Source organism: Arthrobacter sp. Leaf337 (assembly GCF_001423745.1).
Taxonomy (GTDB): Bacteria; Actinomycetota; Actinomycetes; order Actinomycetales; family Micrococcaceae; genus Arthrobacter.
The window spans coordinates 171,952-285,371 of the sequence record NZ_LMPC01000012.1 but is presented as its reverse complement, the minus strand read 5'-3'; the positions used below and the strand labels follow the sequence as shown (position 1 = coordinate 285,371).

General features: G+C 65.9%; 105 protein-coding genes, 1 tRNA gene, 1 other RNA gene and 1 pseudogene (2 of these 108 only partly in view). 53 read left to right on the top strand and 55 right to left on the bottom strand.

What is annotated here, in order from left to right; genetic code table 11:
- The 3 genes from ASF98_RS10440 to ASF98_RS10430 all read right to left on the bottom strand — a co-directional run.
- Positions 1–322 carry the start of an acetyl-CoA acetyltransferase gene (locus ASF98_RS10440; RefSeq protein WP_055801175.1) on the bottom strand. 863 nt of this gene lie to the left of the window's left edge, so only the first 322 of its 1,185 coding nucleotides appear in the window; its start codon is at positions 320–322; its stop codon lies off the left edge, out of view.
- Positions 319–1,023, bottom strand: coding sequence for a CoA transferase subunit B (locus ASF98_RS10435; RefSeq protein WP_055801173.1), 705 nt, complete (start codon positions 1,021–1,023; stop codon positions 319–321). The genes ASF98_RS10440 and ASF98_RS10435 overlap by 4 nt, the downstream gene beginning before the upstream one ends.
- Before the next feature lie 66 nt (positions 1,024–1,089).
- Positions 1,090–1,809 carry a CoA transferase subunit A gene (locus tag ASF98_RS10430; protein WP_055801170.1) on the bottom strand — a complete coding sequence of 240 codons (720 nt, stop codon included), beginning with the start codon at positions 1,807–1,809 and terminating at the stop codon, positions 1,090–1,092.
- Between the two features lie 201 nt (positions 1,810–2,010).
- Here ASF98_RS10430 and ASF98_RS10425 point away from each other — a divergent pair, with 201 nt between their 5' ends.
- The 3 genes from ASF98_RS10425 (at position 2,011) to ASF98_RS10415 (ending at position 4,968) form a co-directional block, all read left to right on the top strand.
- Positions 2,011–2,796, top strand: coding sequence for an IclR family transcriptional regulator (locus ASF98_RS10425; RefSeq protein ID WP_055801167.1), 786 nt, complete (start codon positions 2,011–2,013; stop codon positions 2,794–2,796).
- A 299-nt stretch (positions 2,797–3,095) separates the two neighbouring features.
- On the top strand, positions 3,096–4,061 hold the full coding sequence (locus tag ASF98_RS10420; protein WP_055801163.1) for a plastocyanin/azurin family copper-binding protein: 966 nt from the start codon (positions 3,096–3,098) through the stop codon (positions 4,059–4,061).
- A gap of 16 nt (positions 4,062–4,077) precedes the next feature.
- A complete protein-coding gene (locus tag ASF98_RS10415) occupies positions 4,078–4,968 on the top strand; it encodes an NADP-dependent oxidoreductase (RefSeq protein WP_235505801.1) in 891 nt (296 codons plus the stop codon).
- 13 nt (positions 4,969–4,981) lie between these two features.
- Here the strand turns inward: ASF98_RS10415 and nadE are convergent, their stop codons facing one another.
- Both nadE and ASF98_RS10405 read right to left on the bottom strand, forming a co-directional pair.
- The gene (gene nadE, locus ASF98_RS10410) at positions 4,982–5,803 is read right to left on the bottom strand and encodes an ammonia-dependent NAD(+) synthetase (protein ID WP_055801159.1); all 822 of its coding nucleotides are present in this window, start codon (positions 5,801–5,803) and stop codon (positions 4,982–4,984) included.
- A gap of 64 nt (positions 5,804–5,867) precedes the next feature.
- Entirely contained in the window at positions 5,868–6,914 is a 1,047-nt protein-coding gene (locus ASF98_RS10405; protein ID WP_235505798.1) for a LacI family DNA-binding transcriptional regulator, read from the bottom strand.
- A 241-nt stretch (positions 6,915–7,155) separates the two neighbouring features.
- Between ASF98_RS10405 and ASF98_RS10400 the strand changes: the two genes are divergently transcribed.
- From ASF98_RS10400 to ASF98_RS10325, 16 genes are all read left to right on the top strand, one after another.
- Positions 7,156–8,004, top strand: coding sequence for a sugar phosphate isomerase/epimerase family protein (locus ASF98_RS10400; protein ID WP_055802405.1), 849 nt, complete (start codon positions 7,156–7,158; stop codon positions 8,002–8,004).
- The gene (locus ASF98_RS10395; protein ID WP_055801155.1) at positions 8,001–9,011 is read left to right on the top strand and encodes a Gfo/Idh/MocA family protein; all 1,011 of its coding nucleotides are present in this window, start codon (positions 8,001–8,003) and stop codon (positions 9,009–9,011) included. The genes ASF98_RS10400 and ASF98_RS10395 overlap by 4 nt, the downstream gene beginning before the upstream one ends.
- Positions 9,012–9,241: 230 nt before the next feature.
- Positions 9,242–10,768 carry an ABC transporter substrate-binding protein gene (locus tag ASF98_RS10390; RefSeq protein ID WP_055801152.1) on the top strand — a complete coding sequence of 509 codons (1,527 nt, stop codon included), beginning with the start codon at positions 9,242–9,244 and terminating at the stop codon, positions 10,766–10,768.
- A 6-nt stretch (positions 10,769–10,774) separates the two neighbouring features.
- On the top strand, positions 10,775–11,716 hold the full coding sequence (locus ASF98_RS10385; protein WP_055801150.1) for an ABC transporter permease: 942 nt from the start codon (positions 10,775–10,777) through the stop codon (positions 11,714–11,716).
- A complete protein-coding gene (locus ASF98_RS10380) occupies positions 11,713–13,578 on the top strand; it encodes a dipeptide/oligopeptide/nickel ABC transporter permease/ATP-binding protein (protein ID WP_055801146.1) in 1,866 nt (621 codons plus the stop codon). Before ASF98_RS10385 ends, ASF98_RS10380 begins: the two co-directional genes overlap by 4 nt.
- Entirely contained in the window at positions 13,575–14,459 is an 885-nt protein-coding gene (locus tag ASF98_RS10375; RefSeq protein WP_055801143.1) for an ATP-binding cassette domain-containing protein, read from the top strand. The genes ASF98_RS10380 and ASF98_RS10375 overlap by 4 nt, the downstream gene beginning before the upstream one ends.
- 48 nt (positions 14,460–14,507) lie before the next feature.
- Positions 14,508–15,368, top strand: a complete 861-nt coding sequence (locus ASF98_RS10370) for a sugar phosphate isomerase/epimerase family protein (RefSeq protein WP_235505791.1) — start codon at positions 14,508–14,510, stop codon at positions 15,366–15,368.
- A gap of 43 nt (positions 15,369–15,411) precedes the next feature.
- Positions 15,412–16,578, top strand: coding sequence for a Gfo/Idh/MocA family protein (locus ASF98_RS10365; RefSeq protein ID WP_055801142.1), 1,167 nt, complete (start codon positions 15,412–15,414; stop codon positions 16,576–16,578).
- Between the two features lie 130 nt (positions 16,579–16,708).
- Positions 16,709–17,770 (top strand): LacI family DNA-binding transcriptional regulator, encoded by a 1,062-nt coding sequence (locus ASF98_RS10360; protein WP_055801139.1) that lies wholly within the window; start codon positions 16,709–16,711, stop codon positions 17,768–17,770.
- A gap of 115 nt (positions 17,771–17,885) precedes the next feature.
- Positions 17,886–19,292: a glucuronate isomerase gene (gene uxaC / locus ASF98_RS10355; RefSeq protein ID WP_055801138.1), complete on the top strand. Its 1,407-nt coding sequence runs from the start codon at positions 17,886–17,888 to the stop codon at positions 19,290–19,292.
- Positions 19,289–20,731: a mannitol dehydrogenase family protein gene (locus tag ASF98_RS10350; RefSeq protein WP_055801135.1), complete on the top strand. Its 1,443-nt coding sequence runs from the start codon at positions 19,289–19,291 to the stop codon at positions 20,729–20,731. Before uxaC ends, ASF98_RS10350 begins: the two co-directional genes overlap by 4 nt.
- A 208-nt stretch (positions 20,732–20,939) precedes the next feature.
- Positions 20,940–22,778, top strand: coding sequence for a beta-glucuronidase (gene uidA / locus ASF98_RS10345; protein ID WP_055801132.1), 1,839 nt, complete (start codon positions 20,940–20,942; stop codon positions 22,776–22,778).
- Between the two features lie 59 nt (positions 22,779–22,837).
- The gene (gene uidB, locus ASF98_RS10340; RefSeq protein ID WP_055801130.1) at positions 22,838–24,211 is read left to right on the top strand and encodes a glucuronide transporter; all 1,374 of its coding nucleotides are present in this window, start codon (positions 22,838–22,840) and stop codon (positions 24,209–24,211) included.
- A 44-nt stretch (positions 24,212–24,255) separates the two neighbouring features.
- Positions 24,256–25,485 (top strand): D-mannonate dehydratase ManD, encoded by a 1,230-nt coding sequence (gene manD / locus ASF98_RS10335; RefSeq protein ID WP_055801126.1) that lies wholly within the window; start codon positions 24,256–24,258, stop codon positions 25,483–25,485.
- Between the two features lie 79 nt (positions 25,486–25,564).
- Positions 25,565–27,859, top strand: a complete 2,295-nt coding sequence (locus tag ASF98_RS10330) for a gluconokinase, GntK/IdnK-type (protein ID WP_235505864.1) — start codon at positions 25,565–25,567, stop codon at positions 27,857–27,859.
- 80 nt (positions 27,860–27,939) lie between these two features.
- Complete coding sequence (locus ASF98_RS10325; protein ID WP_055801123.1) at positions 27,940–29,202, top strand: FAD-dependent oxidoreductase; 1,263 nt, start codon at positions 27,940–27,942, stop codon at positions 29,200–29,202.
- On the opposite strand, the gene ASF98_RS10320 is transcribed toward ASF98_RS10325, so the two are convergent.
- The 5 genes from ASF98_RS10320 to acsA are packed head-to-tail and all read right to left on the bottom strand — an operon-like array spanning position 29,191 to position 34,606.
- Complete coding sequence (locus ASF98_RS10320) at positions 29,191–29,433, bottom strand: acyl carrier protein (RefSeq protein ID WP_055801120.1); 243 nt, start codon at positions 29,431–29,433, stop codon at positions 29,191–29,193. The genes ASF98_RS10325 and ASF98_RS10320 overlap by 12 nt on opposite strands.
- Positions 29,430–30,815 carry a 2-oxo acid dehydrogenase subunit E2 gene (locus ASF98_RS10315; RefSeq protein ID WP_055801117.1) on the bottom strand — a complete coding sequence of 462 codons (1,386 nt, stop codon included), beginning with the start codon at positions 30,813–30,815 and terminating at the stop codon, positions 29,430–29,432. Before ASF98_RS10315 ends, ASF98_RS10320 begins: the two co-directional genes overlap by 4 nt.
- Complete coding sequence (locus ASF98_RS10310; protein ID WP_055801115.1) at positions 30,808–31,788, bottom strand: alpha-ketoacid dehydrogenase subunit beta; 981 nt, start codon at positions 31,786–31,788, stop codon at positions 30,808–30,810. Before ASF98_RS10310 ends, ASF98_RS10315 begins: the two co-directional genes overlap by 8 nt.
- Entirely contained in the window at positions 31,785–32,786 is a 1,002-nt protein-coding gene (gene pdhA, locus ASF98_RS10305) for a pyruvate dehydrogenase (acetyl-transferring) E1 component subunit alpha (RefSeq protein ID WP_055801112.1), read from the bottom strand. The genes ASF98_RS10310 and pdhA overlap by 4 nt, the downstream gene beginning before the upstream one ends.
- On the bottom strand, positions 32,783–34,606 hold the full coding sequence (acsA, locus tag ASF98_RS10300; RefSeq protein WP_055801109.1) for an acetate--CoA ligase: 1,824 nt from the start codon (positions 34,604–34,606) through the stop codon (positions 32,783–32,785). Before acsA ends, pdhA begins: the two co-directional genes overlap by 4 nt.
- 149 nt (positions 34,607–34,755) lie before the next feature.
- Here acsA and pyrE point away from each other — a divergent pair, with 149 nt between their 5' ends.
- The 4 genes from pyrE (at position 34,756) to ASF98_RS10280 (ending at position 38,051) form a co-directional block, all read left to right on the top strand.
- Positions 34,756–35,340: an orotate phosphoribosyltransferase gene (pyrE, locus tag ASF98_RS10295; RefSeq protein ID WP_028272262.1), complete on the top strand. Its 585-nt coding sequence runs from the start codon at positions 34,756–34,758 to the stop codon at positions 35,338–35,340.
- 136 nt (positions 35,341–35,476) lie between these two features.
- The gene (locus ASF98_RS10290) at positions 35,477–36,241 is read left to right on the top strand and encodes a GAF and ANTAR domain-containing protein (protein ID WP_055801107.1); all 765 of its coding nucleotides are present in this window, start codon (positions 35,477–35,479) and stop codon (positions 36,239–36,241) included.
- A 122-nt stretch (positions 36,242–36,363) separates the two neighbouring features.
- Positions 36,364–36,957, top strand: a complete 594-nt coding sequence (locus tag ASF98_RS10285; protein ID WP_055801105.1) for a hypothetical protein — start codon at positions 36,364–36,366, stop codon at positions 36,955–36,957.
- Between the two features lie 50 nt (positions 36,958–37,007).
- Positions 37,008–38,051: a thioesterase domain-containing protein gene (locus tag ASF98_RS10280; protein WP_055801102.1), complete on the top strand. Its 1,044-nt coding sequence runs from the start codon at positions 37,008–37,010 to the stop codon at positions 38,049–38,051.
- A gap of 72 nt (positions 38,052–38,123) precedes the next feature.
- Here the strand turns inward: ASF98_RS10280 and ASF98_RS10275 are convergent, their stop codons facing one another.
- A complete protein-coding gene (locus tag ASF98_RS10275) occupies positions 38,124–38,954 on the bottom strand; it encodes an HAD-IIA family hydrolase (protein WP_028272259.1) in 831 nt (276 codons plus the stop codon).
- 271 nt (positions 38,955–39,225) lie between these two features.
- On the opposite strand from ASF98_RS10275, the gene ASF98_RS10270 reads away from it, so the two are divergent.
- The 4 genes from ASF98_RS10270 (at position 39,226) to ASF98_RS10255 (ending at position 42,555) form a co-directional block, all read left to right on the top strand.
- Positions 39,226–40,185: a hypothetical protein gene (locus ASF98_RS10270; protein ID WP_235505790.1), complete on the top strand. Its 960-nt coding sequence runs from the start codon at positions 39,226–39,228 to the stop codon at positions 40,183–40,185.
- A gap of 20 nt (positions 40,186–40,205) precedes the next feature.
- The gene (locus ASF98_RS10265) at positions 40,206–40,889 is read left to right on the top strand and encodes a TrmH family RNA methyltransferase (protein WP_055801096.1); all 684 of its coding nucleotides are present in this window, start codon (positions 40,206–40,208) and stop codon (positions 40,887–40,889) included.
- 221 nt (positions 40,890–41,110) lie between these two features.
- Positions 41,111–42,130 carry a class II fructose-bisphosphate aldolase gene (gene fbaA / locus ASF98_RS10260; protein WP_028272257.1) on the top strand — a complete coding sequence of 340 codons (1,020 nt, stop codon included), beginning with the start codon at positions 41,111–41,113 and terminating at the stop codon, positions 42,128–42,130.
- 2 nt (positions 42,131–42,132) lie between these two features.
- Positions 42,133–42,555 (top strand): DUF3151 domain-containing protein, encoded by a 423-nt coding sequence (locus tag ASF98_RS10255; RefSeq protein WP_055801094.1) that lies wholly within the window; start codon positions 42,133–42,135, stop codon positions 42,553–42,555.
- Between the two features lie 68 nt (positions 42,556–42,623).
- Here ASF98_RS10255 and ASF98_RS10250 read toward each other — a convergent pair whose 3' ends face one another.
- Positions 42,624–43,256: a uracil-DNA glycosylase gene (locus ASF98_RS10250; protein WP_028272255.1), complete on the bottom strand. Its 633-nt coding sequence runs from the start codon at positions 43,254–43,256 to the stop codon at positions 42,624–42,626.
- Between the two features lie 436 nt (positions 43,257–43,692).
- Here ASF98_RS10250 and ASF98_RS10245 point away from each other — a divergent pair, with 436 nt between their 5' ends.
- Positions 43,693–44,982: an adenylosuccinate synthase gene (locus tag ASF98_RS10245; RefSeq protein WP_028272254.1), complete on the top strand. Its 1,290-nt coding sequence runs from the start codon at positions 43,693–43,695 to the stop codon at positions 44,980–44,982.
- A gap of 111 nt (positions 44,983–45,093) precedes the next feature.
- On the opposite strand, the gene ASF98_RS10240 is transcribed toward ASF98_RS10245, so the two are convergent.
- Positions 45,094–45,285, bottom strand: coding sequence for a hypothetical protein (locus ASF98_RS10240; RefSeq protein ID WP_055801091.1), 192 nt, complete (start codon positions 45,283–45,285; stop codon positions 45,094–45,096).
- Between the two features lie 284 nt (positions 45,286–45,569).
- On the opposite strand from ASF98_RS10240, the gene ASF98_RS10235 reads away from it, so the two are divergent.
- From ASF98_RS10235 to ASF98_RS10225, 3 genes are all read left to right on the top strand, one after another.
- Positions 45,570–46,031 (top strand): Hpt domain-containing protein, encoded by a 462-nt coding sequence (locus tag ASF98_RS10235; protein WP_235505788.1) that lies wholly within the window; start codon positions 45,570–45,572, stop codon positions 46,029–46,031.
- Positions 46,032–46,476: 445 nt separating this feature from the next.
- Entirely contained in the window at positions 46,477–47,031 is a 555-nt protein-coding gene (locus tag ASF98_RS10230; RefSeq protein WP_055801086.1) for an RNA polymerase sigma factor, read from the top strand.
- On the top strand, positions 47,028–47,867 hold the full coding sequence (locus tag ASF98_RS10225; protein WP_055801083.1) for a hypothetical protein: 840 nt from the start codon (positions 47,028–47,030) through the stop codon (positions 47,865–47,867). The genes ASF98_RS10230 and ASF98_RS10225 overlap by 4 nt, the downstream gene beginning before the upstream one ends.
- A 23-nt stretch (positions 47,868–47,890) precedes the next feature.
- Here ASF98_RS10225 and ASF98_RS10220 read toward each other — a convergent pair whose 3' ends face one another.
- The 4 genes from ASF98_RS10220 to acs are packed head-to-tail and all read right to left on the bottom strand — an operon-like array spanning position 47,891 to position 53,076.
- Entirely contained in the window at positions 47,891–48,388 is a 498-nt protein-coding gene (locus ASF98_RS10220) for a CoA-binding protein (RefSeq protein ID WP_055801080.1), read from the bottom strand.
- On the bottom strand, positions 48,385–49,725 hold the full coding sequence (locus tag ASF98_RS10215) for an O-acetylhomoserine aminocarboxypropyltransferase/cysteine synthase family protein (protein ID WP_055801077.1): 1,341 nt from the start codon (positions 49,723–49,725) through the stop codon (positions 48,385–48,387). Before ASF98_RS10215 ends, ASF98_RS10220 begins: the two co-directional genes overlap by 4 nt.
- Positions 49,725–50,933 carry a dimethylsulfone monooxygenase SfnG gene (sfnG, locus tag ASF98_RS10210; RefSeq protein ID WP_055801075.1) on the bottom strand — a complete coding sequence of 403 codons (1,209 nt, stop codon included), beginning with the start codon at positions 50,931–50,933 and terminating at the stop codon, positions 49,725–49,727. The genes ASF98_RS10215 and sfnG overlap by 1 nt, the downstream gene beginning before the upstream one ends.
- 10 nt (positions 50,934–50,943) lie before the next feature.
- Positions 50,944–53,076: an acetate--CoA ligase gene (gene acs, locus ASF98_RS10205; RefSeq protein ID WP_235505782.1), complete on the bottom strand. Its 2,133-nt coding sequence runs from the start codon at positions 53,074–53,076 to the stop codon at positions 50,944–50,946.
- Positions 53,077–53,380: 304 nt separating this feature from the next.
- Here acs and ASF98_RS10200 point away from each other — a divergent pair, with 304 nt between their 5' ends.
- The 7 genes from ASF98_RS10200 to ASF98_RS10170 all read left to right on the top strand — a co-directional run bounded on the left by ASF98_RS10200 (position 53,381) and on the right by ASF98_RS10170 (position 57,268).
- Entirely contained in the window at positions 53,381–53,806 is a 426-nt protein-coding gene (locus tag ASF98_RS10200) for a CoA-binding protein (RefSeq protein ID WP_055801072.1), read from the top strand.
- Between the two features lie 42 nt (positions 53,807–53,848).
- A complete protein-coding gene (locus ASF98_RS10195; protein WP_055801069.1) occupies positions 53,849–54,259 on the top strand; it encodes an MmcQ/YjbR family DNA-binding protein in 411 nt (136 codons plus the stop codon).
- On the top strand, positions 54,256–54,852 hold the full coding sequence (locus ASF98_RS10190) for a DUF1990 family protein (RefSeq protein WP_082506790.1): 597 nt from the start codon (positions 54,256–54,258) through the stop codon (positions 54,850–54,852). Before ASF98_RS10195 ends, ASF98_RS10190 begins: the two co-directional genes overlap by 4 nt.
- A gap of 14 nt (positions 54,853–54,866) precedes the next feature.
- Positions 54,867–55,517 carry a hypothetical protein gene (locus ASF98_RS10185; protein WP_055801066.1) on the top strand — a complete coding sequence of 217 codons (651 nt, stop codon included), beginning with the start codon at positions 54,867–54,869 and terminating at the stop codon, positions 55,515–55,517.
- A gap of 5 nt (positions 55,518–55,522) precedes the next feature.
- Positions 55,523–55,840: a putative quinol monooxygenase gene (locus tag ASF98_RS10180; RefSeq protein ID WP_055801063.1), complete on the top strand. Its 318-nt coding sequence runs from the start codon at positions 55,523–55,525 to the stop codon at positions 55,838–55,840.
- A gap of 75 nt (positions 55,841–55,915) precedes the next feature.
- A complete protein-coding gene (locus ASF98_RS10175) occupies positions 55,916–56,209 on the top strand; it encodes a DUF503 domain-containing protein (protein ID WP_028272239.1) in 294 nt (97 codons plus the stop codon).
- A 117-nt stretch (positions 56,210–56,326) separates the two neighbouring features.
- On the top strand, positions 56,327–57,268 hold the full coding sequence (locus tag ASF98_RS10170) for a hypothetical protein (RefSeq protein ID WP_235505776.1): 942 nt from the start codon (positions 56,327–56,329) through the stop codon (positions 57,266–57,268).
- A gap of 70 nt (positions 57,269–57,338) precedes the next feature.
- Here ASF98_RS10170 and purL read toward each other — a convergent pair whose 3' ends face one another.
- Genes purL through purS form a run of 3 tightly spaced genes read right to left on the bottom strand, consistent with a single transcriptional unit; the run spans position 57,339 to position 60,680 of the window.
- The gene (purL, locus tag ASF98_RS10165; protein WP_055801061.1) at positions 57,339–59,657 is read right to left on the bottom strand and encodes a phosphoribosylformylglycinamidine synthase subunit PurL; all 2,319 of its coding nucleotides are present in this window, start codon (positions 59,655–59,657) and stop codon (positions 57,339–57,341) included.
- Entirely contained in the window at positions 59,654–60,427 is a 774-nt protein-coding gene (purQ, locus tag ASF98_RS10160; protein WP_055801058.1) for a phosphoribosylformylglycinamidine synthase subunit PurQ, read from the bottom strand. The genes purL and purQ overlap by 4 nt, the downstream gene beginning before the upstream one ends.
- A gap of 1 nt (position 60,428) precedes the next feature.
- Entirely contained in the window at positions 60,429–60,680 is a 252-nt protein-coding gene (purS, locus tag ASF98_RS10155) for a phosphoribosylformylglycinamidine synthase subunit PurS (protein ID WP_011690410.1), read from the bottom strand.
- Positions 60,681–60,944: 264 nt separating this feature from the next.
- Here purS and ASF98_RS10150 point away from each other — a divergent pair, with 264 nt between their 5' ends.
- On the top strand, positions 60,945–61,130 hold the full coding sequence (locus tag ASF98_RS10150; protein ID WP_055801054.1) for a hypothetical protein: 186 nt from the start codon (positions 60,945–60,947) through the stop codon (positions 61,128–61,130).
- Between the two features lie 299 nt (positions 61,131–61,429).
- Complete coding sequence (locus ASF98_RS10145; RefSeq protein ID WP_055801051.1) at positions 61,430–64,567, top strand: S8 family serine peptidase; 3,138 nt, start codon at positions 61,430–61,432, stop codon at positions 64,565–64,567.
- A gap of 115 nt (positions 64,568–64,682) precedes the next feature.
- Here the strand turns inward: ASF98_RS10145 and ASF98_RS10140 are convergent, their stop codons facing one another.
- Genes ASF98_RS10140 through ASF98_RS10130 form a run of 3 tightly spaced genes read right to left on the bottom strand, consistent with a single transcriptional unit; the run spans position 64,683 to position 66,563 of the window.
- Positions 64,683–65,066, bottom strand: coding sequence for a hypothetical protein (locus ASF98_RS10140; RefSeq protein WP_055801047.1), 384 nt, complete (start codon positions 65,064–65,066; stop codon positions 64,683–64,685).
- Positions 65,063–66,007: a hypothetical protein gene (locus tag ASF98_RS10135; RefSeq protein ID WP_055801044.1), complete on the bottom strand. Its 945-nt coding sequence runs from the start codon at positions 66,005–66,007 to the stop codon at positions 65,063–65,065. Before ASF98_RS10135 ends, ASF98_RS10140 begins: the two co-directional genes overlap by 4 nt.
- A 4-nt stretch (positions 66,008–66,011) precedes the next feature.
- Positions 66,012–66,563, bottom strand: coding sequence for an SSI family serine proteinase inhibitor (locus tag ASF98_RS10130; protein ID WP_055801041.1), 552 nt, complete (start codon positions 66,561–66,563; stop codon positions 66,012–66,014).
- A gap of 280 nt (positions 66,564–66,843) precedes the next feature.
- Here ASF98_RS10130 and ASF98_RS10125 point away from each other — a divergent pair, with 280 nt between their 5' ends.
- On the top strand, positions 66,844–69,864 hold the full coding sequence (locus tag ASF98_RS10125) for a S8 family serine peptidase (protein ID WP_055801039.1): 3,021 nt from the start codon (positions 66,844–66,846) through the stop codon (positions 69,862–69,864).
- 40 nt (positions 69,865–69,904) lie between these two features.
- Here ASF98_RS10125 and ASF98_RS10120 read toward each other — a convergent pair whose 3' ends face one another.
- A complete protein-coding gene (locus ASF98_RS10120) occupies positions 69,905–70,423 on the bottom strand; it encodes a MarR family winged helix-turn-helix transcriptional regulator (protein WP_055801036.1) in 519 nt (172 codons plus the stop codon).
- A gap of 78 nt (positions 70,424–70,501) precedes the next feature.
- Here ASF98_RS10120 and ASF98_RS10115 point away from each other — a divergent pair, with 78 nt between their 5' ends.
- Entirely contained in the window at positions 70,502–70,729 is a 228-nt protein-coding gene (locus ASF98_RS10115) for a hypothetical protein (protein ID WP_028272231.1), read from the top strand.
- A gap of 159 nt (positions 70,730–70,888) precedes the next feature.
- On the top strand, positions 70,889–71,071 hold the full coding sequence (locus ASF98_RS10110) for a hypothetical protein (RefSeq protein WP_156372364.1): 183 nt from the start codon (positions 70,889–70,891) through the stop codon (positions 71,069–71,071).
- A gap of 144 nt (positions 71,072–71,215) precedes the next feature.
- On the opposite strand, the gene ASF98_RS10105 is transcribed toward ASF98_RS10110, so the two are convergent.
- From ASF98_RS10105 to ASF98_RS10085, 6 genes are all read right to left on the bottom strand, one after another.
- The gene (locus ASF98_RS10105) at positions 71,216–72,574 is read right to left on the bottom strand and encodes an aspartate kinase (RefSeq protein ID WP_055801034.1); all 1,359 of its coding nucleotides are present in this window, start codon (positions 72,572–72,574) and stop codon (positions 71,216–71,218) included.
- A gap of 134 nt (positions 72,575–72,708) precedes the next feature.
- Positions 72,709–73,296 (bottom strand): GNAT family N-acetyltransferase, encoded by a 588-nt coding sequence (locus tag ASF98_RS10100; RefSeq protein WP_055801031.1) that lies wholly within the window; start codon positions 73,294–73,296, stop codon positions 72,709–72,711.
- Between the two features lie 21 nt (positions 73,297–73,317).
- A complete protein-coding gene (gene recR, locus ASF98_RS10095; RefSeq protein WP_055801029.1) occupies positions 73,318–73,917 on the bottom strand; it encodes a recombination mediator RecR in 600 nt (199 codons plus the stop codon).
- 60 nt (positions 73,918–73,977) lie between these two features.
- Positions 73,978–77,217, bottom strand: coding sequence for a DNA polymerase III subunit gamma and tau (locus tag ASF98_RS10090; RefSeq protein ID WP_082506788.1), 3,240 nt, complete (start codon positions 77,215–77,217; stop codon positions 73,978–73,980).
- 51 nt (positions 77,218–77,268) lie between these two features.
- Positions 77,269–77,365, bottom strand: an RNA gene (ffs, locus tag ASF98_RS23700) — signal recognition particle sRNA small type.
- A gap of 68 nt (positions 77,366–77,433) precedes the next feature.
- Positions 77,434–77,787 carry a hypothetical protein gene (locus tag ASF98_RS10085; RefSeq protein ID WP_055801023.1) on the bottom strand — a complete coding sequence of 118 codons (354 nt, stop codon included), beginning with the start codon at positions 77,785–77,787 and terminating at the stop codon, positions 77,434–77,436.
- Between the two features lie 404 nt (positions 77,788–78,191).
- Between ASF98_RS10085 and ASF98_RS10080 the strand changes: the two genes are divergently transcribed.
- Positions 78,192–78,276 (top strand) — tRNA-Ser (locus tag ASF98_RS10080).
- A 70-nt stretch (positions 78,277–78,346) separates the two neighbouring features.
- Here the strand turns inward: ASF98_RS10080 and ASF98_RS10075 are convergent.
- Entirely contained in the window at positions 78,347–79,276 is a 930-nt protein-coding gene (locus tag ASF98_RS10075; protein ID WP_055801019.1) for an oxygenase MpaB family protein, read from the bottom strand.
- Between the two features lie 412 nt (positions 79,277–79,688).
- On the opposite strand from ASF98_RS10075, the pseudogene ASF98_RS25070 reads away from it, so the two are divergent.
- A pseudogene (locus ASF98_RS25070) lies at positions 79,689–80,240 on the top strand (M23 family metallopeptidase); the annotation flags it as partial.
- Positions 80,241–80,314: 74 nt separating this feature from the next.
- Here ASF98_RS25070 and ASF98_RS24765 read toward each other — a convergent pair.
- The gene (locus ASF98_RS24765) at positions 80,315–80,794 is read right to left on the bottom strand and encodes a hypothetical protein (RefSeq protein WP_235505883.1); all 480 of its coding nucleotides are present in this window, start codon (positions 80,792–80,794) and stop codon (positions 80,315–80,317) included.
- Positions 80,795–80,984: 190 nt separating this feature from the next.
- On the opposite strand from ASF98_RS24765, the gene ASF98_RS10065 reads away from it, so the two are divergent.
- From ASF98_RS10065 to ASF98_RS10055, 3 genes are all read left to right on the top strand, one after another.
- Entirely contained in the window at positions 80,985–81,470 is a 486-nt protein-coding gene (locus tag ASF98_RS10065; protein ID WP_055801014.1) for a glutathione peroxidase, read from the top strand.
- Positions 81,471–81,704: 234 nt separating this feature from the next.
- Entirely contained in the window at positions 81,705–82,916 is a 1,212-nt protein-coding gene (fdhA, locus tag ASF98_RS10060) for a formaldehyde dehydrogenase, glutathione-independent (RefSeq protein WP_055801011.1), read from the top strand.
- A gap of 196 nt (positions 82,917–83,112) precedes the next feature.
- Positions 83,113–84,051 (top strand): phosphodiesterase, encoded by a 939-nt coding sequence (locus ASF98_RS10055; protein ID WP_055801009.1) that lies wholly within the window; start codon positions 83,113–83,115, stop codon positions 84,049–84,051.
- Between the two features lie 18 nt (positions 84,052–84,069).
- On the opposite strand, the gene ASF98_RS10050 is transcribed toward ASF98_RS10055, so the two are convergent.
- On the bottom strand, positions 84,070–85,545 hold the full coding sequence (locus ASF98_RS10050) for a stealth family protein (protein WP_235505764.1): 1,476 nt from the start codon (positions 85,543–85,545) through the stop codon (positions 84,070–84,072).
- A 197-nt stretch (positions 85,546–85,742) separates the two neighbouring features.
- The gene (locus tag ASF98_RS10045; RefSeq protein ID WP_055801005.1) at positions 85,743–86,657 is read right to left on the bottom strand and encodes a hypothetical protein; all 915 of its coding nucleotides are present in this window, start codon (positions 86,655–86,657) and stop codon (positions 85,743–85,745) included.
- 146 nt (positions 86,658–86,803) lie between these two features.
- Here ASF98_RS10045 and ASF98_RS10040 point away from each other — a divergent pair, with 146 nt between their 5' ends.
- Together ASF98_RS10040 and ASF98_RS10035 are read left to right on the top strand one after the other, a co-directional pair.
- Positions 86,804–87,103 carry a type II toxin-antitoxin system VapB family antitoxin gene (locus ASF98_RS10040; protein WP_028272925.1) on the top strand — a complete coding sequence of 100 codons (300 nt, stop codon included), beginning with the start codon at positions 86,804–86,806 and terminating at the stop codon, positions 87,101–87,103.
- Complete coding sequence (locus ASF98_RS10035) at positions 87,096–87,761, top strand: LytR C-terminal domain-containing protein (RefSeq protein WP_082506786.1); 666 nt, start codon at positions 87,096–87,098, stop codon at positions 87,759–87,761. Before ASF98_RS10040 ends, ASF98_RS10035 begins: the two co-directional genes overlap by 8 nt.
- Before the next feature lie 61 nt (positions 87,762–87,822).
- Here the strand turns inward: ASF98_RS10035 and ASF98_RS10030 are convergent, their stop codons facing one another.
- From ASF98_RS10030 to ASF98_RS09955, 16 genes are all read right to left on the bottom strand, one after another.
- The gene (locus ASF98_RS10030; RefSeq protein WP_055801003.1) at positions 87,823–88,446 is read right to left on the bottom strand and encodes a TetR/AcrR family transcriptional regulator; all 624 of its coding nucleotides are present in this window, start codon (positions 88,444–88,446) and stop codon (positions 87,823–87,825) included.
- Between the two features lie 52 nt (positions 88,447–88,498).
- Positions 88,499–89,224, bottom strand: a complete 726-nt coding sequence (locus tag ASF98_RS10025; RefSeq protein ID WP_055801000.1) for a DsbA family oxidoreductase — start codon at positions 89,222–89,224, stop codon at positions 88,499–88,501.
- Between the two features lie 19 nt (positions 89,225–89,243).
- A complete protein-coding gene (locus ASF98_RS10020) occupies positions 89,244–89,825 on the bottom strand; it encodes a GNAT family N-acetyltransferase (RefSeq protein WP_055800997.1) in 582 nt (193 codons plus the stop codon).
- Positions 89,826–89,835: 10 nt separating this feature from the next.
- Positions 89,836–90,318 (bottom strand): heme-degrading domain-containing protein, encoded by a 483-nt coding sequence (locus ASF98_RS10015; protein ID WP_082506785.1) that lies wholly within the window; start codon positions 90,316–90,318, stop codon positions 89,836–89,838.
- The gene (locus ASF98_RS10010) at positions 90,311–91,345 is read right to left on the bottom strand and encodes a Gfo/Idh/MocA family protein (protein ID WP_055800992.1); all 1,035 of its coding nucleotides are present in this window, start codon (positions 91,343–91,345) and stop codon (positions 90,311–90,313) included. The genes ASF98_RS10015 and ASF98_RS10010 overlap by 8 nt, the downstream gene beginning before the upstream one ends.
- Positions 91,338–92,240 (bottom strand): TolB family protein, encoded by a 903-nt coding sequence (locus ASF98_RS10005; RefSeq protein ID WP_055800991.1) that lies wholly within the window; start codon positions 92,238–92,240, stop codon positions 91,338–91,340. Before ASF98_RS10005 ends, ASF98_RS10010 begins: the two co-directional genes overlap by 8 nt.
- A gap of 2 nt (positions 92,241–92,242) precedes the next feature.
- Positions 92,243–93,106, bottom strand: a complete 864-nt coding sequence (locus tag ASF98_RS10000) for a 3-keto-disaccharide hydrolase (RefSeq protein ID WP_055800987.1) — start codon at positions 93,104–93,106, stop codon at positions 92,243–92,245.
- A gap of 3 nt (positions 93,107–93,109) precedes the next feature.
- Positions 93,110–94,111 carry a sugar phosphate isomerase/epimerase family protein gene (locus ASF98_RS09995; protein WP_055800985.1) on the bottom strand — a complete coding sequence of 334 codons (1,002 nt, stop codon included), beginning with the start codon at positions 94,109–94,111 and terminating at the stop codon, positions 93,110–93,112.
- 1 nt (position 94,112) lies between these two features.
- Positions 94,113–95,309, bottom strand: a complete 1,197-nt coding sequence (locus tag ASF98_RS09990; RefSeq protein ID WP_055800982.1) for a Gfo/Idh/MocA family protein — start codon at positions 95,307–95,309, stop codon at positions 94,113–94,115.
- Between the two features lie 10 nt (positions 95,310–95,319).
- Positions 95,320–96,438, bottom strand: coding sequence for a Gfo/Idh/MocA family protein (locus ASF98_RS09985; RefSeq protein WP_055800979.1), 1,119 nt, complete (start codon positions 96,436–96,438; stop codon positions 95,320–95,322).
- Positions 96,435–97,196 carry a sugar phosphate isomerase/epimerase family protein gene (locus ASF98_RS09980; RefSeq protein WP_055800978.1) on the bottom strand — a complete coding sequence of 254 codons (762 nt, stop codon included), beginning with the start codon at positions 97,194–97,196 and terminating at the stop codon, positions 96,435–96,437. Before ASF98_RS09980 ends, ASF98_RS09985 begins: the two co-directional genes overlap by 4 nt.
- Before the next feature lie 45 nt (positions 97,197–97,241).
- On the bottom strand, positions 97,242–98,135 hold the full coding sequence (locus ASF98_RS09975; RefSeq protein WP_055800975.1) for a carbohydrate ABC transporter permease: 894 nt from the start codon (positions 98,133–98,135) through the stop codon (positions 97,242–97,244).
- Positions 98,135–99,112 carry a carbohydrate ABC transporter permease gene (locus ASF98_RS09970; protein ID WP_055800972.1) on the bottom strand — a complete coding sequence of 326 codons (978 nt, stop codon included), beginning with the start codon at positions 99,110–99,112 and terminating at the stop codon, positions 98,135–98,137. The genes ASF98_RS09975 and ASF98_RS09970 overlap by 1 nt, the downstream gene beginning before the upstream one ends.
- Before the next feature lie 12 nt (positions 99,113–99,124).
- Positions 99,125–100,447 carry an ABC transporter substrate-binding protein gene (locus ASF98_RS09965; protein WP_055800970.1) on the bottom strand — a complete coding sequence of 441 codons (1,323 nt, stop codon included), beginning with the start codon at positions 100,445–100,447 and terminating at the stop codon, positions 99,125–99,127.
- Between the two features lie 104 nt (positions 100,448–100,551).
- The gene (locus tag ASF98_RS09960; protein ID WP_055800967.1) at positions 100,552–101,388 is read right to left on the bottom strand and encodes a hypothetical protein; all 837 of its coding nucleotides are present in this window, start codon (positions 101,386–101,388) and stop codon (positions 100,552–100,554) included.
- Positions 101,385–102,497, bottom strand: a complete 1,113-nt coding sequence (locus ASF98_RS09955) for a Gfo/Idh/MocA family protein (protein WP_055800964.1) — start codon at positions 102,495–102,497, stop codon at positions 101,385–101,387. Before ASF98_RS09955 ends, ASF98_RS09960 begins: the two co-directional genes overlap by 4 nt.
- Positions 102,498–102,683: 186 nt before the next feature.
- Here ASF98_RS09955 and ASF98_RS09950 point away from each other — a divergent pair, with 186 nt between their 5' ends.
- A complete protein-coding gene (locus ASF98_RS09950) occupies positions 102,684–103,916 on the top strand; it encodes an ROK family transcriptional regulator (protein WP_055800961.1) in 1,233 nt (410 codons plus the stop codon).
- A gap of 83 nt (positions 103,917–103,999) precedes the next feature.
- Positions 104,000–105,193, top strand: a complete 1,194-nt coding sequence (locus ASF98_RS09945) for an MFS transporter (protein WP_055800958.1) — start codon at positions 104,000–104,002, stop codon at positions 105,191–105,193.
- A gap of 230 nt (positions 105,194–105,423) precedes the next feature.
- Here the strand turns inward: ASF98_RS09945 and aceB are convergent, their stop codons facing one another.
- Both aceB and aceA read right to left on the bottom strand, forming a co-directional pair.
- Positions 105,424–107,088, bottom strand: coding sequence for a malate synthase A (gene aceB, locus ASF98_RS09940; RefSeq protein WP_055800956.1), 1,665 nt, complete (start codon positions 107,086–107,088; stop codon positions 105,424–105,426).
- Between the two features lie 226 nt (positions 107,089–107,314).
- Positions 107,315–108,631: an isocitrate lyase gene (gene aceA / locus ASF98_RS09935; protein WP_055800952.1), complete on the bottom strand. Its 1,317-nt coding sequence runs from the start codon at positions 108,629–108,631 to the stop codon at positions 107,315–107,317.
- Between the two features lie 181 nt (positions 108,632–108,812).
- On the opposite strand from aceA, the gene ASF98_RS09930 reads away from it, so the two are divergent.
- A complete protein-coding gene (locus tag ASF98_RS09930) occupies positions 108,813–110,300 on the top strand; it encodes a helix-turn-helix transcriptional regulator (RefSeq protein WP_055800950.1) in 1,488 nt (495 codons plus the stop codon).
- Positions 110,301–110,442: 142 nt separating this feature from the next.
- Here ASF98_RS09930 and ASF98_RS09925 read toward each other — a convergent pair whose 3' ends face one another.
- The 3 genes in view from ASF98_RS09925 to ASF98_RS09915 are tightly spaced (each overlapping or abutting the next) and all read right to left on the bottom strand, a layout consistent with a single transcriptional unit that may run on beyond the window.
- Positions 110,443–111,480, bottom strand: a complete 1,038-nt coding sequence (locus tag ASF98_RS09925) for a TAXI family TRAP transporter solute-binding subunit (RefSeq protein WP_055800947.1) — start codon at positions 111,478–111,480, stop codon at positions 110,443–110,445.
- Entirely contained in the window at positions 111,477–112,910 is a 1,434-nt protein-coding gene (locus ASF98_RS09920; RefSeq protein ID WP_055800944.1) for a HAMP domain-containing sensor histidine kinase, read from the bottom strand. Before ASF98_RS09920 ends, ASF98_RS09925 begins: the two co-directional genes overlap by 4 nt.
- Positions 112,907–113,420 carry the 3' portion of a response regulator transcription factor gene (locus tag ASF98_RS09915; RefSeq protein WP_055800939.1) on the bottom strand. Its footprint extends 155 nt past the window's final position, so only the last 514 of its 669 coding nucleotides appear in the window; the start codon falls outside the window, past its right edge; its stop codon occupies positions 112,907–112,909. The genes ASF98_RS09920 and ASF98_RS09915 overlap by 4 nt, the downstream gene beginning before the upstream one ends.

Here is a 113,420-nt window from a genome sequence, read left to right as displayed (position 1 = left end):
CGAGCAGTGACTTGGTGCCCTGCTGGAACGCGGCCGACCCGGAGGCGCAGGCGTTCTCGACCCGGGTGGACGGGACGTTAGCCAGCTGCTCCGAAACCTGCAGTGCCAGCGAGGACGGGAACGCCAGCGGCATCATGCCGGAGTTGAACTGGCCGAGGTAGATCTCGTCAATCTGGCCCGGCTCGATCCCGGCGTTGTCGATCGCCTCCGTGGCGACCTGGACAATCAGGGATTCCAGGGTCTCGTCCGTGAGTTTTCCGAAGCGGCTGTGGCCCCAGCCGGTCAGCAGGACGTCTTTGCCGAACTGTTCGCGCAGGCTCATGCGATGGCTCCTTCAAGGGTGCTGGCTTCTATGATCGGGGTTGCGTCGAGGGATGGGGCGACGTCGAAGTGGGCCTCGGTCTTACCGCGTAGTTCCTCCACGGAGACGCCCGGGGCAAGGCGGGTCAGCGTGAGCTGCCGGACGCCGTCGTCCGTCTTGTCAAGGTCAAACACTGCGAGGTCGCTGATGATCCGGTCCACGCAGCTCAGTCCGGTGAGGGGCAGGGTGCATTCCTTGACGATCTTTGCGGTGCCGTCCTTGGCGTTGTGTTCGGTCAGCACCACAACGCGCGGGGTGCCGGCCACCAGGTCCATGGCGCCGCCCATGCCCTTGACCATCTTGCCGGGGATGGTCCAGTTGGCGAGATCGCCGGCTCCGGACACCTGCATGGCGCCCAGGATGGCGACCTTAACGTGGCCGCCGCGGATCATGCCGAAGGAGGCAGCGGAGTCGAAGATGCTGCCGCCGGGGAGGACCGTAACGGTCTGCTTGCCGGCGTTGATGAGGTCGGCGTCCTCTTCGCCCTCGTAGGGGAATGGTCCCATGCCGAGCAGGCCGTTCTCGCTCTGCAGGACCACGCGGACGCCGTCGCGCAGGTTGTTGGCGACCAGCGTGGGGATGCCGATGCCAAGGTTCACGTAGTCGCCGTCGTTCAGTTCTTCGGCCGCGATGGCAGCCATTTCGTCCCTGGTCCAGGCCATGGGGTTCTCCTTGGGTCTTGAAGTCTTGGGGCTTAAGTGTTCGTTCGCGCTGTGTGGCGGGGCGGTTCAGGCGGGAACGGGCTCGGAAGCGCGGGACCGGACCGTCCGCTGTTCGATGTCCTTGACCCGGCCGCTGGCCTGGACAAGGCGCTGGACGAAGACGCCGGGGGTGATGATGTTGTTCGGGTCCAGCTGGCCGGGTTCGACGATGACCTCGGCCTCCGCGACGGTCACGGCGCCGGCCGTGGCCACCACCGGGTTGAAGTTGCGGGCGGTGTAGCGGTAGATCAGGTTGCCGTCGGTGTCGGCGGTGTGCGCGTGCACCAGGGCGACGTCGGCACGGATGGCGCGCTCCTGGACGTACGTTTCGCCGTCGAACTCGGCGAGCGGTTTGCCTTCGGCGACGAGGGTCCCGACGCCGGTCTTGGTGTAGAAAGCCGGAATGCCGGCACCGCCGGCGCGGAGGCGCTCGGCCAGGGTGCCCTGCGGGGTGAACTCCACCTCCAGCTTGCCGGCAAGGTACTGCTCGGCGAACAACTTATTCTCGCCCACATAGGAGGCAATCACCTTGCGGACCTGTCCGGCCTCAATCAGGATGCCGAGGCCTTTGCCGTCCACGCCCATGTTGTTGGACACCACGGTGAGGTCCTTGACGCCCGAATCGCGCACCGCCTCGATCAGGTCCGCCGGGATGCCGCTGAGGCCAAAGCCTCCGACGGCGAGCGTCATGCCGTCCCGCAGTACGTCCTGCAGCGCGGCAGCCGCTCCGGATTTCAGCTTTGACATCGCATCTCCTCATTGAGCTCTTGACGCAATCCACTTTGTGGACTGTTCCTCTGCTGTTGGAGCCTACGGTGCCGAAAAGGGGGCTGTCAATGGACGATTTCAGCGCCAAAGATGCCGTTTTTACAGTGTGGACGGTAGGCTGGTGAGTGTCCATAATATGGATAGTCTGGGCAGATTAAACGCAAACTGCGAGGAAAAAAGATGTCTTCATTACCGGTCCAAGGCGCACAAGTCGTCAGCCGTGTCGCGTCCCTGCTGCGCATTGTTGGACGGAAACCGGAAGGTTCCCCGCTCGTGGAACTCGTCAGGGAATCCGGGCTCACCCGCCCCACCGTGCACCGGCTGCTTTCCTCGCTGGCCTCCGAAGGCCTGCTGGACCAGGACCCGCAAAGCGGAAACTGGGTGCTGGGACCGGAGATCCTGCTGATGGGTTCCGTTGCCTCAGCCCGCTTCCCGCTCGAGGACATCGCCCGGCCCAGCCTCCGCCGGCTCGCCGAGGAGACCGGAGAAAGCGCGTTCTTCTCCATCCGCCGCGGAGCGGAAACGGTGTGCCTGCTCCGCGAGGAGGGCAGCTTCCCGGTGCGTTCCTTTGTGCTCCACGAGGGCGTCCGCTTCCCGCTGGGGGTGGCGTCTGCCGGAACCGCGATCATGGCCTTCCTGCCTGAGGCGGAGCAGGAGGAGCTTCTGGCGGACTGGCCCACGCACGCGGGCAATTTTGCTGCGGCGCACACCGAAGCCCTGGTCCGGGATAACCTGGCCAAGACCCGGCAGGCCGGCTACTCAGTCAACCCCGGACTGGTGCTGGAGGGCAGCTGGGGGATGGGCGCAGCGGTATTCGACCAGCGCGGGCGCCCGGCCTGGGCGTTGTCGCTGACCGGGATTGAGCCGCGGTTCCGAGGCGACAGGCAGGAGATGCTGGGCCGCCTCCTGATGGAAGAGGCGCACCGGATCTCCACGCTGCTGACCCGTTCGCAGGGCCGTTCCTAGCGCCCGGACGATTGCGCCGGACTATCGACAAATGGTGCGCCCCGGAGCACGATTTAAACTGCAACGGCGATGTCCAACCGTCCGGACCGGCCGCCATGACGCTGGCCTCATCCGGTCTTCTCCGTGGCCAACGAATCTACAGTCGCATCCCTCAGGGGAGTGCGGGCGGGCCGCCGGAGCATAGTGACTGCAGACCCGCCCGAGCCTGGGTAGGCGCGGGCGCAGGAGAGTGCCGGAACCGGCCGACCGGTTTCCCGGCGTAGACGAAAAACAGGGAACACAACGAAGGAATGAGTCTTATGGCTCTCCACCAAGAAAGCCGCCACATTCCGCGCCTGGTGCGCGCCCTCGTGGCGGCGTTAATCTCGCTGCTAATGCCCGTGGCAGTTGGCGGCATCGCCGTCGCCGACGGCGGAAAGTCAGCCCGGACCTGGACTGTGCAGGTCGGTTCCGAATCATCGGACCAGGCGATTCAGGGGATGTCGTTCCTCCCCGAAAATATTTACATCAATGCCGGGGATAAAATCACCTGGAAGGCGAACTCAGCGGAAATCCACACCGTCACCTTCCTCGCTGAAGGCCAGTCGCTGGAGTCCACGCAGCCGTTCAACCCGGCCAATCCGCAATACGTGAATCAGCAGGGCGGAAAGTCCTACGATGGAAAGTCCTACTTCAACTCCGGTGTGATGACCAACGTTTCCGACAGCGGTTTCAACGAGGTGGGACGCTACACCCTGAAATTCCCGGATTCCGGCGAGTTCACGTACTACTGCCTGGTCCACGGGATGGCCATGAAGGGCACCGTGCATGTGCGGGTGGCCGGGACAGACTACCCGTACACTCAGTCGCAGTATGACCGTCAGTCACAGAAGCAGGAGCGGAAGATCCTGCGGGACGGCAAGGACCAGTGGGAGGCGGCGCGGGCCAAAGCCGACAACCACACCGTCATCGCGGGAACTGACAATGAGACGGCCATGCTCATGCGGTTCGTCCGCGACCACATCGTGGTGCACGTTGGCGACACGGTGACGTTCGTCAATGACGGCATGGGAGCCCCGCACACTGTCACCTTCGGTGAGGAACCGGCAGATGAGTTTGCCGCCGTGGGCGATCCCGCTGACTTCACCGGCGGGGACCTCAGCTCCGGCCTGATGCTGCCGAAGAGCACCTTTACCGTGAAGTTCAACAAGGCCGGAGAGTTTGATTACATCTGCGCCCTGCACGACTTCATGGGAATGAAGGGCACTGTGGAAGTCAGGGACTGAACCTATGGGCGTCAGAATGCAGTTTGCGGAATTTGGCAGCCCCGACGTGGTCACCCCGGCTGAGGAGGAGCTGCCTCCGCCGGGCAACGACGAAGTGCAGGTGGCCGTCCGAGTCGTCGCCGTCAACCCGGTGGACTGGAAGGTTGTTGCCGGCTACCTGGAGCGGTTCTTCCCGCTGCAGCTGCCGGCGGTTCCGGGCTGTGAAGCGGCGGGAAAGGTCACGGCTGTCGGCAACGGCGTCACAGACTTCGGGGTGGGCGAAGATGTCATCTGGAACGGGATCGTCGGCGGCTACCGCACCGTTGCCAACTTTCCGGCCGGCCAGCTCACGCCCAAACCGGTGGGCCTGGATTTCGAGCAGGCAGCATGCATGGCGATAGCCGGAGGTGCCGCGTATTCCGCCCTTGTCCAGCTGGGGGCCGGTCCGGGGGATACGGTGCTGGTCCACGGTGCGGCGGGAGGCGTGGGCTCGGCGGCCGTGCAGATCGCCCGGAACCTCGGTGCCCGCGTCATCGGCACCGCTTCAGAGCCGAACCATGAGTACCTTCGCGGTCTCGGAGCCGAACCCGTGACTTATGGCGAGGGACTCGTGGACAGGGTCCGCTCCCTGGGCGGCGTCACCGCAGTGATGGACACCGTTGGCGGACAGGAGACGACGGCGGCGATCGTCGAGTTGCTGGGCGGCCACGGCACCGCCGTGACCACTGTGCCCGGGAAAGCGTCCAACGCCGCCGGAATTGCCCGGCTCCGGCTGCTGGACGGAAGGGTTGCGGAAGCGGCCAGGCTGGCTGCCGACGGAAAGCTGCGCTTCAACATCCAGGAACGGCTCCCTCTCACCGACGCGGCGCGGGCGCTGGACATCAGCCGCGCCGGCCACGTCCGGGGCAAGCTCGTGCTTATTCCGTAGGAGTCGGGCCGCGCTACTTCCACCACGTATCGAAGATGGTGACCGGGACAGTGCGCTTGTGGCGGGTGCGGAGGTACTTCTGCTCGATCGATTCGGCAACGGCGTCCGGGACGCCGCGGCCTTCCAAGTAGTCGTCGATCTGGTCGTAGCTCAGTCCAAGCTCGTCCTCGTCCGTGCGGCCGGGCTTGCCGTCGAGCAGGTCTGCCGTGGGCACCTTCTCCCAGATCCGGGCAGGCGCGCCGAGCTCGGCGAGGAGTGCCCTGTTCTGGCGCTTGTTCAGCCCGAACAGAGGCAGGATATCCGCGCCGCCGTCGCCAAACTTGGTGAAGAAGCCGGTGACGGACTCGGCGCCGTGGTCCGTACCGATGACCAGGTAGTTGTGCTCGCCGGCGAGGGCGTACTGCGCGATCATGCGGGTGCGGGCCTTGGTGTTGCCCTTGTGGAAGTCGGAGATACCATTGCCCACGGTCTTCTCGAATTCGTCCTCAAAGCCGTCCACCGCAGCGGAGATGTTGAACGTCCACTCGGTCTTGGCCTTGATGAAGTCCAGGGCGGCCTGGGCGTCGTCCTCGTCGTGCTGCACACCGTAGGGGAGACGGACCGCCACGAAATTGGCGTCCGTTCCTTCCGCCGCGAGCTCTTCAACGGCCAGCTGGGCAAGCCGTCCCGCGAGCGAGGAATCAAGGCCTCCGGAGATGCCCAGGACGAAGCCTTTGGTATTTGTCGCCTTGAGGTAATCCTTCAGGAACGTGACGCGTTTGCGCACCTCCCCGGCGGGGTCGATCCGGGGCTGGACGCCCATTTCTTCAATGATCCTGGCCTGGAGTTCGCGCATGTGATCCAGACTAGTCAGCAGTGTCAACCATGCTCAACTGTGTCTGCCTGAATCAGCCCCGGAATTACTGTGTCCCAAGCCCCGGCGCAGCCGGCGTCGGCGCAGGCCCGGTGGAGCCGCGGACGGTCAGATGCGTGGGCATCACGGAACGGCTGCGGGTGCCGCCGCCCGCCAGCGGGTTCAGCTGGGCCAGCAGCATGGAGACTGCCACGCGGCCGGCCTGTTCGATCGGGGAGGCCATGGTGGTCAGCGGCGGATTGCAGAAATCAGCGCCGAAGATGTCGTCGCAGCCCACAATGCTCATGTCCTGCGGAACACGGATGCCTCGTTCGCGGAGGCGCTGGAGCATTCCGATGGCAATGAGGTCGTTGAACGCGATGCAGGCAGTCACCCCGCTGTGCACGGCGGCGTCCGCGGCTGCTGCGCCGGACTGTGTCTTGGGAGCGAAGGGCCCCAGCCTGCGCACCTCCACGCCGCGTTCCTTGGCTGCCTCGGACAGGGCCGTCCAGCGCCGCGTGCTCGACTGGGACGTTGCGGGTCCGGCGATGTAGGCGATGCGCTTGTGGCCCAGCGAAACGAGGTGGTCCAGGGCCTGGCTGGTGGCTGACGGGGTATCAATGAGGACGGCGGGAACGCCGGGGACGTCGCGGTTGACCGTGACCATCGGCATCTTCGCCGCAGCCGCGAGCAGGGCGTCGTCGCTCAGCCGGGAGGCGGCCACCACAATCCCGTCGGCACTCTTGCGCAGCTGCTCCATGGTGCTGGCCTCCACCTCATCGGATTCCTCCGTGTCCACCAGCAGCTGGGTGTATCCGGCCGCCTTGAGCTGGAGCTGGGTGCCCCGGATGAGGTCGAAATAGAACGGGTTGGTGATGTCCGGAACCAGCACTCCCACTGCGCCGGTGCGGCCGGAGCTCAGCGCCTTGGCCTGGCTGTTGGGGATGTAGTTCAACTGCGCCGCGGCCGCCTCGATCCGCTGCCGCGTCCTGATGTTGACGCGGTCAGGCGTGGAGAGCGCCCGGGACACGGTAGAGGCCGCCACACCGCAGAGCGCGGCAATGTCGTGGATGGTGGGCGGGCGGTCCACAGCTGCTGGTTGCGTCGTAGCCACGGCGCTCCTCTCTGAACGTGGTGGCCGGACCGTGACGGCCGGGTCGGGTAGGCGGGCCTGTGACTGCCGCCACAGAACCGTTCTGCAAAGGATGCCACAGATTGTCAAAGTTTGGCAACCGGTTGTCATACCAGATTCGGCTGGCTAAACTGGGCTGGACACCGTTTGTGAACTGCGTCACCGCACTGGAGCCTGAATGACAGCTGCCCGGCGCGGCGGCCGCGAGCCCCAGGAGATCCGCGTGAGCGAAACAACCACCGCAGTCTGGCCCCTCTCAGGTTTCGGGGACGAGATAGATCCGGATCCTGCGGTGCAGGCCGCGGTCCTGCTGGCGCTGGGGGCAAGCCACATCGAGGTGCGCAGTGCCTGGGGTACCAACGTCTCCGAGCTTGAACCGCCGCAGGTAGCGGCCCTCAAGGAAATCCTTGATGAAAAGGGCCTCAAGGTCTCGGCCGTCGCCAGCCCCATCGGCAAGGTGGACGTGAGCCTCCCGGTGGAACACGAACTGGACCGGCTGCGCCAGATCATTTCCGTGGCCAAGGGCCTGGACACCAAATACATCCGGATCTTCTCCTTCTACCGCGCCGGGGACCAGAGCGCCGAAGACATCCGCGACGACGTCATGGTCCGCATGGGTGCGCTGGCAGCGCTGGCTGCGGAGTCCGGCGTCGTGCTCCTGCATGAAAACGAAAAAGGCATCTTCGGTGACACTCCCGAGCGGGTCCTGGACCTCATGAAGACCGTGGATTCCCCGGCACTGCGCATTGCCTGGGACAACGCCAACTTCGTCCAGGTGGGCGTCAAGCCGTACACCGACGGCTATGCCATGCTGCGGCCGTACCTTGAGTACTTCCAGGTCAAGGACGCTCTGGCCGGCACCGGCGAAGTGGTTCCCTCCGGCGAGGGCGACGGCGAACTGGATGCCACCATCGCCGCGCTGAAGGCGGACGGTTTCACCGGCTTCGCCTCGCTGGAACCTCACCTGGCCAGCGCCCATGAGCTGGGCGGTTTCTCGGGCCCGATTGCGTTCGGCATCGCGGCCCGGGCCTTCGCGGCGCTTGCTGCCAAGAACGGGGTTGAACTCTCTTGAGCACGACGGCGGCCGTCATCGGCTGCGGCGATGTTTCCGCCGTGCACTTCGAAGCGGTGGCAAAGCTCGACGGCGCCACGCTGGTTGCGGTCTGCGACTCGGATCCGCACCGGCTGGCGGCCGCGACGGCCGCCCATGGCGTCCCCGGCTTCGCCGACCACCTCAGCCTCATCGAGGCGGTCCGGCCGGACGTGGTGCACATCTGCACCCCGCACGACCAGCATGCCTCGCTGGCCGCGGACTGCCTGGAACGCGGCGTCAATGTGATCGTCGAAAAGCCGCTGGCCCACACGCTGGCGGAGGGCCGGCGGCTGGTCGAGGCCGCCTCAGCAGGTACCGCGAAAATCGCGGTGTGCTTCCAGAACCGGTACAACGCGACGTCGCAGGCCATGCACGCCCTCCTGCAGTCCGGCGAGCCGGGCGCGGTGGTGGGGGCCTCCGCAACGGTCATGTGGCAGCGCTCCGCCGAGTACTACGAAAGCCGGCCGTGGCGCGGGACCTGGGCAGGCGGCGGTGGCGGTCTCATGATGAACCAGGCCATCCACACCGTGGACCTGCTTCAGTGGCTGGTGGGGGATGTCGTGTCCGTCACCGGCAACGCTTCCACCCGCTTCCTGGCCGGTGCCATCGAAGTGGAGGACACCGCGGAGTTCGTCGCAGAACATGAGGGCGGGGTCCGGAGCGCGTTCTATGCCACCCTGGCCAATGCCTACAACGCCCCCGTAACGCTTGATGTGGTCACGGAGAAGGCGGTTCTGAGCCTGCGCGGCGACCTTACGGTGACGCATGCGGACGGCCGCGTGGATGTCATTCCGGAGCGCACGAGCGAGTCCGGCGGCCGGTCCTACTGGGGGGTCTCGCACGAATTGCTGATCAACGACTTTTACGGCCGGCTTGATGACCCGGAGCCGTTCTGGATCAGCCCCGCAGAGGCCGAAAAATCACTGCGCATCATCAAGGATGTCTACCGGCAGAGCTACCCGGAGTCGGCTGACAGGGTGTCCTGAGGCGTGGCTGCAATGGCGCCCGAGGCCTTGTCGAAGCAATCGGTTGCCTTCCGCGTGCTCCTGTACTAATGACCCATTTCGGGACAAAAAAGAAATACTGCAACATTTTTGACAATCGGTTGCCAAGCAAGGCAACTGTGCGTACTGTGAATCCCACAAGGCAGATGTGGTCCAGGCCACACTCGCCGCATTTTGCAAGTCTCACGTTCCACGGATCCTAGGAGCCAACAATGAAGTTAGGTCCCAAGGCGGCAGCAGCCGCCCTCGTACTCAGCGCCTCGCTGGCGCTCACCGCATGCGGCGGGGGCGCCGGAGCGGGCTCGAACGCCGGCGCTGCTCCAACATCACTCACCCTGGGCACCCTCCGCGACATCACTTCCTGGGATCCTGCCCAGGCCCACGTCGGCCATGCCCTGCAGCCGTACCAGGCAGCGTATGACACCCTGATCCTGCGCGAACCGGACGGCAAGCTCAGCCCGATGCTGGCGACGGCGTGGAAGTACAACGACACCAACACCAAGCTCACCGTGGACCTCCGGACCGACGTCACCTTCAGCGATGGCGCCAAGTTCGACGCCGCAGCAGCAAAGGCCAACCTGGACCACTTCAAGAAGGCCAATGGTCCCCAGATGGCCCAGTTGGGTTCCGTGTCGGACATCGCCGTGGTGGACGACGACACCATCGACATCAACCTCAGTGCAGAAGAGCCCGCACTGGAGTACTTCCTGAGCCAGGCAGCCGGCCTGATGGGAAGCCCCCAGTCCCTTGGTACTGACGCCATCAAGACCCTACCGGTGGGCTCCGGACCGTACGTGATGGACAAGGCAGCTTCGGTGAAGGACTCGCAGACGGTCTTCACAGCACGTGATGGCTACTGGAACAAGGACCTCCAGAAGTACAAGAAGTTGACCCTCAAGATCCTCACCGATCCCACAGCCCGGACAAACGCCCTGGTTTCCGGCCAGGTAGACGCGACCCTCCTGGATCCCAAGAACGGTAAGCAGGCCGAGGGCGCCAAGATGAAGCTTGAAGCGAACCAGGTGGACTGGTCCGGCTTGCTGCTCCTGGACCGGGAGGGCACCAAGAACCCGGCCCTGGCCAACGTCAAGGTCCGCCAGGCCATCAACCACGCATTCGACCGCAAGACCATTTTGGAACAGGTCATGCTCGGCCAGGGAACTCCCACCTCGCAGCCGTTTGGCAAGGACAGCGGCGCCTGGACTGAAGAGCTCGAAAACTACTACAGCTACGATCCCGCCAAGGCCAAGCAACTTTTGAAGGAATCCGGCTTCGAAGGCAACGTGACTATCGACGTCCCCACCCTTCCGGGAGCTGAAACGCTCATCTCGGTTCTCCAGCAGCAGCTCGCTGACGTCGGAATCACCCTGAAGCCGGGCGCCGCGATCACCAACACGTTCACCGCGGACGTTGCAGCGCAGAAGTACCACGCGTTGTTCTTCAACCTCTTCCAAGGTGAGCCCACGGTAGCGATCGACCAGATCGTCTCCACCAAGGCCCTCTACAACCCGTTCAAGAACACCACCCCGGAGCTTGAGGCCAAGATCCAGGCTGTGCGCACCGGTGGCAAGGACGCAGGCAAACTGGCCCAGGACGTCAACAAGTATGTGGTGGAGCAGGCTTGGTTCGCGCCGCTGTTCCGCGTGAACCAGATGTACTACCACAACGACAAAGTGAACGTCACCCCGCAGGCACAGCAGGCCGTTCCGTCCATCTACAACTACTCGCCCGCCAAGTAGGACCCCATGATCAAGTTCATTGCGAAAAGGCTGGGCAGCGGGCTGGTGGTTTTGTTCGTAGTCTCGGCACTCACCTTCACTTTGCTGTACACCTCCAGCGGCAGTATTGCCCGGAACATCCTGGGTGACCAGGCCACCCCGGAGCAGGTTGCCCTGAAGGAACAGGAGCTGGGACTCGACCAGCCACTGGTGACCCGTTACTTCGCCTGGTTGGCCGACGCCCTCTCAGGAAACCTTGGAGCTTCGTGGTTCACCTCGGAACCGGTGGCCAGCTCCCTGGCTACGCGTATCCCGGTGACCATGACGATGGTTTTCACCGCAATGATCCTGATCGCCATCTGCGCAGCACTGATCGGTGTTGCCGCAGCGGTCAAGCGCGGCTGGGTGGACAGGGTGGTCCAGGTGGGCGCGATCGTTGGCGACTCCATCCCGGGGTACGTCATCGGCGTGTTCCTTGTGACCCTCCTGGCCATCCAGCTGGGCTTCTTCCCGGCCACCAGCACCATCTCTCCCGAGGTGGGTCCGGAGGCGTGGGTCTACTCGATGACCCTTCCGGTTATCGCCCTGCTGATCAACGGCGTGACCGGCGGCGCACAGCAGATCCGCAGCGCCGTGATCAAGCAGCTTGAGCGCGACTACGTCCGGACACTGCGCAGCCGGGGCATCGGAGAGCGGGAAATCCTCTTCAAGCATGTGCTGCGCAGCGCGGCACCGGCAGGCCTGACCGTCCTGAGCCTGCAGCTGATCGGCATGCTGGGCGGCGTGGTGATCATCGAGCAGATCTTTGCCCTTCCCGGAATGGGGCCGCTCGCGGTCACCGCCACCGGCCAGTCCGATCTTCCCGTGGTCATGGGCGTCGTGATGTACACCGTGGTGGTGGTCATCGTGGTGAACCTCCTGGTGGACATCCTCAATGGTTGGCTCAACCCGAAAGTGCGTGTGTCATGAGCGATTCCGTAGAAACAGCGGCGGTAACAGCCGTCCCCGCCCCCGCTACGACGGGGCAGAGCGGCACAGTGGTCCGTTCCACCGTGATGCGCCGCCTCCTCAGGAACCCGATGGGCATCGCCTCGCTGGTGATCCTGGGATCCATCGCCTTGCTGGCCGTCTTCGCCCCGGTCCTTGCCCCGTTCGAGGAGAACTTCGCGAACATCACCAAGACCCTGGCACCTGCAGACCCGGTGAACATCCTGGGCACGGACAGCGCCGGACGCGACACCTGGAGCCGCCTGCTCTTCGGTGCGCAGCTCACGCTGTTGTCCGCACTGCTGTGCGCGGGTGTTGCCATCGCCATCGGCCTCCCCGCCGGCCTGATCGCCGGCTACTACGCCGGGAAGTTCGAGGCCGTCTCCAACTGGGTGGTCAGCATCCTCATGAGCCTGCCGGGCCTGATCGTGCTGCTCACCATCCGCGCAGCGTTCGGACCCTCGGTATGGATTTCGATGATCGCCTTCGGCGTCCTCATCAGCCCGTCCTACTTCCGCTTGACCCGCACCGCTGTCCAGTCGGTGCGCAACGAGCTCTATGTCGATGCAGCCCGGGTGTCCGGGCTCTCCGACTGGAGCATCATTGCCCGCCACATCTTCTCCGTGGTCCGCGCACCCATCATCATCCAGACCGCAGCCATCGCCGGCGTGGCCATCGCGATCCAGTCCGGACTTGAGTTCCTGGGACTCGGCGATCCCACCAAGGCAACCTGGGGCGTGATGCTCTCCGAAGGCTTCAAGAACGTTTACCTGACCCCCACGCTGCTCTTCTGGCCCGCCCTCGCCATGGCGCTCACCATCGGCGGCCTGGTGCTGCTCGGCAACGCCATCCGCGACGCGCTGGAAGACGGCGAAAAGATCAAGCACCGCAAGAAAAGGGCCGCGCCGGAAGGCGCGGGAGCGAGCACGACGGCGGCATCCGCCACGGCGCGCCAGCCGCGTAAGTCCGCGGCCGCCGTCGACGCCGGAACCGAGCACCACCTTGTAAAGGTGACCAATCTCGGCGTCGGCTATCCGCAGGCGGACGGCTCCGTCAAGAAGGTGGTGGACGACGTGTCCTTCCACGTGGACCGCGGCGAGATCCTGGGCATCGTGGGTGAATCCGGATCGGGGAAGTCCCAGACGGCGTTCTCCATCCTCGGCCTGCTGCCGGACAACGCCCGCATTGTGGGCGGCGCCATCCAGTTCGATGGAAACTACACCGTGGCTCCGGGCGACGAACGCGTCAACCAGGCGCGGCTGTCCAAGCTTCGGGGCAAGCGGATCTCCTATATTCCGCAGGAGCCCATGAGCAACCTGGACCCCGCCTTCACCATCGGCTACCAGCTGGTCACGCCCATGGTGCGGGTATTGGGGATCTCCAAGGAGGAGGCCCGCAGGCGGGCGCTGAAGCTGCTGACCGACGTCGGGATCGCCAACCCGGAACGAACGTTCAGCGCCTATCCGCACGAAGTCTCCGGGGGCATGGCCCAACGTGTGCTGATCGCCGGTGCCATCAGCTGTGAACCGGACCTGGTGATCGCCGACGAGCCCACCACCGCCTTGGACGTCACGGTGCAGGCCGACGTGCTGGACCTCTTGCGCGAGCTCCAGCAGCGCCTGAACATCGGCGTCGTCCTGGTGACGCACAACTTCGGCGTAGTGGCCGATCTTTGCGACCGTGTGGTCGTGATGCAGAACGGCCGCCTCGTTGAGGAAGGATCCGTCCGCGATATCCTCCGCAACCCGAAAGAGCAGTACACCCGGACTCTTCTGGCATCGATGCTCGAAGGCAAAACCCCCATGTCCATGCTTGTATCCAGCCAGAAGGAGCCGGTCGCATGAGCACTCTGGAAGCTACGCAGAACGCCCCGCTGCTGACGGTGGACAACCTGGTTGTCGAATACCCCAGCAAGAAGTTCCGGGCCAAGCCGTTCCGGGCCTTGACGGACATCAACATCACCATCGGCCAGGGCGAGACCCTCGGCCTGGTGGGGGAGTCCGGCTCCGGCAAGACCACCCTGGGCCGGGCGGTCCTTGGCCTCGCCCCGGTGACCGGCGGCAGGATCACCTTTGAAGGCGAAGACATCAGCCACGCCTCACGCAGGCAGCGGCGGACCCTGAGCCGCGACCTCCAGGTGGTCTTCCAGGATCCCTACACCTCGCTCAACCCCGCCCTGGAAATCGGCGACATCCTGGCCGAGCCCCTCGGTGTACAGGGCATGGCGCAGACTGCCGCCAAGAAGCGCGTCAAGGAACTTCTTGACCAGGTGGGCCTGCCCTCCGATGCCATCCACCGCCTGCCGCGGGAGTTCAGCGGCGGCCAGCGCCAGCGCGTCGCGATCGCCCGGGCACTGGCCCTCTCGCCCAAGCTGATCGTCTGCGACGAGCCCGTCAGCGCATTGGACCTGTCCACCCAGGCCCGGGTGCTGGACCTGTTCCTGCAGATCCAGAAGGACACCGGAGTTTCGTACCTGTTCGTCTCGCACGACCTTGACGTGGTTCGCCACATCAGCCACCGCGTGGCCGTGATGTACCACGGCGAAATCGTCGAGCAGGGACCTGCCGAAGTAGTGACCCGCGACCCCGAACACCCTTACACCCAGCGTCTCCTGCTGGCGTCCCCGGTACCCGATCCGGACCGGCAGGAACAGCGCCGGGCGGATCGCCACCGGTTGCTGGACATCCAGCGGCAACAGACCGAACAGGCCGGCGCCCTCGCCTGACGGCAGGCGCAGGATTTAACACAACAGGTACAACAACGGAGGAATCACGTGGCCAAAATAGGCGTGCAGGCGATGATGTTGAAGGACAGCTTTGCGGAGATCGGCGCTTTTGAAACGCTCCGCAAGGTCAGCGCGATCGGGTACAACGCCGTCGAAATTTCCCAGATCCCGATGACCGCGGAGAACGTGGCCGAACTGGACCGCTCCCGTTCGGAGCTGGGCATGGACATCGCGGCGTTGTCCGTCGCGATGGAAACCCCCAAGGGCCGCCCCGGCGATTCGCTCCAGGACCACTTCGACAAGATCGTGGACGACGCGAAGCGCCTGGACTCAAAGCTTCTTCGGATCGGAATGCTGCCCTTCCCGGCAATGAAGTCGATCGGTGCAGTCGTTGACTTCGCGAAGCAGGCCAACGACTACGCCGAACGCCTGCAGGAACAGGGCCTCGGCCTGTACTACCACAACCACCACATCGAGTTCGCGAAGTTCGACGGCAAATTCATGCTGGACATCATCGCCGAGAACTCCCCGGCCATGGGCATGGAAATCGACGTGCACTGGGTACAACGAGGAGGCCTCGACCCCGTCCGGACCCTGGAAAAGTACGCCGGGCGCACCGCCATGGTGCACCTGAAGGACTACCGGATCGGCCAGCTGCCGCAATCAGCTTTCGGGCTGCTGGATTCAGGCGACGTCATGGGATTCATGGCGGAGTTCAAGAACGTGGTCCAGTTCGCCGAAGTGGGCGAAGGCAACCTGGACTTCCCCTCGATCATCCCGGCCGCGCAGGCAGCCGGCGCCGAATACATGCTGGTTGAACAGGATGAACTGTACGGCCGCACCGTCTGGGATGCGCTGCAGACCTCCCACGACAACCTAGAGGCCATGGGCCACGCCGACCTCTTCTAGCCGGGTTTCGACTAGCTCAACCAAACGAAAAAGGAAAATAACTGTGAGTAAGAAAGTACGCCTCGGCATCATCGGCCTGGGCCAGCAGGGCGGTGCCTACGCCAAGTTCATCACGGACGGCCTGGTCCCCAACATGGAGATCGGCGCCATCTGCGATATCGATCCCGCGAAGAAGGACCTGGCCTCGGCCGCGTACCCGGACGTTCCCTTCTACGATGACTACATCGCCATGCTGGAAAGCGGCGACGTGGACGCCGTCGTCACCTGCGTGCCGCACTTCCTGCACCCCGAGATGGGCATCGAGACCCTCAAGCGCAACGTCCACGCCCTCGTGGAGAAGCCGGCCGGCGTTTACACCAAGCAGGTCAAGGAGCTCAACGAGTTTGCCGCTGGCAAGCCTGAGCTGTCCTTCGCCATCATGTTCAATCAGCGCAACAACCCGCTGTACCGGAAGCTGAAGGAGATCGTCGACAACGGCGAGATCGGCAGCATCCGCCGCAGCAACTGGATCATCACCAACTGGTGGCGCCCGCAGGGGTACTACAACTCCAGCGAATGGCGCGCCACGTGGGGCGGCGAAGGCGGCGGGGTCCTGGTCAACCAGGCACCGCACCAGCTGGACCTGTGGCAGTGGATCTGCGGCGTCCCCAAGTCCGTCTACTCCAAGGTTGCCTACGGCTTCCGCCGCGACATCGCAGTGGAGGATGAAGTCACCGCCGTCGTGGACTACGGCAACGGCGCCACCGGCGTCTTCGTCACGGCCACGCACGACCTCGTGGGAACCGACCGCTTCGAGATCCTGGGCGACCAGGGCAAGATCGTCGTCGAAAATTCCAAGACCGCAACGGTGACCCGCCTGAAGAAGCCCGAACGCGAACTCAGCGACGCCATGGACATGAATGATGTCCGCAAGCTCTTTATGGGCGAGCTGAACCCCGCGGAGTACTACACCACCGAAGTCATCGAGTTCGAGTCCGTTTGGGGCGGCCAGCACGCAGGTGTCCTGGAGAACTTTGCCGCCAACATCCTGGACGGCACGCCGCTGCTTGCCCCGGGATCGGACGGCATCAACGGTGTCCGCCTCGCCAACGCCATCCACCTCTCCAGCTGGACCGGCACCGAAGTGGGGCTGGACTTCGACGAGGACGTGTTCCTGGCCGAGCTGAACAAGCGCATCGCGGACGAAGGCAAGTTCCCCGAGCGTTCGTAGCCCGGGCCGGGGCCGGCGCGGCAACCGCTGGCCATCCCAAGCCCAACTAGCTCGCAGTTAATGTCGTTTTGAGCCCTGAAAACGACATTAACTGCGACCCAGTTGGGGTGTTCCTCGTTAGGATGGGGCGGTGACTGAACCCAAGACGCCGGACGCTGCGGCCCCAACAGCTCCGGCGAAGAAGCACGCCCGGGACGGCAAATCCAACGCCACCATCTACGACATTGCCAAGGTTGCCGGCGTCAATCCGTCCACGGTTTCCCGGGCGCTCAGCAAGCCGGGCCGGGTCAGCGCCAAGACGCAGAAACTCATCGAGGACGCCGCCGCCGAGCTGAACTACCAGGTCAACCCTTTCGCCCGGGCGCTGCCCACCGGCCGGACCAACACTTTCGGCCTGATCGTCGCGGACATCACCAATCCCACGTTCTTCGACATCATCCGCGGCGCGGAAACCACCGCCACGGTGCGGGACTACACCCTGGTGCTGGCCGAGTCCGCCGAGTCCGCCGTTACCGAGCTGACGGCAGCGCGCCGCATGATGGCCACCGTGGACGGCCTCATTCTGGCCAGCCCGCGCATGGATGACGACGACATCCGCGCCCTCGCCCGCGACAAGCCGGTGGTGGTCATCAACCGCGAGGTCGACGGCGTGCCCTGCGTGGTGCCCGACGTGAACAAGGGCATCAGCGAGGCAGTCCGCAGCCTGGCCGCGAACGGCCACCGGAAGGTTGCCTTTGTTGCCGGGCCGCCGCAGTCGTGGATGTCCGCCCGCCGTTGGGAAGGCGTGCAGGCCGCCTGCGAGTGGTCCCGGCTGGAAGCCGTACGGCTGGAATCGAGCAAACCCACGGTCGACGGCGGCAGGCAGGTAGCGCGCGACGTCCGCGCCAGCGGCGCCACGGCCGTGCTGACGTACAACGACCTCCTGGCCATCGGCCTTATGCAGGAACTCCAGGCTGCGGGCATGGTGGTGCCGGACCAGATCAGCATCGTGGGCTTCGACGACATCTTCGGGGCGGATTTCACCACACCCCCGCTCACCACCGTCCGCTCGCCGCTGGGGGAGTGCGGCTCCGGCGCCACAACGCTGCTCCTTGACCTGCTGCACGGCACGGGTGACCCGGCGGGGACGCTGCGCGTCGAGACGGAGCTGGTGCTGCGGGGCTCCAGCGGACGGCTCCTCCCCGCGGGCTGAGTCCGGGCCGCCCGTCTCGGCCACCCCACCCGGGCCGCGCGGCCACCCTCGCAACTTAATGGCAATTTATGGCAACCGGTTGACAAAAGGCTGGAACAGACCGGACCATTGAGCTATGTCACAGTCGATTGCAGCCAACCCAGACCGGCTCCTGCCCGCGGATCCCGGAACGCGCAGCATTGCGCGCGACCTCCTGCAGCGCGTCCAGGACCTGCCCATCCTTTCCCCGCACGGGCACGTTGACGCCGCAGTCATCGAGCACAACACCCCCTTCCCGGACCCGGCAGCGCTGCTGGTCAGCCCGGACCATTACGTCACCCGGCTGATCCACGCCAGCGGGGTTCCGCTGGACCGGCTGCGCGGCTCGAACACCGCGGAGCCGGACTCCCGCACCGTCTGGCGCGAGTTCTGCCAGGCCTGGCCGCTGTTCGAGGGCACCGCCTCCGGCTACTGGCTCCGCACCCAGTTCGACAGCGTCTTCGGCCTCCAGCAGGAGATCAGCGCCGAGACTGCCGATGCCAGCTACGATGCCATTTCCGCCAAGCTGCTGGAGCCCGGCTTTCGGCCCCGCCAGCTCTTCAAGGACTTCAACATCGAGGTGCTGGCCACCACGGACGATCCTCTGGACAGCCTGGCCAGCCACAAGGCAATCGCCCAGGACCCCACATTCCACGGCCGCGTCCTGCCCACGTTCCGCCCTGACCAATACCTGAACATCGCGCACCCCGCATGGTCCGCCAACGTTGACCGGCTCATCGCGGCAGCGGGCGACGGCGCCACCGGTTACGCCGGGTACATCACCGCGCTGGAAAACCGGCGTCGTTATTTCGTGGAGCACGGTGCCGTTTCCGCGGACCACGGCGTCCGCACGCCCGCAACGCTGAAGCTCGACGCCGGTGACGCGGCAAAGCTGTTTGACCGCGCCCGTTCCGGCCAGGCCACGGCGCGGGACCGCGAAGACTTTGAAGCGCACATGATGTACCAGATGGCGCGGATGTCCGTGGAAGACGGCCTGGTGATGACCATCCACCCGGGGTCTTACCGCAACCACCACGAACCCACGTTCAATGCTTATGGCGCCGACACCGGCCACGACATCCCGTTCGCCGTCAACTACACCGAGGCGATCCGCCCGCTGCTGCAGGACTTCGGCACGGCCAAGGACTTCCACCTGGTGCTCTTCACCTTGGACGAGACCGTGTTTTCCCGTGAACTCGCGCCGCTGGCGGGCTTCTACCCGTCCGTGTACCTCGGCGCCCCGTGGTGGTTCCTGGATGCACCGGACGCCATGCTGCGCTTCCGCTCGGCCGTCACCGAGACTGCCGGGTTCTCCCGCTCGTCCGGCTTCATCGACGACACCCGCGCCTTCTGCTCCATCCCGGCACGGCACGATGCGTCCCGCCGGATCGAGGCCTCCTTCCTGGCCCGGCTCGTGGCCGAGCACCGCGTCAGCGAGGACCGCGCCCATGAACTGATCGTCGACCTCGTCGACGGCTCGCCCCGAAGGGTCTTCAAACTGTGAGCACCGAACTGCAACCTAATGCTGCCGAGGAAGCAGGGCCCGCTACGGACCTTCCCCGGCTGAACCGCCGGCTGCGCCCGTCCGCCAAGGCGCCAGTGCGCATCGTCCACCTGGGGCTGGGCGCCTTCCACCGCTCGCACCAGGCCTGGTACACCCACCAGGCGGGGGACGCCGCAGACTGGGGCATCGCTGCCTTCACCGGCCGCCGGCCTGACGCAGCGCTGGCGCTGGCCGAACAGGACGGGCTGTACACCGTGGTGGAACGCGCCGACGGCGGCGACACCTTCGCCGTGGTCAGCAGCATCGTGGAGGCCGTGGACGGCGCCAACGTGCAGCGCCTGGCGGAGCTGATCGCGGCTCCCGCCACCGCCCTCGTCACCCTGACCATCACCGAAGCGGCCTACCGCCTCGGCGCCGACGGGCACCTCGACGCCAAGGCGCCCGACGTCGTCGCCGACCTTTCGCTGCTGGCCGGCAATGGATTCCCGACGACGCCGCTGGGCCGGCTGGTGCTGGCCCTCGCCGCCCGCCGGGCTGCCGGAGCGGGACCGCTCGCCGTGGTCTGCTGCGACAACCTCTCCAACAACGGCACCGTGGCGCACAACGCCGTGGTGGGCATGGCCGGCGCGTGGGACGCGGGCCTCGCTGACTGGATCGATGCCAACATCAGCTTCGTCAGCACCTCGGTGGACCGCATTACGCCGCGCATCACTGACGCGGACGTCGCCGCTGTCCAAGCCGCGTGTGGCTATCGGGACACTTCGCCCGTCGTTGCCGAGCCCTTCGCCAACTGGGTGCTCAGCGGGGAATTCCCCGCCGGCCGCCCTCGCTGGGAAGACGCCGGCGCGGTGTTCGTGGCCGACATCGAGCCGTACGAGAACCGCAAACTGTGGCTCCTGAACGGCGCCCACTCGCTGCTGGCGTACGCGGGCCAACTCCGCGGCCACACCACCGTGGCGCAGGCCCTGGCGGATCCGCTGTGCCTTCAGGCCGTGGAAAAGTTCTGGGACGAAGCCGAAGCGAACCTGTCCGGGCCGGGTGGAAACGCCGCCGGGCTGCAGATCCCGGAGTACCGTGCCGCCCTGCTGGCACGCTTCAGCAACGCCAGGATCGCGCACCACCTCGCGCAGATCGCCATGGACGGCAGCACCAAGCTGCGGATGCGTGCCGTTCCGGTGCTGCAGGCCGAGCGTGCCGCGGGCAGGAGCGGGGCGGCGGCCGCACTCATGATTGCCGCCTGGATGGACTACAGCGCTGTCGCCGCCGCGTTCCAGGATCCGCTGGCCGAGGCCGTGGCTGCAGCCAACCTGCTCGGCGGCACAGAACGGATCCGCGCCCTGCTCAATATCGTGGACCCGGTCCTGGCGGGGGACGGCGCCGTCGTGGACCTGATCGAAGACCTGTGCGGAACGTTCGGGGAGCTGGCTGTCTCCCGCTAGCGTCCTCCGCACGCGCTGCTGCCCGGTTCCCGGATCACCGGGAGCCGGGCAGCGGTGTTTAATGAACTTTCAACAAAATTTTATGGCAACCGCTTGCCATTTGATTGCCAAGTGATTAGCATTACAACAAGAGCAAAACCGGCGCACCGCCGTACTCGCCAGAATCCTCCCCCCGGCACAGACCGCAAAGACGCGATAGGACCCCCAGATGCTGAAGCCCCAAGCCAGCGAAACGCGCGAACTGGTCAACCTCGACGGCCTCTACGCGTTCAAGGTGGACTTTGACCGCGCCGGCCACCGCGAGGAATGGTTCAAGGCGCCCCTGGACACCGGGCTGGAGATGGGCGTCCCTGCCAGCTACAACGACGTCTTCCCGGACAAAGCAATCCGCGACCATGTGGGCTACGTCTGGTACCAGCGCGAAGTCCGCGTCCCGCGCGGCTGGGCAGGTGAGCGCATCCACCTCCGCCTCGACTCGGCGACCCACGAGGGCATGGTGTGGGCCGATGAGGTCCTCGTGGCCCAGCACACCGGCGGCTACATGCCCTTCAGCGCGGACATCACGGACCACGTCACTCCGGGCAAGACGTTCCGGCTCACCGTCGCCGTCAACAACGAGCTCACCCAGGCCACCATTCCGCCGGGCAGCATCACCGTCACGGAAGACGGCCGGCGCCAGCAGAGCTACCTCCACGACTTCTACAACTACGCCGGCCTGCACCGCAGCCTCTGGCTGTACAGCACCCCGGCGGTCACCGTGGACGACATCACGGTGGTCACCGGCTTCGACGGCCCCACCGGCACGGTGGACTACACGATCGCGACGGCGGACGCCACCGCCGGTGGGACGGACAGTGCAACGGTGACCGTTTCGCTCAAGGACGCCGACGGCGTCGAAGTTGCCCGCGCGGACGGCGCCAGCGGCGCACTGGTGATCAACGACGTCGTGCTCTGGCAGCCCGGCGCCGCGTACCTCTATAGCCTGACCGCCGAAATCCGCGAGGGCGGCCGGCTGCTGGACAGCTACACGCTGCCCGTCGGCGTCCGCACCGTCGAAGTCCGCGGCAAGGAATTCCTCATCAACGGGGAGCCGTTCTACTTCACCGGCTTCGGCATGCACGAGGACCACGTCACCGTCGGCAAGGGACACAGCAACGCCCAGATGGTCAACGACTTCCAGCTCCTGGACTGGGTGGGCGCCAACTCGTTCCGTACCTCGCACTACCCCTACGCCGAGGAAGTCATGGACTTCGCCGACCGCCACGGGATCGTGGTGATCGACGAGACCGCGGCCGTGGGCCTCCACCTGGGCTTTGGCGCAGTGTTTGGCGGCATCGCCAAGAAGACCTACGAGGACGGCGGTGTGGACGCCAATACGGCGGCCAACCACCGGCAGGCGATCACCGAGCTCGTGGCCCGGGACAAGAACCACCCGTCCGTGGTCATCTGGTCCATCGCCAATGAACCCAACGGGTCCGAGGAAGGGGCACGCGAGTACTTCCAGCCCCTGGCGGAACTTACCCGGGAACTGGACCCCACCCGCCCCGTGGGCTACGTCAACGTCATGTTCGACACCCCGGACAAGGAACTGCTCGGGGACCTCTTCGACGTCATCCTGCTCAACCGCTACTACGGCTGGTACCTGAACAACGGGGACCTGGAATCAGCGGAGCAGGTCCTGGAGAAGGAACTGCGGGAATGGGAAGCCAAATACGGCAAGCCCATGATCATGACCGAGTACGGGCCGGACACCATGCCCGGCTTCCACTCCATTTATGAGCAGCCCTGGAGCGAGGAATACCAGGCCGCCTTCCTGGCCATGTACCACCGGGTGTTCGACCGGGTGGACGCCATGGTGGGCGAGCAGGTCTGGAACTTCGCGGACTTCCAGACGTCAAACGGCATCATGCGCGTGGACGGCAACAAGAAGGGCGTCTTCACCCGCGACCGCCGGCCCAAGCCCGCCGCGTACGCCCTCCGCCAGCGCTGGACCGCGCTGGCAGCCACCAGGAACGCCACCCCGAACAGCAGCGTCACCACCCCCTAGCGTTTTGACCATTTTTTCGCCGGCTCCGCGGAGCCGGCACCGGGTAAAGGAGCCCAATTATGAAAAAACTCGGCAAGCTCAGCATCCTCGGCTACGGCGCCGGCGATGCCGCCAACAACCTCGCCTTCACCACGGCCACCATGTTCCTCCTGGTCTACTACACGGACGTTGCAGGCATCTCGGCCGCCGCGGCAGGCACCCTGCTGCTGGTGGTCAGGATCTTTGATGCGTTCGCCGATGTTTTCGCCGGACGCATGGTGGACCGCACCTTCAGCAGGCGCTTCGGGAAGTTCCGTCCGTTCATCATGTTCGGCTCCATCCCGCTGCTGCTCCTGAGCGTGGCAACGTTCTCCGTCCCGCAGCTGGGCGAATCCGGCACCCTGCTCTACGCCTACGTTACCTACGCGGCACTCGGCCTGGCCTACAGCTTGGTCAACATCCCCTACGGCTCCCTGGCCGGCGCCATGACCCAGGACCCGGGGGAGCGCGCCAAGCTCGGCTCCGCCCGCATGGTGGGCGGCCTGCTGGTCGGTTCGGCCCTCGGCATCTTCGTGGCACCGCTGATCAAACCGGGCGCTGACCTGCAGTCAACCTTCACCACCATCACCCTGGTGTTCGTTGTCATCGGCGCGGCCTTGTACTTCTTCACCGTCATGACCGCCAAGGAACGCGTCCACCGCGCCGTCCCGAACGTCTCGGTCAAGCAGAGCATGGAAACCCTGAAGGGCAACAAGCCCCTCCTGATGCTGTGCATCAGCTCGTTCTTCTTCCTCTCCGGCTACCTGGCACTGACCTCGGTGCAGCTGTACTACCTGCGCGACGTCCTCGGCAACCTGGGCCTTTACCCGGTGCTGTCCATCATTCAGCTGGCCGCCACCTTCGTGCTGGCCGGGTTCATGCCCAGGCTGGTCCGCACCATCGGCAAGAAGCGCGTCTACATCTACTCGTCCGTGCTCACCGTCATCGGCGGCACCATCATCTTCCTCACCCCTGCCAGCCAGGTCTGGATCGGCTTCTCCGGCCTCGTGATCAGCCTCGTGGGAGTCCTCGCGGTCAACATCGTGGTGTGGGCACTGGAAGCCGACACGGTGGAATACGGCGAATGGAAGACCGGCGTCCGCACCGAAGGCATCACCTACGCACTGTTCTCGTTCACCCGCAAGACCGGCCAGGCCGTGGGCGGCGCCCTCGCCGCCTATGCACTGGCACTGGGCGGCTACAAGTCCGGCGGTGCACAGACTGCCGACGCCCTCTTCGGAATCCAGCTCGCAGCCGGCGCCATCCCGGCAGTGCTGACCATCCTCGCCGTCCTGGTCATGTCCAAGTACAAACTGACCGACGCCATGCACGCCGAGATCCTCACCGAAATCCAGGCACGCCGCACCAGCGAAGAACGCGCAGACGCTGCCAAGCCTCTCACCACTTCCAACTAAGCCCCGACCTACCCTCGACCCAGCCCCGCTCGAAAGGAACAGCTGTGAAAATCATTGCCGCGGAAGTCTTCGTGACAAGCCCCTCCCGTAACTTCGTGACCCTCCGGATCACTACGGAGGACGGAGTGACCGGCATCGGTGACGCCACCCTGAACGGCCGCGAGCTCGCCGTCGCCGCCTACCTCAAGGAACACGTCGCGCAGCTGCTGATCGGCAAGGACCCGCACCGGATCGAGGACACCTGGCAGTTCCTGTACCGCAGCTCCTACTGGCGCCGCGGCCCGGTGACCATGGCTGCTATCGCCGCCGTGGACATGGCGCTCTGGGACATCAAGGGCAAGGTGGCCGGCATGCCGGTGTACCAGCTCCTCGGCGGTGCCTCCCGCAACGGCCTGCGCGCCTACGGCCACGCCTCCGGCGCGGACATCCCCTCCCTGTTCGACTCCGTCCGCGAGCACCTGGAACTCGGTTACAAGTCCGTCCGCATCCAGACCGCCGTCCCCGGCATCAAGGCCGTCTACGGCGTCGCTGCCCAGGCCCAGGCCTCAGGCGAGCGCTACGACTACGAGCCCGCCGGCCGCGGCGCGTTCCCGGTGGAGGAAGACTGGGACACCCGGGCGTACCTGCGCCACCTGCCCACCGTTTTCGAAGCCGTCCGGAACGAGTTCGGCCCGGAACTGCCGCTGCTGCACGACGGCCACCACCGCATGACCCCGATCCAGGCCGCCAAGCTGGGCAAGGCTCTGGAACCGTATGACCTGTTCTGGCTCGAGGACTGCACCCCGGCTGAGAACCAGGAAGCCCTGCGCCTGGTCCGCCAGCACACCACCACCCCGCTGGCCATCGGTGAAATCTTCAACACCGTGTACGACTACCAGACCATCATCAAGGAACAGCTGATCGACTACGTCCGGGCAGCCTCCACGCACTTCGGCGGGATCTCCCCGCTGAAGAAGGTCATGGACTTTGCCGCGCAGTACCAGATCAAGTCCGGCTTCCACGGCCCCACCGACATCTCCCCGGTCGGTTTCGCCGCGCAGCTGCACGTGGGCCTGGCCATCCACAACTACGGCATCCAGGAATACATGCAGCACTCGGACAAGACCAACGAGGTCTTCGAACAGTCCATGACCTTCAAGGACGGCTACCTGCACCCGGGCGACAAGCCCGGCATCGGCGTCGAATTCAACGAGGAAGCAGCAGCCGCGTTCCCGTACCAGCAGGCCTACCTGCCCTACAACCGCCTCGTTGACGGCACCGTCCATGACTGGTGAGGCCCGCGTCGTGACAGAACAGCACTTGACGGAGCAGCACCTGGTTGAACACGGCATCACCAAGCACCGCATCATCGTCATGGGAGTCTCAGGCTGCGGCAAGACGACCATCGGCGACCTGGTGGCCCGCGAACTGGGCGTACCGTTCCTCGACGGCGATTCGCTCCACCCCGTGGAGAACGTCGCCAAGATGGCCGCCGGCACGCCGCTGACGGACGAGGACCGCTGGCCCTGGCTGGCCACCGTGGGTTCCGAACTCGCAGCTGCCGGGAACGGAGGCCTGGTGCTGGCATGCTCGGCGCTCAAGCGCAGCTACCGTGACGCCATCCGGGAACAGGCACCGGACACCGTGTTCCTGCACCTGCACGGCAGCAAAGAGGTGCTGAGGGCACGGACTGAAGGCCGCTCCGGGCACTTCATGCCGCCCGCCCTGCTTGATTCCCAGCTCGCAACGCTGGAACCGCTCGGCGCCGACGAAGCCGGCATCGTGGTGGACATCGCCGCCCCCGTAGACCAGGTGGTGGCCGAAGCACTGGCCGGGATCGCCGCCGCCGTGCGTTCCACGGCTGCCGCCGTCGTAGGAATTCCCGACGGCGGGACTTCCGCCGGTGCCGCAGGCACCCAGCCGCGCCAGTTCGACGTCGACCTCCAAGCCGCGCCGTTCAACCTCGACGACGCAGCGGTCCAGTGGGTGAACGGCACCCTGGAGTCGATGAGCCTCGAGGAAAAGATCGGGCAGCTGTTCATCAACCACAACAACGGCTACTCCCCGGAGTACCTCGACGGCGTGCTGGAGAACTACCACGTGGGCGGCATGCGCTACCGGCCCGGCCCCTCCGCCGCGGTGCAGGAGCACATCCGCTACGCGCAGTCCAAGACCCGCATCCCGCTGCTGGTGGCCTCCAACCCGGAAATGGGCGGAGCCGGAAGCTGCGACGACGGAACGTTCGTGTCGACGCACCTACAGGCCGGCTCGCACCCGGACAAGGCCATCGCCCGGCAGATGGGCCAGGTGGCCGGCGTCGAAACCGCCGCGCTGGGCTGCAACTGGGCCTTCGCGCCGATCGTCGACATCCACTACAACTGGCGGAACACGGTCATCTCCACCCGGGCCTTCGGCAACACGCCGGAGATCGTGGTGGAGCGCGCCAAGGAGTACTTCGACGGCATCAGCGAGTCACCCACCGCCTGCGCCATGAAGCACTTCCCGGGCGACGGCATGGACGAACGCGACCAGCACGTGGTCACGTCCTACAACACCCTTGGCTATGAGGAGTGGAACCGGAGCTACGGGCACGTCTACCGGGAAATGATCGGGCACGGCGTGCAGTCCATCATGATCGGGCACATCGGGGCGCCGGAACTTTCCCGGCATTTCCGTCCCGGCCTGGCGGACAAGGACATCCGGCCGGCCACGCTGGCGCCGGAACTGCTCCAGGACCTGCTCCGCGGCGAACTCGGCTTCAACGGGCTTATCCTCACGGACGCCTCGCAGATGATCGGCCTGACCCAGGCCATGAAGCGCAGGGACCTGGTGCCGGCCACCATCGCGGCGGGCTGCGACATGTTCCTGTTCTTCCGCAATCCCGCGGAAGATTTCCAGTACATGCTGGACGGCTACAAGTCCGGCGTCATCACCGAGCAGCGCCTGCATGACGCGCTGCGCCGGATCCTGGCCCTCAAGGCCTCGCTGGGGCTGCACCAGAAGGCGCGCAACGAGCTGGTGCCGCCGGTGGAAGCACTCGCCGTGATCGGCAGTGACGCCCACCGGGCCATCGCCGCCGAAATCGCGGACAAGACCGTCACCCTGGTCAAGGACACCGCCAACAACCTGCCCATCACGCCGGCGACGCACAAACGCATCCGCCTGTACGGCATCTCCGGCGGTTCGGACTTCACCCGCGCCGACCCGCTGGCCTACCTGGACACCGTCAAGGCGGAGCTGGAAAACGCCGGGTTCGAGGTGCACCTGTTCAAGACGGCGGACCAGCGTGAGGCGGCAGGGGAGACCGGTGTGAACTTCATGTCGGTCATCTCCGAGGAAGCCACCGGCGACTACGCGGACAAGTACGACGCCGCTTTCGTGTTCGCCAATGTGAAGGGCTTCGCCCAGGAGGCAGCCATCCGGATCAAGTGGTCCACCCCGATGGCCGCGGAGATCCCGTGGTACGTCACCGAGGTCCCCACCGTGTTCGTCTCGCTCAACCAGCCCAACCACCTGATTGACGTGCCGATGGTGAAGACCGCCGTCCACGCCCACGCAGGGTCGCCCGAGGCCATTCGGGCGACCATCCAAAAGATCATGGGCAGTTCGGAATTCCAGGGAACGTTCAACGAGAACGTGTTCTGCGATTCCTTCGACACCCGGCTCTGATCCGGTTCAGGCAGGACACCCGGGCCGCACGCGCAGCAATTGCGCGTGCGGCCTTTGTGTGTCCGGCGTAGCGTGGGTGCATGGAGCAAACGGGGTGCGTTGTTGCCGGCGGAGGGCCGGCGGGGATGATGCTGGGCCTGTTGCTGGCCCGGGCCGGAGTGGAGGTCACTGTGCTCGAAAAGCACGGCGATTTCCTGCGCGATTTCCGTGGCGACACCGTGCACGCCTCCACCATCAGGCTGATCGACGAACTGGGACTCGGCGACGAGTTCCGGAAGCTTCCGCAGAGCAGGTTGAACGCCGCCGCCTTCCCCCTCCCCAACGGCGGGATGCTCACGCTCGGCGATTTCGCCTCCTTGAAGCCGCCCTACAACTACATCGCCATGATGCCGCAGTGGGACTTCCTGAATTTCCTGGCCACCGAGGCCGCGCGCGAACCCACATTCCGGCTCCTGATGAGGCATGAAGCCACATCGCTAATGTTCGACGACGGCCGCGTCACCGGCGTCCGCTACCGGACACGTGCGGGCAGCAAAGAGGCAAGTACCGAAGGGGCGATCCACGCGGACCTCGTGGTGGCCACGGACGGGCGCCATTCCGTGCTGCGCCGGTCCGCCGGCCTGCAGTCGAAGGAGTACCCCGTTCCCTTCGACACCTGGTGGTTCAAGCTCCCGCGCCACGCGTCGGAAAAAGGCGCCGTGGCGGGCATCGTCCCGGCGTTCCGGGGCCGCGAAGCCATGATTGCGCTGTTCCGCGACGACTACTACCAGATGGGATACCTCGGCCCCAAAGGAACGGATGCCCGGATCCGTGCCGAGGGAGTTGAACGGTTCAGGGAACGCGTCGCCGCCCTGCGGCCGGACCTGGCCGACCGTGTGGACGCCATCCGTTCGCTGGAGGACCTTCACTTCCTGGATGTGCGGCTGGACCGGCTGCGGCGCTGGTACGTTGACGGGCTGTTATGCATCGGCGACGCCGCCCATGCCATGTCCCCGGCAGGCGGGGTGGGCATCAACCTGGCCATCCAGGATGCGGTGGCCGCAGCCGCGAGGCTGGCACCGGGCCTGCTCCAAGGCCAGGTGACGCTGCATGATCTGGCTGCGGTGGAACGGCGGCGCCGGATGCCCACCGTTCTTCTCCAGACCGTTCAGCGCATCATGCACCGGGCGGTTTTCGTGCCCCTGTTCGCCGGGAGGAGGTCCGGGGTTCCGTCAGTGGTGTTGTTTCTTGCCAGGCACGTTCCGGCGCTAACAAGGCTCATGCCGCGGCTCATCGCCTTCGGACCCAGGCCGGAGCATGCACCCGACTTTGCCCGCCGAGCCCAGCCGCGCTCAGCCGCGTGAGGCGACGTAGTCGATCAGGCCCCTCACCGTGGCCACGGAGGCGTAGTCGCGTTCAGGGATGTCGACGCCCGTGGCCTCATCGATGGTCTCCACCAGCCTCAGGAAATCCAGCGAATCCAGCTCGAGGTCCTGCCGCAGCCGGGACCCTTCGTCGAGACCGTCAAGGTCCACGTCCGGGGCTACCTGGTTGATGGCCGCGTGCACGGCCTGCCGTGCGTCCTGCTCATTCATAGCTCCTCCGGTTTTTGCAGCAGTTCGTCGATCCGGGCCAGGAAGCGGGCCCCCCGGAGTCCGTCGCTCACCCGGTGGTCGGCTGACAATGTGGCAGTGACGGCGGGCCGCACACCGAGCATGCCGTCCTGCGCCCAGGGCTGCTCAACCACCTTGCCCAGGCCCACCATGGCCACCTGCGGCGGGTAGATGACGCCGTACACAGCCTCCACCCCCAAGTCGCCCAGATTAGTGACCGTGATGGTGGGGTCGGCCATTTCCGCGCGCTGCAGGCGCCCCGCCCGCGCCCGGCCCACCAGGTCCCGCAGCTTCTGCATCAGCACGTCCACGGCCAGGGTGTCGGCATCGTGGATGGCAGGCGCCACCAGGCCGCCGTGCCGCAGGGCCACGGCAACGCCCAGGTGCACGGTGCTGCTCGGCCGGAACACCCCGTCGGTGAAGAAGCCGTTGACTTCCGGAATTTCCCGGGCGGCCACTGCTGTGGCCTTCAACAGCAGGGCCGAGGGAACCAGCCGCGAGGCCACCGGCCGCTGTTCGTTGACCTGCTGCATCCATCCGATGGCGGCACGAAGATCCAGCGTGGTGCTGACGTAGTAGTGCGGGATGGTCTGCTTGGACCGGGTCATGAGCGAGCCGATGGACCGGCGGAGGCTGGACAAGCGGTCCTGCGCGTCCGGCGACGGCGTTTCTTCCGCTGCCGGTTCTTCTTCCGGTTCTTTTTCCCGTGCCGGGGCCTCCGCGGGAGCGGACGCCCCGGCTCCCTGCACGGCACGCTGGATGTCAGCCTCGGTGACGGCGCCGTCCGGGCCTGTCCCCGGCACCGTGCCGATGTCGACGCCGAGCTGGTCCGCCAGGCGCCGTGCCCGGGGCGAGGACCGCACCCGGGTCCCGTGGGGTGCCGGCGCAGCTTCGGGAACCGGCGCAGCCTCAGGAACCGGCCGATCGGACCGCGCGGCCGCCGCGCGTTCCACGTCGGCGCGGGTGACCGCCCCGTGCTTGCCTGTCCCGCGGATCCCGGACGGATCCACGCCGAGCTGGTGGGCCAGGTGCCGGACCGGGGGAGGAACCTGCGCCGCGGCTGCTTCCGGACCAGCCTTTGCCGGCGGGACCGCCGGCTGCCCTCCTGCCTGCCCGGCGCCGTCGTCCGGGGTCCGGGTGATCCGGGCCAAGGGGGTGCCGATGGGAACAGTGGTGCCCACATCCACCAGGAGCTCGGCCACGACGCCCTCTTCGAAGGTTTCGACGTCCATGACGGTCTTGTCCGTGTCCACCACGGCCACCACATCTCCGCGGTGCACGTAGTCGCCGGGTTTAATCAGCCACTCCACCATCTTGCCGTGCTCCATGTCCGCACCAAGGGACGGCATCCTGAAATCACCCACGGGCGCCTACCGCTTCCCGGGCTGCGGCGACGATGCGCTCCGCCGTGGGCAGTGCCGCCAGTTCCAGGTGTTTGGCGTAGGGCAACGGCACTTCGGCGCTGCAGACGCGGCCCACCGGTGCGTCCAGGTCGAAGAAGGCGTTCTCCGTGATCCGGGCGGACAGCTCTGCGGAGATGCTGCCGCTCCGCCAGCCTTCGTCCACCACCACTGCGCGGTGGGTCCGGGCCACGCTCCCCAGGACGGCGGCGTCGTCGAGCGGGCGCAGCACGCGCAAGTCCAGCACCTCCGCGTCGATTCCCTCGGCTGCCAACTGCGTGGCGGCGTCGAGCACTGCCGGTAGCGTTCCGCCGTAGGTGATGAGCGAAATGTCCTTGCCGGGGCGGCGGACGGCGGCCGTACTGATATCCACCGGGCCGGCGTCGTCAGCGAGGTCCCCGGCCACGTTGTACAGGGTTCCGTGCTCGAAGATCAGCACCGGATCCGGGTCTTCCAGCGCCGTCCACAGCATCCCCCGGGCATCCTCCAGGGTTGCGGGGGTGAGGATCCGCAGCCCCGGGATGTGGGCGTACCACCCCTCCAGGCTGTGTGAGTGCTGGGCTCCCAGCTGGCGCCCGGCTCCCGTGGTCATCCGGATGACCAGCGGCACGTTGAACTGCCCGCCGGACATGTGCAGCAGGGTGGCCGCGTTGTTCACCAGCTGGTCCAGCGCCAGCAGGCTGAAATTGACGGTCATGATCTCCACAATGGGCCGCATCCCGCCCAGGGCCGCCCCGATGCCTGCGCCCACAAAGCCGGATTCGGACAGCGGAGTGTCCCGGATCCGCTCCGGGCCGAACTCCTCGAACAGGCCAAGGCTCACCGCGAAGCATCCGCCGTACGCGCCAACATCCTCGCCCATGAGGAACACCCGTTCGTCGCGCTGGAGGGCGTCCCGGATGGCAGCCCGCATGGCTTCGCGGTAGGTGGTCTTCATTGCGGGCTCCGCTCGCTGTACACGAACCGGGTCAGTTCCTCCACCGGTTCCAGCGTGCCGGCTTCGGCAAACTCCACGGCGGCCTTCACTTCCGCGTCCACGTCCTGCTGGATCTTCTTCCAGTCCTTCTCCGTCAGCTGGCCGGCGGTTTCCAGGGCGTTCCGGAGCGTGTTGATCGGATCGCGCTCCATCCAGCGGGAGACCTCCGTTTTTTCCCGGTACCGTTCGGGATCGAACATGGAGTGGGCCCTGAACCGGTAGGTCCGGAGCTCGAGGAAGTGCGGTCCGCCGCCGGCCCGGACGGCGTCCACGGCGCGGCGCGCAGCCTCTTCGACGGCGAGCACATCCATCCCGTCCGCGGACCACGAGGAGATCTCGTAGGCGGCGGCCTTGAGGGCAATATCGGTCTGCGATTCGGAGCGGGCCAGGGCGGTGCCCATGGCGTACAGATTGTTCTCGCAGCAGAACAGGACCGGCAGCTGCCAGAGCGCGGCGAGGTTCAGGCTTTCGTGGAATGCGCCTTCGGCTACGGCGCCTTCGCCGAAAAAGCAGGCGGTCACCCGGGAGCGTCCGGACATTTTATCGGCGAGCGCCAGGCCCACGGCCAGCGGCAGCCCGCCTGCCACGATCGCGTTGCCTCCGTAGAAGCGGGTGGCGGCGTCGAACAGGTGCATGGAGCCGCCGCGGCCGCGGCAGCAGCCTTCCACATAGCCGTACATCTCGGCCAGGATGGCTCCCGCGGACACACCGCGCAGCAGCGCATGGCCGTGTTCCCGGTATGTTGCCACCACGGCGTCTTCCGGAGCCAGGGTGCTCATCACACCCGCGGCGACCGCTTCCTCTCCGATGTAGACGTGCAGGAACCCCCGGATTTTCGCCGCGCTGTAGAGCTCCACGCACTGCTCCTCGAGCCGCCGCACGCGCAGCATCTGATGGAGCAGGTGGCGTGTATGGTCGGAGTCCGCGCTTCCGGATCCCCGCGCTGATGTGCCGCTCACGCCGGCGCTCCGGGGTAGCTGCCGGGCGGGGTCTCGATGGTTGACGTGTCACCTTCGGGGAGGCCGAGTTCGCGGGCTTTCAGGAGCCGCCGGAGGATCTTGCCGCTCCGGGTCTTGGGCAGCGCGTCGGTGAAGTCCAGCAGCCGGGGGGCAACCGCCGGGCCCAGCCGTTTGCGGGCAAAGCCGATGATGTCCAGCTTGAGCGCCTCCGAGGGCTGCCACCCGGTGCGGAGTTCCACGAAGGCCTTGACCACTTCGCCGGCCACGGGATCGGGGACGCCGATCACCCCGGCCTCGGCCACCGCTTCGTGCTCCATCAGCGAACTCTCCACCTCGAACGGTCCGATCAGGTGCCCGGAGGACTTGATGACGTCGTCGCCCCGGCCGACGAACCAGAAGTACCCGTCCGCGTCCTGCTTGGCCAGGTCTCCGGTGAGGTACCAGCCGCCGGCGAAGCAGCGCCGGTACCGTTCGTCTTCATGGAGGTAGCCGCGGAACATGGACGGCCAGCCCGGCCGGAGCGCCAGTTCGCCCACCGCATCCGGTGCGGTGACCAGCACGGCCTCGCCGTCCCGGAGCACCGGCTTGCCGTCCGGATCCCGCGCCACAATCGCGGCCTCAACGCCGGGCAGGGGACGACCCATGGAGCCGGGCCGGATCTCCATGGCGGGGTAGTTCGAGATCATGATGCCGCCGGTTTCGGTCTGCCACCAGTTGTCGTGGACGGGCTGGCCGAACGCTTCCTGTCCCCACACCACCACTTCGGGGTTGAGCGGTTCGCCGACGCTGGCCACAAACCGCAGGGCGGACAGGTCATGCCCGGCGGCGTGGCCGGCACCGGCCTTCATCAGCATGCGCAGGGCGGTGGGGGCGGTGTACCAGACGGTGACGTGCTGCTCGGCGAGGATCCGGTACCACCGGTCCGCGTCCATCTCCTCTTCGTCCACAATGGTGGTCACGCCGTGGGTGAGGGGAGCGATCACACCGTACGAGGTGCCGGTGACCCAGCCGGGGTCCGCCGTGCACCAGTAGACGTCGTCCGGGTGCAGGTCCAGCGCAAAGAATCCGGTGGCGCGGTGGGCGGTGACGGCGTCATGCACGTGGATCGCCCCTTTGGGGGTGCCGGTGGTCCCGCTGGTGAAGTGCAGCAGGGCCATTTCTTCGGCGCGGGTGGGTGCCGCCTCCAGCGGCTGCGCGTCCCGCATGAGTTCGGCCAGGTCCAGCGTTCCGGGGTCCGGCAGGCCCTCGGCATCGATCAGCAGCACGTGCTCCAGTTCAGGCAGCAGGTCTCGGATCGGGGCAACCTTCCGCCGGTACAGCGCCCGGGTGGTGACCAGGGCGCGGCCGGCACCCAGATGAAGGCGCTGGCGGACGGGCTCCGGGCCGAAAGCGGAGAACAGGGGGCAGAAAACGCTGGCATTCTTGAGCGTCCCCAATACCGCGACGTACAACTCCGGGCTGCGGCCCATGAGCGAAAAGACCCGTTCCCCGCGGCCGATTCCCAGCCCGTGCAGGACGCCGGCAAACCGTCCGGTCTGTTCGGCCAGTTCTGCGTAACTGAGGGAGCGCGCCGTACCGTCGGCGCGGATGAAACGCAGGGCCTCATGGCTGGCCCGATCGCCCGCGGCATGCCGGTCCACAGCCTCGTAGGCTATGTTGACGCCACCGTCCGGCAGCCCTGCCAGCTCATGACGCGCCTCATCCCAAGAGAAAGCGGCGCGGCTGGCGTCGTAGTCCACCATGTTCGGGCGGACAGCCAGGCCATGGACGTCCTTCGGGATTGCGGGCCAGCGGGTGGATGGAGCGGTTCCGGCCGTCATGGTTCAATCGGACTCCTCGCCGGGAGAACTGGCTAGAGTAGAAAGTCCCGTGGGACGCCCCGGCCCGCTCTCCTGCCCATGTTCCGGCCCGTTCTCCCGCCAGCACAGGACGCGCCGTCACAAACCGCGGAGCCACTAAACTGGACCCCATGACTGCCACCAGCCCCCGTGCAGCTGACGCTGCTGCCGCCCGTGCCCGCCTGCTTGAACTCATCAAGGAACTCGCCGTTGTCCGCGGCAAGGTGATCCTGTCCAGCGGGGCCGAAGCCGACTACTACATCGACCTCCGACGCATCACGTTGCACCACGAGGCATCCAAGCTGGTGGGCCAGGTCATGCTCTCGCTGATCGACGACGCCGGCATCGACTTTGAGTGCGCCGGCGGCCTCACCATGGGCGCCGATCCGGTGGGCACCGCCGTGATGCATGCCGCCGTGGACGCCGGCCGCACCGTGGACGCGTTTGTTGTCCGCAAGGCCCAGAAGTCCTACGGCATGGGCCGCCAGGTGGAAGGACCCTCCGTGGAGGGCCGCAAGGTCCTGGTGCTCGAGGACACGTCCACCACCGGCGGGTCCGCACTGACCGCCGTCGAGGGTGTCCGCAAGGCCGGCGGCAACGTTGTGGCCGTCGCCGTAATTGTGGACCGCGACACCGGCGCCAAGGAAAAAATCGAAGCGGAGACCGGAGTTCCCTACCTGTTCGCGTTCGGCAAGGATGAGCTCGGCCTGAGCTAGCGTGCGTGCCGCCGGCGGCGGACAATTCAGCGGCGGACAATTCAGCCGGGAGCTAACCCCGCTTGAATGGCCAAGAGGCGGCACCCTACAATTTGCGTAGCTCAAATTCAAGTCACGCACCTGGAGAGACCGCGCCATGCTCCCGTCCAACCCAGCACCCAACACCGTCGAACAGATCCAGAACCTCATCCTGGAGAGTGCCGACTTCGAGGACTTCCTCAACGAACTGGCGCGCTTTTCCGCGCACCAGATGGCGGGCGACGGCGACGACGCCCTTTGCGGCATCACGCTGCTCCGGGACCGCAAGGCGGCCACCATCGGCTGGAGCAGCGATTCCGCGCGCGAGGTGGATGAGATCCAGTATTCGCTCTCGCAGGGGCCCTGCCTGACGGCCGCCGAGGAAGAACGGGAAGTCCACGTTCCGGACCTTTTCGAAGAGGACCGCTGGGGCCCTGACTACGCCGATGCTGTTGCCTCGCACGGACTGCGTTCGGTGTTGTCTCTCCCGTTCCACCTCCAGGGCGATGCGAAGGCTGCCCTGAACCTCTACTCGGATGTCCCGCACAAGTTCGATGAGAAAGCGGCGGCGCGCGCCCGGGGGTACACGCGCGAAGTGTCGCAGGCCCTGCGCCTGGCCGTCAGGTTCTCGCTGCACACAGACAGTGCCACCAACCTCCGGGCAACGCTGGAGTCCCGGACCACGATCGACATCGCCGTGGGCATCGTCATGGCGCAGAACCGCTGCAGCCAGGAGGCGGCCGTGCAGATCCTGACGGACGCGTCCAGCAACAGCAACGTCAAGCTGCGGGACATCGCCAGATCCTTGGTGGATTCCGTCGGCGGAGCGGGCACCCGGACCCACTTCGAGGAGCCCAGGCAGGGCAAGTCCCGGGTCGGCTGACCGCACGGCAGGTCCGGGTCGGCTGAACCGGGCCACGCCGCAGGCTTGTGTTGGACGGGCCGCGGAAGCTACGCTGTCCGAGGTTGAGCCGTCGGCCATAGACACCCTTTTTTGGAGTACCTATGGACCGCAAACTTCACGCCCTCGTTAAGCTGGACGTCGCTGCAAATGTTGTTCGGATCGACGTCCGGGGCAGCCTCAACCAGGAATCCCGACCCGCCCTGGTGCACGTCATCCGCCGTATCCGCCGCATGGGTGTCACTGCCCACATCCGGGTGGATCTCTCGCAGGCCGCGTTCGTGGAATCGCCCGCTTTGGTGGGGCTCCGCAACGACCTCAACGCGGTCGACGGCGACATCTCCGGCGGCGGCTCCGCGGCGGGTTCAGGCGTTTCGCTCGAATTCATGCCCAGACCGGACGGCCTGGGCCCTGATGCCGGACCCGGTGTGAAGACCGTTGAAATCACCGGTGAATTCGCAGCCTCCATCGACCCCTCGGGATGCGGGCCGCTGGCCCAGTACTCCGACGACGAACTCCTGGCTGCCAGCGACTCCGTCTTTGGACTGCTGGACGATCCCGCCGCGATTGCGGGCACCGAGCTGCTGGCGCAGTATGACGCGATCGGGGTGGAAATTTCGCGGCGGGAGAATGCCGAAGCCAGCCGGAACGCTGCAACGGATCCCCTGCAGGCGCTTCCGGCCGAGCCCGCGAACTAGCTGGTTTCGCGCGTTTCATATCCGGCTTCCGCTGTGGCTACGGTAGAGGTGTGCCGCAAGTCCAGGAGCCACCACAGCCTGAGGGCGGCCCCGGAACAGCCGAGGGCCGCCTCCTCAAGCATGCCGCCGAACTCAGGAGATTTTCCCGGCGAAACTTCCTGGCGGGATCGGGGGCGGCAGCGCTGCTGGCCACCGACATGTTCTTCACCCGTTATGTCCAGGCAGAGCGCCGCACCAACAGGATCCTGACGTTGGGCGACGATTTCGCGGAGAGCTACTACCCGAACGCCAGCTGGATCCTGTTTCCCGGCTACAAGACCAGCTGGGAGGAAGCGCAGTGGATCCTCAATTCCCTGCGCGGTGCACTTCGCCAGCGCGGCCAGCTGGCCGCCGTCGGCTATTCCAACCAGGGGCTGGACATAGACCAGATCGTGATCGCGGTGATTGAGCACGTCCGGGCGAAGCAGCTGACCAGCCTGTACTTCTACGGCCACAGTTTCGGCGGCATGGTGGCAACACAGGTGGCTGCCCGGCTTCGCGAGCTGCACGGCGTGGAGGTGAAATTCATCCTGCTGGACTCCAGCCCGTACAGCAAGTACGACGTCCTGGACCAGAGCTGGTTCGAAGGCGTGGTGGTGCTCTACGAGGGCGGGTTCCGGGTTCCCACGGTGCTGCGCGGCGGGTACGAGCTGGGCGAACGCATCGTGCACAAGGATGAACGGTCCTGGCGCCAGGTGGTGGACCAGAGCCTGGAGCAGCTGTCACCGATTGCGCCGTCCAGCGTGCTGATCCAATCCGAATCCGCGTACATCTACCACTTCGACGCCACCCGGTTCGCCGACAAGCTGGGCGGGACCCGGATGGCGTTCATCGGCAATCCCCGGGACGGCACCGTGAACTATCAGACGGCCCGCGAATCGTGGGCGCGGACCTTTGCGGCCAACATGGTGTCCAACGACCGCCGTACCGATGACGCCCTGCCCGCGCACGCCAGTCCCCAGTGGAACCCGTTCGTTTACCGGCCCATCCTGGAGGAGTTGCAGGATGAGATCTTCCCGCTGCCAACCGGCGGGCCCAAGATGACTGCATTCTGACCCTGCCGCCCGGGCCCTTCGGCCCGACCCCGGAAACCCGGGCCGGCGCCCGGGCCCGCGCCTTGAACCCGGCTAGATCTGGCTCTTGAGGTCAGCCACCGAGTTCAGGATTTGGTTGGGCCGGAACGGGTAGGCGGCAATGTCGTCCTTGTGCGTGATTCCGCTGAGGACCAGCACGGTGTGCAGCCCGGCCTCCATTCCGGCGATGATGTCGGTGTCCATCCGGTCGCCGATCATGGCGGTGGTCTCGGAGTGGGCGTCGATCTGGTTCATGGCCGAGCGGAACATCATGGGGTTCGGCTTGCCCACAATGTAGGGTTCGCGGCCGGTGGCTTTGGTGATCAGTGCTGCGATGGCGCCGGTGGCGGGCATGGGGCCGTCCTTGGACGGTCCGGTGGCGTCCGGGTTGGTGGCGATGAAGCGGGCGCCGGCAAGGATCAGCCGGATGGCCATGGTGATCGCCTCGAAGGAGTAGGTGCGTGTTTCGCCGAGCACCACAAAGTCTGGGTTCTGGTCGGTGAGGATGAAACCGGCCTCATGCAGCGCCGTCGTGAGTCCTGCTTCGCCGATGGTGTAGGCGCGGTTCCCGGAATCCGAGCCGCGCACCTGGTCCTTCAGGAACTGCGCCGTGGCCAGCGCCGAGGTCCAGATGTTCTCCTCGGGAATTTCCAGGCCGGAGGACTTCAGGCGGGCGGCCAGGTCGCGGGGAGTGAAGATGGAGTTGTTGGTGAGCACCAGGAAGCGCTTGGAGGTGTCCACCCAGCGCTGGATCAGTTCCGCGGCTCCCGGGATGGGCTGGTTTTCGTGGACCAGCACTCCGTCCATATCCGTCAGCCAGCATTCGATCTCCTGGCCGCTTCGGTAAAGCGCTGCCGATGAACGTACTTCGTCTGACTTTGCCATGGTGATCCTCCAACGATGATGTGCCGGTTCCGGCTCCCAGTCTGTCATTTTTGGGGCGCCGGAACATCCGGCACCGAAGAATGACAGACCCGGTGCGGCGTTGTGGCGCCATTGGTTGGACTAGGCTCGTGGCTGGCACCAGTGTGCCAGCGGCCGCGGATCGGGGGAGTTCGCGGTGGTTGTTGTGCCGGCCCGCGCCGGGAGATCCCCAAGGACATTCCGGGCATCCAAGGAACCGCAGGATGCCCGCCAGCACCTGAAAGGGACAGCCATGAGCAACAACTACGGCCCGCCGCCACCGCCCCAGCAGCACTACCCATCGAACAACTTCCCGCCGCAGACTCACCCCCTGCAACCCCATCAGCCTCGGAACAAGAAGAACCTGATCATTGTCCTGGCCGCCGTCGCCGCTGCCGTGACCGTTGCGCTGGTGGCCGTGTTTGTCTGGGTCATTCCCGCGTTCAGCAAACCGCAGGCGGAGGACAGCCCGGCGCCCGCGGCCACTTCCGCCGAATCCGCGTCCCCGGAAGCGGCAGAGGACAGTGCTGCCCCCGAGGAATCCGTGGCACCATCCGAAGACGCCGGAGCGGCTGACATGCCGGCCGGGGCCTTCCCGCTTCCGGCCGGGTGGGATGACCTGCAGGGTCCCGCCAACATTCCAGCCAGCGACGACCCGCTTTACAACCGGTTTGTCACCGGGGAATCCTCGTTCTCCTACCTGTCCGCCTGGAGCAGCGACGACACGTTCGGGATCACCAAGGACCCCGCCACCGGCGCCCCCATGCAGCAAGTCGCCAAGGGCACTGAAGAGCGCGACGGCGACGGCATCTCCACGGCGTTCTCGTTCTTCGCCGAAGCAGAGGAAGGCAAATACGGCAAGGAGCCTGAAAAGGTCCAGGCAGCCATCAAGGAGATCGAAGCAAAGCTCAAGGCCATCCCCGCCGCCGAACTGCCGCAGCACCTGGTCGGCCACAAATGCACCGGCAATTTTGAGGCGTCGACGCCGGAAATCAGGGAGTTCCGCCGGGCGGCCGCCGTGGTGGTCGGCTTCACCTGCACCAACGCCGGGGGAGACGCCATCCGCGCCGTCAACCTGTTCACCGTGACTCCGTGGGGCACACCGCAGATGATGGGCGTCAGCGGGCACGAGAGCTACTGGACCGCCAACCCGGAGGCACTGGAGAAGATCGGCAACTCGTACCGGGCGAACCGCTGGAAGCTGGACGGCTAAGCCGCGGCTAAAGTTGAAGCGTGACTGACCCCCAGACCCCTACAGCGCCCGCCTCCCCGCCTGATTCCCCCTCCGGCGGGGAACCGGAGCCCAAGGCGGAGGTCGGCGTCGGGCCCTGGGAAGGCGAGCTTCCCGTAGGGGAACACTGGGACCCGGACCTCCTCGCCGACGGCGACCGCCGCAATGTGGTGGACAAGTACCGCTACTGGAAGCACGAGGCGATCGTGGCGGACCTGGATTCGAAACGCCACGACTTCCACATCGCGATCGAAAACTGGCAGCACGACCTCAACATCGGCACCGTGGTGCGCACCGCCAACGCGTTCCTCGCCAAGGAAGTGCACATCATCGGACGACGCCGGTGGAACCGCCGCGGGGCAATGGTCACCGACCGCTACCAGCACGTCCGCCACCATCCCACCGTGGAGGACTTCGTGGCGTGGGCGCAGGGGGAGGGCCTGGCGATTATCGGCATCGACATCTTCCCCGATTCCGTGCCGCTGGAAACCTACGACCTCCCGAAGAACTGCGTCCTGGTATTCGGCCAGGAAGGTCCGGGCCTGACTCCGGAGGTCCACGAAGCGGCCCTGGACACTCTGTCGATCGAGCAGTTCGGCTCCACCCGGTCCATCAACGCGGCGTCCGCGGCCGCCATCGCCATGCACGCCTGGATCCGCCGGCACGTGTTCAGCCAGTCCGTCTAGTCCCCGCCGAGGTGGCGCCAGAGATGACAGATCGCGGCAGTTGGAAGGCCTGAAACTGCCGCGGAGTGCCACCTCGACGCAGCGGGCCCGGCGCAAAGTGTTACCCGGCCAGTGACCCGAAACACTGCCCCTTCGCAGAAATGGCTAGGATGGGTGCTAGCCGACGAGGTCCACTCCAGGGTCAACACAACCCGTAGACGAAATTCACTTTAGGAGTCAGCATGCCCATTGCAACCCCAGAGATCTACTCCGAGATGATCGACCGCGCTAAGGCGGGCGGCTTCGCGTTCCCGGCCGTGAACGTCACGTCCTCGCAGACGCTGAACGCGGCCCTGCGCGGCTTCGCCGAGGCAGAGTCCGACGGCATCGTCCAGGTTTCCACCGGCGGTGCGGCCTACTGGTCCGGCGCCTCCACCAAGGACATGGTTGCCGGCTCCCTGGGCTTCGCCGCGTTCGCCCGCGAAGTCGCCAAGAACTACGGTGTCAACATTGCGCTGCACACCGACCACTGCCCCAAGGACAAGCTGGACGGCTTTGTCCTGCCGCTGCTGGCCGCCTCCGAAGCCGAGGTCAAGGCCGGACGCAACCCGATCTTCAACTCGCACATGTGGGACGGCTCCGCCGAGACCCTGCAGGAAAACCTGCGCATCGCCCGTGAACTGCTGGAGCGCACCGCTGCCGCCAAGATGATCCTCGAGGTGGAGATCGGCACGGTCGGCGGCGAGGAAGACGGCGTCGAAAACGAGATCAACGAGAAGCTGTACACCACGGTGGAAGACGCCCTGGCCACCATCGAAGCCCTCGGCGCCGGCGAGAACGGCCGCTACATCACCGCCCTGACCTTCGGCAACGTGCACGGGGTGTACAAGCCCGGTGGCGTGAAGCTCCGCCCGGAGATCCTCAAGGACATCCAGGCCCAGGTCGGCGCGAAGATCGGCAAGGACAGCCCGTTCGACCTGGTCTTCCACGGCGGCTCCGGCTCCTCGGACCAGGAAATCGCGGACGCCGTTTCCTACGGCACCATCAAGATGAACATCGACACCGACACCCAGTACGCCTACACGCGTCCGGTGGCGGACCACATGTTCAAGAACTACGACGGCGTGCTGAAGGTTGACGGCGAGGTCGGCAACAAGAAGACCTATGACCCGCGCGTCTGGGGCGCCTCCGCCGAAGCAGGGCTCGCCGCCCGCGTGGTTGAGGCCACCAAGCAGCTCGGCTCGGCCGGAAAGACGTTCTAACCATGTCCGACGAATTCCGCAGGAACCTGATGGGCCCGGAGCCCACGCTCCTGCCCGCGGAGTCCGAGATCTACCAGCACTTGGCCCTCGGCCAGGAGGCACTGGATCTTGTGGCGAAGCACCCCACGTCCTCGCTCCTCTGGGCCATCCTGGCCGAGGAAGCCTGGAACGAGGGGCGGACCGTCGACTCCTACGCCTACGCCCGCGTGGGCTACCACCGGGGCTTGGATTCGCTGCGGCGCAACGGCTGGCGCGGAGTGGGACCCATCCCCTGGGAGCACGAGCCCAACCGCGGCTTCCTGCGCGCCCTGTACGCCCTGGGCCGCGCATCGTCGGCCATCGGCGAGGCCGAGGAACCGGAACGCATTGAGAAGTTCCTCAATGACTCCGATCCCGCCGCCAAGGCTGCCATCGAAGGCAAATAACTGAACATACGACGGCGGCTCCCCACCTTTCCGGGTGGGGAGCCGCCGTCGTTGTTGGTTCAGCGCAGTTAGTTCGCCTTGGTCAGGCCGGTGCGGGCCATGGCGTCAGCGTACGCAACGTGCATTTCGTCGAGGTACTGCTGCTGGCGGGCCTCGGTGCCGGCGAATGCGCGGCCGCTGAGTGAACGGACCTTGTAGGTCTTGAGGCCGCGGCGCCAGAGCAGCGGCACTTCGGTCTTCAGGAGCAGCTGGGCCAGGCGGTTGGCCTCGGTGCCGTGGGCCACGATGACGGAGGCGCGGGGCACCAGCGCAAGGAACTTCAGCAGCGGCTTGAGGCCGGCCGAAATCTGGTCAGGCGTGAACTTGCCGTTGGGCTCGCCGGGGATGTGCCACGGGTGCACGTTCCAGGGCATGACGAATTCGGGGCGGAGGCCCAGCTTCCACTGCACGCCGAGCATGCGGGTGGCAGCTTCGCTGTCGCCGGCGGTGATGAAACCGGATTCATCGGCCGTGCCGATGTTGGAGTACAGGCTGATGATGCGGCACTCGTCGACGTCGTGCATCGGGTCCACGTACGGGACCACGGTGTCCGGCTTGAGGCTCTGGAAGGTGTCGCACAGCTCGTTGACAACTGCGACGTTGGGTTCGTAACGGCGGCTCAGAAGCTGCTCGCGGAATGATTCAGTAGCCAGGGCTGTCATGTATTGCTGTGTCTCCTGCGGGATCGGTGACGCTGCCAGACCGGATTAAGGCATGCCAAGTACCGGGCACGCCATATACGGTGTGGTTTGAAAATGTGGTGAGTGGACCGATTCCTGATCGATCATTACCAGTCTATCAAGCCCAGCGAAATGCCGGGCGGCGGTAGCATCTCGCCACATTGTCGTCCCCGGAGCAGGCGCAGATGGCAGCCCCGGTGTGAAGCCGCTCCGCCAACGGGCGAAAGCGGTGCTTGTCACTCATATCGGCTAAACTTGGGTGGTAAGAGCCCCGGAACTCTTGCGTTGCGCGTGACGGCCAGTAGGCCGGACAGGCGCGGCAGTGGAATTCGGGGCATTCTCATGAACGGCGCTGTCCCCTGGCGGTCACTTCGGTGAACCGGCTGCGGTCCAGCCCGAACGAATGGGGGAGGATCCCATGCCAGCAATCGTGATCGTCGGAGCCCAGTGGGGCGACGAAGGCAAAGGTAAAGCCACTGACCTGCTTGGCGGCCGCGTGGACTACGTGGTCAAGCCGAACGGCGGCAACAACGCCGGGCACACCGTCGTCGTAGGCGGTGAGAAGTATGAGCTCAAGCTCCTTCCTGCCGGCATCCTGAGCCCGAACGCGGTTCCGATTATCGGCAACGGCTGTGTGGTGAACCTCGAAGCCCTGTTCCAGGAAATCGACGGCCTGGAGGCCCGCGGCGCGGACACCTCCAAGCTCCGCGTCTCCGCCAATGCCCACCTCGTGGCGCCGTACCACCAGGTGCTGGACAAGGTCACCGAGCGGTTCCTGGGCAGCCGGGCCATCGGCACCACCGGCCGCGGCATCGGCCCGGCGTACATGGACAAGGTGGCCCGCCTGGGCATCCGCGTCCAGGACGTTTTTGACGAGTCCATCCTGCGCCAGAAGGTGGAAGGGTCACTGCGCCAGAAGAACGAACTCCTCGTCAAGGTTTACAACCGCCGCGACATCGAGGTCGAAGAGATCGTCAGCTATTTCCTCTCCTTCGCCGAACGTCTGCGCCCGCTGGTCATCGACAGCACCTTCGTCCTGAACAAGGCACTGGACGAGGGCAAGGTTGTCCTCATGGAGGGCGGCCAGGCCACCTTCCTGGACGTGGACCACGGCACCTACCCGTTCGTGACCTCCTCGAACCCGACCGCCGGCGGCGCGTCGGTGGGCTCCGGCATCGGCCCCACCCGGATCTCGCGCTCCATCGGCATCATCAAGGCGTACACCACGCGTGTGGGCGCCGGCCCGTTCCCCACGGAACTGTTCGATGAGATGGGCATGTACCTGCAGAAGACCGGCGGCGAGTTCGGCGTCAACACCGGCCGCCCCCGCCGCTGCGGCTGGTACGACGCCGTCCTGGCACGCCACGCCTCGCGCGTCAACGGCTTCACCGACTACTTCGTCACCAAGCTGGATGTGCTCACCGGCATCGAACAGATCCCTGTCTGCGTGGCCTACGACGTGGACGGCGTGCGGCACGACGAAATGCCCATGACCCAGACCGAGTTCCACCACGCCAAGCCGATCTTCGAGTACTTCGAGGGCTGGACCGAGGACATCACCGGTGCGCGCACCCTGGAGGACCTTCCGGAGAACGCCAAGAACTACGTGCTGGCCCTCGAGAAGCTGTCCGGCACGCGATTCTCGGCCATCGGCGTCGGCCCGGACCGCGACCAGACCATCGTGGTCAACGATTTGATCAACGACTAACGATTCAGAACAGATGTTCGACGGCGGCGGGTCACCTGGAAAGGTGGCCCGCCGCCGTCGTCGTTAACCGGGGTGCCGGCGCACGCGGTTGCCGGCGCACGCCGGTGCCGGCTAGGCGCCGGACTGCTTGTTGCGGATCTGAAGCAGGTGCTGCTGCAGTTTTGCTTCGGCATCCCGCCGGCGTCGGGCCTGCTCGCGCATGGCCCGCGTCGCGGCGGAACCCAGTGGATTCATCAAACCGGTCACATGTTTGGGGGTCGCTGCCGGACCGGCGGCAGGGACGGCCATCACTTCCTCGCTCATGCCGGTATCCTGACACCCGCGCCCGCCGCCCGTAACCCCCGGCACGGGAGCGTTACAGGATCGGAACCTGCCCCTGTCCGGACGAGCCGCCGTACTCGTGCCGCCGGCCACGAGGCTGATACGTAGTGGTGCGCATGATGCAGGTGGTAGCGGGTGTGTTTCGGGTAGGGGCCACTCGTGACCGCCACTGTCCTCCCTCCCTATCTTGGACTCACCGGCGCTGTGCTGGGAGTGGGGCTTCCACAGGCAAATCGTCGGACTGCTAACGGGAGGGGATGGACGTCATGGGTCTCAGCGTGAAGTCAGGAAAGAACAAGACCGCTCCGGAGCCCGGGCAATCGGACCGGACCGCAACGGTCGAACTGGGGCCGCGGCGGTACCGCGCCCGCATCAACAGGGCACCGGTCCTGGACCGCACGCGCGTGCAGGAGCTTGCCGGGGATATCCATTCCCAAAGCCGGCTCCTTGAATTCCTTAACCTCTTCCTGGTCCTGTTGCCCTCCAGAGTGAACAATGTGGCGGGTGCCTTGGCCAGCGGAGACCTTGAGGCCGCGAGTGCGGCCGCCCAGAGCCTTGCCTCGTCTGCCGCGATGGCCGGAGCAGCCCGGCTGGAGCTGGTTGCCCTGCTCGTCGACAGCGATCTCCGCATCGGCCGGATGGACCGGGCCCGCGAGACCGGCCGGCGCCTCGGACCGGATGCTGCCGAGCTGGCATCAGCCCTGTCCCGGCTGCTGACGGGCCGCTGACAGCGAACCCGGAAATTCCCGGAAATTGTTGCCCGTTCCCCCTCTGATCCATGCCCGGATCCGGTCCCTGAGCCAGCGCCGGATCCGGTCCCGGAACGGTGCTCAAAACTTTTTTGAAGTTTTTTGGATTCCGCGTAACCCTGGACCGTGCCGTGACGATTACCACTATGAAAGCGCCGGGTTCGAAGTTGTCCCCCATCAGGTTCGAACCTGGCGCTTGACTGCAAAAAGAGAGCCGGGCCGGAACTGTCCCCCATCATGTTTCCGGCCCGGCACTTTTTTGTCCGGGGCCGGTTCAGCGGGACGCCTGCCCAGGAGTGCGCGGCCTCTGTGGGCTTTCCCCTTCTTTACCCGGGGTAAAGTTGTTGAGCGGGTTCAACCCACAGCCGCCACATGATGGCCATACAATGATGTAGCCATCTCCCTTGAACGAAAGCCCACGTCCGTGACCGAAGCGCTGACCGACGATGCCTTGCGGGCCCTCAAGGGCCGAGATGGCGAGTTGTTCAATCTGGTCTACCGGAGCTATGCGTCCCAGGTACTGGGATACCTGACCGCCCGTGGCGTCGAGGACCCGGAGGCCACCATGCAGGATGTGTTCCTGGCCGTCCTGCCCCGGATAGATACCATCAGCGGCGGAGCCAGCGGCCTTCGGACTTTCCTGTTCTCGGTGGCCCATGCCCGGATGGTTGACGATCACCGAAGGCAAAGCCGGACACCGCCGAAACAACCGTTCGAACCTGAGTTTGACCGGCGGGAATCCTCCTCGGCTGAAGCCGCGGCGATGCTGCTGGTTGCGCCGGGGGAAGTGCTTGAACTGCTTGAGGTCCTGGGTGAGGACCAAAAAGAGGTGCTGACCCTGCGGATCATCGCTGATCTTACTGTGGAGCAGGTGGCCGAAATCATGGGGAAAAGTGCCGGAGCCGTCAAACAGCTTCAGCGACGTGCTTTGGACAGACTCCGTGAACACTCGGCCGTAAAGGACTACGTAGCGCCATGACAACCAGGGATGACTTTTCTGGTGGGACCGTTGACCGGATTCTCCTCGACGCCGGCCACACGGACGTGCCCGAACTCAGGGCCGCCCTCCTGTCCATCGCTTCGCTGGCGCAGATGCCGGTTCCCGCTCCCGGGGCCGAGCTTGCGGCCATGCTGGCCGGTCCACGGGATGAACTGACCCGGAAGCGTTGGCTGCGCCAATACCGCCCAACGGTGGTGGGCCTTGCAGTCCTTGCCGGCATGGGTCTCGGCGTTACGGGTGTTGCCGCCACCGGCCAGGTGTCCGAAGACGGCTCCGGCCTCTGGTCCGTGCAGCAGCTGACCACGGACTGGGCCCCGGACTGGACGCTTCCCCTCGCCCCGGCCGCAACGGACCAGGACGGGCCGGCGGGGTGGGTTTCACCGCTCTTCCTGCGGCTTGACCAGGACAGTCCTTCAACCGCGCACGGGGCAGCCGAACCGCTGACACCCCCGGCGGCCCAGAAGCATGCCAATGGCCAGCCGGCGGCAACACCGCCGGATACCCGCGTGCTTCCGCCGGCCAAACGTCCGGAATGGGCTCCGGGCGTGGCTTCCGGCCATGGCAAAGCAGGGCAGCCGGGCCCCGAAACTGCCGGCGCAGGCACGGGCGACGCTTCAGCGGAGGGGCAGTCCGGTCAGGGCTCCGCGCAAGAGGCCGGCGTGCTTTCCGAACAAGCCGCTCCGGCTCCGGAGGAAGGCAGTGAGGTCCGCGGCGAGTCCGGCCGGAAGAACGAAAAGTCCGGCACGGGCCTGCTCGACTCCGCACTGGACTCTTCCCTGGATCCAATCAGCCGCTGGCTCGGCAAGCTGCGGTAAAACCGCCAGGGGCTCTACAGGCTTTAGGCCAGTACCTGCCGCTTAGAGGAAATAACACCCGTGTCGAAACCGGCCAGGTGGAGTCCGCCGTGGAAGCGTGCGTGCTCGATCTTGACGCACCGGTCCATCACGACGTCGAGCCCGGCGGCTTCGGCTTCCTTGGCCACGTCCTCGTGCCACGAGCCCAGCTGCAGCCAGAGTGTTTTGGCGCCCGCGGCGACGGCCTCGTCCAGGACGCCCGGGAGGTCGTCGTGCTTGCGGAACACATCCACGATGTCCGGGCTCTCGGGAAGGTCGGCCAGGGAGGCGTAGGTAGGCTGGCCAAGGATCTCCTTAACAACGGGGTTCACGAAGTACACCTTGTACCGTGTGGAGGACTGCAGGTACGTGGCCACGAAGTAGCTGGCCCGCGACGGCTTGTCCGAGGCGCCCACAATGGCAATGGACTTTGCCTGCCGGAGCAGGTTCAGCCGTTCCGGGGCAGTAGGGCCTTCCCAGGTCCTGGTTTCTGCTGCGCTCATGCGATTGCTCCGATCGTGCAGGTATCGGCGGCGACGGTTTCGGCGGCACCAAGGGCCGACGCCGCATCCAGCGCCTGGTCCAGGTCCCAGAGGATGTCCTCGATGTCTTCGAGGCCCACGGAGATGCGGACGAGGTCTTCGGGGACGCCGGCGGACTCGAGCTGGGCGGGGCTCAGCTGCTGGTGGGTGGTGGAGCCGGGATGGATCACGAGAGTCCGCGAGTCGCCCACGTTGGCCAGGTGCGATGCCAGTTGCAGGGACTCGATGAACTTCTGGCCCGCTGCCCGTCCGCCCTTCACGCCGAAGGAGAACACCGAGCCGGGACCCAGGGGCAGGTACTTCTGTGCCCGCTCAAAGTGCGGGTGCGAGGGCAGCCCGGAGAAGTTCACGTATGCCACCCGCTCGTCCGCTTCGAGCCATTCGGCCACGGCCTGGGCATTCTTCAGGTGCTCGTCCAGACGCTGGGGAAGCGTCTCCACGCCCTGCAGCAGCTGGAAGGCGGACTGCGGTGACAGCGCGGGACCGATGTCGCGCAGCTGCTCGCAGCGGAGCTTGGTCAGGAAGCCGTACTCGCCGAAGTTGCCCCACCAGGAGACGTTGCCGTAGGACGCCACGGGCTCGGTCATGGTGGGGAACTTGCCGTTGCCCCAGTTGAAGCGGCCGCTTTCGACGATTACGCCGCCCAGCGTGGTGCCGTGTCCGCCCAGGAATTTGGTGGCGGAGTGGATCACGATGTCCGCCCCGTGTTCGATCGGCCGCACGAGGTACGGCGTGCTCAAGGTGGCGTCCACCACGAGGGGGATGCCGGCGTCGTGCGCTACCTTTGCCAGCCCGTCAAGGTCTTGGACTTCCGACGACGGGTTGGCCACCACCTCCACGAAGATCGCCTTGGTGTTGTCCCGGACCGCGGCGGCGTAGTCCGCCGGATCGGTGCCGGGGACGAATGTGGTGTCCACCCCGAAGCGGCGCAGCGTGACATCGAGCTGGGTGACCGTTCCGCCGTACAGCTGGGAGGCCGCCACGATGTGGTCGCCGGCCTGGGTCAGTGCGGCGAAAGTGATGAATTCCGCAGCCATGCCCGACGACGTCGCAACAGCGCCGATGCCGCCCTCCAACGAGGCTATGCGCTCTTCGAACGCCGCCACCGTGGGGTTGCCGATGCGCGAGTAGATGTTGCCGTACTTCTGCAGCGCGAAGAGGTTGGCAGCGTCCTGGGTGTCCTTGAACACGAAGGACGTGGTCTGGTAGATCGGGACCGCCCGGGCGCCGTGCTCGGCGTCGGGCGTGCCGCCGGCGTGCAGGGCGCGGGTGCGGAAGCCGAACTTGCGGTCGGCCATTACGCGTCCACCAGCTTGCTGGTAGTGCCGGCGTTTGCCACCGGGGTCTGGGAAAGGTCCAGTTCCGTGCCGTTCCTGCGGGCGAGGTCCGCCTCGAGTTCGCGGACGATCGGCAGGATGTCCTGGCCGAATGCGGCCACTTCCTCCTGGAAGTGCAGGTAGCCGGTGAGGAACAGGTTCACGCCGATCTTCTTGTACTCCACGATCCGTTCCGCGATCTGCTCGGGGGTGCCGATCAGCTGGGTCTTGAAGCCGTCGTTGTACTGGACCAGGTCCTCGAAGCTCGAGTCGGCCCACATGCCCTTGCCGTCCTTGGTGGACGCGCCGGCTTCCTGGACCGCGTCGCGGAAGCCTTGGACTGCAGGCTTGTGCGCCTTTTCCACGATTTCGCGGAGGGTGTCGCGGGCTTCCTTTTCGGAATCGCGGGCGATGACGAAGCCGTTGAGGCCAAAGCGGGGTGCGGCCAGCTGGCCGGACGTGCCGCGCCGGGTCTCCCCGGACGCTGCAACAACACCGGCGATGTTCTCCTTGAAGCCCTCCAGGTCCTTGCCGTTGGAGAAGTACCAGTCCGCCACACGGCCGGCGGTTGCCTGGGCCGCGGTGGAGTTGCCGCCGAAGAAGATCTCCGGGTGCGCACGGCCCGGAACGTCCACCGGCGCCGGGTTCAGGGTGAAGTCGGTGATGTTGTAGTACTTGCCGGACTGGCTGTATTCCTGCTCGGTCCAGAGGCCGCGGAGCACCTTGATGAATTCCTCGGTGCGGACATAGCGTTCGTCGTGCTCGAGCCATTCGAGGCCGAAGTTGGTGAACTCGTTCTTAAGCCAGCCGGAGACGATGTTGACGGCGGCGCGGCCGTTGGAGATGTGGTCCGCGGTGATGATGTACTTGGCAAGCACACCGGGGTGCCACATGCCGGGGTGGACGGCCGAGATGACCTTGAGCCGCTCCGTGGCCGCCAGCAGCGCCAGGCTGAAGGACGTGGCCTCGTGCTGCTTGTCCGCGCCGTAGGAGGCGGCGTAGCGGGTCTGCGTCAGTGCGTATTCGAAGCCGGAGTTCTCGGCGATCCGTGCAAGCTTCTTGTTGTAGCCGAAGTCCCAGCTGGTGCGCTGCTCGATCGTGGAGACAACCAGGCCGCCGGATACGTTCGGCACCCAGTAGGCGAACTTGAGCGGTTCGGAAAGACGGGCAACGTTGCTGATGTCGTTCATGATGGTTCCTTTACTTCTGTCCGTTGAGGGGAGATGCCGGGACGGTGGCGGCGTAGCCGGCCAGGGCATCCTGGATGCCGGCGATTGCCGGCTCGTTCTGGAGGGACGTGGTGTCGCCGAGGGTGGTTCCCTCGAAAAGCTGGGTGAGCAGCCGGCGCATGATCTTGCCGCTGCGGGTCTTGGGCACATCGGGAACCACGACGACGTCGCGCGGCTTGGCGATCGGCCCGATCGCCTGGGCGACGTGGTTGCGGAGCTCGGCAGCTACTTCCCCGGAAACCCCGCCCTTCAAGACAACAAAGGCCACCACCGCGTGCCCCGTCTTTGGATCCGCCACCGGACAGACGCCCGCTTCCACCACGGCCGGGTGGGAGACGAGGGCGGACTCGATTTCGATCGTGGACAGCAGGTGGCCGGAGACGTTGAGGGTGTCGTCCACCCGCCCCAGGATCCAGATGTCGCCGTCGTCGTCGTATTTGGCGCCGTCCCCGGCGAGGAACCAGCCCTGCCCGGCGTACTTGCGCCAGTACGAATCGAAGTAGCGCTGCGGGTTGCCCCAAACGGTGCGGGCAATGGCCGGGCCGGGGGAGTCCACCACAATGAAGCCCTGGACGCCCGGCGGCACGGTATTGCCGGCGTCGTCCACGATCCGGGTGCTGACGCCCGGCAGCGGGCGGGCAGCGCAGCCGGGCTTGAACTCGGTGTCCGTCGGGGCTGGGGAGAGGATGGTGGCGCCGGTCTCGGACTGCCACCAGGTGTCCACCATGGGGGCGGTGCCGGCGCCGACGTTCCGGCGCAGCCAGCGCCAGGCCTCGGGGTTCACGGCTTCGCCCACGGTGCCGAGCATCCGGATGGAGGAGAGATCGTAGCTGTCCGGGACGCCGTCCGGGAACCAGCCCATGAGCGAGCGGACCAGGGTGGGTGCCGTGTAGTACTGGGTCACGCCGTAGCGCTCGATGATCTCGAAGTGCCGGCCGGGGTGCGGAGTGTTGGGGGTGCCTTCGAAGATCACCTGGGTGACCCCGTTGGAGAGCGGGCCGTAGATCTCGTAGGTGTGGGCCGTGACCCAGGCGAGGTCGGCGGTGCACCAGTGCACATCCTGGTCCCGGAGCGCCGGGTCCGGGTTGCTGAACAGGTGCTCGAAGCTCCAGGACGCCTGCGTCAGGTAGCCGCCGGAGGTGTGCACCAGGCCCTTGGGCTTACCGGTGGTCCCGGAGGTGTACATGATGAAGAGGGGGGTCTCGGCGTCGAACGCTTCGGGTTCGTGCACGTCGGATGCCCGCCCGACGGCGTCGTGCCACCACACGTCGCGGCCCGCGGTCATAGGGACGGTTGCCAGCTGGTCAGCAGGGGTGGTCCGGTTGACCACCAGGACGTGCTCGACGGCGTTGTCCCCGGCAACCGCGGCGTCCGCGTTGTCCTTGACCGGTACGGCCACACCGCGGCGGAACTGGCCGTCCGTGGTGACCAGGAGCTTGGCCCGGGTGTCCTCGACGCGGAATTTCAGCGCCTCGGCGGAGAAACCCCCGAACACCAGGGAATGGATGGCGCCGATGCGCGCCACGGCGAGGGTGATGATGACGGTTTCGGGGATGACCGGAAGGTAGATGACCACGCGGTCGCCCTTGGTGATGCCCAGGGCCAGGAGCGCGTTGGCGGCCTTGGACACTTCGCGCTGCAGTTCGGCGTAGGTGATGGCCCTGCGGTCGCCGGGCTCGCCCTCGAAGTGCAGGGCCACTTTGTCGCCGCGGCCGGCGGCGACGTGGCGGTCCACGCAGTTGTAGGCGACGTTGAGCTTGCCGCCTTCAAACCAGGTGATGTCCGGGCCGGTGCCGGCGTCCAGGTCTGCCGGAACTCGCCGGTGGGCGGTGTGCCAGGGCTCCGCCCAGTCGAGGCGGAGGGCCTGTTCTTCCCAGAATGCAACGTTGGTGGTACTGCCGTGACGCGCCGGTCCGTCAATGGGGACGCCGTGCACTGCGCCGTCCGTGGGCTCGGTCAGGGACCATCCCGAAGAGCCGCGAGAGGAGCCGGGCGCGTCACGCAGCCCTGCTTCGTTCGCCGTCGCGTCCGAAGTGGTTTGTGGGGTTGCCTCGGACGGAATCCGGGCAAGGGTGGGCAGGGCGGAAGAAATCTCTGGGGTCATTGCAGCACTCCATCGGTCCTGGCAGTAGCACCCTTAGTTCCCTGGGCTCCTTCGAAATTCATCGAGAGAGAAGGAACAGTTCCGTGGGAATGGTCGTCTCACGTCACCGGGGGTTGCTGCGGCTTCATCGATCCAGGTCTCTCGGCCGCTCGGGATGGTCACTACCAACTAGAACCGAGATGCACGATTTCACAAAATCTGCGGCTTTCGCGCTGTAATATTCGTTCATCGCTTAGCTGCGCTCGGTTGATTCATTCATATATTCGGGGATATGCCGGAATTGCCGCAGGAGTAAGGTTGATGCATGGCCCATGTTAACGATCCGGCAGTCATTGACCGACTCATGCGAACCAAAGGCACGTGGGCGGTGGTGGGCCTGACCACCAACGAATGGCGCTCGGCGTATGACGTTTCCCTGTACATCCGTGACCGGATGGGCATGGAAATCATCCCGGTCAACCTTCCCGGCGACGACGTCCACGGCGAGAAGGGGTACCGCTCCCTTGCGGACATCCCCGCGGAGAAGCACCCGATCGACGTCGTGGACTGCTTCGTGAACTCCCACAGAGTGGGGGCTGTCATCGACCAGGCAATAGCCGTGGGTGCCAAGTCGGTGTGGCTGCAGCTCGGCGTGTTCGACGACGCCGCCGTAGAGCGTGCCAAGGCAGCCGGACTGGACGTGGTGGTCAACGAGTGCCCTGCCCGCGAAGGGTGGCGTGTGGGCATCTAGCGCCCCTGCCTAATGCCCCGGGAGTCCGGATAGGCTCGTGCCATGGACGTTGCCACCCTCCGCGATATCTGCCTGAGCTTTCCCGGCACTTTCGAGGACTTCCCGTTTGGGCCTGAAACCTCCGTTTTTAAAGTGCGCGCGGCGGTGCCGGGCGGAGCGCGGCACGAAGCCAAGATGTTCGCTGCGTCCGCCATGGACCTGGCGGACTGGTCCGTGAGCCTCAAATGCGAACCGGCGCTGGCCGAACAGCTGCGCGCGATCCACCCTGAGATCACCGGTGCCTGGCACATGAACAAGACCCACTGGAACGGGGTCAGGCTGGACGGATCACTGCCGGACGACATGATCCGGGACATGGTGGAGGACTCCTACGACCTGGTGGTGGCCACGCTGAGCCGGAAACAGCGCGAACAGCTGGGATGGGCAGGGCTCGCCCGGGGTGAAGCCGAATGAGGCGTGACCGCGGGGCGGGCCGGACCGGCAGCCTCCGCCTGAGCCGCGGCTCCCGCAGGCTTGCCCGCGGCAGCCTGAATTACCCCGGCATCGGGTCCACCGAAGACGGCAGACCGCCGGACGGCATGCCCTGCGTGGTCACGCAGGCCTACCTCGGCGAGGGGCCGGCCCTCTACCGGAGGGTGGCCCAGGGAATCCTGGCCTGGCAGCTGCAGAAACGGTCCGGGCTGCGCGTCCGCACGGACTCCGACACCGTGAGGCCCGGCGCGCGCGTGGTGAGCGGATTCGGCGTCGGGCCTTTCCGGATCAACGCTCCCTGCGAGGTGGTGTGGGTGCGGCGCCCGGTCCCCGGAGGGGGCCCGCAAAGCGCCGGTTTCGGCTACGGAACCCTGCCCGGCCATCCGGTCCAAGGCGAGGAAGCCTTTGTGGTGGAGTTAGACGGCCAGGGCCGGGTGTTCCTGAAGATCACTGCTTTCAGCCGGCCGTCGAACTGGTTTTACGCCGCTGGCAGCGCCGTCACGGCCCGCGCACAAAGGCATGTCACTTCCCGATACATTGGGAGTGCACACGAACTGGCCGCAGGTGAAAGCTGAGCAGGAGCAGGTGGATGCTGGAACAGAAAACCCTTGACCAACTGTGGAATTTTGACGACCCCGCCGGATCGGAAGTCCGCTTCCGGAAGGCCGCTGCAGATGAACACTACGACGCCGACGAACAGGCGGAACTCGCCACCCAGGAGGGACGGGCCATCGGCCTGCAGGGCCGCTACGAGGAAGCCGATGCGCTCCTGGACGCGATCGACGCCGACGAGCCCACCGTGGCCGTGCGGGTGCTGCTGGAACGCGGCCGGGTGCTGAACTCCAGCGGCCATGCCGCCATGGCCGTGCCTCTGTTTGAACAGGCCGCAGAACTCGCGGACCACCTCAGCGAGGAATTCCTGGCCGTTGACGCGCTGCACATGCTGGCCATTGCGGACCCTGCGCATGCCGAGTCCTGGACCCGCAGTGCCCTCGAGTACGCCTCCACGGTTCACGATCCGCGGACCAAACGCTGGATGGTCTCGCTGCACAACAACCTCGGCTGGACGCTGCACCAGGCCGGGCGCTTTACCGAAGCCTTGGTGGAGTTCCAGCTGGCCGAGCAATGGGCTGAACGCGTCGGCACTCCCCAGCAGCAGAAATGGGCCCGTGAGGCGATCGAGGAATGCGAGCATTCCCTTGCCGACGGGCTGACAGCAGAAACACAACGAAAGGCATAACCCCCGTGATCTTTATTGTCGTCAAGTTCAAGGTCAAGCCCGACTGGTCGGAGAAGTGGCTGGGCCTGGTGGAGGACTTCACCCAGGCGACGCGGCAGGAGCCAGGCAACCTGTGGTTCGACTGGTCCCGCAGCGTGGAGGATCCCAACGAGTTCGTCCTCGTGGAGGCCTTCAAGGACGACGCCGCGGGCGACCACGTCAACAGCGCACACTTCCAGAAGGCCATGGCGGACATGCCGCAGGCCCTCGCCGAAACGCCCCGGATCATCAGCCGCCAGCTCGACGGCGACGGATGGGACCAGATGGGCGAACTCACCGTCTGATTTCATCGATTGCTCCGTGGCGGCCCTTTTGAGGCCTCAAAACGGCCGCTACGGAGCAATGGATAGGCTTATGGCATGTGGATCGGATGGATCGAGTTCGACATACTCCTGGGCGACGTTCACAGCCTCAAGGAGAAGCGTTCCGTGGTGCGTCCCCTGCTGGCGGAGCTGAAGCGGCGCTTCGAGGTCTCCGTTGCCGAGGTGGGTGACCACGAACAGTACCGGCGGACGCAGCTGGGCGCAGGCCTGGTGGCTGCCGACCGCGCGCACCTCGTGGAGGTGCTTACCGCCGTCGAACGCTTCGTGGCCTTCCGCCCCGAACTCGAGCTCCTCAGCGCCCGCCAGCGGGAGCTCCGCAGCGACGACTGACTCATCGATTGCTCCGCACGGGCCCTTTTGACACCCCAAAACGGCCGGTACGGAGCAGCCGATGGGTCTTGTGGATAACTTCTGCGGACTCGGGTGGCGTTCTGCTCTGATGAACCCATGAAGACTCCGCGCCCACTTCCCGTTGATTTCCAGGATCGACCTTTCACCGTGGTGGACGCGGCGCGCGCCGGAGTATCACCCAAACGGCTACGGCACAGCTCCCTGAAGCGCCTTGGGAAGGGAATACGCGCGGAAAGCGCGACGGCGGAGCTCCCCTTGAGTATCAGGGTGCGGCCCTTCATTGAGGTCAACGAGCGATGCGCCGCATCGCACCTCACTGCGGCGGAACTGCTCGTGCTGCCGCGACGTCTGCAGAAGGGATCGCAGGATATGTTTCATGTCATCAGGCCTGAGGGCGAGGCCCATCTGAACCGGCCCCATGTCATTGTGCACCGGATGAAGCTGTACAGCGACGAGGTCACCACCGTCAAGGGCGTGCCCGTGACCACTCCGGAGCGGACCTGGCTGGACATGGCGGAGACGCTGTCAGTGGACGAGCTTATAGCCATGGGCGACAGCTGTGTTCGAGTGCCGCGGGCGGGCCTTGAGGACAGGGCCTTGCCGCTCTGCTGTCTGGCTGACCTTCAGCGGATGATTGACAGGCACAAGGGAAAGCGCGGATTGCGCAAGGCGAAGGAAGCCATCAAGCTCATCAGGGTGGGCTCCGACTCACCGCAGGAGACGCTCCTTCGGTTGGCAGTGGTCAGAGCCGGGTTGCCGGAACCGGAGTTGAACGTGCCCATCATCGGCCATGATGGTCTCCGCCATCACGAGCCTGACTTGTCATACCGCGAGTACCGGGTCGGGATCGAGTACGAAGGCGAGCATCACGGTGACGAGGTGCAAATCGTCCGGGACATTGCCCGTTCTGAATGCTACGAGATGCTGGGATGGACTGAGGTTCGAATTTCCAAACGGCACATGCTGAACGACGCCAAGCCGGCGGTGGCCAAGGTTCGTACCGCGCTGGTCCAAGCAGGTTGGCGGCCCGGGCGTTAAGCAACGATTGCTCCGTAACTGCCGTTCTGAGGGTTCAAAAGGGCGGTTACGGAGCAATCGATGAGGGTGCCTAGTCGAAGTACTTCGGCAGCGTGGCCTCGTGCGCTTCGCGGAGGGCGGCGAGGGACAGGGTGTCCACGCCGTTGATCTCCAACTGACCGCTGGCCGCGTCCACCACACCGATGCGGGTGTGGGCGAAGCCGCGGGCGGTGCACATGTCCGTGAAGCGGACTTCCTCGGAACGCGGCACACCAACAACCGCGCGGCCCTGCGTCTCGGAGAACAATGCCGTGAACAGGTCCACGCCGTCGCGGTCCATGACGTCCTGCAGGGCAATCCGCGCACCGACGCCGTAGCGCAGCGAGGACTCCACCAGGGCTGCCGCGAGGCCGCCCTCGGAGAGGTCGTGGGCGGAGTCCACCATGCCGTCGCGGGAGGCGTTGATCAGGATTTCACCCAGCGCGCGTTCGGCGGCGAGGTCAACCTTGGGCGGCAGGCCGCCGAGGTGGCCGCGCATGTTCGCCCATTCGGATCCGTCCAGTTCTGCCGCGGTGGTGCCCAGCAGGTAGATGGCCTGGCCGTCTTCGCGCCAGCCCGACGGCGTGCGGCGGGCAACGTCGTCGAGCTTGCCCAGCACTGCCACCACGGGGGAGGGGTGGATGGGGGTGGTGCCGGTCTGGTTGTACAGCGAGACGTTGCCGCCGGTGACCGGGATGCCCAGCACCATGCAGGCGTCGGACAGGCCGCGGATGGCCTCGGCGAGCTGCCACATGACATCCGGGTCCTCGGGGGAACCGAAGTTCAGGCAGTCGCTGACGGCCATCGGCACGGCGCCGGAAGTGGCGACGTTGCGGTAGGCCTCAGCCAGGGCGAGCTGTGCGCCGTGGTACGGGTCGAGGTAGGTGTAACGGCCGTTGGCGTCGGTGGCCAGGGCCACGCCCAGGCCGGTTTCCTCGTCCACCCGGACCACACCGGCGTCGTCCGGGAACGCCAGCGCTGTGTTGCCGCCGACGTAGCGGTCGTACTGGTTGGTGATCCAGTCCTTGCTGCACATGTTCGGCGAGGCAATGAGCTCGGTCACGGCAGCGGCGAGTTCCGCAGGGGCGGCGGGCCGGCCGGCGTCCTGGACTGATCCGGTGAAGGAGTCGGCCTGGACGGAGTCCTGCCATTCAGGGCGGGCGTACGGACGGTCGTAGACCGGACCGTCGTGGGCAACGGTGCGCGGGTCGACGTCGACGATGACTTCGCCTTCCCAGGTGATGATCAGGCGGCCGGTGTCGGTCACCTCGCCCAGCCAGGAGTACTCCACGGCCCACTTGTCCATGACCGCTTCGAAGGCGGCGATGTTCTCGGGGGTCACCACAGCCATCATGCGTTCCTGCGACTCGGACATGAGGATCTCGCCCGGGGTCAGGGTGGGGTCGCGCAGCAGGACCGAGGTCAGCTCGACCTGCATGCCGCCGTCGCCGTTGGAGGCGAGCTCGGACGTGGCGCAGGAGATGCCTGCGGCGCCCAGATCCTGGATGCCCTCAACGAGTGAACCCTTGAACAGCTCCAGGCAGCACTCGATCAGGACCTTCTCGGCGAAGGGGTCGCCCACCTGGACCGCGGGGCGCTTGGACGGCTTGGTGTCGTCGAAGGACTCCGAGGCCAGTACCGAGGCGCCGCCGATGCCGTCGCCGCCGGTGCGGGCACCGAACAGCACCACTTTGTTGCCCTTGCCGGAGGCGTTGGCGAGGCGGATGTCCTCGTGGCGCATGACGCCGACAGCCAGCGCGTTCACCAGCGGGTTGCCCTGGTAGACGGAGTCGAAGACCATTTCGCCGCCGATGTTCGGCAGGCCCAGGGAGTTTCCGTAGCCGCCGATGCCGGCAACGGCACCGTGCATGACGCGGGCGGTGTCCGGGTGGTCGATGGCGCCGAAGCGCAGCGGATCCATCACGGCCACCGGGCGGGCACCCATGGAGATGATGTCGCGGACGATGCCGCCGATGCCGGTGGCGGCGCCCTGGTAGGGCTCCACGAACGACGGCGAGTTGTGGGACTCGATCTTGAACGTCACGGCCCAGCCGTCGCCCAGGTTGGTGACGCCGGCGTTTTCGCCGATGCCCACCAGCATGTCCTTCTTCATCTCATCGGTCACCTTTTCGCCGAACTGGCGCAGGTGGTTCTTCGAGGACTTGTAGGAGCAGTGCTCGCTCCACATCACGGAGTACATGGCGAGCTCGGCGCCGGTGGGGCGGCGGCCCAGGACCTTGACGACCTCGTCGAACTCGTTCTGCTTCAGGCCCAGCTCGGCCCAGGGGAGTTCGGTGTCAGGGGTCTTGGCAGCGTTTTCGACCGTGTCGATGTTGAACTTCCTGCCGACGGTTTCAGCTGAAGTACTCACTTTGCGCCTCCCACAATCTTGTTCAATACGGAGGTGAAGAAACCGAGGCCGTCGGTATCCGAGCCGCCGATGCCGTCGAGGGATGCCGGGCCGAAGCCGGCCTCCACTGCGTGCTCGGGGTGCGGCATAAGGCCCACCACGTTGCCTGCGGCGTTGGAGATGCCGGCGATGTCGCGGCGCGAGCCGTTCGGGTTGAAGCCCACGTAGCGGAACACCACGCGGCCTTCGGCCTCCAGAGCATCCAGGACCTTCTCGTCCGCGATGTACTGGCCGTCCTGGTTCTTCAAGGGAACGGTGATTTCCTGGCCGGCCTCGTAGTCGAGCGTCCACGCAGTGTTGCTGTTTTCAACGCGCAGGACCTGGTCACGGCACATGAACTTCAGGTGGTCGTTCTTGATCATGGAACCGGGCAGCAGGTGAGATTCGGTCAGGATCTGGAAGCCGTTGCAGATGCCCAGCACGGGCAGCTTGGCGTCGGAGTTGGCCGCGTCGATGATCTTGGACATCAGCGGCGCAAAGCGGGCAATGGCGCCGGCGCGGAGGTAGTCACCGTAGGAGAATCCACCGGGAATCACGACGGCGTCGACGTCACCCAGCGCGCTGTCCGCGTGCCAGAGCGGCACTGCGGTGCCGCCGGCCAGCCGGACTGCACGGGCGGCGTCGCGGTCGTCCAGGGTGCCGGGGAAGGTGACGACGCCGATCTTCGCACCCGCGAGCTGGGGGTGCGCGGCGACGGCGATTGCCTCGCCGATCAGGGGGAGTTCAGTCATCTCAGGCCTCGACGACCTCGACGTTGACGACATCCTCGATGACGGGGTTCGACAGCAGGGTTTCTGCGGCGTTCCGGGCCTGGGCCAGGATTTCCTCGGTCACCTCGCCGTCGACAGTGAGTTCAAAGCGCTTGCCCTGGCGGACAGAGCTAAAGGCAGTGAAGCCCAGCCGCGGGAGTGCACCCACGATGGCCTTCCCCTGCGGGTCCAGAATCTCGGGCTTGGGCATGACGTCGACGACGATCCGGGGCATCCGGTAACTCCTGTGCGTGAGCGTTGGGTAAGGGCGCAGCGGAGTGATGCCGTCTCACGCTGGTCTGCTGCTGTATTCACAGCCACTGCGGACTCCAAACATAAGACAGCGGGAACGAGCGCTCCGCGAGCTTGCCTGCCCATTCTACCGGGCGCAATGCGTCAAGCCGCATTCGTGCGTGGACTGTGAAATGGGGCACTCGCCGGAGTGCGCAGAACGACGCCGGCTCTGGTGGTGCGCTGGTGCGCTCAGTAGGATTGCGGCATGGCTCAGAAACCCAGATCCGTCCTTCTTCCGGTCATGGCCGCGGCAGTGTTCGCAGGCCTGGGCCGAATGGTCATCCAGAAGATCAAAGCCGATCGCGCGGCCCGGGAAACAAACGTAGCCGGCCCCATCGACGCGAAGACACGCGAGTGGATCAGCGAGGTTGTCCGGACTCCGCGCCAGTAAGGCCGGTTTCCCGATCCCGGGACCTGAACCCCTGACCTGAACATCTGACTTGAATATCTGACTTGAACTGAGGGCGGTTTCCACTGCGGAAGCCGCCCTCCGTCGTGCCCGGCCCAAGCCCGAGATGACAAAAGCAAAACGATACTTGTGTCCTATGTCATATCCGGCTCTCACTCTGTACTGTTTGACTCGGCTGGTCTCGCCGGTTGACAGGAACTGTCGATCCGGCTGCCATTTCCCAGCTGACCGAGACCGGCCGCACCGCCGGACCCGTACCTCATGAAAGGTTTCAGTCGCTCGTGAAATCAAAAGGAATAAGCCTTGTCCGGGGTGGGGGACTCCGGAAGGCTGCAGCGTTGGCTGTGGGCCTACCGCTGTTGCTCTCCTCCGTCGCAGTGGGTCCCGCTACCGCGGCGCCCACCGAACCCAACGGGGTTGAACAGGCAAAAAACGTCAACCCGACAGATTACAAGGACGGCCGCTACATCGTTGTCCTGGCTGAGAAAGCCGCGGCAGCCTACGAAGGCGGAACGGACGGCATAGCGGCAACCAAACCGCAGCAGGGCCGCAAGCTGGATGCCGGGAGCCAGAACTACAAGGCGTACGACGCACACCTCCGCAAGGCCCAGCGTGACGTCGCGTCCAAGCAGGGCGTCACCCCGTCCAAGCAGTTCACGGGCGCGCTCAACGGCTTCGTAGCTGAGCTCACCGCGCTACAGGCAACCGAACTTGCCAAGGACGCCGCCGTGCTCCTGGTGGCACCGGATGTGGAGAACACCCCGGACTACACCACCACTGACTTCCTGAAACTCACGGGCAGCGAGGGCGCCTGGGCGAAGCAGTTCGGCGGCGAAGCCGGTGCCGGGAAGGGGGTGGTGGTCGGCGTGATCGACTCCGGTTACGCCCCGGACAATCCCTTCCTGCAGGGGGACGCGGTGCAGCCGCTCAAGGGCAAGGCTGAGGTGGGCGTCCCCTATCTCACCGCGGGCGGTAGGATCGCCATGCTCAAGTCGGACGGCACCACCTTTGAAGGCGAATGCCAGAGGGGCATCGAATCAGGGGCTTCGTTTGACGGGACGCTCTGCAACTCCAAGGTGGTCGGCGCCCGCTACTTCGCCGACTCCTTCCGTCAGTACGTGACGCCCGAACACCGCGCCCCGGAGGAATTGATCTCCCCGGTGGACGTGGGCAGCCACGGTACGCACACGGCCACCACCGCCGCCGGCAACGCCAACGTGGAGCAGGTCATCGACGGCGCCAGCTTCGGCAAGAGCTCCGGCGTTGCCCCGGCCGCGAAAGTCTCCGTCTACAAGGTCTGCTGGGAAGACGACAATCCCGCAACGGGCGGCTGCTACTCCTCCGCCTCGGTCGAAGCTGTTGACGCGGCCATCAAGGACGGGGTGGACGTCCTCAACTACTCCATTTCCGGCAACACCAACAGCACCTCGGATCCCGTTGCGCTGGCCTTCCTGAACGCGGCCGCGGCCGGCGTGTTCGTTTCGGCCTCGGCCGGCAACTCCGGACCCACCGTTTCCACCGTGAACCACGCCTCGCCGTGGCTGACCACCGTTGCAGCCTCAACGTTCCCCAGCGACCTGCTGGGCACGGTCAAGGTATCCGATGGCAGCATGTACCGCGGTGCGTCCATCATGAAGACTGAAGTCAAGGACGCCGGCGTGATTGTTGCAGCCGACGCTGCGGCCCCGGATGCGCCAACGGCCGCGAACCTGTGCGGCCCGGGAACGCTGGACGCCGCCAAGGTCAGCGGCAAGGTCGTAGTCTGTGACCGCGGCGTCGTGGACCGCACGGCCAAGAGCCTCGAGATCCAGGCAAAGGGCGGCGTGGGCATGATCCTGGTCAACCTGTCCTCCAGCTCCGAAGATGCAGACAACCACGTGCTGCCCACCGTCCACGTCAATGCCCCCAAGAGCCTGGAACTCAAATCCAAGCTTGCTGCCAATCCGGCGCTCACGGTGAGCCTCCTCAAGGGTGACCTCACCGGCCAGCCACTCTCCCCGGCACCCCAGGTGGCAGGGTTCTCCTCCCGCGGCCCCAGCCTGGCCTCCGGCGGCGACCTCCTGAAGCCGGACATTTCGGCTCCCGGCGTGAACGTCCTCGCGGGCGTTTCCACCATCGGCAACAACGGCGCACAGTTCGGCTTTATGTCCGGCACCTCCATGGCTGCCCCGCACATCGCCGGCTTTGGAGCCCTGGTCCTCAGCAAGCAGCCCAAATGGTCGCCTGCCATGGTCAAGTCCGCGATGATGACCACCGCCTACCCGCTGGTCAACGCCGACGGCACCCCCAACCGGAACCCGTTCGAAGGCGGCGCCGGGCACATTGACGCCACCCGGGTCCTGGACCCGGGACTCGTGTACAACTCGGACATCAAGCAGTGGCTGGCCTTCCTGAACGGCCAGGGCGCGGCGACCGGTGCACCCCAGGCCGGCACCATTGCCGCGCGCGACCTCAACCTGCCGTCCATTGCACTGGGCAGCCTCGTGGGCGAGATCCAGGTCAAGCGCCAGATCACGGCGCTGGTGCCGGGAACATACCGGCCCGTGGTGGACATGCCCGGCGTCAGCGTCCACGTGGAGCCGCAGATGCTGAAGTTCGCCAAGGCAGGGCAGACCCGCGAGGTCACCCTCACCATCAAGAACGTCAGTGCGCCGGTGGGCAAGTTCACCACGGGCACCCTGACGTGGACGGGCCCGCGCACGGTCAGCTCGCCCATTGCGGTCCGTCCGGTGGACGCCCAGATTGCACCGTCGTTCGCCTTCAGCTCGGCCACCGGCGCCGGCAGCGGAACCCTGGACCTGGTCTCCGGCTCGGACGCACCCATCGCGGTGGGAGTCGAAGGGCTTGCGCCCCTGTCCGAGACGGCCGCCACCAAGACACCCGGCGCCTATGCGGCAAAGAATGACGAGCACAACGCACTCGTCAAAGTGGACGTGCCCGCCGGCGCCACGTTCGCCCGGCTGGGCATCCAGGCCGGAACGGACGACGTCGACTGGGACATGGTGGTCTACGCACCCAACGGAAGCGGAGGCCTCGTGGCAACCCAGGTAGCAACGGCGTCCGCCAGTGAGTTCCTGGACCTTGAATCGCCGCGTGCAGGCACCTACTACATCGTGGCGAACCTCTACTCCACCCCGGATAACGGACCTGCCTCGGCGGTCGTCCAGGCGGTTTCGTTCCCCGGAAAGCCGGAGGCGAAGCTCGCCGTCAACCCGAACCCGATCGTTGCCCCCAACGGCACGGCCACCACGGCGACAGCCAGCTGGACCGGCCTGGAACCGGGATCCTACCTGGGGCGCCTGAGCTTGGGCGGAAACGGGATCAAGACGTGGATCAACGTCAAGGTGGGCACCGCAGCGGCGTCCAACCCTGCCGGAGTTCCGGCGATCACGACTGCTGACGCGGTTCCGGGAACCTAACCCCGAGCACCAACTGTAAACAGCAGTAAGGAACGTCCCGGCAGCCGCAAGGCTCCCGGGACGTTCCTGCGTGATGGGCCTGTTCGCTCAGATCCGGCAGATTAGACCGGACTGCTCAGGTTTGGCCGGTGGATCCGGGTGTGCCGCCGAAGAGCGGCGCGAGGGAGCGCCACCGCGCAATTTCGCACCCGTCGGTCAGGCTGAAATGACAGTTGACGGGGCGGCCATGGAACATCCCCGTGACCACGGCCACCTGCGGGCCGCCGTACTGCTGCGTGCAGAGCATGTCGGCCCGCCGCGGCGTGAAGAAGGCTTCCTCACCAAAACGTTCGACGGCGGCAAGCGCCGCCGCAGGGTCCGGCAGCGTTGAGCCGTCAACCGCAGCGGCCTGCGGCGAGGTACCCCTGCGCACGACCAAGCGGAACTCGTACTGCGGCGCGCCCGGAGCCTCGGTCAGCCGGACGGTCAGGTCCACGTCCAGGTCCACGTCGGCCGTCATTCGCCGTCCCCAAGCTCGTCGATCAGCGGCGCCAGGGCTTCCAGTAGCCGTCCCCGCAGTTCCTGGGCCTCGGCGGAGAATCCACGCTGATATTCAACGTACTCCGCCTTGCCGGCGGCGGTTTCTATCGGTATGGGCGGGTAGCCCCACTCTTCGAGGTCGTAGGGGGACGCCTGCATATCCATGGCGCGGACGCGCCAGGACAGTTCGAAGCAGTCCATCACGAGTTCACTGGGAAGGGCGGGCGCCAGCTTGTAGGCCCACTTGTACAGGTCCATGTTGGCGTGCAGGCAGCCGGGCTGCTCCATGGACCGCTGGTTGTCCCGGCTCGGAGTGAGTTCGTTCAGGGGTGTGGCATCCGGAGTGTAGAAGCGGAAGGCATCAAAGTGGGAGCACCGGATCCTGTTGTCCTCCACCACCCGGTCGGTGCCAGCCGCCCCCAGGCGCAGCTGCAGGTATTCGTGGCGCAATTCAAACTTGTCCTGGCGGTACACCATCGCCCACTCGTGCAGGCCGAAGCAGCCAAACTGGGCGGGCCGCAACGCCGTGCCGCGCAGGATGATCCCGGCGAACTGCAACGCCTCCTTGCGTTCGGCCAGGAACGAGGTGAGGTCGACAGTCGCGGCCGTGGTGCTGGGCGGCAGGCCTGCGGCGGCAAGGTCGCCGTCGTCGAGCATTTTGTAATACTTCCAGCCGGAGCGGGCGGCGGCTTCCGGCCCGGTCAGGACGACGCCGGCGCCCGGGTGCCAGCGCAGGAGCTGGCCCGGTTTCTGGGTGTAGTACGTGAAAAGGAAATCCTCCACGGGGTGTTTTTTGCCGGCCGAGCGGCGGGCAAGGTAGGGGTCGGCATAGCGCCGGACCCGGGCCTGATGGGATGCTTCGAGGCGCTGCCAGGCGTCCGCCGGCAGCGCCTTCTGCTGGCCGTGCTTCAGAATCTGCATCAGCCTAGGAAACCCCGCCTGCGGAGCCCAGGATGTCCTTGGCCGCATTCCACAGGCCGATTTCGCAGCCGTCCCTGCGGGCGAAGGATGAATCCACCGGGGACCCGTCCACGATCCCGGTGACAGTGGCCTCCTGCGGGCCGCCATATTGCTGGGTGCAGGCCTGGTCCGTGCTGCGGGGAGCCGGGCTGAGCGCCGCCGGGTTGTCCTTCAATGCGGTGCAGGCCGCAGCAGCCGAGGGGTGGCTGCTTTCGGCCGTCGGAACGCCGTCTCTACACACCAGCGTGTAGTTCAGCGCGGCTTCCGATTCCGACGGCTTGACCATAATGGCGAGCTCGGCGTCCCCCATGCCAGGCCCGGATGTGGCGGGCGCCGACGACGGCGGAGGAGAGGGGGCCGGGACCGTAGTTTCTGTGTCCGGCGAGGGCGTAGCCGAGGGGCTGGCGGTGCTGGAGGTGGCAGAGGGAGAAGGGGTTGGGCCGCCACCGCCCGGCGAGCAGGCAGCGAGACCGGCGACGGATACCAGGACGAGCGCGTGAATCCATGCCTTACGCATTACCGGTCCTCCTCATTTTTGGTCCATTCTATCGCCGTAGGCCCACGATGAACCCTGCCGTTCGGCCCGGCCCCGGTCTTGGGCCCGCCAGTCCGGGCACCCCGGCGCGGCCGGCGATTAAATCTGTCCCGAACATCTCGATTCCGCGGCCCTACTCCGGTATGTTTCTCACATCACTGGATGTATGGCCTCACGCCCACGTTTCGCCGACGTGGACGGATACATCCGGGAGGTGGGACCGGCTATGCCCCCGGTCCGGCAACCTAGGAGGCCGTTCGTCATGACTCACCCGCCTGTGGGCTTCCGCCTTCAAAGCAGAAATCCAGCCACACGCCTCGGCGCCGCCGTCGCTTTGGGAATTGCACTCATGATCGGCCAGGGGCTGGCGGCGCCCGCCCGGGCAGCCGCGGACCCCGTTGTGGAAGACACGCCGTCGCTCGACGCCGGCCGCTACATCGTGATGTTGAAGGACAAACCCCTGGCCGCCTACACGGGCGGCATCGAAGGCATCCCCGGGACGGCCGCGTCCAACGGCAGAAAGCTCGACGCCGGCAGCGCTGAGTCCCAGCGCTACTCGGCACACCTGGAGTTAGAGCAAAGCAGGCTGGCCGCGGAGGAGGGTGTGGCCATCGACGACAACTACACACTGGCGGTGAACGGCTTCAGTGCGGAGTTGTCCGCGGAGCAGGCCAGCGCGTTAAGCAAGGACGGAAGCGTCCTTGCTGTCGTTAAGGACAGCTTGAACAAAATTGACTACTCCAGCACCGATTTCCTGGGTCTGCCAGGTCCTGATGGGGTCTGGGCACAACAGTTTGCCGGCGTCGCCAACGCAGGCAAGGGAACTGTCGTGGGAGTCCTGGACACGGGCTACACACCGGGCAATCCGTTCTTTGCCGGCGAACAGGTGAAGCCGCTGGCCGGAGCGCCCCAAGTGGGCGAGCCGTACCTGTCGCCCGCAAACCAGATCACCATGCTGAAAGCGGACGGCAGCACTTTCACGGGCGTCTGCGAGGCGGGCGTCGAATTCGCCGGAACAGAGTGCAACAGCAAGGTTATCGGCGCCCGGTACTACGACGAAGCCTTCAAGGCAGGCGTACCGCCGGGGCTGCGCTCGCCGAGGGAGACGTTCTCACCACGGGACATCAACAACCACGGCTCGCACACTGCCAGCACCGCCGCGGGAAACACCGATGTCAGCCAGGCCGTGGGCGGCCGGGACTTCGGCAAGGGTTCTGGCGTTGCCCCGGGTGCGAAGCTCGCCGTCTACAAGATCTGCTGGGAGGGCGTCAGCCCCGCAACCACCGGCTGCTTCGCCTCCAGTGCAGTGGAGGCCATTGAGGATGCGATCAGGGACGGGGTCGACGTCCTGAGCTACTCCATCTCCGGCACCAACAACTCCGCCGCCGACCCGGTGTCCATCGCCTTCCTGAATGCTGCGGCGGCCGGGATCTTCGTGGCCGCTTCAGCCGGCAACTCCGGCCCGGCGGCCGGCACCGTCAACCACGCCGCTCCGTGGATTACCAGCGTGGCCGCCTCCACCCACAGCAGCAGCCTCCGCGGCACAGTGGAGCTGTCCAGCGGAGAGAAGTTCGCGGGCGCCAGCATCATGGCCACTGAAGTTGCGGATGCGCCCATCGCGCTCGCTGCCACTGTAAAGGCCGCAGGCGCACTGGATGCCAATGCCGCACTGTGCGCGCCCGGCACGCTTGACCCGGCCAAGACAACCGGCAAGATCGTAGTCTGCGACCGGGGTGTGGTGGACCGGACGGCCAAGAGCATGACCGTGGCCCAGGCCGGCGGCGTCGGCATGGTCCTGGTCAACCTGACAACCAACTCGCTGGACGTGGACCTGCACAGCGTTCCCACGGTCCACCTCGACGATCCCGCCATCAAGGAGGCCGTAGGGGCGGACACGGCGTTGACGGCGAGCCTGGTGTCCACCGATACCACCGGCCAGGACCCGCCACCGGTCCCGCAGATCGCCGGGTTCTCCTCCCGCGGGCCCACCCTTGCGGCCAGTGGTGACCTCCTGAAACCTGACATTGCGGCTCCCGGCGTGGGCGTCCTTGCCGCTGTCTCGCCGGCAGGTTCCAACGGCCAGAACTTCGGGTTCCTGTCCGGGACGTCCATGGCAGCGCCGCATATTGCCGGACTCGGGGCACTGTTGCTGGGCAAGAACCCCCTGTGGTCCCCGGCCACGGTCAAATCAGCCATGATGACCACGGCCTACGATCTGGTGGATGCCGAGGGATCTCCCGTCCACGACGCCTTTGCCCAGGGCGCCGGACAGATCGATCCGGCACGGATGGCAACGCCGGGGCTGGTGTACGACGCCGGCCCCAGCGACTGGCTCGGCTTCCTGCAGGGCCAGGGCTATCAGCTGGGCGTTGCCCCGGTGGCCGCCAAGGACGTCAACCTGCCCTCCATCGCGATCGGCGGGCTCACCGGCACGCAAACCGTGACGCGGACAGTGACCGCGTTGACGGCCGGAACCTACAGCGCGGAAGTCGATGTTCCCGGAATCACGGCGGAGGTGACCCCGGACGTGCTGACCCTGGCCGAAGGCGAGAAAGCCACATTCACGGTGCAGTTCACGAACTCCGGCGCCGCCTTGGACGCCTTTGTTGGCGGATCGCTGACCTGGAGCTCGGACGAAGCCACTGTCCGGGCGCCAGTGGCAATCCGTTCAGTGACCGCTGTTGCGCCGGCGGTGGTTAATGCCGCTTCCGCGGGCGGCACGGGCAGCATCGTCATTCCGGTAACGTCCGGCAGCCCCGAGCCGATCGACGTCACCGTGAAGGGGCTCGCCAAGGCAAACTCGACGGCGATCAGCCTGGTTCCCGGGCCATACACCGGGGTCAAGGACGCCGCGAACGACGTTCAGATCGTCACCGTTGCGGCAGGCTCTTCGCTGGCCAAGTTTGCGGTGAACTCCGCCAACCCGGCAGCGGACTTCGATCTGTACGTGGTCTCTCCGGCGGGGCTCTTGTATCCAGGGGCTACGCCTGCTGCCAGCGAGGCAGTGTCCATCACGGATCCCGTGGCAGGTGACTGGAAGGTGACCACCAACCTTTTCGCCAGCCCCGGCGGCGCGGCGACTGCAGCTTCGGTTGACGTGATGATCCTTGGCGGGGACGCCGGAAACCTGACGGTGAGCCCTAATCCACTCAACATTGAAAACGGCACCACCGGTGAGCTTACGGCCAGCTGGGCCGGACTGGCGGCGGGCAACTGGGTGGGCCTGATCGAGTACGGAACGGGGCCGACAACGCAGCTGAATGTCGGCGTAACAGCGCAGTGATTGCCGGCCGCGGCTGCCTTCCTGGCGGGGCGGGTCCGGGCTAAGCTCCGGCGGTATCTTCGCCTGTGTTGTCCCATCCGGCGGCGTCCCGTTCGGCTGCGGCCCTGGTGGCGGCGATCAGGTCCGTCATCGCCTGGTGCAGTGCGCCTACCTGGTCGCGGGTCAGGCCCAGGCGTTCCATCATGGTGCCGGGAACCGCCGTCGCCCGCTGCCGGAGAGCAGCGCCACTCGGTGTCAGCCCAACGGCCAGAGCGCGCTCGTTGCCGGCAGCGCGGCCGCGGGTGATGTATCCGGCCGCCTCGAGGCGGCGCAACAGCGGCGAGATCGTGGCCGGTTCCTGGGCCAGCGCATCGCTGATGTCCCGGACGGTGCGGGGGCTGGACTCCCACAGGCACAGCATCACAAGGTACTGCGGATGGGTCAGTCCCAGTGTGTCCAGAACCGGCTTGTACGCGCCCACGACGCTTCGGGACGCTACCGTCAGGGCGAAGCAGAGCTGGTGTTCCAGCAGTAGGTCTTCGTCAGACGCTTCGATGGCCGCGGCCGAGCGCTGATTCATCGGCATACTCTCAATCGTTAGTGGGCTAATCATTAGCGTACACTGGATTGGACTCGACCGTTCTGAAGGGAACCCGCAATGGCTAACAAGGAAAACGCCTCCCAAAGGTTCATGCGCGCCACCGGCAAGCTCCGTGCCATCTTCGGGCCGGCGAACCGCAGTGCCTTGGGCCATGAGATGACCGACGAGAACAAGGCGCTGCTTTTGCGCCGGGAAGCGGAGTCCCAGCAGTGGGAAACCATCCGCAGGCCGGACGGCAGCACGTATGTAGTGCCCAGGAATCCGGAGGATAAGTCCCTCCGCTAGCCTGCGAACCGGGGTGCCGCACACTGGCATGCGGGCCGGGGCCTTTTTCTGTCCCCGGGCGTAAAATATGGGCACAGATACCAACCGGCCAATGCATCACTGCTTGACCCGAGCAAGGGAAAGGGGGTGGGAATTGTGGCAAAGGCGATACAGCGCTTCATGATGAAGACCGACAAGCTGCGGTTCTTCTTTGGACCAGCCACCCGCGGTGATCCAACAGTCCCCGTTGTTCACAAGCACGACGACTTTGAGGCTGCTTCCGAAGAGGACCTGGCCCATTTCGAGGTAGAGACAGACTCCGAGGGACACCACTACGCAGTCCGCAAGGAAGACATCACGTAGACCGTTGCGGCGCAAGGCCGGAGCTGCAACCCCTTTGCAGCCCATCAACGGCACAAAAGGAACGGCACCGCGGGTTCCCCGCGGTGCCGTTCCTTTTGTGGTGTTCTTTTATTGCGCTGGTCCTGGGACCCGGGCGGGCCTGCCTTAGCGGCCGGTGCCGCCGTACACAGTTGCTTCGTCTTCGCTGTCCAGGTCAAAAGCCTTGTGGATGGCCCGGACTGCATCATCCAGCAGGTCGGCGTGCGTCACCACGGAGATGCGGATTTCCGACGTCGAGATCATGTTGATGTTGATGCCGGCATCGGAAAGCGCCTTGAAGAACGTGGCCGAGACGCCGGGGTGGGAGCGCATGCCGGCGCCGATCAGCGAAAGCTTGCCGATCTGTTCGTTGTACTCGATGCTTTCGAAGCCGATTTCCGGCTGGGCCGCACGGAGGGCGGCGAGGGCGTCGGCACCTTCCACGATGGGGAGCGTGAAGGAAATGTCCGTCCGGCCCGTGCCATGCGTGGAGACGTTCTGAACGATCATGTCGATGTTGGAGTGTGCATCGGCGATCACCTGGAAGATCGCGGCGGCCTTGCCCGGGATGTCCGGGACGCCCACCACAGTGACCTTGGCTTCGGAACGGTCGTGTGCAACGCCGGAGATGATTGGCTGCTCCAAGGCAACTCCCTCTTGAGTCTTGATCTTGTCGTCGGCTCCGGGCATGACCCAGGTGCCTTCGTTCTGGCTGAATGACGAACGAACGTGCAAAGGCACGCCGAATCGCCGCGCGTATTCCACGCAACGCAGGTGCAGGATCTTGGCGCCGGAAGCTGCCAGCTCCAGCATTTCTTCGCTGGAGATGCGGTCGATCTTCTGGGCGGAGGGCACAACGCGGGGATCCGCCGTGTAGATGCCGTCCACGTCCGTGTAGATCTCGCAGACATCGGCGTCCAAGGCGGCGGCGAGGGCCACCGCGGTGGTATCGGATCCGCCGCGTCCCAGGGTGGTGATCTCGTTGGTGGTGCGGCTCATTCCCTGGAAACCAGCCACGATGGCGATGTGCCCCTTGTCCAGGGCGGTGCGGATCCGGTGGGGGTCGACGTCGATGATGCGCGCCTTGCCGTGGATGCCGTCGGTGATCATGCCGGCCTGCGAGCCCGTGAACGACTGGGCAGAGGCACCGAGCTTGTTGATGGCCATGGCCACCAGGGCCATGGAAATGCGCTCACCGGCGGAGAGGAGCATGTCCATTTCACGCGCGGGGGCAGCGTCGGTGACCTGGGCGGCAAGGTCCAGCAATTCGTCCGTGGTGTCACCCATGGCGGAGACCACCACGACGACTTCGTTGCCGGCCGTTTGTGCATCGACGACGCGCTTGGCAACCCGTTTGATGCCGTCCGCGTCGGAAACTGATGAGCCGCCGAACTTTTGCACGATGAGCTGTTTGGTGCGGGCAGTAGCGACAGGCAGCACGCCGGGCTGGTTCTCGGTTTTCACTTCGGTAGTGGGCATACTCATGCGCGCACCCTCACTGCATCAAATCGGGGTTCCGGGGCCAAGCAACCAAAAACGGCGCGACGGCGTAACTGATGTGCCCAGTTTATCGCCGGGAACAGCGCCGCGCTGAATTGTGACCGCATGGTGGCCCCCCGTTAGTCATCTTCGACAAGGGGCCACGCCGTGCGGTCCAGACGGTAGCGCCACGAGGCCAGCCCCTTGCCATGGGTGTCCTGGGCGGCGGTGAAATAGTGATCCTGGACGAAGCCGAGACCTTCCAGGAGGCGCCGCGAAGCGGTGTTCGGTTCGTAGACGCCAGCGTAGATGGCGTTCGTTCCGCGCTCGGTGAAGAGCCAGCGGACCAGTGCCCCGGCGGCTTCGCTGCCGTACCCCTTGCCGTGGTGGTTCGGGTGGAGGAGGTAGCCAAGGCTGGCAAAGTCCGCCGGAATGCCGCCCGGCAGCGGCGGCTCGGCCGTGTTCCATGTGCGGGCATCGCCGATCACGGCGCCGCTCGAGCGGAGGACTACCGCCCAGGCGTAGTGGAACCAAGCGGCCGTGGAGCGTTCTGCGCGGACCAGCAGTTCAGCGAGGAGCCGGTCCGTTTGCCCCGCCGTCAGGGGTTGGTGCGACAAATAGCGGACTGCTTCGGGATGGCCCCGGAATCCTCGGAGGGCGGCTGCGTCGGCTTGCGCCACGAGGCGCAGTTCCAGGCGTTCAGTGACGATGGAGGCAATCGATTCCATGGTGTGCCGTCGCTGTCGGGATCAGCTCAGGGCGTTGCGGCGGCCCTCGAAGGCGCGCCCCAGGGTGACCTCATCCGCGTACTCCAAATCTCCGCCCACCGGCAGGCCGGAAGCCAGCCGGGTGACGGTGATGCCGATCGACTTCAGCATCCTGGCCAGGTAGGTGGCGGTAGCCTCGCCCTCAAGGTTGGGGTCCGTGGCGATGATGATTTCCTGGATGGCGCCGTCGTTCAGCCGGGTGAGGAGTTCCCTGATGCGCAGCTGCTCCGGGCCGACTCCGGCGATGGGGTTAATCGCGCCCCCGAGGACGTGGTAGCGGCCTCGGAAGGAACGGGTTCGCTCGACTGCCAGGACGTCCTTGGACTCCTCCACAACGCAGATGACCGAGGGATCCCGGCGCGTATCGCGGCAGATGTTGCACAATTCCTGCTCGGTGACGTTGCCGCACACCGTGCAGAACTTCACTCGTTCCTTCACCGTGGTGATGGCCTCGACGAGCCGCTTCATGTCCTGCGGGTCCGCCTCGAGGATATGGAAAGCCAGCCGCTGGGCGGACTTGGGCCCCACCCCGGGAAGGCGGCCCAGTTCGTCGATCAGCTCTTGAACTGCACCTTCGTACACAATGTCCTCGTTCGTTTGACTCGTTTGTTTGAAGGATGCCCGTACATCCCGCGGGGAAGGCTAGAAGCGGGGGGCGATCGGGCTGCCGTCCAAGGACCGTTCCTCCACCAGTTTTCCGCCCAGAATACGCTCGACGGCGGCGCGTCCAAACACGCTCGATTCCTCGATCGTTTCGTCGTCCGGGCTGGGTGTGTCCTGGACATAGGTCTTGACCGCCTCGGCCTGTCGCGCAGGGGCCTTGGCCCTGCCGGCTTCGGCCTCGGGGCTGTTGGACAGCCGCTGGTACAGGCTCTGCTTCACCGCGCCGGGCGCGGTTGCAGGGGCCTGGGCCGTTTGGGCGGGAGCGGACGCGAAAGACGCCGGTGCAGTTGCGGACGCGACGTTCCGGACATCCGGGCCGGCCATCGCTGTCGACGGGTCAGTGGCCGTGGCGGGAACATACTGCGCGGACGTTGCCCAGCCTGCGCCGGGTGCACTGTTCGCACCAGCCAGTGCACCCACCGGCTGCCGGATTTCGGCCGGGCGCGGGGAGCCGTCCGGTTGGTGGGCGGAGGCTTCGTCAGGCGTCCCGCCGGGCCGGGGGAGCTGGGCCGCCGCCGGCTCGTACTGGGGCGCCTGAGGTTCTGGAACCACAGGAATGCCGGCGCGGTCCGGGTCTTCCACGGACTTGCCAACGTTCGACTCGGCACCTACGGTCCAGACGCCCGGAGCCTCTTCCTTGGCACGGGACCATGGATCGTCGTTGGAGAGCTCGCCCGCAGCACGTGAAGAGTCGGCGGAAGTCGACCTCCCGGAAGGCTGTTCGCGGGAGATCCTACTATCCGCGCGTGCACGTTCCGGTGCGCCGGGAGAGGTCCTGCCGGACTGGACCGGCCCTGATTGGACCGGCCCTGATTGGATCGGCCCTGACTGCGCCGAACCTGACTGCGCCGGAGCGGACGGAGCCCAGTCCATGGGCGGCTCCTCGTCCAGCGGGGGAGCATCTTCGTCCAGGGGCGGGCCCCAGTCATCGTCGGGGTAGCTGTAGGAACCGGACGCGTCATCTTGCGGCCGCTGTGCCGGGCGGACCTTCGCGGGCTCAAGCTCGTTGGCCTCGTTGGCAGCGTTGGCAATGTTTGTGGCCTTGAGCGCGTCGGCAGGGCCGGCAGGGTCGGCGGCACGGAGCGGAGAGGTGTCCGCGACCTGACGGCCGGCAGGCGTGGCGGCCGGGCGCTGAGCCGCAGGGCTCACCGCGGGGCCTGCGGCCGGCGCAGCGGTTGCGGGGGCAAGACCCCAGGCAACGTCAGCGGACGTCGCCGGAGGTTCCTGGCTAGCGGGTGCTTTTGGGTTTGGCTCAGAGCTCGCTGAGCTGCTGGCGCCGCCGGACACTGCATTGATCTGGCAGTCGATCCCCACGGTTTTGTGGATTGCCTGGCGAAGATTTTCCGAATGGTCTGCCCGGCCGAAGGCACCGGCCAGTCCGGACGTGGTGAAGGCCAAGGTGAGCACCTGACCGTCGAACTGGCTCACCTGGGCGTTGGGCTCCACAAGGGCCCAGGTGCTGCGCTTGATTTTGCTCAGGGTCTGCAGGACATCAGGCCAGGCACGGCGCAGGACCTCGACGTCGCCGGCGGGGCCGTGGGCCGCAGGGTTGCCGGCCGCCGCCGTCTGGGCCGCTTCGGACTTCAGGGGTGTGCGCTCAGCCGCAACCGGTTCAGCCGGTGTTGGCGTTGCGGGCGCGGAAGCCGCGGCAGGTGCAGGCGGGACCTGCTGAGCCGCGGAACGGGAGGGCGCCTGGCTTGCCGTGCCCCGATTCGCCGCGGAGGGCTCGTCAACGGGCCAGTCGGTGGTGGAAAGCCGCGGCGGAGTGATGGATTCGCGCGCGGGCGCTTCGCTTCGTCCTGCGGCGGCTTCGACCGCGGGGACGGGTGCCTGAACCGGCGCTGCCTGAACCGGCGCGGACTGAACCGGCGCTGCCTGAACCGGCGGTGCCTGAACCGGAGGTGCCTGTACCGGTGCCGCCGGAGCGGGTTCGGGTGCGGCGGCGGGCGGGGGGGAAACAGCGGGGCCAGCGGAAGCCGCCGGGGCAGGCACAGGTGCGGCCGGCGGGGTCGGTGCTGAAGCAGCGGCGGGAGCGCCGACGTCGTTCCCACCGTAGTTCAGGCGCCGCTCCACGCGGTCGATCCGGGCGGCGATGCCGCGTTCGGTCTGCTCGGAATTGGGGAGGAGGATGCGGGCGCACAGCAGCTCAAGGTGAAGCCGCGGCGACGTCGCCCCGGTCATCTCGGTGAGTGCAGTGTTGGTGACGTCTGCCGCCCGGGACAGCTCGGCTGCGCCCAGGTTGTGGGCCTGGTTCTTCAGCCGGGCTATCTGGTCAGCCGGCATGCCGCGCAGGATCGACTGGGCGCTCTCCGGCATGGCCTGGACGATGATGAGGTCGCGGAAGCGCTCCAGCAGATCCTCCACGAAGCGGCGCGGATCGTGGCCGGTCTGGATGACGCGGTCCACAGCACGGAAGACAGTGGCTGCATCCGAGGCTGCCACCGCTTCAACGACGTCATCCAGAAGGGATGCGTGGGTGTAGCCCAGCAGTGCGACAGCGAGTTCATAGTCCAGTCCCGCGGGGCCGGCGCCGGCCATCAACTGGTCCAGGACTGACAGTGAATCCCGGACGGAACCGCCGCCGGCGCGGATCACCAGGGACAGCACTCCCGGCGCCACGGGAACGTTTTCCTGGTTGCAGAGCAGCTCAAGATAGGCCATGAGGGGCTCGGGCGGGACCAGCCGGAACGGGTAGTGGTGGGTCCGCGAACGGATGGTGCCGATCACCTTGTCCGGCTCCGTGGTGGCAAAGATGAACTTGATGTGTTCCGGCGGCTCTTCCACGATCTTGAGCAGGGCGTTGAAGCCTGCCGAAGTGACCATGTGGGCTTCGTCGATGATGAAGATCTTGTACCGGTCCCGGACAGGAGCGTACGTGGCGCGTTCGCGAAGGTCTCGGGCGTCGTCCACGCCGCCGTGACTCGCAGCATCGATCTCGATCACGTCAAGGGAACCGGAGCCGCCGCGCGCAAGCTCGATGCAGCTGGGGCACGTGCCGCAGGGGGTGTCCGTGGGGCCCTCGGCACAGTTCAGGCAACGGGCCAGGATGCGGGCCGAGGTGGTCTTGCCGCAGCCGCGCGGACCGGAAAACAGGTAGGCGTGATTGACGCGGTTCTTGCGCAGCGCCGTCATCAGCGGCTCCGTGACGTGTTCCTGCCCGATAACGTCAGCAAAGGAGTCTGGACGGTATCTGCGATAAAGGGCGGTTGTAACACTCACAGAGAAAACCCTACCAATCCGGGCTGACAGTTTGCCGCCCTGTGGGGGAATAGTAAAGACCCCCCATGCACCCGCCAGAGCCCATTTACCCTTGCTACCTTCCGGTCCTGGGGGAGTTCAACAGGATGACGCCACATGAGGGGCCGTCAATGAGTTTACCCGATGATTTGGTGTGCCCCGAATCGGCTCCTGGCGGCCCGTTTCAGCCCGCTCCGGTTACCTCCCCGGGCCATTCTGGGCTGTCGAGAATGGGTGCCCGTTGACCGCCCAGCTCATCAGTGCGGGCTCCTCGTAGGGGTGGGCCAGACGCAGGGCAGCCACGACGGCGTCGAGCACGTCTTCGTCAACAACGCATTCGATCCTTATTTCCGGAACCTGTTCGCTGTGGCCCTCCGAACCGATAAACGGCCGGGACCCGGCGAGCGGAGTGAACCGGCCGGTGCCAGGGGCGGTGAACGCGCAGTGCGAATAATTCCCGATCCGCCCGGCGCCCGCATCGCCCACGGCTGCCAGGACAGCCTCCGCGTGGTCTGCGGGAACGTAGGTCACCAGGGCATGCAGTTGCGTCATCCGCCCATCTTCTCAGTAGCTGCGGAAGGGCAGTGACAAATGGCTAACGCCACAAGTCGATAACGGTCGGCCGATAATGCGGTAGGAACCCTTGCTTATCATCGGCACAAAGCGGACGATGGATATGTACACCGATTGGGGCAATCTCAACTTGAACTCAAGGTTGTGAGCTGCAGGGCCTGGCGCGAGGGCCGGACCCGGCAGCTCAACGGTGTTCCGGAAGAGTGGGCGCATTGGGGGCGTCCATTTTTGCGTTAATGGCGCTTTCGGGCAGTGGGATTGCCCTTGCAGTGCACGGGTGTGGGCGGCCGCTGAACTCGCAGCCGTCACGTTCAATCCGGCCCAATTGGGTGATGCCGAAAAGTTCAGGTATTCTAGTATCTGCTTTTGATTCAGAAGCTACTGGAGAATTCGCCTAGCGGCCTATGGCGCACGCCTGGAACGCGTGTTGGGTTAACGCCCTCGGGGGTTCAAATCCCCCATTCTCCGCGTATTGGCCCCGGTCCTTGGACCGGGGCCTTTTTGCGTTCCGGACCTTGGCGGCACATCCGTTCCGCACCTAGGCGGCAAATCCCAGCCGACGAAGCCGCCGTCGTGCGGCCTGCTCGCTCGGTCCCATCCTGCCGCCGGGACGGACCCCGCCCAGGGCCACCCCGACGACGGCGAGCGTCACTTTGGTGCCAAACCTCACCGGAAGCGGGAAGGGGCCCAGCCGAGGCGCCCGGAGTCCCAGCATGTCCCGGTATTTCGGTTCGAGGCTTGAAACCGCGGCGGCAAACAGCATCTTGTATCCGGGCCGCAGTGATGGGTGAAGCGGGGGATTGCGGATGAAGGCCACAATTTCGGCCACCCTTTCATCGGAACGGAGGTCGCCGGCGCGGTACCAGCTGTCCAGCTGCTCCCGCATTTCCGCCTCACTGAGGGGCGGCGAATCCACGCCCATCAGCCGTCCCGCGTGCGCCCACTCCCGAACGTAGGCATCCGGGCCGCCGGGGATGGGCCGGCCCCAGATCTTGTGTGCCGAGAGAAACGCGTCAGTGAACGCGATGTGTACCCACCGGAGCAGCTCGGGGTCGTTGGCCGCGTAGCTCCTGGCGATGCCGTGGGCGTCCACGTAGTCTCCCCGCACCGATTCGTGCAGCCGCAGGACGAAGCCGGATGCTTCATGCGCGGCGGACGTGGAGCCATAGGACACGGTGAAGATCCAGCGGATTGTTCCAGCCAGCCGCCCCAGCGGATCTTCGCGGAACCGTGAATGGTCCTGGACGCCGGCAAGGGCGCCCGGATGGAGGGCCTGCATCAGGAGGGCGCGGATTCCCGCCACAATGGTGGTCATGGAGCCGTGGACCGCCCAGACGGCGGACCCCGGAAGGTGATAACCGGCGTCGTCACCCTCTTCCAGCCGGGGAACCCAGCCCGGCACTGCCCCCCGTGTACCGGTGAATGTTTGCCTGAGCTCGGCCTGCCACTCCCTGAGGACATTGCGCATGGTCCATTCTTGCGCATTCGGGTCCAAATATTCGTCCGGGGTCAGCTCCGGAGGAGCCCAAAGAACCCCCGGCGCCTGTGAATCAGCTGGGAATTCCGGCCGGAAATGGCGGAATCCCGCGGTAGCGTTCTGACGGTCCCGATGCTGGGGGTTCACAGACGGGAGGGGGCTGTGTTCCCATAGGAATCGTAAGTCCGTCGAGATTGGGGTCTGGCGGGCCTATCGCAGGAGTCAGCACGTGGGAAATCACTGGGGATATGGACACGACGAACATCCCGGCAGGCCTTGCCTCGTCGCTGCACGGATACTTGGCGTCTGCGCTGTTTCAACGTTTGGCGTGATTGCCCTTGGCCTCCAGGGCCCCGCCTCACCGCCGTCGGCAGCAGTTGGTGCAACCTCGCAACAGGCCCCGATGGGCGGTGCAGGAAATGCGCCCTGGTGGCCGGATGCCTTTATGAAACCGCTGGGTATTGCACCGGCGGCCATTAGCGCCAATATCAATGCTCTGGTTTCGTACAGCCGCAGCGATATCCGGACCATATCCAAAAGCGGCCACCGCGAACTGAACGTTGCCTCCGACGAAGCGCGGCGGCCACCCGCCGGCTCGCTGATGGCCCCCTTGGAAGTGCTGACGGAAACCTCAGGCTTCGGCCTCCGGGTCAGCCCTTTGACGGCTACTGCGGGTGAGTTCCACTGGGGGCAGGACTTCGCGGCTGCCTGTGGCACCCGGGTCTACGCGGCCGACGCCGGCGTGGTCAGGGCCGTTGGCTGGCACCCCTGGGGCGGTGGCAACCGCGTGGAGATCGACCACGGCAACGGGCTGATCACCACCTACAACCACCTGGAGGGAATTGCCGTCAAGAAGGGCGACTCCGTCCAAGTGGGCGAGGTCATCGCGAAAGTGGGCACCACAGGATCATCCACAGGGTGCCACCTGCATTTCGAGACCATCCTCAACGGCGTCCATGCGAACCCGTTGGACTGGACGCTCCTGCCCACTAAGCAAGTGGATGAGCTCGGGAACATAGACATGATCAGTTACGTCCCCGGGGCCGGCGCCCCTGCGGGAGATCCCACCTGGGCCATTCCCGTCTCGGCAAGCAATTCGCACGCGGTGGAGGGCGGGGACGCGGAAGCACCCGTTCCGGGGTCGCCTTCGGCGTCGGCCACGGCGACGCCTTCCACCTCGGCGACGCCTTCGCCTTCGCCTTCGCCTTCGCCATCGGCGAGTGCGGCGGCGACGACGACTACGTCGGCCGCTCCGGCGACGTCGGGAAGCCCGACGGCGACCACTACGCCGCCACCCACGGGCACCTCAACGGCAACGCCGTCGACCACTCCTTCACCGACTGAAACGCCGTGGCCAACCCAGACAGAGCCGTCCACTGCGACGGCGACTCCGACGGAGACCGTGCCGACGGCGCCCCCGGCCGAGCCCACGTACACGCCGACAGCCGAGCCCACAGCCGAGCCGACAGCCGAGCCCACGCTCATCCCCACAGCTGAACCCACGCTCACTCAAACAGCCGGGCCCGAGCCGACAGCCACGGTTGAACCGTCACCAACCGAGACAGCCACCCCCACTCCCTGACAGCATCTCCCTTCACCGGCTGGAAGCCGGCCGCCGAACTCACCCCGGGCACCAACCCATACACTTGGCCGTTGTCAACGAATAGCAGCCATGACCAGTTTCTTAAGGAAGCCCACCGTGAATTCGATCCACTCCATTCCGCTGACCCTCAACGACGGCACGAAAACTGATTTTGGCCGCTTCAAGGGAAGCGTGGTGTTGGTGGTCAACGTGGCCTCCCAATGTGGTTTCACGCCGCAGTACGCCGGCCTGGAACTGCTGTACGGGAAGTTCCGGGACCGCGGATTCGAGGTCCTGGGCGTCCCGTGCAACCAGTTCGCCGGGCAGGAGCCGGGCAACGACGCTGAAATTGCCGAGTTTTGCGAACGCAACTTCGGTGTCACCTTCCCGCTGACCGCGAAGGCAGACGTGCGCGGTAAGGACCAGCACCCGCTGTACACCGAGCTCACCCGGTTTAAGGCCGGACTCCTTCCCGGCCTCGTGAAGTGGAACTTTGAAAAGTTCCTGGTAAACCGCGACGGCGTGGTGGTGGCACGCTTCGCTCCCACGGTAGAGCCTGACTCACCTGAGGTCATCGCCGCCATTGAAGATGCACTGGCATGACGGGCTCCCGCCGGAGCAATCTGTTCCGGCCGCTAGGGCCCAACGGCCCCTGTTCCTAAGTATGCTTACCGCCTAGACTGGCCGGACCCTCCAATCTGTCAGCACGGCCGCGGCTTCCCGGCGGCGGCACAGCGGACGGCGCGGCCGGTCAATACCTGCCTGGGAGGGCGCATCAGTACTTCGTGAATCACACGGGGCATCCTTGCGGGTGACCGTGAAACCAGGAGGAAAGAGATGACAGGGAACAAAGCCGTTGCCTACAAGGGGCCTGGCAAAGTCGAACTGATCGACATTGACTATCCCAGCTTCGAACTCAAGGACGGGCCGGGCGTCAACCCCGCCAACGTGGGCCGTTCAGTACGTCATGGCGTCATCCTCAAGACCGTCGCCACCAACATCTGCGGCTCCGACCAGCACATGGTTCGCGGCCGGACCACCGCACCTCCGGACCTCGTGCTGGGCCACGAAATCACCGGTGAAGTGGTGGAAGTAGGACCCGACGTCGAATTCATCAAGGTGGGGGACGTCTGCTCCGTTCCCTTCAACATCGCCTGCGGCCGCTGCCGGAACTGCAAGGAACGCAAGACCGGCATCTGCCTCAACGTCAACCCGGACCGGCCGGGAAGCGCCTACGGCTACGTCGACATGGGCGGCTGGGTGGGCGGCCAGGCCAACTACGTCCTGGTGCCCTATGCGGACTGGAACCTGCTGAAATTCCCGGACAAGGACCGGGCCATGGAAAAGATCCTCGACCTGGCCATGCTTTCGGACATCTTCCCCACGGGATTCCATGGGGCTGTGAGCGCCGGCGTCGGGGTCGGCTCCACCGTCTACATTGCCGGGGCCGGCCCGGTTGGCCTGGCAGCGGCAACAAGCGCCCACCTACTCGGTGCCGCCGTCGTGATCGTGGGCGACCTGAACGAGGGTCGTTTGGCGCAGGCGCGCAGCTTCGGCTGCGAAACCATTGACCTGTCCGAGGGCGGGCCCGCCGAGCAGATCGAACAGATCCTGGGTGTCCCGGAAGTCGACTGCGGCGTCGACGCGGTCGGCTTCGAAGCCAGGGGCCACGGCCACGACGCCAAGGAGGCTCCGGCCACGGTGCTCAACTCGCTGATGGAACTCACCGCGGCGGGCGGCGCGCTGGGCATCCCAGGGCTCTACGTCACGGGAGACCCGGGCGGTATTGACGAGGCTGCCAAAAAGGGCGCGCTGTCCCTCAGCCTGGGAACGGGCTGGGCCAAGTCGCTGAGCTTCACCACGGGCCAGTGTCCCGTCATGAAGTACAACCGCCAGTTGATGATGGCGATCCTGCACGACAAGGTGCATATCGCCAAGAACGTTAACGCCAAGGCAATCACCCTGGAGGATGCGCCCAAGGGCTACGCCGAGTTCGACGCCGGCGCCGCCACGAAGTATGTCCTGAACCCGAACGGCTACCTAAGCTAAGCCGTCAAGGACCGAGTAACCACGTGCCGGCGGACGCATTCTGAGCACGGAGTGTGTCCGCCGGACTACTTGTTTTTCCCATATTTTCAAACATGCCTACTGGAGTTTGCACATTGTTGGCCGAATGTCTGATTGGATAGACCTTACTGAGAGGGACACTGGAAGCACCGGCTTCCAACCAACCACGAAGGCAGTAATGGAGCTCATCGAGGCCGAACACCCGCGGCCGCGTCATTTTCTTCTCCACCTGAGCGACCCCCACCTGTTGGGAGGTCCGGATCATCTTTATGGCGCAGTAGACAGCGAAGCCCGCCTGAAACAACTGTTTGAGGAAGTCAAAGCCTCAGGGGCCCGTCCGGAAGCCGTGATTTTCACCGGCGATCTTGCTGACCAGGGCGAGGCCGAGGCGTATGCGAAACTCCGGGCCATCGTTGAGCCCGCGTGCAAGGCAATGAACGCTCAGGTCATCTGGGCCATGGGAAACCACGATGACCGTGAGAATTTCCGGACCGGGCTGCTTGACCAGACCGGCAACGACGCGCCGGTGGACCACAGCTACTTCATCAACGGACTCCGGGTGATCACCCTGGATACGTCAGTGCCGGGATTCCACCACGGCGAACTGAGCCAGGCGCAGCTCGACTGGCTTGCCGAGGAGCTCTCCACTCCCGCTCCGGACGGCACCATCCTGGCCCTGCATCATCCTCCGGTGCCGTCGGTGCTGGACCTTGCCGTCCTCGTGGAGCTCCGGGACCAGCCGGCCCTCGCTGCAGTGCTCCGCAACTCGGATGTCCGCACCATCCTGGCCGGGCACCTGCATTACTCCACCACTGCCACCTTCGCCGGCATTCCGGTATCGGTGGCCTCCGCCACCTGCTACACCCAGGACCTGAACGTCCCTGTGGGCGGCACCCGGCCGCGCGACGGCGGACAGGCTTTCAACCTGGTGCACGTGTACGAACACACGATCGTGCATTCCGTGGTGCCGATCGGCAGCGCGGCGGCAGTGGGCGAAGTGGTCAGTGCGGCCGAAACCCAGCGCCGGCTGGCCGCGGCCGGCATCCGGATCCCGCGGCAGGCGAAACATGGCAACCCGCCGACGCAGACCATCCCGATGATCCGCGCGGGCCGCTGACCCGTACTGCTTTTCGCCCTACTTTTCCCAGGGCGCTTTGATGGGGTAGTACTTTTCCAGGAAGTCCGTCACCAGCTCGGCGCGCTCCTCGGCCTCCACTTCGGGGAAGCTGCCGTCATTTAGGCAGAAGAAGTCCATGTTGCGCTTGGCCAGGAGCTTGGGCAGGTAATTGAGGCCGGACCGCATGGTGGTGTCGATGTACCTCACCTTTGCTGCCGTCTGGGTCACCGCCCGTCCGGTCAACAGGGCGTAATAGTGGTAGAACGAATTCGTCACGGAGATGTTGTCTGCCGCCCGGAACCGGCTGGCGGCGGTTTTGGCGAACTCCTGCGGGAATTCCTTCTCCATGGTGGCCACCACGCTGCGCCGCAACGGAGCTGCGGTGTGCTCCAGGTGCCGGGTGGTGATACGGCCGAACCGGTCCCACAAGAGCTTACGGTTCACCCTGGCGGCATTTTCGAAACCGCTTCGCTCGGCGTCGTTGTCGCCCAGGCCGATGCGGGTTTCCGCTTCGATGAACTTGGTGACGCCGCCCGGGGTGAAGAACATGTCCGGGCCCACGGCGCGGCCGAAGAACATGTCGTCGTTGGAGTACAGGAAGTGCTCAGAGAGCCCTTCGATGTGGTGCAGCTGGCATTCGACCGCCTGCGAGTTGTGGGTCGGGAGCACTGACGGATCCGCGAAGAACTCCTCGCTGCGCACAATGGTCACCGAGGGGTGGTCAGCCAGCCACTCGGGTGTGGGTGAGTCTGTTGCGATGAAAATGCGCCGCACCCACGGCGCGAACATGTACACCGAGCGCAGGGCATACTTCAGTTCGTTGATCTGGCGGAAGCGGGCCTCGTGGTCATCGCCTTCGCCCACCACAACGCCGGCCATCCGCGCGCGCCGTGCCGCGATGTACTCCGGCGAGCTGCCGTCCACCCAGGAAAACACCATGTCAATATCGAAACTGATGTCGCTGGCATGGTCCGCGAACATGTTCTCGATGGTGGGCCAGGTGTGGCCGTACCGCTCCACAGTGCCACGCTTGGCGTCGCTGGTGAGCATGGTGCGGCGGGTGAGCGAGTTTTCGATCGGCAGGATCAACTGGTTGCCTTCGAAGCTCCACAGCTCGATCTGCACGCCGGCCGACGAGCCGAAGTCGAAGCCGCCGTCCGGTTCCACGCGCGGGCGGTAGAGCCGGAAAATCCGGGCCTGGCGGTTGGGGGAGAGCTCGCCGTCGGCAACCAGGACGGAGGACTTCTTCTTGGCATCCACGGTCATGGAGTAAACGGGCTCGTCGCGGCACGCCTCAACGAGCGCGTTGCGGAGCTTCTTCCGGTTCTCCCAGTCCAGCGCGATAACGGGCCGGTGGTTGTTGCCGCGGACCAGCAGGTAGTCCAGGCCCGCGTTGGCGAGGACGCCGCGGATGAACAGCAGGTCCTCCACCATGGCCTGGTACGGAGTGCGGGTGGAATTGATCAGCGCATAGCGCCCCCGGTGGCGGACCACGTCGGGACGGTTTTTCAGCCGCGCGACAGCGGCCGGCGACGTTACCTCGGCGTGGCTCCTGCCGTCGTCGGACGGCTGGCCGCCGTAGTAGATCTCATCCTGTACCAGTGCGTCTGTAATGGTGTTTCTCCGAGCTTTTGTTTATAGAGGTCCTACCTGCATGATAACCCGCCTAAAAAAACTCGACTAATCCGGACTTAGCCGGCCAGGGCGTCCCGCCAGCTGCGCAGGAAAGCCCCGCCGGCGTCGTCGTGGATCACGTCTTCGGCGAGCCCCAGATCGGCGGCTGTCAGGATCGTGTACGGCTTGACGGGCACTCCGTCCGCGGGGCGGACGTCCACGTGTTTCACGGCGTGGTCGTTGTGGTGCAGCCAGTCGGCCATGGCGTAATCGGTGCGTGAATCGCCCACGGTGCGCCACGCGAGGGGCCGGATGCCCTGCGCTGCAAGCATTTCGACGGCGCGGCTGGCCCCCAGGTCTTTGCCCAGGCGAACAGACTCGATGTCCGTGGAAATGATGGTGGGATCGACACGGTAGTCCACCTGGTCGTCTGAATCGGGTGCGTGGTGGTCCAGCCGGACCACGCCCAGGCCGTGACGGGCCATCAGTTCCATGGCGTCGGCGTCGAACAGTTTCTGTTCTTCGAGGTAGTCCTTGCTGGCCACCTCGATATGCTGCTCCACGGAGACCATGGCACGCTTGGTTTCGTCGTAGAACATGTGTTTCGCGTAGTCCTCGGAGACCAGCCGGCGGACGTCATCGCCATAGGCGCGGGGGACGGCGAGTTCGTGGTCCACATGGACGGGACCGGGTCCGGCAGCCGTGTAGCTGAACCAGACGGCACCTTTTTCGCAGATGGCGTGGATGATGGTTCCGGCGGGCATGCCGGCAGCGATCATCGGCTCCATCACCTGTTCGCGGATGAATGCGTCCGAGCGGCCCGTATTGAAGATGACGGGAATGCCCGCGGTGGCCAGCGCCACCATGTCCGCGATGATCTCCGGCTTGACGTTGCGGGTGACGGGACTCGCCACCGGACCGTCGACGTCGAGCAGGAGGGCAAGGGGAGGGGCCGACGACGACGCGGCCGCCTGGTTTTCGGGTGCAGTCATGGCTCCATTCTCTCAGTCCGGGACGGGCCGGTGCAGAATGTTGCCTTGAGGGTTGCTGCCGGTCAATGGTCACTGTTTGGCTACAACCTTGGAACTGTGCGCGGTCATTCGTTCCCTTGGGCGGGCAACGTCTTTAGGCTTGCAGGGTGATATTCAAAGCTGTGGGCGAGGGCCGCCCTTACCCCGACCATGGTTACAACACTCCCAAGGAGTGGGCCGCCCTTCCTCCGCGCCCCGTCAGGCTCGATGAGCTGGTGACCACCAAGCGCACCCTCGACCTCGAGGCCCTCCTCGCCGAGGACTCCACGTTCTTCGGTGACCTCTTTCCCCACGTTGTGCAATACCGGGGAACCCTGTACCTCGAGGACGGCCTGCACCGTGCCGTCCGGACCGCACTGCATCAGCGCACCGCCATCCACGCCCGTGTGCTGGTGATAGATGGCTAGGAAACCCAAGGACATCACTGTCCTGCACGGCCACCGCGTGGTCTCGGGGCAGGAACTCAGGGCCACTTTCGTTGAGCATGACGACACCGAAGAAAACCCTGTCCGGCTGCGCCGGCGGATCCTGCACGGGGTGGTGCTGGTCCTGCTGGTGGGGCTGATCATCTCCGCGATCTTCGTAGCGCTGGCCATCATCAACGGACAGATCAAGATTCCGACGGCGGAGCGGAGCCGGTCTGCCGTCTCGGCGTGTCCCGCAACAACGTTTGACTACACACCGAACGACAAGGTCAGCCTCAACGTCTACAACGCCACCAACCGGCCCGGCCTGGCGCGGTCCGTGGCCGACGAGTTCCTGGCCAGGAAATTCGCGGTGGCCGTGGTGGACAACACCCAGTCCGGTTACCGGGGTGTGGCCGCAGTGGTTTCCGGTGCCGCGGGCCAGTCGGCCGCCTTCAGTGTCCAGCGGAACCTGCCAAAGTCGGACTACTTCCAGGATGGCCGTTCGGACGGCAGCGTGGATGTGATCCTCACCGGAGAATTCAAGGCACTGACTGCGCCGGACCTCGTGGACCAGACGCCCGGCCAGCTCAGCTGCCCGCGGGAGAGCCGCCGGATCGTCGACAGCTCCAAGTGGCCGGTGATTCCGAAAGCGGGCTGAGCCGGGGATGTTGACCAGACGTGCTCAGCCGGGGATGCTGGAGCCGCCAGGCTGAGTCCAGCTACGGCGTGGCAAGCCTGACGGGACGGCCGTCGTCGTCGAACCGTGCCCCCGCGCCCAGCTGGATGAACCGGACGGTGCGGAGCACTGCTTCCGGCGTGCCGTCGCCGCGGGCGGCGCTGGAGGACAGCGTGCCGTGGATGAGCTGGGCCAGCTGGGTGATGTCCGCCTCGGGAAGGTAGCCCTGCGCCATCGCGTCACGCAGGATGTCCTGCAGGAGGAGGCTGAGTTCGCCCACGTGGTCCGCGAGCTTCGAAAAGGACGTGGGCGAAAGCACGGCGGCCATGGCCGGACCGGGCGGCAGGTGGCGGCGGCTCAGGTCCTCCACCTGGGTCCGGACGTACAGTGCCAGGCGCTCCACCGGGTTCTCCAGGGACTGCAGCGACTCCCGCAGGCCGTCGAGGAAGCGCTCGGTTTCGTCCAGCGCGTAGGCGATCAGCAGTTCTTCGATGTCCGCGTAGTAGTTGTACACGGCGGTGCGTCCGATGCCGGCATGGCGGGCAACATCCGTCATGGTGAGCCCGGGCAGTCCGTGGGTGAAGAGGAGCTCTCCGAAGCCGGTCAGGATGCGGCGTTGGGTCTCGGCTCGTTGGGCAGCATTCGTGGCGGCCGAAATCCTAGGCATACAGACACTTTACAGTGATCTGTCAGCAAACTGCGGCCGCCGGCGCCGGGGGTTAGACGGCGCAGCCGTCGGGGCCGCAGGCTTCCGCGCCGCCGTCGCTGACTTTGCTGCCCGGAGCGCCGGCGCCCGCCATGACCAGGGGCTGCTTTTCCTGCCACGCCTGGTTGAGTGCCTGGCTGAACATCGCTGACGGCTGGGCGCCGGACAGGCCGTACTTGCGGTCGATCACGAAGAACGGCACGCCGCTGATGCCCAGGGCGCGGCCTTCCTCGAAGTCGGACCGGACGTCGTCCGCGTACTTGTCGGTGGTGAACAGCTCGTCCAGTTCGCCGGCGTCGATCTCCAGGTCCTGGCCCAGGGACGTGAGGTACTCGCGGCTGCCGATGTCCTTGCCGTGCTCGAAGTGGTCGCTCAGCAGGCGCTCTTTGGCGGCATCCTGCTTGCCGTGGGCGGCAGCCAGGTGGATCAACCGGTGGGCCGTGAAACTGTTGGCAACCACGACGGCGTCAAACCGGTAGTTGAGGCCCTCGCCCTTGGCCTGTTCCGCCACATGTTCGAACATCTGGGAGACCTGTGCCGGTGCAATGCCTTTACGAGTGCTGAGGTACTCCAGTTCGGTACCGTCGTAGTGCCCGGGCAGGGTGGGGTCCAGCTGGTAGCTGCGCCATTGCACCTCCACGGACTCGCGGTGCGGGAACTCGGCCAGGGCGGCTTCGAAACGGCGCTTGCCGATGTAGCACCAGGGGCACGCGACGTCGGACCAGATCTCAATCTTCATGCTGGCGACAACCGCTTGCTTACCGGGTCCATTCCCCGGCGGGCATGTCGCGTTCGTCACTGGGCACACCTGGGACTGCCCGCTCCATCACGAAGTCGTGCTCCACCGTGGCTCCCAGGTTGAACGATTTGGTGCCGACTTTCCGGATGCCGGATTTTTCGTAGAAGCGGATGGCCTTGGCGTTCTGGCTGTTGACGCCAAGCCACATGCCGCGGGCACCGGATGCTGCGGCCTCGCCCAGGCTCGCGTGCATCAGTTCGGCCGCGGCACCGAGCCCGTGATGGTCGGGGTGGACGTAGCACTTGCTGAGCTCCGCCGACGGCAGGATGGTCAGTGCGGCGGCAGCGTCCGGGTCAGCGGCCGGACGGTCCACGAGCATGCTGTAGCCGCGGAGGTCGCCGTCGGCATCGATTACCAGGACAGTGATGCCGGGATCCGCCAGATAGCTCCGGAAGTTCGCGTCGCTGAGCGTGTTCGCAAGGTGCGCCGCGATATCGGCGGGGGAGGACTGCGGCGGGCAGGCCAGCGGAAAGGTGACGGCGGCGAGTGCAGCCAGCCGGCCGGCGTCGTCCGCTGTTGCTTTGCGGATGGTGTGCGTCATGCCCAAAATCCTAGTCCGCGACCTCCGCGAGGTAGGTCCTGATGCTGTCGACCACCAGCTGGTGGTCGTCGTCCGAGGACAGTCCGGACGCCGTGACTGCAGCGACGACGCCCGTGCCCCGGACCCGGATCGGGAAGGAGCCTCCGGCCAGCGTGTAGTCCTCCGGCGTGAGCCACCCTCCCTGCGTGGGGTCGAAGCGCTTGGCAGCGAACTCCTCGGACATCAGGGCCGTGCTGCGTTCAAAGCGCAGGGTGCTTGCCGACTTGCGGCGGATCCATTCCTCCTGGTCGGCGGTGGCGCCGGGCAGGACACAGCGGAAGAGAACCACGTTGTGGCGCCGGATATCGATGGCCACGGAATGGCCCTCGGCGATGGCGCGGTTGGCGATGAGCGAGCCGAGGCGCCAGGCGTCGTGATGGTCAAAGCCCGGGAAGACGAGCTCTTCCTCGTGCCGGCGCAGTTCGATGATTCGAGGTGAGTCGGTGTCAGTCAAGGGAAGTCCCGTCGGGTGTGGCGTCGGCGTCGTAGCTGAGGCCGATCTGGCGGCGGATTTCGTCCATGGCGGCCATGACGGCGACTGATTCACTCGGAGGAAGGATGGTGCCGGCGGTATCGCCCGCGCGGATCAGGCGTTCCAGCTCTGCAGCCTGGTACTGCATACCGCGACTGTTGACGGGCTGCTCGTACCGTTCAATAACGCTGCCATCCAGCGTATGAACGGTGAATGGCACGGGGTTGTACCAGGTGGATTCGATGTCGATCCACCCTTCGGTCCCGATGACCATGGCCCGGTTGGCGCTGGCGGCGTCCAGTTCGCAGTCCACAATGGCCTGCCGGCCGCCGGCGTATTCAAAGATGGCCGCAGTCTGCCGGTCCACACCCGTCGCGGTCATGGAGGCACTGGCGCGAATGGTCTCCGGGGTGCCCAGGATGTCGAACGCAAAGGAGATCGGGTAGATGCCGAGGTCCAGCAGCGCTCCGCCACCCAGTGCAGGATCGTTCAGCCGGTGGGCAGGGTCCTTGGGCAGGCTCTGGTTGTGGCTGGCGACCACCTTCCGGACCTCGCCGATGGTGCCTTCCTGGATGATGGCGCGGAGGCGGATCATGTGCGGGAGGAACCGGGTCCACATGGCTTCCAGGGCCACGAGCCCCTTGGATTCCGCGAGGTCAACAATGTCCTGGGCTTCGCGGGCGTTCATGGTGAACGACTTTTCCACCAGCACATGCTTGCCGGCATTCAACGCCAGCACGGCATTGGCATGGTGGAACGGGTGCGGCGTGGCGATGTAGACCACGTCAACCGACGGGTCTGCCACCAAGTCCTCATAGCTGCCGTGCGCGGTTGCCACGCCGTACTGCTCTGCAAACGACTTGCTGGAGTCGAGCGCGCGTGACCCGACGGCCTGCACCGTGAAGCCGTTCTCGTTCAGGTCCTGCGCTTGCAGCCCCGCAATGAATCCGGTGCCGAGGATGCCCCAGCGGATTGCTCCGTCGGAAGTGCCGGTGGGTTGATTAGTCAAGAACGTTGTCCTTTGGTGAGTCGGTGTTGGCCAGCGGGTACGCCACAAACGCAAAGCGCCTGGAATCCGGCGACCAACTATTGACGTTGAGGGTTCCCTGGCCGCCGAAGAGAGGCCAGGTGTGAAGCGGTGCGGTCCAGTCGCTCGTGGAGACAAGCACGACGGCGACCGGCAGGTCCGCGGGGTGGCCCTCCGTGCCGCCGGGGAAGCGGATGTAGCTGGCCAGCTCGCCATCGGGGGAGAGATGGGGAAACCAGTCGACGGTTTCGCTCTCAAGGAGGCGCTCGAAACCGCTTCCGTCAACCTGCACGCGGGCAAGCTGGGCGTGGCCGGGGAGAGAGCTGAAGGACTCCGTGTTCAGGTAGAGCCACTTTCCGTCGGGCGAGTATTCCGGTCCGTCGCAATGGCCGGGTCCGACATCAACCCCGGCGGTAGCGCCGCCGTCGGACGGTATGGTCCTGAGGCGGCCCGGCTGCGTAAAGTCGCCCGCCTCGATACCCACGTAAGCGAGTTCGCCGCCGTCGGGACTCACGCCGTGGAGGAAATGGAACGAACCGTCGTCGGGGGTGACCCGCGCCGCCGGGCCTCCACTCAAAGCTGCACGGTAGATGTGGCCGTCGTTCGCCGAGAGGTAGATCGCCTGACCGTCGGGTGCCAGGACGTGGTCGTTGTTGAGGTCGGGGATGCCGGCCAGGGGGACCTGGTCGAGTGTCCGGTCCGCCACATCAAAGCTCCACAGCTTCCCGTCCCCGTTGAGGATGAGGGCCGAGCCGTCCAGGGTCCAGTTCGGTGCTTCGAGGAGGAGCTCCTCGGTGCTGTAGACAAGTTCGGATTCGCCCGTGGCGGACGCTATCCACACCTCGCAGCGCTGGCCGGGCTGAAGGGTACGCAGCATGTTCAGAGCTCCTTGATCCGGATGTTCCGCCACCGGCACTGCGCGCCCTTGCCCCAGCGGGCCTCGCCGAACATGGAGTCGTTGTCGTGGACTTCCAACGCGATATGCCCGCGCTCGCCGAGAACAGCCAGGACATCCGCCGGGTCGTAGTTCGGCGAGTCCAGCGTAGCGGTGTCCAGTTCGGCGATCTTGAGGCCGTTGACCCAGGTGGTGATGACCGGCAGCGCGCCGACGCAGCGGATGCGGAGTTCGTTCCAGTCGTTCCAGCGCCAGACGCTGAGGAAGTCCTCGACGTCGGCGGCGTGCTTCAGGCGTGCACGCTTTTCTTCCGTGACGGGCTCCACCGACGTGGCCGGATCGTCCGCTATCAAACCGGTGGGCCGCCCGTCGGCGTCCGTGGCCACGTTGACGGCGAAGGGCACGGCGGAGAAGCTCGCCAGCCCGTTGCCGAAGAACCCGCCGATGCCGCCAGAGGGACGGTGGTCCACCAGGACCTGGAAACCTTCCCACGTATCCGGCCGGCGCCGGATCATCACGCCGGTGTCTGCCGGCCAGTCGGGACGCATTTCCAGCACGAGTTCGAAGTCGCCGTATGCCTGCTCGCTCACCAGGTAGCCGCCGTAGCCGCTGCCGGGGGAGTCCTGCTCGCCGACCACGACGCCGTCTTCCACGAACCAGCGGGCCGGGTGCTTCTCGGGTTCCACAGGCGGCATCAAACCAAGGTCGGCAAAGCGTTCCAGGAGGGGCGGACCGCCCGGATACTCGGTGCCGTAGACACGGGGTACCGAGCGCCAGCCGGCCAAGGTGGCGCCGTCGAACAGCGGGACAAAACCGTCGCCGCCGTCGGGCGTTTCAATTCCTGGCATGACCTAGTCCTTGCTGCTGAAGGCGGCGTCGAAGCTGGTCTGCGAGGCGGGGAAGTCGAACTTCTTCAGCGCTGCCAGGGCCTCGGGGGCGCCGTGGAGGCGGTCCATGCCGGCGTCTTCCCATTCCACGGAGATGGGGCCGTTGTAGCCGATCGCGGTGAGGGCGCGGAAGGACGATTCCCAGGGGACATCGCCGCGTCCGGCGGAGACGAAGTCCCAGCCGCGTCGGGGGTCGCCCCAGGGCAGGTGGGAGCCCATGACGGTGTTGCGGCCGGTGGGGCGGAGCTTGGTGTCCTTGCAGTCCACGTGGTAGATCCGGTCCTTGAAGTCCCAGATGAAGGAGACCGGGTCGATGCCCTGCCACATGAAGTGGGACGGGTCCCAGTTCAGCCCGAACGCGGGCCGGTGGCCGATCGCTTCGAGGGTGCGGACGGTGGTCCAGTAGTCGTAGGCGATCTCGCTCGGGTGGACTTCGTGGGCGAAGCGGACCCCGCATTCGTCGAAGACGTCCAGGATGGGGTTCCAGCGGTCCGCGAAGTCCTGGTAGCCGGCCTCGATGACTTTCTCGGGGACGGGCGGGAACATGGCGACGTACTGCCAGATGGAGGAGCCGGTGAACCCGACGACGGTGTCCACGCCGAGGGCTTTGGCAAGCCGGGCAGTGTGTTTCATTTCCTCGGCGGCGCGGGTGCGGACGCCTTCGGGGTCGCCGTCGCCCCAGACCTTGGACCCGACAATCGCTTCGTGGCGGAAGTCGATGGGGTCATCGCAGACAGCCTGGCCCTTGAGGTGATTGGAGATGGCCCAGACCTTCAGGTTGTACTTCTCCAGGACGGCAAGTTTGGACTCGACGTAGCCGGGTTCGTCCCAGCGCCAGGCGTCCAGGTGGTCCCCGGAGACGGCGATTTCGAGGCCGTCGTAGCCCCAGCCTGAGGCGAGTTTGGCGACTTCCTCGAAGGGGAGGTCGGCCCACTGGCCGGTGAACAGGGTGTACGGGCGGGGCATGTCAGGCTCCTTCAATGGCGGGGACGGGGGAAGTGGTGAGCTGGATGATGGAGGACTTGGCGTTGGCGGATTCTTCGATGGCGGCCAGCACCCGCTGCACGGCCAGGCCCTCTTCGAACGACGGCGACGGCGGGGTGCCGCCGTCGATCGCGGTAAGGAAGTCCCGGATTTCGTGCGTGAAGGTGTGTTCCCAGCCGATCACGTGGCCCTGCGGCCACCAGGCGGCCATGTACGGGTGCTCGGGTTCGTTGACCAGGATCCGGCGGAAGCCCTGTTCGCGGACAGGGAGGGTGGCGTCCAGGAAGCCGAGTTCGTTGATGGTTTCCAAGTCGAACAGGAGGGAGCCCTTGTCCCCGTAGATCTCCAGTTTCAGGGAGTTCTTCTGTCCGGTGGCCATGCGGGAGACCTCAACGGAGGCGATGGTCCCGGAGTCCAGGGTGAGCGTGGCCCAGGCGGCGTCGTCGACCGTTACTTCTTCGGGGCCGTCCGCGCCGGGGCGGTGAGAAACGAAAGTGTGCAGCCGGCCGGAGACCTCCGTGACGGTGCCGCCGAGCAGGAACATGACCTGGTCGATCGCGTGCGAGGCGATGTCGCCCAGCGCGCCGGACCCGGCGGTTTCCTTGTTCAGCCGCCACGTCATGGGGGAGTCCGGGTCCACGAGCCAGTCCTGCAGGTAGGCGGCGCGGACGTGCCGGACGGTACCGAGCCGGCCTTCGGCGATGAGCTCTTTCGCGAGGGCCAGTGCCGGGACGCGGCGGTAGTTGAAGCCGATCATGGACTGCACGCCGCGTTCCCGGGCGGACCGGGCGGCGTCCGCCATCGTTTCGGCCTCGGCCAGGGTGTTGGCCAGGGGTTTCTCGACCAGGACATGTTTGCCGGCCTCGAGCGCCGCGACGGCGATCTCGGCATGCATCCACCCCGGGGCGCAGATATCCACAATATGAATGTCGTCCCGCTCCAGGACCGAGCGCCAGTCGGTCGCTGTTTCCGCCCAGCCGTATTTCTTGGCGGCCGCCGCGACCTGGCCGGCGTCGCGGCCCACGAGCACTTTCTGCTCGAAGGCCGGGACGTCGAAGTAGGACGCGACGTTCCGCCAGGCGTTCGAGTGGGCCTTGCCCATAAACGCGTAGCCGATCATCGCCACACCCAGCGGTGAGTTGTCGGGGTTGGTGCCGTCCGTGCTTTCGGGGGAGTTCATTGCCTGGTTCCTAGAGGGTGGAAGCGGTGGGGTCCCAGTCCTCGGGGAGGGCAGAGGACGCGGGCGCGGAGCTTTCGACGTTGACAAAGGTGCCGGATTCAACGGATTCGGAAATCGAGACCATGGTGTCCAGCACGTGGTAGGCGAGGTTGCCCGTGGCGCGGTGCGGAACCCCGGCCCGGATGGAACGGGCCATATCCAGCACGCCCATGCCGCGGCCGTTGGTGGGGCCGGTTGCGGGGATGACGGTCCACTCTTCGTCGCCCGCACGCCAGAGCCGCACATCGCCGTCGAAATAGTTGGGATCCGGGAGGGAGATGGTCGCTTCCGTGCCGGTGATCTCCACGAAGCCCATCCGCTGGCGGGGGGACTCGAACGAGAAGACGCTGTGCGAGGACTGGCCGCCCTCGAACTGGGCCATCGCGGACACATGCGTGGGGACCTCCACCGTGAACTCCTCGCCCAGCTTGGGTCCGGATCCGATGACGCGGACTTCCTTGGCTTTGGAGCCGATAGCTGCCACGCGGCGCACGGACCCGAAGGTCTGGACCAGTGCGGTGAGGTAATACGGGCCCATGTCGAACAGGGGCCCGGCGCCGTACTGGAAGAGGAACGCCGGATTCGGGTGCCAGGATTCCGGTCCCGGGGTCTGGAAGGTGGTCATGGCCGTCAGCGGCGTGCCGATGTCGCCGCGTTCAATGATCCGCCGTGCGGTCTGCAACCCGGCGCCCAGGAACGTGTCCGGGGCGCAGCCCAGCCGCAGCCCCGCGGCGTCGGCCGCTTTCAGCAGCCCCAGCCCGGATTCCCGGTCAAGCGAGAACGGCTTCTCGGTCCAGACATGCTTGCCGGCGTTGACGGCCGCGGTGGCCACCTCCACGTGCGCGGCCGGGATGGTGAGGTTGACGATGATTTCGACGTCGGGATGGTTCAGTGCGGCGTCCACGCCGCCGGATTCGGCGATTCCGTATTCCTTCGCCCGTGCGGCCGCGGCGTCCTCGAACAGGTCGGCGATGACGTGGACCTTCAGGTCCGGGAAGACCGTGAGGTTGTCCAGGTACTGCTTGCTGATGTTGCCGGCGCCGATGACGGCGACGCCCACCGGGCCTTTCTTCGGGGAGGAGGTGCTCATGCCCGCGCTCCTTCGCTTGCTTCGGTGTTGGCTCCGGTGTTCAGGAACGCCAGGCTCTGGGTGATGCCGTCGAAGATGTCGCCGGAGTAGTCGTCGAACTCCACGACGCCCACTTCCAGGGACTTGGCGGCGCCGATGACGTCCCACACGGCGATCTTGCCCTGGCCGGCGGGCTGCTGGGCCTTGGTGTCGGTGGTGGCCGGGCCGTCCTTGATGTGGATGAACTTCACCCGGTCCCCGAGCTTGGCCAGGATCTCCACCGGGTCCTGGCCGCCGACGGCAACCCAGTACGTATCCACTTCCAGGACCAGTTCGGGGTCCAGGAGGTCGGCGAAGTATTCCAGTGCCGTGCGGCCCTCGATGATGGACTCCAGCTCCCAGGCGTGGTTGTGGTAGCCGACGCGGATGCCGTATTCGGAGCCCTTCTTCGCTGCCGCGTTGAGCTTGGCGGCGGTGGCTTTGATGTCCTCGGCCTTCTGCCAGTGCTCGGCCGGCAGGTAGGGGTCGATAACGGTGCTGATGCCCAGTTCCCTGGCAGCGGCGAAAATTTCGTCCTGGTCCTGGCTGAGCAGCGGTGCGTGGCCGGACGGGGCGGTGAGGCCGTTCTCCTTCAGGGCGGCACCGAGTTCGGCTGCCGTGGCCACGAAGTTGTAGGGCTCAACCTGGGTGAAGCCGATCTCAGCTACCTTCCTGATGGTGCCGGGCAGGTCTTCCTGGATGGCATTGCGCAGGGTGTAGAGCTGAAGTGAGTAAGACATGTCGTTCCTTTGCGGGAGTTGGTGTTCTCGAAAAGCTGTCAGGGCCTAGCGGCCGGCGAGGGAGCCGCCGATGCCGCCGACGCTGAAGTATTTGTTCAGGGTGGCGAAGACGATGACGGGCGGGAGCATCATGATCACGGCGAGGGCCATGACTCCGGACCAGTCGGTGTTGTTTTGCTGGAAGAAGGACTGGACGCCCATGGGCAGCGTGAAGATCTCGTTGGAGCGGAGGAACACGATTGCTACAAGGTAGTCGTTCCAGGCCAGCAGGAAGGCGAAGATCGCGGTGGAGAGGATGCCGGGCAGGGAGTTTCGGAGGACCACTTTGGTGAAGGAGCCGAAGACGGAGCAGCCATCGATCCAGGAGGCTTCCTCAAGGCTGATGGGGATGGAGTCGAAGTAGGCGGCCATCATCCAGGTGGCGACCGTCATGGTGGAGCCGACGTAGATGATGGTCAGGCCCATGAGGTTGTCCACTAGTCCCATCGCTGCGAACAGGATGAACAGCGGTACCACGGAAGTGATGACGGGCAGTGACTGCATGACGAACAGCAGCAGGGAGTAGCCGGAGACTGCTTTGCTCCGGCCGCGGGAGAGGACGTAGCCGGCCGGTGCTGCCACCGCTACGGAGACCACCACTGTGGCGAGTGTGGTGATGAGGCTGTTCTGCAGCCAGGTGGCGGCCAGCGTCTTCGAGAAGACGTTGCTGAGGTTCTCGAACGTCAGGCCGGTAGCGGTGCTGTTCGGACCGGGCGTGAACGCGAGCACCACCGTGACCATGATCGGTACGAGGACGACCGCGGTGATGATCAGGATGGCGATGAACCGCCACCACTGGCCGCGGTGGCCGGCTTCGGAGAGGACGCGCTTGTTCTTGGCGGGGCCGGCGACGCCGAGGACCGGGCCGGACTCGGGATGGGCGTGGACTACTGCGCTCATTATTCGACGCTCGACTTTCGGATCTGGCGGTACAGGAGAACGGAGATAACCACCAGGGTCATGGTCATCAGGAACGCGATGGCGACGCCGGGTCCGGTGGCAAAGTCCTGGAAGACCGTACGGTAGGCCAGGACCACGAGGGAGGTGGTGGCGTCAACGGGGCCGCCGCCGGTGAGCAGGTAGATGGTGGGGAAGTCGTTGACACAGAAGATGGTCATCAGGATCCAGCTGATGTAGGTGGACCGGGCGATCAGCGGGAGGGTGATCTGGCTGAACTGCTGCCAGCGCGTGGCGCCGTCCATGCTGGCGGCCTCGTAGACGGTGTTGTCCACGGAGGCCAGGGCGGCAGAGATCATCATCATCATGAAGGGGAAGCTGACCCAGACTTTGAAGATCATGACGGTCGTGGCGGCGAGCGTGGGGTCCGCCAGGAAGAGCGGGGTGCCAAGGCCAAGGTTGCGGAACAGCGAGGGGATGAGGCTGTCCGGGGTGGCAACAAGCCAGTTCCAGGCGGTGGAGGACACCACGATGGGGACCACCCACGGAAGGAGCAACAGGACCTTGAAGGTGCCGCCGGCCGGGATCTTCGTGCGGAGCAGCAGGGCGAGCCCAAGGCCTACGGCCCACGAGCCGAAGACGCCGACGATGGTGAACAGCAGGGTGAACTGGGCGGCTTTCCAGAACGCCGGCGATGCCAGCACGCCCTGGAAGTTTTCGATGCCCACGAAGTCACCGGTTTGGATCAGGTTGCCGTTGTGGGTGGCCTGGATGCCGGCTTGGAAGAGCGGGTAGCCGTGGATCAGGACGAGCAGGATGACTGAGGGAAGCAGGAGCCAGAAGAATGTCCGGCTGGTCTGTGCACTGAGCCTGCTCTTGCGATTCTGGTTTCCGGGATTCGGTGACCCGCCCCCGGGCCCGCCGGGGGCAAGCCCCTTACGGGCCCGGGCGAGGCCGGACGGTGCTGTTGTGGACGACATGGTGCTGGCCGCCTACTTCTTAAGGATGGACTTGAGGCCGGACTCGAAAGCCTGCAGGGCGGACTTGGCGTCGGTCTTGCCGGTGAGGATGGTCTGGGTGAACTGGTTCAGGGCCTGGCCACCGTCGAGGGCAGCGAGATCGGCGCTGAGGGCAGTGCCCTGGGAAGCGAAGGTCTTGGCGATCGGCACGTATTCCTTGACGATCTTCACGTTGTTGGGGTCGGACGTAAATTCGGGCATCTCGGTGATGGACTTGAACACCGGCAGGGCGTTCATGAGCTTCTGCTTCCACAGTTCTTTCAACTGGCCCAGGTAGTAGACCACGAACGCTTCGGAGGCTTCCTGCGACGGCGTGTTGGTGTACATCATGATGTTGTTCGGGAAGATCAGGGCGGCCTTGTCCCCGTGTGGACCGGCAATCGGGCTTGCCACCACGATGTCGCCGGAGGTATCGCCAACGCGCTCGGGGACTCCCAGCGTCAACATTCCGTACGCGGCCTTGCCGTCCTTCCACTGGGCGTTGAGGTTGTCCGTGGTGTAGCTGACGGCCGCAGGATCGATAATGCCATTCGAGACCAGCTCAAGCATGAACTCGACGGCCTCCACGTTGCGGTCGTTCATGACATCGAGCTGGCCTTCCTTGCTGAAGACGCCACCGCCGTTGTTGAGCATCATCATGATCATGAGGTGGTTGCCGATGTTGTTGCCCGCCCCGGAGCCGGTGGCGAAGCCGACGGCGCCGGCGCTCTTCAGCTTCTTGCCGGCCTCAAGCAGGGTTGCCCAGTCCTTGGGAACCTCGACACCGGCTTTCTCGAACAGGGACTTGCGGTACCAGAGCGGCCGGATGTCCAACTGCCAGGGAACCGCCACGTAGCCCTTGTCCGTCTTGAAGGGCTCCACGACGCCGGGCAGGAAGTCGTCGAACTGGCCGTTCTTCTTCAGTGCCTCGAAGACCTTATCGGCGTACGCAATCTGGCCCTGCTGCTCGAACTGGAACGCCTGGAAGCCGCCACCGGTGGAGACTGCCGGGCCGGTCTTTGACGCAATGGCCGAGGAGAACGTCTGGTAGAAGTTGTTCCACTGGATGAGCTGGTAGCTGGCCTTGCTGTTGGCCCCGGAGAAGCCTTCAGCGATCTTCTTGGCGGCGTCGTTGTAGGCGGGGGTGGCCCACGGCATGTCCCAGAACTTGATGGTTCCTGCTGCTCCGCCACCGCCCTGCGAAGCGGAGCCGCCGCCACAGGCGGCGAGGAGGGGGACGGAGGCCGCGGCGGCAGCGAAGCCCAGGAACCCCCGCCGGGAGAAGGCGGAAGATGCGGTGGAGGGATTGGTAGACACGATGGTTTCCTTTCAGGGCCCGGAGTGACTGAATGCCCGGGCCCTTCTCGACAATGAGTGGATGCTGACTGGAGAGCGGGAACTGCTTGGTTCGGTAGGGCTGTTTAGCTGGTGAGTTGGGTGACGAGGGACAAGACGGTAGAGAACTGGGCGAGGTCCGTGGCCGGGATCCCGGAAGAAAGATGCGCGTGGATCCTCGACCAGCTGGTCCGGTGGGACGATTCGTACAGCGTGGGAAGCGCCGTTGCTCCTTCTTTGGTTACTGCCCGGACCACGGCCGGCCAAGCCGCTGCGGGGTCCGGCAGTACGACGTCGGCACGGCCGGTTGAGGTGAGGATCGAGACACTCGCGGTGGCTGGCAGCGCGGAGGTGAGGATGCCCTGCAGGGCGACCGGCACGCCGCCGGCCAGGACTCCCGCAACCGTGTAGCCGTTTGCATTGCGCTGGACCATGCGCACGTTCCGCACCTCTATCCCGCATTGGACCAGCACGGAGAACTGTTCCGTCAGCAGGTCCCGGGGGTCCGTTCCGGGTGCCGCAATGGCAACCGAGTCGAGCAGAACGGCATCCTCGAGGGCACGGGCGATGACGCTGTGCGCGTTCTCGCTGGAACCGGCCAGTGCCAGGTTGCCGGCCCACGGCTGGTCAAGCACCACCACGGAGCCGGCCGCTTCGGCGACACCGACCAGTGCCGCGGGATCTTCTGCCACCGGCGAAGACACCACAATGCCCTTGGCCCCCTTGCGGACCGCGGCGGCCGCCCGTTCGGTCCAGCCAGCATGGCCGGAGACGGCGATGACGTCCGGCCCGGACGCTGCCGGTGCGGCGTCAACGGCGGGGGCGGCAGGGGCAAAAGACAAGGGCAGGGAAGCGACGACGGCGGACACCGCACCTGCTGTTTCAGCCTGCGGATCCGCGTACACGGACAGCTGCGTGGTCATGCGTTGACCTCCTGGTCTGCTGTTGTTCCGCTGGCGGCACTGCCAGCATCAACTCGGCCTGTATCTACCCGGCCTGCGGCCGCTTCGGCGATCGCCAGTGCGAACTCAAGGTCATGGATCAGGGTCTCGGCGGACGGCGGCTGGCCCGTGCCGCTGGCCAGTTCGGCCAGTTTGCGCCACTCGCCCTCGTAGCCGTTGTGGCCGAAGGGGCCCAGCACCGTGGTTCGTCCGGCCGTCCGGATCCGGGCCGTTGCCGAGCCGGCCTGGACGTAGGACGGGGTGAAGTCGATCTTCAGGGCGGCGTCGTCGCCGATGGCCTCAAACTCCCAGGCGGGTTCCCAGGTGGCGTTCATCGCGGCACGGAGTTCGATGGCGACGTTTCCGGCCCGCAGGGAGATGACATAGCCAAACGGGCGCACGATTTCAGCATGCAGGACCTCCACGTCCGCGAAGTCCGGGGTGAAGCGGCGGACCAGCGGAAGGTCGTGAATGGCCAGGCCCATCACCCCGCCCGTGAGCATGCCCTTGATGACCTCCGGATCGGTCGAGTCACTGGACGGCGGGGTCACGCGGCCCACGATCTCCGTGGCAAAGTCCTCAAATCGCGGGTTCGGCGGAAGGACGATGGAGGACCGGACAGTGTGCACCTGCTCCGGCAGGTCGCCCCAGGCATCTTCCGCTGCAAGCCAGCCCGGATCGAAGGTGTGCATGGCGCCCACGATGATAGGGACGCCGGTTTCGGCTGACACGGCGGAGATCGCGGCGGCCTCTTCGCCGTTCATGGCGAACGGCTTTTCGCAGAGCACAGCCTTCTTGCCGGCCCGGCAGGCCGCGATGACCTGGGCTGCGTGGAACTGGTGCGGGCTGCAGATGGCCACGATGTCCACGGCAGGGTCCGCGAGGAGTTCGTCCATGCTGGTGCTGAAACGTGCTCCGACCCTGCCTGCCACCGATTCGGCCACTACAGGGTCGATGTCCATGATGTGGCGGACTTCAAGGATGTCCCCCAACCGTGCGAGCGACGGCAGGTGGATGGCCTGGGTAACAGGTCCTGCGCCCAGAATGCCGACGCCCAGGAGGGCCGGTGATGCCTGTGCTTGGCTCGACAAGTTGCTTACCTCTTTGTAATAGCTGGAGCGTGGTGGCTGTGACTTCTCGGCGGCGCCTGGCTTCAGTGACACCGCTCACACATCAAGCTAGAACTACTTTTGTCGATCGTCAAGCAAAAGTTGAAAAGTTATCGACGATCTTTCGGTGGCGTGACATGCATAAGCGCTTCGTGCTATCACTGACTCATGAGTCCAACGTCTGGAAAAGAGACCGGCACCGACGCCGGAACCGATACCGCCCCCGAGGGTGCCGGGAGCCTTTCCCGGGCAGGCGATCTCTTCCAGCTGCTCCGCGACGGCAAAGCCCGCACGCGGGCCGAACTGGCCTTGACCACCGGCCTGGCGCGGTCCACCGTGGCCGCCCGAATCGACGCACTGATCTCCTCCGGGCTGGTTGGACCCGCCGGTGAGGCGAGCTCCAGCGGCGGCAGGCCGCCGTCGCGCTTTGCCTTCAACCCCGCCGCCCGCTCTGTTCTGGCAGTCGACGTCGGCGCCACGCACGTGATCGTTGCCGTCACCGACCTCGGTGGCAATGTGTTGTCCGAACGCCGCCTGGCCCAGGACGTTGCCGACGGCCCCGAAGCGGTCCTGGGCCGCGTGGTGGAGGAAGGCAAAGCACTCCTCGGTGAAGCCGGCAGGACCACCGCGGACCTCGCCGGCATCGGGATCGGGCTGCCGGGTCCGGTGGAGCACGCCACCGGCATGCCGGTGAAGCCGCCCATCATGCCCGGCTGGGACGGGTTCGACGTGGTCCGCTACGTCCAGCGCTCACTGCCGGTTCCGGTGCTGGTGGATAACGACGTCAACATCATGGCCCTTGGCGAACGGACCGCCCACTGGCCCGAACACGACAACTTCCTCTTCATCAAAGTGGCCACGGGCATCGGTGCTGGCATCATCAGCAGCGGGGAACTCCAGCGCGGCGCCAACGGAACAGCAGGAGACCTGGGCCACGTGCGGGTGCCGCGCGGCGACGACGTCCTGTGCCGCTGCGGCAACTACGGCTGCCTCGAAGCGCTGGCATCAGGCCCCGCCGTCGCCCGGGAACTGGCACGCCAGGGCCTTCCTGCTGAAAAGGGCGGCGATGTCCTGCGGCTCGTCGGCGAGGGCAACCTCCAGGCGATCCAGGCGCTCCGCCAGGCCGGCCGGGACGTGGGGGACGTGCTGGCCATGGTGGTCAACCTGCTGAATCCGTCGGTGATCGTGATCGGCGGCAGCCTCGGCCAGGCGGGCGACCACCTGATGGCCGGAGTCCGGGAGGTGGTTTACCGGCGGTCCCTGCCGCTGGCCACGTCACATCTGCGGATAGCGCTCGCGATGGCCGGCGACCAGGCTGCGATCCTCGGCGCCAGCCAAATGGTCACCCAACATGTGTTGTCTCCTGCCGTGATCGAGGCCACCCTGCAGGCAACGGGATAACGCCCGTCATCTTGCCGCGGCCGTGATAGCAATGAATTGATGAAACCGATTTCCAGCTTCCGCACCCAGCCGCAGCCCGCCTCATGACGGCGAATATCCTCGCCAGGGTTCCGCGCGGCTGGATCCTGCTGGCGAGCATCGGACTCATCGCACTGAACATGCGCGGCCCGTTCGTCGCTGTCGCCCCCGTGGTGGGCCCGATGCAGCAGGACCTTGGGTTCTCGCCGGTGGAACTGGGGCTGCTGACCGGTATTCCGGTGCTGTGCTTTTCCCTGGCGGCGCCCCTCGCGTCGTTCGCGGGCAGGAAATTCGGTGCTGAGTTCGCCATCATGCTCACCCTCCTGGGCGTGCTCGCCGGCGTCATAGTCCGCTCCGCTGGCAACGGTGTCCTGGTGCTGTTCGGCACCGCGATCATCGGCCTGGCCATCACCATCGGCAACATCGCCGTGCCCCTGATCATCCGGCGTGACTTCTCGCCGCGGCGCCAGGGGACTGCCATGGGCATCTACACCGCGGCCCTGAACATTGGATCCTTCCTGACCTCGGTGGTCACCGCGCCGCTGGCCGAGTTTGCCGGCTGGCGGCTTTCGCTGGCGGCCAGCGGGCTGTTCGCCGTGGCCGCTATCGTGTTCTGGGTGATGGCAGCCGGCAGGCAGGCCTTCGTGCCGGCCGCCGTCGAGGACTCCAATCCCCGTCCGGCCGGCGGCAGGCCGGCGTCGCGCTGGATCACTGTGGGGCTCACGGCAGGCTTTGCCGGGCAGGCTTTCTCCTACTACGGCGTCACGGCGTGGCTGCCGACCTTCCTGATCGACGAACTGGGCATGGCGCCCTCCGCCGCCGGTGCAGGGTCCTCGCTCTTCCAGATCCTCGCCATTGTGGGCGGCCTCGGCGTGCCCATGGTGGCCAGGTTTGCAAGTACGACGGCGGTGGCGGTCACCTTGGGCGTCATGTGGCTGACCGTTCCCCTTGGCCTGCTGCTGGCCCCGGAACTGTGGTGGCTCTGGTCCTCCCTGGGGGGTGCGGCGCAGGGCGGCGGCATCACGGTCATCTTCATTGCCATCATCAAACTGGCCCGCGACCAGGCGTCCGCCGGCCGGATGTCCGCCGTCGTGCAGGGGGTGGGCTACTCGGTTGGCGCCACTGCGCCGACGCTCCTCGGCTACGTCCACGGGTTGTCCGGATCATGGACCAACCCGCTGCTGCTTATCCTCGCTTCGGTGGCGGCATTCTTCTTGGGCACCACCCTCTCCGTGCGGAAGGTGCCGAGGACCCGTTGACGGGTCCCGCCGTCGTCGTCCTCCCCCACCCCCCGCCGAGCGCGAACGGACACTTAAGTCCCACGCAAAAGCGCGAACGGACAGTTGAGGCCCTCAAAAAGGGGCCTCAACTGTCCGTTCGCGCTTAATGGTGCTTCCGTTGCCGGGCCGCCGCCCCGGATTTCGGGGGTGCCTGTTGCGAAGGGCGTGGTTGCCCGGCAAACGGAAATCTCGGCTCGACTACCGTGGGCCTATGCGGCCACGAGCGCAGCGTCCTCAACCGGGTCCTCTGACCGGTCCCGTGCCTCGTGCAGGAAGCGGGCGTAGGCCGGCAGGGTCAGGAACGTGGGGAACGCGTCGGCCAGGGTGACTTCCTCGAAGATGTCCCGGGCGTCGGCGAAGCGGTCGCCTTCGAAGCGTTCCAGCCGGGTGAACTCCTCGTCCAGCAGGTCCTCCACCCACTCGCGGGTGATGATTTCGCCGTGGTCGGTGATCGCGTGGGAGTAGATCCACTGCCACAGCTGCGAGCGGGAGATCTCCGCCGTTGCGGCGTCCTCCATCAGGTTGTGGATGGCCACCGCGCCGTTGCCGCGCAGCCAGGACTCGATGTAGCGGATGCCCACCTCGATGTTGTTCCGGATGCCCTGCTCGGTGATAGTGCCCGTGGTGGAGGCAATGTCCAGCAGCGCGCGGTCGTCCGGCGTGACATCCTCGCGGAGGCGGTCCAGCTGGTTCGGTCGGTCGCCGAGGACCCCGTCGAACACTTCGCGGCACACCGGAACCAGGTCCGGGTGGGCCACCCAGGAGCCGTCAAAGCCGTCGCCGGCCTCGCGGGTCTTGTCCGCGCGGACCTTCTCGAACGCGATCGCGTTGGCTTCCTCGTCCTTGCGGTTGGGGACAGCTGCAGCCATGCCGCCGATCGCCATGGCACCGCGCTTGTGGCAGGCGCGGACCAGCTGTTCGGTATAAGCGCGCATGAAGGGGGCCGTCATCGTCACCTGGACGCGGTCCGGCAGGACGAAACGGGGGCCGCGGGTGCGGAAGTTCTTGATCATCGAGAAGATGTAGTCCCAGCGGCCGGCGTTCAGGCCTGCCGCGTGGTCGCGGAGCTCGTAGAGGATCTCTTCCATCTCGAAGGAAGCCGTGATGGTCTCGATCAGCACGGTGGCGCGGATGGTGCCCTGCGGGATGCCCAGCAGGTCCTGCGCCAGGATGAAGATGTCGTTCCAGAGGCGTGCTTCGAGGTGGTTTTCGATCTTCGGCAGGTAGAAGTACGGGCCCTTGCCCTGGGCCAGCAGGCGGCGGGCGTTGTGGAAGAAGTACAGGCCGAAGTCCACAATGCCGCCGGCGATCGGGGTTCCGTCGATCAGCATGTGCTTTTCCGGCAGGTGCCAGCCGCGCGGACGGACCACGATGGTGGGCAGCTCGCCGGCCGGGCGCAGCTTGTAGTCCTTGCCCTCCGGGGAGGTGAAGTCGATCCGGCGTTCCAGTGCATCGGTGAGGTTGAGCTGGCCCTGGATGACGTTGCGCCACGACGGCGTGGAGGAGTCTTCCATGTCGGCCAGCCATACCTTGGCGCCGGAGTTCAGCGCGTTGATGGTCATCTTCTTGTCCACCGGACCGGTGATTTCGACGCGGCGGTCCTCCAAGCCGGGGGCCGGGGGAGCGACGCGCCAGTTGGGATCGTTGCGGACGGACTCGGTTTCGCGGAGGAACCGCGGGTCGAGTCCCTTGGCGATGTCCGCCCGGCGGGCCCGGCGGGCCTGCAGCAGCTCCTGGCGCCGTGCCGCCGTCGCCCGGTGCAATTTGGCCACAAAAGCCAAAGCATCCGGAGTAAGAACTTCGCCCTGCCGGCAGATAGGCTGCGCGGTCAAAGTGATGCCATTGATCGTGAAGTTGTCAGTGAAGCTGTTCATTTCAGTCTCCTTAAAGACGAAAGGGAAGTTCGACGGCGTATAGCGGCACTGCGGTGACCGAGGCACAAGGCCGAAGGAGCCGGTATCGCGGCAGCCTGCGTAAAAGGGGCCCTGCGTCCCGGTCCGTCCTCGCTCAGCGAGGTCGAACCGGGACGTGGGGAATAGCAGGCCGAGCGATGCCGGTCCGAAGGCCGGAAGTGACCAGTCCGCCGTCGAACGGGAAGTGTTAGTGGAACTGGCCTTCTTCGGTGGATCCCACCAGGGCCAGCGTGGATGCGTTCGGGTTGAGCGCAGTTGCGATGTCGTCGAAGTAGCCGGTGCCGACTTCGCGCTGGTGCTTGGTCGCGGTGTAGCCGCGGGACTCGGAGGCGAATTCCTTTTCCTGGAGCTCGACGTAGGCGCTCATGCCTTCACGGGCGTAACCGTGGGCGAGGTCGAACATCGAGTAGTTCAGGGCGTGGAAGCCGGCCAGGGTGATGAACTGGAACGTGAAGCCCATGGCGCCGAGTTCACGCTGGAACTTGGCGATGGTGGCGTCGTCCAGGTGCTTGCGCCAGTTGAAGGACGGCGAGCAGTTGTAGGAGAGCATCTGGTCCGGGAAGTCGGCCTTGACGGCCTCGGCGAACTTCTTGGCAAGCTCGAGGTCCGGGGTGCCCGTTTCCATCCAGATGAGGTCAGAATACGGGGCGTAGGCCTTGGCGCGGGCGATGCAGGGTTCGATGCCGTTGCGGACCTTGTAGAAGCCTTCCGGGGTCCGTTCGCCGGTGACGAATTCCTGGTCACGGGGATCGACGTCGGAGGTGATCAGGGTTGCTGCCTCGGCGTCGGTGCGGGCGATGACCACAGACGGCGTGCCGGCGACGTCGGCGGCCAGTCGGGCGGCGTTCAGGGTGCGGACGTGCTGCTGGGTGGGGATGAGCACCTTGCCGCCGAGGTGGCCGCACTTCTTCTCCGAAGCGAGCTGGTCCTCCCAGTGAACGCCTGCGGCGCCGGCCTGGATCATGGACTTCATGAGCTCGTAGGCGTTCAGCGGGCCACCGAAGCCGGCCTCGGCGTCGGCCACGATCGGCACCATCCAGTCCTCGACCGTCTGGATGCCCTCGGAGAACTCGATCTGGTCGGCGCGGAGGAGGGCGTTGTTGATGCGGCGGACCACCGTGGGAACGGAGTTGGCCGGGTAGAGCGACTGGTCCGGGTAGGTGTGGCCGGAGTTGTTGGCGTCGGCGGCGACCTGCCAGCCGGAGAGGTAGATGGCGCGGAGGCCGGCCTTGACCTGCTGCACGGCCTGGTTGCCGGTGAGGGCGCCGAGGGCGTTGGTGTAGCCGCCGGTCTTGTGCTCTTCGGTGAGCTGCTTCCAGAGCTTCTCGGAACCGCGGCGAGCCAGGGTGTGTTCTTCGGAGACGCGGCCGCGGAGGCGGATAACGTCGGAAGCCTTGTAGTCCCGGGTCACACCTTCCCAGCGGGGGTTGGCGGCCCACTCGAGCTCCAGTGCGGCGGCCTGCTGCTCGGGCGTCTGCTGGGTGGGCTCAAATGCTGCAGTCATCTTTGTCTCCTTGTTTGTGCTCCGGGTTGTCCGGGCCGGTCCCGTCCTGCGCCTTTGCAGTGGGGGACCGGCTGGACCGGTGCGGTGTTTCTTTCCGTGAGATCTACTTTTCTGCACTTTCAAGAGGGTTACTAGAGGAAAACCATGGAAAGAAATGCACTTCTTCGCGTATGCTCAATAAATGTCGCCTACGAGCTGGAACCGCAAAGCCGCAACGCCGCCGTCGTCCCCTGCCACCCCTGAACTGGACGTCATCAGCCTGGGCCGGCGCGTCCGCCACCTGCGCAAAGCGGCGGCGATGACCCTCGATGACCTGAGCGCCGCCGTCGGCACCGCGCCGAGCCAGCTCAGCCTGATCGAGAACGGCAAGCGCGAGCCGAAGCTCGGGCTGCTGCAGCAGCTGGCAGTTGCCCTGGGTGTCAGCATCGACCAGTTGCTCGGGGCGGAACCGCCCAACCGCAGGGCGGCTTTGGAGATCGAGCTGGAACGGTACCAGCGCAGCCCCCTCTACGGGTCCCTGAACCTGCCGAAAATCCGCATCAGCTCGCGGCTTCCCATGGATGTGCTGGAGTCCATGGTGGGCCTGCAGCATGAGCTGGAGCGCAGGCTCAACGAACAGGTGGCGACGCCGGAAGAGGCCCGCCGCGCCAACGGTGAACTGCGGGCCATGATGCGGGAACGGAACAACTACTTCCCGGAGTACGAGGCGGAGGCGCAGAAGGTCCTGGCGTCGGTGGGCCACACCAGCGGTCCGCTGTCCCACCACGTCATTGCTGATATCGCCGGGCACCTCGGTTTCAGCCTCCACCACGTGGGCGATCTGCCGCATTCGACCCGTTCCGTGACGGATCTTAAGAACCGCCGAATTTATCTCACGCAGAACCAGCGCACCGATCATGACCCCCGCTCGGTGCTGCTGCAGGCCTTGGGACACTACGTCCTGGGCCACCAGACGCCGTCCAACTACGGGGATTTCCTGATGCAGCGCGTGGCCACGAACTACTTCGCCGCAGCGCTGATGCTGCCGGAGCAGGCCACCGTGGAGTTCCTGCAGCAGGCCAAGCAGGCCAAGGAAATCGCCGTGGAGGACATCCGGGACGCCTTCGCCGTGTCCTACGAGACCGCCGCCCACCGCTTCACCAACCTTGCCACCCAGCACCTGGACATCCGCACGCACTTCCAGAAAACCCACAAGAGCGGCATCATCTACAAGGCCTACGAGAACGACGGCGTGACGTTCCCGCAGGATCACACCGGCGCCATAGAGGGCCAGCCGTCGTGCAAGAACTGGACGTCGCGGGTGGTTTTCGACGTGCCGGACAAGTTCAGCGCCTACAGCCAGTACACGGACACGCCGTCGGGGACCTACTGGTGCACCGCCCGTACCGAGCGCTCCGCCACCGGCGAATTTTCGCTGTCGGTCGGGGTGCCGTACGCCCAGGTGAAGTGGTTCCGCGGACGTGAAACCACGGAGCGGTCCACGTCCACGTGCCCGGATGAGAACTGCTGCCGCCGGCCGCCGGCTTCGCTGACCTCCGAATGGGCGGGCAATGCCTGGCCGTCGGCGCGGGCCCACTCGCACCTGCTGGCCGCCATGCCGCCAGGCGCCTTCCCCGGCGTGGATGAGACCGAGGTGTACAGCTTCCTGCAGGCACACTCAGGCAGCTGAGCAAACGCTCTCTCACTTCCTGCGCTGTTTCCCCGAACCCTCTCTCACTTTCCTGGGGAAAGTGAGAGAGCGTCCGGGTTTTCGGTGCGGAAAGTGAGAGAGCGCCCGGGTTTTCGGTGCGTAACGTGAGAGAGCGTTTCGCTTAACCGTGCAGTTTCCGGTAGGCGGCAGCGGCTGCCGGGTGCAAGGGCAGTCCGGCCGTGTTGATCAGCGATTCCGGGCTCAGGAACTGGACTCCCAGGCTGGAGCGGGGGATCAGTTCCTCGGCATGGCCCACAAGCAGTTCGACCGTCCTCGTCACGGTCCGCTCATCCAGGTCACTGCGGCACAGGAGCAGATTGGCCACACCCACCGCCCAGACAGCCGGAATGCCCTCGTAGGCGCCCTCCGGGATCAGCACCCGGTCGTAGAACGCTCCGTACCTGGTCCGCAGCTTCGGAAGCAGCGGGGAGAGGTCCAGGAACGCGAGCGCGACCTGGTTGTTGGTGGCGGCAATGGCGGCTGTCGGCACACCACCGGACCAGAACAACGCATCCACTGACCCGTTCTGCAGGGCCGCAAGCCCCGCGTTGAGTCCGAGGTTCATCACGGTGACCGTTTTTTCGACGCCGGCGGCGGGGGACTCGCCCACGGCCACGGAAGCCAGCCCGGCAGCCTCAATCAGGCGCGGAGTGGTGAGTGATGTCCCGGAACCCGGCTCACCGACAGCCACGGTCCTGCCGGCCAGTTCCGTGAGGTCGCGGATGCCGCTGGCCTTCCGGACCACGCAGTGGACGTAGTTTTCGTACACTCTTCCGAGGGCCGTGATTCCAACGTTCGACGTGCCGCGCGCCTCGCTGGTTTGAGCCGCGGCATCTGCCAGTGCGACAGCGAGCGTGGCCTGCCCGGTCAGAAGCTGCTCCAGGTTGTCCAGGCTGCCGCCGGTTGTCAGCGCTGATGCACTGGCGGCCACGCCATGGCGCTGGAGGGACTCCGCCAGCAGCGCTGCGAATTCAAGATAGAAGCCGCCCGGTTCACCTCCCGCAACCGTCACAGTGCCAGGCCGGTCCTCAGCAGTGCATGCGTTGAGGGCCGGGATAAGCAGCCCGGCCAGCCCGGCGGCCAGGCCGGCGGCCAGGCCGGCATTGAGGACGGCCCTCCTCGGCGGAAGGGCCGCTGCCAGGCCAGACATGCCGCTCATGAAAGGGCCTCCGGTCCGTGGGAAGCTGCGGCATGCGGAAACTCGATGCGCGCGATCAGGCCGTGCGGCGAGGCTTCCGCCAGCAGCAGGCGGCCCCCGTTGGCTCCCGCCAGTTTGTCCACAATGGTCATGCCCAGACCGTTGCCGCGGATCTCCCGGGCCTGCGGGGAGCGCCAAAACCGGCTGGTGGCAGCAGCCCGTTCCTCAGCGGAAAGCCCGGGGCCGTCGTCGGCGACTTCCACGGTGACCGTATCCGGACGTGCGCGGACTGCCACGGATATCCGGGCACCGGGTGCGTATTTGATGGCGTTGTTGATCAGTTCCCCCACCATCTGGGCCAGCTCGGCGGCATTGCAAGCAATGTGCACCGCCGGGTCCGGCGGATGCGCCAGCAGGATTTTTGAGCTGCCGTGCCGCGCCGCGGGTCCCGCCCGTTCGGTTTCCTCCTGCAGGACCGGGTACGGATCGATGACGGCCGGGCGCCCGCGGGAAGGGGTCCCCAACGGTCCTCCGGCGGCGTCTTCGAAGGCCCTGTGCTCGGCGGTCGCGAGCCTCAATACGCCGTCCAGGATCTCTTCCACACGTTCCAGCTCAGCAAGGACTCCAGCCGCAGCCTTGTGTTCCCGGGCGGTTTGGAGTTCAAGCTGCAGCAGGTCGAACCTCAGACGCAGGGCGCCGACAGGATTCCGTAGCTGATGCGACGTGTCGGCAATGAGTTGGCGCTGGGAGTCGATGCTGGCGCTGACGGTCCGGGCCATTCTGGTGAAGGAACGGCTCAGTTCCCGCAGTTCCGGCGGTCCGTCCTCCGGAAGCTGGCCAGTCCGGCCTGTCGCCTCAAGCTCCGTTACCGCGGCATTCAGGCGGTGCACAGGACGCAGCACCCAGCCAGTCACCCGGGCGGCACCGAGGAGGAGCACCGCAGCGAGAGCGGCCGCCGCCAGTCCGACGAGGAGCCACCGTTCCCGCAGTTTCTGCCGGGCAGCATCCAGATTGACCTCCAGGACCGCCTCGCCAAGGACCTGGCTTGCGCTGCCGAAGGAACGCGAAATCACCTCGGAACCGGTTCCGAACGGCTGGAGCGGACTGAGGGTGGTGTCGTTCAGGTTCAGCTTTGCCCGGGCAACGGCGTCGCGAACGTCCGCCCTGTCCTCGCTCAGCCCGCCCGAGCGAAGGGTTCCCTGCTGGAGGCCGATCAGCACCCCCTCACCGTAGAGTTCCGAGTATCGGTCCATTTCCGCCTGCAGCTGCGTGGATTCCCCGTCGGTCGCGGCGTCGAACGCCACTTGCGCAAGCCTGTTGAGGGCAGCCGCCCTGTTGATCTGGAGTTCCTGGGTGAGTTCCCGGCTGGCGGAGGTCAGGATTGCGGTGGAGGCGAAGATGACGATGAGGACGGACAGCACACTCAGGATTCCGAGGACACGCAGCTTCACGCCGGATCCGCCTCGACCCGGTAGCCCACGCCGCGTACGTTGATGATGAAACCGGGAAGTTGGAGCTTGGCCCGGAGACCGGTCAGATGCACGTCAAGGGACCGCGACGACGCCACGAAGGCGTCGCCCCACAGGGCGTCCAGGATCTGTTCCCGGGTGACCACCGAACCTGCATGCTTGGCCAGAAGGGCGAGGAGGTCGAATTCGGTGGCCGTCAGGGGCAGGACCTTGGGACCGACGGCGGCCACGCGCCGTTCGAGGTCCACCTCGAGTTCCCCCAGCACGATGCTCTGCTGCCGGCTGTCCTTCGCACGGCCTGAACGCCGCGTCACCGCCTCGATGCGGGCCAGCAGCTCGACCAGTTTCACCGGTTTGACGAGGTAGTCATCGGCTCCGGACCGCAGGCCGAGGACCACGCTTCGCTCGTCGTCGCGGGCGGTCAGGATCAGGATCGGGACCGCTGTGACCTGGCGGAGCTTCCGCAGCACGTCGAGGCCGTCCATGTCCGGA

What these genes read in the sequence shown, in the direction of transcription:
- ASF98_RS10435 (WP_055801173.1), bottom strand. Translation starts at nt 1,023, where the DNA reads ATGGCCTGGACCAGGGACGAAATGGCTGCCATCGCGGCCGAAGAACTG.
- ASF98_RS10430 (WP_055801170.1), bottom strand. Translation starts at nt 1,809, where the DNA reads ATGTCAAAGCTGAAATCCGGAGCGGCTGCCGCGCTGCAGGACGTACTG.
- ASF98_RS10425 (WP_055801167.1), top strand. Translation starts at nt 2,011, where the DNA reads ATGTCTTCATTACCGGTCCAAGGCGCACAAGTCGTCAGCCGTGTCGCG.
- ASF98_RS10420 (WP_055801163.1), top strand. Translation starts at nt 3,096, where the DNA reads ATGGCTCTCCACCAAGAAAGCCGCCACATTCCGCGCCTGGTGCGCGCC.
- ASF98_RS10415 (WP_235505801.1), top strand. Translation starts at nt 4,078, where the DNA reads ATGCAGTTTGCGGAATTTGGCAGCCCCGACGTGGTCACCCCGGCTGAG.
- nadE (WP_055801159.1), bottom strand. Translation starts at nt 5,803, where the DNA reads ATGCGCGAACTCCAGGCCAGGATCATTGAAGAAATGGGCGTCCAGCCC.
- ASF98_RS10390 (WP_055801152.1), top strand. Translation starts at nt 9,242, where the DNA reads ATGAAGTTAGGTCCCAAGGCGGCAGCAGCCGCCCTCGTACTCAGCGCC.
- ASF98_RS10385 (WP_055801150.1), top strand. Translation starts at nt 10,775, where the DNA reads ATGATCAAGTTCATTGCGAAAAGGCTGGGCAGCGGGCTGGTGGTTTTG.
- ASF98_RS10380 (WP_055801146.1), top strand. Translation starts at nt 11,713, where the DNA reads ATGAGCGATTCCGTAGAAACAGCGGCGGTAACAGCCGTCCCCGCCCCC.
- ASF98_RS10375 (WP_055801143.1), top strand. Translation starts at nt 13,575, where the DNA reads ATGAGCACTCTGGAAGCTACGCAGAACGCCCCGCTGCTGACGGTGGAC.
- uxaC (WP_055801138.1), top strand. Translation starts at nt 17,886, where the DNA reads ATGTCACAGTCGATTGCAGCCAACCCAGACCGGCTCCTGCCCGCGGAT.
- uidA (WP_055801132.1), top strand. Translation starts at nt 20,940, where the DNA reads ATGCTGAAGCCCCAAGCCAGCGAAACGCGCGAACTGGTCAACCTCGAC.
- uidB (WP_055801130.1), top strand. Translation starts at nt 22,838, where the DNA reads ATGAAAAAACTCGGCAAGCTCAGCATCCTCGGCTACGGCGCCGGCGAT.
- ASF98_RS10330 (WP_235505864.1), top strand. Translation starts at nt 25,565, where the DNA reads ATGGGAGTCTCAGGCTGCGGCAAGACGACCATCGGCGACCTGGTGGCC.
- ASF98_RS10325 (WP_055801123.1), top strand. Translation starts at nt 27,940, where the DNA reads ATGGAGCAAACGGGGTGCGTTGTTGCCGGCGGAGGGCCGGCGGGGATG.
- ASF98_RS10320 (WP_055801120.1), bottom strand. Translation starts at nt 29,433, where the DNA reads ATGAATGAGCAGGACGCACGGCAGGCCGTGCACGCGGCCATCAACCAG.
- ASF98_RS10310 (WP_055801115.1), bottom strand. Translation starts at nt 31,788, where the DNA reads ATGAAGACCACCTACCGCGAAGCCATGCGGGCTGCCATCCGGGACGCC.
- acsA (WP_055801109.1), bottom strand. Translation starts at nt 34,606, where the DNA reads ATGACGGCCGGAACCGCTCCATCCACCCGCTGGCCCGCAATCCCGAAG.
- pyrE (WP_028272262.1), top strand. Translation starts at nt 34,756, where the DNA reads ATGACTGCCACCAGCCCCCGTGCAGCTGACGCTGCTGCCGCCCGTGCC.
- ASF98_RS10290 (WP_055801107.1), top strand. Translation starts at nt 35,477, where the DNA reads ATGCTCCCGTCCAACCCAGCACCCAACACCGTCGAACAGATCCAGAAC.
- ASF98_RS10285 (WP_055801105.1), top strand. Translation starts at nt 36,364, where the DNA reads ATGGACCGCAAACTTCACGCCCTCGTTAAGCTGGACGTCGCTGCAAAT.
- ASF98_RS10275 (WP_028272259.1), bottom strand. Translation starts at nt 38,954, where the DNA reads ATGGCAAAGTCAGACGAAGTACGTTCATCGGCAGCGCTTTACCGAAGC.
- ASF98_RS10270 (WP_235505790.1), top strand. Translation starts at nt 39,226, where the DNA reads ATGAGCAACAACTACGGCCCGCCGCCACCGCCCCAGCAGCACTACCCA.
- fbaA (WP_028272257.1), top strand. Translation starts at nt 41,111, where the DNA reads ATGCCCATTGCAACCCCAGAGATCTACTCCGAGATGATCGACCGCGCT.
- ASF98_RS10255 (WP_055801094.1), top strand. Translation starts at nt 42,133, where the DNA reads ATGTCCGACGAATTCCGCAGGAACCTGATGGGCCCGGAGCCCACGCTC.
- ASF98_RS10250 (WP_028272255.1), bottom strand. Translation starts at nt 43,256, where the DNA reads ATGACAGCCCTGGCTACTGAATCATTCCGCGAGCAGCTTCTGAGCCGC.
- ASF98_RS10245 (WP_028272254.1), top strand. Translation starts at nt 43,693, where the DNA reads ATGCCAGCAATCGTGATCGTCGGAGCCCAGTGGGGCGACGAAGGCAAA.
- ASF98_RS10240 (WP_055801091.1), bottom strand. Translation starts at nt 45,285, where the DNA reads ATGAGCGAGGAAGTGATGGCCGTCCCTGCCGCCGGTCCGGCAGCGACC.
- ASF98_RS10235 (WP_235505788.1), top strand. Translation starts at nt 45,570, where the DNA reads ATGGGTCTCAGCGTGAAGTCAGGAAAGAACAAGACCGCTCCGGAGCCC.
- ASF98_RS10225 (WP_055801083.1), top strand. Translation starts at nt 47,028, where the DNA reads ATGACAACCAGGGATGACTTTTCTGGTGGGACCGTTGACCGGATTCTC.
- ASF98_RS10220 (WP_055801080.1), bottom strand. Translation starts at nt 48,388, where the DNA reads ATGAGCGCAGCAGAAACCAGGACCTGGGAAGGCCCTACTGCCCCGGAA.
- ASF98_RS10215 (WP_055801077.1), bottom strand. Translation starts at nt 49,725, where the DNA reads ATGGCCGACCGCAAGTTCGGCTTCCGCACCCGCGCCCTGCACGCCGGC.
- sfnG (WP_055801075.1), bottom strand. Translation starts at nt 50,933, where the DNA reads ATGAACGACATCAGCAACGTTGCCCGTCTTTCCGAACCGCTCAAGTTC.
- acs (WP_235505782.1), bottom strand. Translation starts at nt 53,076, where the DNA reads ATGACCCCAGAGATTTCTTCCGCCCTGCCCACCCTTGCCCGGATTCCG.
- ASF98_RS10200 (WP_055801072.1), top strand. Translation starts at nt 53,381, where the DNA reads ATGGCCCATGTTAACGATCCGGCAGTCATTGACCGACTCATGCGAACC.
- ASF98_RS10195 (WP_055801069.1), top strand. Translation starts at nt 53,849, where the DNA reads ATGGACGTTGCCACCCTCCGCGATATCTGCCTGAGCTTTCCCGGCACT.
- ASF98_RS10190 (WP_082506790.1), top strand. Translation starts at nt 54,256, where the DNA reads ATGAGGCGTGACCGCGGGGCGGGCCGGACCGGCAGCCTCCGCCTGAGC.
- ASF98_RS10185 (WP_055801066.1), top strand. Translation starts at nt 54,867, where the DNA reads ATGCTGGAACAGAAAACCCTTGACCAACTGTGGAATTTTGACGACCCC.
- ASF98_RS10175 (WP_028272239.1), top strand. Translation starts at nt 55,916, where the DNA reads ATGTGGATCGGATGGATCGAGTTCGACATACTCCTGGGCGACGTTCAC.
- ASF98_RS10170 (WP_235505776.1), top strand. Translation starts at nt 56,327, where the DNA reads ATGAAGACTCCGCGCCCACTTCCCGTTGATTTCCAGGATCGACCTTTC.
- purQ (WP_055801058.1), bottom strand. Translation starts at nt 60,427, where the DNA reads ATGACTGAACTCCCCCTGATCGGCGAGGCAATCGCCGTCGCCGCGCAC.
- purS (WP_011690410.1), bottom strand. Translation starts at nt 60,680, where the DNA reads ATGCCCCGGATCGTCGTCGACGTCATGCCCAAGCCCGAGATTCTGGAC.
- ASF98_RS10150 (WP_055801054.1), top strand. Translation starts at nt 60,945, where the DNA reads ATGGCTCAGAAACCCAGATCCGTCCTTCTTCCGGTCATGGCCGCGGCA.
- ASF98_RS10140 (WP_055801047.1), bottom strand. Translation starts at nt 65,066, where the DNA reads ATGACGGCCGACGTGGACCTGGACGTGGACCTGACCGTCCGGCTGACC.
- ASF98_RS10135 (WP_055801044.1), bottom strand. Translation starts at nt 66,007, where the DNA reads ATGCAGATTCTGAAGCACGGCCAGCAGAAGGCGCTGCCGGCGGACGCC.
- ASF98_RS10130 (WP_055801041.1), bottom strand. Translation starts at nt 66,563, where the DNA reads ATGCGTAAGGCATGGATTCACGCGCTCGTCCTGGTATCCGTCGCCGGT.
- ASF98_RS10125 (WP_055801039.1), top strand. Translation starts at nt 66,844, where the DNA reads ATGACTCACCCGCCTGTGGGCTTCCGCCTTCAAAGCAGAAATCCAGCC.
- ASF98_RS10120 (WP_055801036.1), bottom strand. Translation starts at nt 70,423, where the DNA reads ATGAATCAGCGCTCGGCCGCGGCCATCGAAGCGTCTGACGAAGACCTA.
- ASF98_RS10115 (WP_028272231.1), top strand. Translation starts at nt 70,502, where the DNA reads ATGGCTAACAAGGAAAACGCCTCCCAAAGGTTCATGCGCGCCACCGGC.
- ASF98_RS10110 (WP_156372364.1), top strand. Translation starts at nt 70,889, where the DNA reads ATGATGAAGACCGACAAGCTGCGGTTCTTCTTTGGACCAGCCACCCGC.
- ASF98_RS10105 (WP_055801034.1), bottom strand. Translation starts at nt 72,574, where the DNA reads ATGAGTATGCCCACTACCGAAGTGAAAACCGAGAACCAGCCCGGCGTG.
- ASF98_RS10100 (WP_055801031.1), bottom strand. Translation starts at nt 73,296, where the DNA reads ATGGAATCGATTGCCTCCATCGTCACTGAACGCCTGGAACTGCGCCTC.
- ASF98_RS10085 (WP_055801023.1), bottom strand. Translation starts at nt 77,787, where the DNA reads ATGACGCAACTGCATGCCCTGGTGACCTACGTTCCCGCAGACCACGCG.
- ASF98_RS10075 (WP_055801019.1), bottom strand. Translation starts at nt 79,276, where the DNA reads ATGCGCAATGTCCTCAGGGAGTGGCAGGCCGAGCTCAGGCAAACATTC.
- fdhA (WP_055801011.1), top strand. Translation starts at nt 81,705, where the DNA reads ATGACAGGGAACAAAGCCGTTGCCTACAAGGGGCCTGGCAAAGTCGAA.
- ASF98_RS10055 (WP_055801009.1), top strand. Translation starts at nt 83,113, where the DNA reads ATGGAGCTCATCGAGGCCGAACACCCGCGGCCGCGTCATTTTCTTCTC.
- ASF98_RS10045 (WP_055801005.1), bottom strand. Translation starts at nt 86,657, where the DNA reads ATGACTGCACCCGAAAACCAGGCGGCCGCGTCGTCGTCGGCCCCTCCC.
- ASF98_RS10035 (WP_082506786.1), top strand. Translation starts at nt 87,096, where the DNA reads ATGGCTAGGAAACCCAAGGACATCACTGTCCTGCACGGCCACCGCGTG.
- ASF98_RS10030 (WP_055801003.1), bottom strand. Translation starts at nt 88,446, where the DNA reads ATGCCTAGGATTTCGGCCGCCACGAATGCTGCCCAACGAGCCGAGACC.
- ASF98_RS10025 (WP_055801000.1), bottom strand. Translation starts at nt 89,224, where the DNA reads ATGAAGATTGAGATCTGGTCCGACGTCGCGTGCCCCTGGTGCTACATC.
- ASF98_RS10020 (WP_055800997.1), bottom strand. Translation starts at nt 89,825, where the DNA reads ATGACGCACACCATCCGCAAAGCAACAGCGGACGACGCCGGCCGGCTG.
- ASF98_RS10005 (WP_055800991.1), bottom strand. Translation starts at nt 92,240, where the DNA reads ATGCTGCGTACCCTTCAGCCCGGCCAGCGCTGCGAGGTGTGGATAGCG.
- ASF98_RS10000 (WP_055800987.1), bottom strand. Translation starts at nt 93,106, where the DNA reads ATGCCAGGAATTGAAACGCCCGACGGCGGCGACGGTTTTGTCCCGCTG.
- ASF98_RS09995 (WP_055800985.1), bottom strand. Translation starts at nt 94,111, where the DNA reads ATGCCCCGCCCGTACACCCTGTTCACCGGCCAGTGGGCCGACCTCCCC.
- ASF98_RS09990 (WP_055800982.1), bottom strand. Translation starts at nt 95,309, where the DNA reads ATGAACTCCCCCGAAAGCACGGACGGCACCAACCCCGACAACTCACCG.
- ASF98_RS09985 (WP_055800979.1), bottom strand. Translation starts at nt 96,438, where the DNA reads ATGAGCACCTCCTCCCCGAAGAAAGGCCCGGTGGGCGTCGCCGTCATC.
- ASF98_RS09980 (WP_055800978.1), bottom strand. Translation starts at nt 97,196, where the DNA reads ATGTCTTACTCACTTCAGCTCTACACCCTGCGCAATGCCATCCAGGAA.
- ASF98_RS09975 (WP_055800975.1), bottom strand. Translation starts at nt 98,135, where the DNA reads ATGAGCGCAGTAGTCCACGCCCATCCCGAGTCCGGCCCGGTCCTCGGC.
- ASF98_RS09970 (WP_055800972.1), bottom strand. Translation starts at nt 99,112, where the DNA reads ATGTCGTCCACAACAGCACCGTCCGGCCTCGCCCGGGCCCGTAAGGGG.
- ASF98_RS09960 (WP_055800967.1), bottom strand. Translation starts at nt 101,388, where the DNA reads ATGACCACGCAGCTGTCCGTGTACGCGGATCCGCAGGCTGAAACAGCA.
- ASF98_RS09950 (WP_055800961.1), top strand. Translation starts at nt 102,684, where the DNA reads ATGAGTCCAACGTCTGGAAAAGAGACCGGCACCGACGCCGGAACCGAT.
- ASF98_RS09945 (WP_055800958.1), top strand. Translation starts at nt 104,000, where the DNA reads ATGACGGCGAATATCCTCGCCAGGGTTCCGCGCGGCTGGATCCTGCTG.
- aceB (WP_055800956.1), bottom strand. Translation starts at nt 107,088, where the DNA reads ATGAACAGCTTCACTGACAACTTCACGATCAATGGCATCACTTTGACC.
- aceA (WP_055800952.1), bottom strand. Translation starts at nt 108,631, where the DNA reads ATGACTGCAGCATTTGAGCCCACCCAGCAGACGCCCGAGCAGCAGGCC.
- ASF98_RS09930 (WP_055800950.1), top strand. Translation starts at nt 108,813, where the DNA reads ATGTCGCCTACGAGCTGGAACCGCAAAGCCGCAACGCCGCCGTCGTCC.
- ASF98_RS09925 (WP_055800947.1), bottom strand. Translation starts at nt 111,480, where the DNA reads ATGAGCGGCATGTCTGGCCTGGCAGCGGCCCTTCCGCCGAGGAGGGCC.